At 66.2% G+C, this 115,343-nt stretch carries 105 protein-coding genes, 1 tRNA gene and 2 pseudogenes (2 of these 108 running past the window's edge); 38 read left to right on the top strand and 70 right to left on the bottom strand.

All coding sequences use genetic code 11. From position 1 onward, the window contains the following. Window positions 1-400 carry the 5' portion of a DNA-3-methyladenine glycosylase gene (locus EGT50_RS04440; RefSeq protein WP_127951311.1) on the bottom strand. Its footprint begins 242 nt before the window's first position, so the window shows 400 of its 642 coding nt (coding positions 1-400); it begins with the start codon at window positions 398-400; its stop codon lies off the left edge, out of view. Window positions 401-497: 97 nt separating this feature from the next. Here EGT50_RS04440 and EGT50_RS04435 point away from each other — a divergent pair, with 97 nt between their 5' ends. The 3 genes from EGT50_RS04435 to EGT50_RS04425 are packed head-to-tail and all read left to right on the top strand — an operon-like array spanning window position 498 to window position 2,673. Continuing rightward, complete coding sequence (locus EGT50_RS04435; protein ID WP_127951310.1) at window positions 498-1,265, top strand: ABC transporter ATP-binding protein; 768 nt, start codon at window positions 498-500, stop codon at window positions 1,263-1,265. A 2-nt stretch (window positions 1,266-1,267) separates the two neighbouring features. Further along, window positions 1,268-2,023, top strand: a complete 756-nt coding sequence (locus EGT50_RS04430) for an ABC transporter permease (protein ID WP_206615744.1) — start codon at window positions 1,268-1,270, stop codon at window positions 2,021-2,023. Continuing rightward, entirely contained in the window at window positions 2,023-2,673 is a 651-nt protein-coding gene (locus EGT50_RS04425; RefSeq protein WP_164873338.1) for a TetR/AcrR family transcriptional regulator, read from the top strand. Before EGT50_RS04430 ends, EGT50_RS04425 begins: the two co-directional genes overlap by 1 nt. On the opposite strand, the gene EGT50_RS04420 is transcribed toward EGT50_RS04425, so the two are convergent. From EGT50_RS04420 to EGT50_RS17325, 11 genes are all read right to left on the bottom strand, one after another. Further along, complete coding sequence (locus EGT50_RS04420; protein WP_127951307.1) at window positions 2,637-2,855, bottom strand: Trm112 family protein; 219 nt, start codon at window positions 2,853-2,855, stop codon at window positions 2,637-2,639. The genes EGT50_RS04425 and EGT50_RS04420 overlap by 37 nt on opposite strands. Before the next feature lie 66 nt (window positions 2,856-2,921). Continuing rightward, entirely contained in the window at window positions 2,922-5,882 is a 2,961-nt protein-coding gene (locus EGT50_RS04415; protein ID WP_127951306.1) for an acyl-CoA synthetase, read from the bottom strand. Window positions 5,883-5,997: 115 nt separating this feature from the next. Beyond that, entirely contained in the window at window positions 5,998-7,449 is a 1,452-nt protein-coding gene (argH, locus tag EGT50_RS04410) for an argininosuccinate lyase (RefSeq protein WP_127951305.1), read from the bottom strand. A gap of 2 nt (window positions 7,450-7,451) precedes the next feature. Then, window positions 7,452-8,651, bottom strand: a complete 1,200-nt coding sequence (locus EGT50_RS04405) for an argininosuccinate synthase (RefSeq protein ID WP_127951304.1) — start codon at window positions 8,649-8,651, stop codon at window positions 7,452-7,454. Window positions 8,652-8,700: 49 nt separating this feature from the next. Further along, entirely contained in the window at window positions 8,701-9,219 is a 519-nt protein-coding gene (locus EGT50_RS04400; RefSeq protein ID WP_127951303.1) for an arginine repressor, read from the bottom strand. After that, complete coding sequence (gene argF, locus EGT50_RS04395) at window positions 9,216-10,157, bottom strand: ornithine carbamoyltransferase (RefSeq protein ID WP_127951408.1); 942 nt, start codon at window positions 10,155-10,157, stop codon at window positions 9,216-9,218. Before argF ends, EGT50_RS04400 begins: the two co-directional genes overlap by 4 nt. 4 nt (window positions 10,158-10,161) lie before the next feature. Beyond that, entirely contained in the window at window positions 10,162-11,385 is a 1,224-nt protein-coding gene (locus EGT50_RS04390; protein ID WP_127951302.1) for an acetylornithine transaminase, read from the bottom strand. Then, on the bottom strand, window positions 11,382-12,350 hold the full coding sequence (gene argB / locus EGT50_RS04385; RefSeq protein ID WP_235870583.1) for an acetylglutamate kinase: 969 nt from the start codon (window positions 12,348-12,350) through the stop codon (window positions 11,382-11,384). The genes EGT50_RS04390 and argB overlap by 4 nt, the downstream gene beginning before the upstream one ends. An 8-nt stretch (window positions 12,351-12,358) precedes the next feature. Next, window positions 12,359-13,570, bottom strand: a complete 1,212-nt coding sequence (argJ, locus tag EGT50_RS04380; protein WP_127951406.1) for a bifunctional glutamate N-acetyltransferase/amino-acid acetyltransferase ArgJ — start codon at window positions 13,568-13,570, stop codon at window positions 12,359-12,361. A 38-nt stretch (window positions 13,571-13,608) separates the two neighbouring features. Continuing rightward, on the bottom strand, window positions 13,609-14,691 hold the full coding sequence (argC, locus tag EGT50_RS04375; protein ID WP_127951301.1) for an N-acetyl-gamma-glutamyl-phosphate reductase: 1,083 nt from the start codon (window positions 14,689-14,691) through the stop codon (window positions 13,609-13,611). A 27-nt stretch (window positions 14,692-14,718) separates the two neighbouring features. After that, the gene (locus tag EGT50_RS17325) at window positions 14,719-14,841 is read right to left on the bottom strand and encodes a hypothetical protein (RefSeq protein ID WP_268960652.1); all 123 of its coding nucleotides are present in this window, start codon (window positions 14,839-14,841) and stop codon (window positions 14,719-14,721) included. 41 nt (window positions 14,842-14,882) lie between these two features. Between EGT50_RS17325 and EGT50_RS04370 the strand changes: the two genes are divergently transcribed. Continuing rightward, on the top strand, window positions 14,883-16,607 hold the full coding sequence (locus tag EGT50_RS04370) for an acyl-CoA dehydrogenase family protein (protein WP_127951300.1): 1,725 nt from the start codon (window positions 14,883-14,885) through the stop codon (window positions 16,605-16,607). 29 nt (window positions 16,608-16,636) lie between these two features. On the opposite strand, the gene EGT50_RS04365 is transcribed toward EGT50_RS04370, so the two are convergent. From EGT50_RS04365 to infC, 7 genes are all read right to left on the bottom strand, one after another. Next, window positions 16,637-17,101, bottom strand: coding sequence for a PspA/IM30 family protein (locus EGT50_RS04365; protein WP_127951299.1), 465 nt, complete (start codon window positions 17,099-17,101; stop codon window positions 16,637-16,639). A 76-nt stretch (window positions 17,102-17,177) separates the two neighbouring features. Next, window positions 17,178-19,667, bottom strand: a complete 2,490-nt coding sequence (pheT, locus tag EGT50_RS04360; RefSeq protein ID WP_127951298.1) for a phenylalanine--tRNA ligase subunit beta — start codon at window positions 19,665-19,667, stop codon at window positions 17,178-17,180. A 65-nt stretch (window positions 19,668-19,732) separates the two neighbouring features. Continuing rightward, window positions 19,733-20,803, bottom strand: coding sequence for a phenylalanine--tRNA ligase subunit alpha (gene pheS / locus EGT50_RS04355; protein ID WP_127951297.1), 1,071 nt, complete (start codon window positions 20,801-20,803; stop codon window positions 19,733-19,735). Between the two features lie 128 nt (window positions 20,804-20,931). Beyond that, entirely contained in the window at window positions 20,932-21,732 is an 801-nt protein-coding gene (locus EGT50_RS04350) for a TrmH family RNA methyltransferase (protein WP_127951296.1), read from the bottom strand. A 23-nt stretch (window positions 21,733-21,755) separates the two neighbouring features. Beyond that, window positions 21,756-22,145 (bottom strand): 50S ribosomal protein L20, encoded by a 390-nt coding sequence (rplT, locus tag EGT50_RS04345; RefSeq protein WP_127951295.1) that lies wholly within the window; start codon window positions 22,143-22,145, stop codon window positions 21,756-21,758. Window positions 22,146-22,209: 64 nt separating this feature from the next. Further along, window positions 22,210-22,404 carry a 50S ribosomal protein L35 gene (gene rpmI / locus EGT50_RS04340; protein WP_127951294.1) on the bottom strand — a complete coding sequence of 65 codons (195 nt, stop codon included), beginning with the start codon at window positions 22,402-22,404 and terminating at the stop codon, window positions 22,210-22,212. Between the two features lie 52 nt (window positions 22,405-22,456). Further along, complete coding sequence (gene infC, locus EGT50_RS04335) at window positions 22,457-23,125, bottom strand: translation initiation factor IF-3 (RefSeq protein WP_127951405.1); 669 nt, start codon at window positions 23,123-23,125, stop codon at window positions 22,457-22,459. 323 nt (window positions 23,126-23,448) lie between these two features. Here infC and EGT50_RS04330 point away from each other — a divergent pair, with 323 nt between their 5' ends. Next, the gene (locus EGT50_RS04330; protein ID WP_127951293.1) at window positions 23,449-23,826 is read left to right on the top strand and encodes a DUF1844 domain-containing protein; all 378 of its coding nucleotides are present in this window, start codon (window positions 23,449-23,451) and stop codon (window positions 23,824-23,826) included. A gap of 35 nt (window positions 23,827-23,861) precedes the next feature. Here the strand turns inward: EGT50_RS04330 and uvrA are convergent, their stop codons facing one another. Continuing rightward, on the bottom strand, window positions 23,862-26,819 hold the full coding sequence (gene uvrA, locus EGT50_RS04325) for an excinuclease ABC subunit UvrA (protein ID WP_127951292.1): 2,958 nt from the start codon (window positions 26,817-26,819) through the stop codon (window positions 23,862-23,864). A gap of 152 nt (window positions 26,820-26,971) precedes the next feature. Here uvrA and EGT50_RS04320 point away from each other — a divergent pair, with 152 nt between their 5' ends. Then, window positions 26,972-27,664, top strand: a complete 693-nt coding sequence (locus tag EGT50_RS04320) for an MBL fold metallo-hydrolase (protein ID WP_127951291.1) — start codon at window positions 26,972-26,974, stop codon at window positions 27,662-27,664. 60 nt (window positions 27,665-27,724) lie between these two features. Here the strand turns inward: EGT50_RS04320 and EGT50_RS04315 are convergent, their stop codons facing one another. Continuing rightward, a complete protein-coding gene (locus EGT50_RS04315) occupies window positions 27,725-28,339 on the bottom strand; it encodes a hypothetical protein (RefSeq protein WP_127951290.1) in 615 nt (204 codons plus the stop codon). Window positions 28,340-28,594: 255 nt separating this feature from the next. Between EGT50_RS04315 and EGT50_RS04310 the strand changes: the two genes are divergently transcribed. Next, window positions 28,595-30,880, top strand: a complete 2,286-nt coding sequence (locus EGT50_RS04310) for a HelD family protein (protein ID WP_127951289.1) — start codon at window positions 28,595-28,597, stop codon at window positions 30,878-30,880. A 20-nt stretch (window positions 30,881-30,900) separates the two neighbouring features. Here EGT50_RS04310 and EGT50_RS04305 read toward each other — a convergent pair whose 3' ends face one another. The 3 genes from EGT50_RS04305 to uvrB all read right to left on the bottom strand — a co-directional run bounded on the left by EGT50_RS04305 (window position 30,901) and on the right by uvrB (window position 34,559). Next, window positions 30,901-31,353 (bottom strand): universal stress protein, encoded by a 453-nt coding sequence (locus tag EGT50_RS04305; RefSeq protein ID WP_127951288.1) that lies wholly within the window; start codon window positions 31,351-31,353, stop codon window positions 30,901-30,903. A gap of 159 nt (window positions 31,354-31,512) precedes the next feature. Then, window positions 31,513-32,382 carry an SCO6745 family protein gene (locus EGT50_RS04300; protein ID WP_127951287.1) on the bottom strand — a complete coding sequence of 290 codons (870 nt, stop codon included), beginning with the start codon at window positions 32,380-32,382 and terminating at the stop codon, window positions 31,513-31,515. A 20-nt stretch (window positions 32,383-32,402) separates the two neighbouring features. Next, the gene (gene uvrB, locus EGT50_RS04295) at window positions 32,403-34,559 is read right to left on the bottom strand and encodes an excinuclease ABC subunit UvrB (RefSeq protein WP_127951286.1); all 2,157 of its coding nucleotides are present in this window, start codon (window positions 34,557-34,559) and stop codon (window positions 32,403-32,405) included. Window positions 34,560-34,740: 181 nt separating this feature from the next. Between uvrB and EGT50_RS04290 the strand changes: the two genes are divergently transcribed. Then, a complete protein-coding gene (locus EGT50_RS04290; RefSeq protein ID WP_235870582.1) occupies window positions 34,741-35,247 on the top strand; it encodes a DUF402 domain-containing protein in 507 nt (168 codons plus the stop codon). Window positions 35,248-35,317: 70 nt separating this feature from the next. Here EGT50_RS04290 and coaE read toward each other — a convergent pair whose 3' ends face one another. Continuing rightward, window positions 35,318-36,541 (bottom strand): dephospho-CoA kinase, encoded by a 1,224-nt coding sequence (coaE, locus tag EGT50_RS04285; protein ID WP_206615743.1) that lies wholly within the window; start codon window positions 36,539-36,541, stop codon window positions 35,318-35,320. Window positions 36,542-36,670: 129 nt separating this feature from the next. Between coaE and EGT50_RS04280 the strand changes: the two genes are divergently transcribed. Further along, window positions 36,671-36,883, top strand: a complete 213-nt coding sequence (locus tag EGT50_RS04280; RefSeq protein ID WP_127951283.1) for a hypothetical protein — start codon at window positions 36,671-36,673, stop codon at window positions 36,881-36,883. Window positions 36,884-37,013: 130 nt separating this feature from the next. On the opposite strand, the gene rpsA is transcribed toward EGT50_RS04280, so the two are convergent. Then, the gene (gene rpsA / locus EGT50_RS04275) at window positions 37,014-38,489 is read right to left on the bottom strand and encodes a 30S ribosomal protein S1 (protein ID WP_127951282.1); all 1,476 of its coding nucleotides are present in this window, start codon (window positions 38,487-38,489) and stop codon (window positions 37,014-37,016) included. Window positions 38,490-38,808: 319 nt separating this feature from the next. On the opposite strand from rpsA, the gene EGT50_RS04270 reads away from it, so the two are divergent. Continuing rightward, complete coding sequence (locus tag EGT50_RS04270; RefSeq protein WP_127951281.1) at window positions 38,809-39,657, top strand: class I SAM-dependent methyltransferase; 849 nt, start codon at window positions 38,809-38,811, stop codon at window positions 39,655-39,657. Between the two features lie 51 nt (window positions 39,658-39,708). Here EGT50_RS04270 and EGT50_RS04265 read toward each other — a convergent pair whose 3' ends face one another. From EGT50_RS04265 to EGT50_RS04250, 4 genes are all read right to left on the bottom strand, one after another. After that, a complete protein-coding gene (locus EGT50_RS04265; protein WP_127951280.1) occupies window positions 39,709-40,470 on the bottom strand; it encodes an amino acid ABC transporter ATP-binding protein in 762 nt (253 codons plus the stop codon). Further along, window positions 40,467-41,435, bottom strand: coding sequence for an amino acid ABC transporter permease (locus EGT50_RS04260; protein WP_127951279.1), 969 nt, complete (start codon window positions 41,433-41,435; stop codon window positions 40,467-40,469). The genes EGT50_RS04265 and EGT50_RS04260 overlap by 4 nt, the downstream gene beginning before the upstream one ends. A gap of 21 nt (window positions 41,436-41,456) precedes the next feature. Then, window positions 41,457-42,383, bottom strand: a complete 927-nt coding sequence (locus EGT50_RS04255) for an ABC transporter substrate-binding protein (RefSeq protein WP_127951278.1) — start codon at window positions 42,381-42,383, stop codon at window positions 41,457-41,459. Between the two features lie 116 nt (window positions 42,384-42,499). Continuing rightward, entirely contained in the window at window positions 42,500-43,597 is a 1,098-nt protein-coding gene (locus EGT50_RS04250; protein WP_127951277.1) for an isocitrate/isopropylmalate dehydrogenase family protein, read from the bottom strand. Window positions 43,598-43,616: 19 nt separating this feature from the next. Between EGT50_RS04250 and EGT50_RS04245 the strand changes: the two genes are divergently transcribed. Then, the gene (locus tag EGT50_RS04245; RefSeq protein WP_127951276.1) at window positions 43,617-44,144 is read left to right on the top strand and encodes a 2'-5' RNA ligase family protein; all 528 of its coding nucleotides are present in this window, start codon (window positions 43,617-43,619) and stop codon (window positions 44,142-44,144) included. Window positions 44,145-44,287: 143 nt separating this feature from the next. Further along, window positions 44,288-44,656 carry a thioredoxin gene (trxA, locus tag EGT50_RS04240; RefSeq protein WP_127951275.1) on the top strand — a complete coding sequence of 123 codons (369 nt, stop codon included), beginning with the start codon at window positions 44,288-44,290 and terminating at the stop codon, window positions 44,654-44,656. 48 nt (window positions 44,657-44,704) lie between these two features. Here trxA and polA read toward each other — a convergent pair whose 3' ends face one another. Beyond that, window positions 44,705-47,443: a DNA polymerase I gene (gene polA, locus EGT50_RS04235; RefSeq protein ID WP_127951274.1), complete on the bottom strand. Its 2,739-nt coding sequence runs from the start codon at window positions 47,441-47,443 to the stop codon at window positions 44,705-44,707. 80 nt (window positions 47,444-47,523) lie between these two features. After that, window positions 47,524-48,144 (bottom strand): ANTAR domain-containing response regulator, encoded by a 621-nt coding sequence (locus tag EGT50_RS04230; RefSeq protein ID WP_127951273.1) that lies wholly within the window; start codon window positions 48,142-48,144, stop codon window positions 47,524-47,526. A gap of 107 nt (window positions 48,145-48,251) precedes the next feature. Between EGT50_RS04230 and EGT50_RS04225 the strand changes: the two genes are divergently transcribed. The 4 genes and pseudogenes from EGT50_RS04225 to EGT50_RS04210 all read left to right on the top strand — a co-directional run bounded on the left by EGT50_RS04225 (window position 48,252) and on the right by EGT50_RS04210 (window position 52,009). Further along, window positions 48,252-48,325, top strand: a tRNA-Leu gene (locus EGT50_RS04225). 448 nt (window positions 48,326-48,773) lie between these two features. Next, a complete protein-coding gene (locus EGT50_RS04220; protein WP_164873337.1) occupies window positions 48,774-49,304 on the top strand; it encodes a MerR family transcriptional regulator in 531 nt (176 codons plus the stop codon). Window positions 49,305-49,620: 316 nt separating this feature from the next. Then, complete coding sequence (locus EGT50_RS04215; protein ID WP_127951404.1) at window positions 49,621-50,625, top strand: NAD(P)-dependent alcohol dehydrogenase; 1,005 nt, start codon at window positions 49,621-49,623, stop codon at window positions 50,623-50,625. Window positions 50,626-50,744: 119 nt separating this feature from the next. Beyond that, window positions 50,745-52,009: pseudogene (locus tag EGT50_RS04210) on the top strand (FGGY family carbohydrate kinase). A 145-nt stretch (window positions 52,010-52,154) separates the two neighbouring features. Here EGT50_RS04210 and EGT50_RS04205 read toward each other — a convergent pair. Then, on the bottom strand, window positions 52,155-53,162 hold the full coding sequence (locus EGT50_RS04205) for an NADP-dependent oxidoreductase (protein WP_127951271.1): 1,008 nt from the start codon (window positions 53,160-53,162) through the stop codon (window positions 52,155-52,157). A gap of 88 nt (window positions 53,163-53,250) precedes the next feature. On the opposite strand from EGT50_RS04205, the gene EGT50_RS04200 reads away from it, so the two are divergent. After that, window positions 53,251-53,829 carry a TetR/AcrR family transcriptional regulator gene (locus EGT50_RS04200; protein ID WP_127951270.1) on the top strand — a complete coding sequence of 193 codons (579 nt, stop codon included), beginning with the start codon at window positions 53,251-53,253 and terminating at the stop codon, window positions 53,827-53,829. A gap of 260 nt (window positions 53,830-54,089) precedes the next feature. On the opposite strand, the gene EGT50_RS04190 is transcribed toward EGT50_RS04200, so the two are convergent. After that, on the bottom strand, window positions 54,090-54,608 hold the full coding sequence (locus tag EGT50_RS04190) for a PadR family transcriptional regulator (RefSeq protein ID WP_127951268.1): 519 nt from the start codon (window positions 54,606-54,608) through the stop codon (window positions 54,090-54,092). A 65-nt stretch (window positions 54,609-54,673) separates the two neighbouring features. Between EGT50_RS04190 and EGT50_RS04185 the strand changes: the two genes are divergently transcribed. The 7 genes and pseudogenes from EGT50_RS04185 (at window position 54,674) to EGT50_RS04160 (ending at window position 60,519) form a co-directional block, all read left to right on the top strand. After that, window positions 54,674-56,083 carry a carotenoid oxygenase family protein gene (locus EGT50_RS04185; protein ID WP_206615720.1) on the top strand — a complete coding sequence of 470 codons (1,410 nt, stop codon included), beginning with the start codon at window positions 54,674-54,676 and terminating at the stop codon, window positions 56,081-56,083. A gap of 39 nt (window positions 56,084-56,122) precedes the next feature. Then, a pseudogene (locus tag EGT50_RS17205) lies at window positions 56,123-56,470 on the top strand (NAD(P)H-binding protein); the annotation flags it as partial. Window positions 56,471-56,821: 351 nt separating this feature from the next. Beyond that, a complete protein-coding gene (locus EGT50_RS17200; protein WP_235870580.1) occupies window positions 56,822-57,763 on the top strand; it encodes a metal ABC transporter substrate-binding protein in 942 nt (313 codons plus the stop codon). Further along, the gene (locus EGT50_RS04175; protein ID WP_127951265.1) at window positions 57,760-58,503 is read left to right on the top strand and encodes a metal ABC transporter ATP-binding protein; all 744 of its coding nucleotides are present in this window, start codon (window positions 57,760-57,762) and stop codon (window positions 58,501-58,503) included. Before EGT50_RS17200 ends, EGT50_RS04175 begins: the two co-directional genes overlap by 4 nt. Next, a complete protein-coding gene (locus EGT50_RS04170) occupies window positions 58,500-59,378 on the top strand; it encodes a metal ABC transporter permease (protein WP_127951264.1) in 879 nt (292 codons plus the stop codon). Before EGT50_RS04175 ends, EGT50_RS04170 begins: the two co-directional genes overlap by 4 nt. A 98-nt stretch (window positions 59,379-59,476) precedes the next feature. Next, the gene (locus EGT50_RS04165; protein WP_127951263.1) at window positions 59,477-59,806 is read left to right on the top strand and encodes an ArsR/SmtB family transcription factor; all 330 of its coding nucleotides are present in this window, start codon (window positions 59,477-59,479) and stop codon (window positions 59,804-59,806) included. Continuing rightward, on the top strand, window positions 59,806-60,519 hold the full coding sequence (locus EGT50_RS04160) for a cation transporter (protein WP_127951262.1): 714 nt from the start codon (window positions 59,806-59,808) through the stop codon (window positions 60,517-60,519). Before EGT50_RS04165 ends, EGT50_RS04160 begins: the two co-directional genes overlap by 1 nt. 1 nt (window position 60,520) lies before the next feature. Here the strand turns inward: EGT50_RS04160 and EGT50_RS04155 are convergent, their stop codons facing one another. Next, entirely contained in the window at window positions 60,521-61,363 is an 843-nt protein-coding gene (locus EGT50_RS04155; RefSeq protein ID WP_127951403.1) for an alpha/beta fold hydrolase, read from the bottom strand. 381 nt (window positions 61,364-61,744) lie between these two features. Here EGT50_RS04155 and EGT50_RS04150 point away from each other — a divergent pair, with 381 nt between their 5' ends. The 3 genes from EGT50_RS04150 to EGT50_RS04140 all read left to right on the top strand — a co-directional run bounded on the left by EGT50_RS04150 (window position 61,745) and on the right by EGT50_RS04140 (window position 64,235). Then, window positions 61,745-62,194 carry a Zn-ribbon domain-containing OB-fold protein gene (locus tag EGT50_RS04150; protein WP_127951261.1) on the top strand — a complete coding sequence of 150 codons (450 nt, stop codon included), beginning with the start codon at window positions 61,745-61,747 and terminating at the stop codon, window positions 62,192-62,194. Then, window positions 62,191-63,387 (top strand): lipid-transfer protein, encoded by a 1,197-nt coding sequence (locus tag EGT50_RS04145; RefSeq protein WP_127951260.1) that lies wholly within the window; start codon window positions 62,191-62,193, stop codon window positions 63,385-63,387. The genes EGT50_RS04150 and EGT50_RS04145 overlap by 4 nt, the downstream gene beginning before the upstream one ends. 515 nt (window positions 63,388-63,902) lie before the next feature. Beyond that, window positions 63,903-64,235: a transglycosylase family protein gene (locus tag EGT50_RS04140; protein ID WP_127951259.1), complete on the top strand. Its 333-nt coding sequence runs from the start codon at window positions 63,903-63,905 to the stop codon at window positions 64,233-64,235. A gap of 113 nt (window positions 64,236-64,348) precedes the next feature. On the opposite strand, the gene EGT50_RS04135 is transcribed toward EGT50_RS04140, so the two are convergent. The 12 genes from EGT50_RS04135 to EGT50_RS04080 all read right to left on the bottom strand — a co-directional run bounded on the left by EGT50_RS04135 (window position 64,349) and on the right by EGT50_RS04080 (window position 82,233). Next, window positions 64,349-66,202, bottom strand: a complete 1,854-nt coding sequence (locus tag EGT50_RS04135) for an ABC transporter ATP-binding protein/permease (protein ID WP_127951258.1) — start codon at window positions 66,200-66,202, stop codon at window positions 64,349-64,351. 92 nt (window positions 66,203-66,294) lie between these two features. Next, window positions 66,295-67,173, bottom strand: coding sequence for an acyl-CoA thioesterase II (locus EGT50_RS04130; RefSeq protein WP_127951402.1), 879 nt, complete (start codon window positions 67,171-67,173; stop codon window positions 66,295-66,297). Between the two features lie 39 nt (window positions 67,174-67,212). Continuing rightward, entirely contained in the window at window positions 67,213-68,631 is a 1,419-nt protein-coding gene (gene pyk / locus EGT50_RS04125; RefSeq protein WP_127951257.1) for a pyruvate kinase, read from the bottom strand. Window positions 68,632-68,703: 72 nt separating this feature from the next. Continuing rightward, entirely contained in the window at window positions 68,704-70,209 is a 1,506-nt protein-coding gene (locus EGT50_RS04120; protein ID WP_127951256.1) for a glutamate synthase subunit beta, read from the bottom strand. After that, complete coding sequence (gene gltB / locus EGT50_RS04115; RefSeq protein WP_127951255.1) at window positions 70,202-74,782, bottom strand: glutamate synthase large subunit; 4,581 nt, start codon at window positions 74,780-74,782, stop codon at window positions 70,202-70,204. The genes EGT50_RS04120 and gltB overlap by 8 nt, the downstream gene beginning before the upstream one ends. A 280-nt stretch (window positions 74,783-75,062) precedes the next feature. Next, window positions 75,063-75,773 carry a TM2 domain-containing protein gene (locus EGT50_RS04110; RefSeq protein WP_235870544.1) on the bottom strand — a complete coding sequence of 237 codons (711 nt, stop codon included), beginning with the start codon at window positions 75,771-75,773 and terminating at the stop codon, window positions 75,063-75,065. After that, on the bottom strand, window positions 75,770-76,801 hold the full coding sequence (lgt, locus tag EGT50_RS04105; RefSeq protein WP_127951254.1) for a prolipoprotein diacylglyceryl transferase: 1,032 nt from the start codon (window positions 76,799-76,801) through the stop codon (window positions 75,770-75,772). Before lgt ends, EGT50_RS04110 begins: the two co-directional genes overlap by 4 nt. Then, window positions 76,798-77,601, bottom strand: a complete 804-nt coding sequence (gene trpA / locus EGT50_RS04100) for a tryptophan synthase subunit alpha (protein ID WP_127951253.1) — start codon at window positions 77,599-77,601, stop codon at window positions 76,798-76,800. The genes lgt and trpA overlap by 4 nt, the downstream gene beginning before the upstream one ends. Then, entirely contained in the window at window positions 77,598-78,926 is a 1,329-nt protein-coding gene (gene trpB, locus EGT50_RS04095) for a tryptophan synthase subunit beta (protein WP_127951252.1), read from the bottom strand. Before trpB ends, trpA begins: the two co-directional genes overlap by 4 nt. A gap of 59 nt (window positions 78,927-78,985) precedes the next feature. Further along, complete coding sequence (gene trpC, locus EGT50_RS04090) at window positions 78,986-79,795, bottom strand: indole-3-glycerol phosphate synthase TrpC (protein ID WP_127951251.1); 810 nt, start codon at window positions 79,793-79,795, stop codon at window positions 78,986-78,988. Between the two features lie 77 nt (window positions 79,796-79,872). Continuing rightward, window positions 79,873-80,628 (bottom strand): TIGR02234 family membrane protein, encoded by a 756-nt coding sequence (locus EGT50_RS04085; RefSeq protein ID WP_127951250.1) that lies wholly within the window; start codon window positions 80,626-80,628, stop codon window positions 79,873-79,875. 6 nt (window positions 80,629-80,634) lie between these two features. Next, window positions 80,635-82,233, bottom strand: a complete 1,599-nt coding sequence (locus tag EGT50_RS04080) for an anthranilate synthase component I (RefSeq protein ID WP_127951249.1) — start codon at window positions 82,231-82,233, stop codon at window positions 80,635-80,637. 58 nt (window positions 82,234-82,291) lie between these two features. On the opposite strand from EGT50_RS04080, the gene EGT50_RS04075 reads away from it, so the two are divergent. From EGT50_RS04075 to EGT50_RS04065, 3 genes are all read left to right on the top strand, one after another. Further along, window positions 82,292-82,750: a peroxiredoxin gene (locus EGT50_RS04075; RefSeq protein ID WP_127951248.1), complete on the top strand. Its 459-nt coding sequence runs from the start codon at window positions 82,292-82,294 to the stop codon at window positions 82,748-82,750. A 29-nt stretch (window positions 82,751-82,779) separates the two neighbouring features. Continuing rightward, window positions 82,780-83,568: a helix-turn-helix transcriptional regulator gene (locus EGT50_RS04070; RefSeq protein WP_127951247.1), complete on the top strand. Its 789-nt coding sequence runs from the start codon at window positions 82,780-82,782 to the stop codon at window positions 83,566-83,568. A 75-nt stretch (window positions 83,569-83,643) separates the two neighbouring features. Next, on the top strand, window positions 83,644-84,372 hold the full coding sequence (locus EGT50_RS04065; RefSeq protein WP_127951246.1) for a transglutaminase-like domain-containing protein: 729 nt from the start codon (window positions 83,644-83,646) through the stop codon (window positions 84,370-84,372). Between the two features lie 37 nt (window positions 84,373-84,409). Here EGT50_RS04065 and EGT50_RS04060 read toward each other — a convergent pair whose 3' ends face one another. The 6 genes from EGT50_RS04060 to hisH all read right to left on the bottom strand — a co-directional run bounded on the left by EGT50_RS04060 (window position 84,410) and on the right by hisH (window position 88,104). Next, window positions 84,410-84,589 (bottom strand): tautomerase family protein, encoded by a 180-nt coding sequence (locus EGT50_RS04060; protein WP_127951245.1) that lies wholly within the window; start codon window positions 84,587-84,589, stop codon window positions 84,410-84,412. 109 nt (window positions 84,590-84,698) lie between these two features. Then, on the bottom strand, window positions 84,699-85,046 hold the full coding sequence (gene hisI, locus EGT50_RS04055; RefSeq protein WP_127951244.1) for a phosphoribosyl-AMP cyclohydrolase: 348 nt from the start codon (window positions 85,044-85,046) through the stop codon (window positions 84,699-84,701). Continuing rightward, window positions 85,043-85,816, bottom strand: coding sequence for an imidazole glycerol phosphate synthase subunit HisF (hisF, locus tag EGT50_RS04050; protein ID WP_127948479.1), 774 nt, complete (start codon window positions 85,814-85,816; stop codon window positions 85,043-85,045). Before hisF ends, hisI begins: the two co-directional genes overlap by 4 nt. Beyond that, a complete protein-coding gene (locus EGT50_RS04045; protein WP_127951243.1) occupies window positions 85,813-86,646 on the bottom strand; it encodes an inositol monophosphatase family protein in 834 nt (277 codons plus the stop codon). Before EGT50_RS04045 ends, hisF begins: the two co-directional genes overlap by 4 nt. Window positions 86,647-86,659: 13 nt before the next feature. Then, window positions 86,660-87,394, bottom strand: a complete 735-nt coding sequence (gene priA / locus EGT50_RS04040; RefSeq protein ID WP_127951242.1) for a bifunctional 1-(5-phosphoribosyl)-5-((5-phosphoribosylamino)methylideneamino)imidazole-4-carboxamide isomerase/phosphoribosylanthranilate isomerase PriA — start codon at window positions 87,392-87,394, stop codon at window positions 86,660-86,662. An 80-nt stretch (window positions 87,395-87,474) separates the two neighbouring features. Then, window positions 87,475-88,104, bottom strand: a complete 630-nt coding sequence (gene hisH, locus EGT50_RS04035; RefSeq protein ID WP_127951241.1) for an imidazole glycerol phosphate synthase subunit HisH — start codon at window positions 88,102-88,104, stop codon at window positions 87,475-87,477. A gap of 659 nt (window positions 88,105-88,763) precedes the next feature. On the opposite strand from hisH, the gene EGT50_RS04030 reads away from it, so the two are divergent. From EGT50_RS04030 to EGT50_RS04020, 3 genes are all read left to right on the top strand, one after another. Then, complete coding sequence (locus EGT50_RS04030) at window positions 88,764-89,951, top strand: hypothetical protein (RefSeq protein WP_408014588.1); 1,188 nt, start codon at window positions 88,764-88,766, stop codon at window positions 89,949-89,951. A 381-nt stretch (window positions 89,952-90,332) separates the two neighbouring features. Next, entirely contained in the window at window positions 90,333-90,977 is a 645-nt protein-coding gene (locus tag EGT50_RS17140) for a hypothetical protein (RefSeq protein WP_206615719.1), read from the top strand. Between the two features lie 725 nt (window positions 90,978-91,702). Next, window positions 91,703-93,136, top strand: a complete 1,434-nt coding sequence (locus EGT50_RS04020) for a hypothetical protein (RefSeq protein WP_206615718.1) — start codon at window positions 91,703-91,705, stop codon at window positions 93,134-93,136. Between the two features lie 39 nt (window positions 93,137-93,175). Here the strand turns inward: EGT50_RS04020 and EGT50_RS04015 are convergent, their stop codons facing one another. The 4 genes from EGT50_RS04015 to EGT50_RS16965 form a co-directional block, all read right to left on the bottom strand. Beyond that, window positions 93,176-93,589: a DUF1622 domain-containing protein gene (locus EGT50_RS04015; RefSeq protein ID WP_127951238.1), complete on the bottom strand. Its 414-nt coding sequence runs from the start codon at window positions 93,587-93,589 to the stop codon at window positions 93,176-93,178. Between the two features lie 57 nt (window positions 93,590-93,646). Further along, window positions 93,647-94,309 carry a hypothetical protein gene (locus EGT50_RS04010; RefSeq protein WP_127951237.1) on the bottom strand — a complete coding sequence of 221 codons (663 nt, stop codon included), beginning with the start codon at window positions 94,307-94,309 and terminating at the stop codon, window positions 93,647-93,649. A 66-nt stretch (window positions 94,310-94,375) separates the two neighbouring features. Further along, window positions 94,376-96,760: an arylsulfatase gene (locus EGT50_RS04005; protein WP_127951236.1), complete on the bottom strand. Its 2,385-nt coding sequence runs from the start codon at window positions 96,758-96,760 to the stop codon at window positions 94,376-94,378. A 361-nt stretch (window positions 96,761-97,121) separates the two neighbouring features. Beyond that, window positions 97,122-97,268: a hypothetical protein gene (locus tag EGT50_RS16965; RefSeq protein ID WP_206615717.1), complete on the bottom strand. Its 147-nt coding sequence runs from the start codon at window positions 97,266-97,268 to the stop codon at window positions 97,122-97,124. A gap of 385 nt (window positions 97,269-97,653) precedes the next feature. Between EGT50_RS16965 and EGT50_RS17195 the strand changes: the two genes are divergently transcribed. Continuing rightward, on the top strand, window positions 97,654-98,238 hold the full coding sequence (locus EGT50_RS17195; protein WP_235870542.1) for a hypothetical protein: 585 nt from the start codon (window positions 97,654-97,656) through the stop codon (window positions 98,236-98,238). Window positions 98,239-98,494: 256 nt separating this feature from the next. Here the strand turns inward: EGT50_RS17195 and EGT50_RS16960 are convergent, their stop codons facing one another. The 6 genes from EGT50_RS16960 to EGT50_RS03975 form a co-directional block, all read right to left on the bottom strand. Continuing rightward, window positions 98,495-98,647: a hypothetical protein gene (locus EGT50_RS16960; RefSeq protein ID WP_164873334.1), complete on the bottom strand. Its 153-nt coding sequence runs from the start codon at window positions 98,645-98,647 to the stop codon at window positions 98,495-98,497. 109 nt (window positions 98,648-98,756) lie between these two features. Continuing rightward, on the bottom strand, window positions 98,757-99,371 hold the full coding sequence (hisB, locus tag EGT50_RS03995; RefSeq protein ID WP_127951235.1) for an imidazoleglycerol-phosphate dehydratase HisB: 615 nt from the start codon (window positions 99,369-99,371) through the stop codon (window positions 98,757-98,759). Beyond that, entirely contained in the window at window positions 99,368-100,534 is a 1,167-nt protein-coding gene (locus EGT50_RS03990; protein WP_127951234.1) for a histidinol-phosphate transaminase, read from the bottom strand. The genes hisB and EGT50_RS03990 overlap by 4 nt, the downstream gene beginning before the upstream one ends. Further along, on the bottom strand, window positions 100,531-101,865 hold the full coding sequence (hisD, locus tag EGT50_RS03985; protein WP_127951233.1) for a histidinol dehydrogenase: 1,335 nt from the start codon (window positions 101,863-101,865) through the stop codon (window positions 100,531-100,533). Before hisD ends, EGT50_RS03990 begins: the two co-directional genes overlap by 4 nt. 223 nt (window positions 101,866-102,088) lie before the next feature. Next, the gene (locus EGT50_RS03980; protein ID WP_127951232.1) at window positions 102,089-104,026 is read right to left on the bottom strand and encodes an acyl-CoA dehydrogenase family protein; all 1,938 of its coding nucleotides are present in this window, start codon (window positions 104,024-104,026) and stop codon (window positions 102,089-102,091) included. A 96-nt stretch (window positions 104,027-104,122) separates the two neighbouring features. Beyond that, the gene (locus EGT50_RS03975) at window positions 104,123-104,731 is read right to left on the bottom strand and encodes a helix-turn-helix domain-containing protein (protein ID WP_127951400.1); all 609 of its coding nucleotides are present in this window, start codon (window positions 104,729-104,731) and stop codon (window positions 104,123-104,125) included. 99 nt (window positions 104,732-104,830) lie between these two features. Here EGT50_RS03975 and EGT50_RS03970 point away from each other — a divergent pair, with 99 nt between their 5' ends. Further along, window positions 104,831-105,787 (top strand): NAD(P)/FAD-dependent oxidoreductase, encoded by a 957-nt coding sequence (locus tag EGT50_RS03970; RefSeq protein WP_127951231.1) that lies wholly within the window; start codon window positions 104,831-104,833, stop codon window positions 105,785-105,787. Between the two features lie 72 nt (window positions 105,788-105,859). On the opposite strand, the gene nadC is transcribed toward EGT50_RS03970, so the two are convergent. The 3 genes from nadC to nadA are packed head-to-tail and all read right to left on the bottom strand — an operon-like array spanning window position 105,860 to window position 109,328. Beyond that, window positions 105,860-106,720 carry a carboxylating nicotinate-nucleotide diphosphorylase gene (gene nadC / locus EGT50_RS03965; RefSeq protein ID WP_127951230.1) on the bottom strand — a complete coding sequence of 287 codons (861 nt, stop codon included), beginning with the start codon at window positions 106,718-106,720 and terminating at the stop codon, window positions 105,860-105,862. After that, window positions 106,717-108,294: an L-aspartate oxidase gene (locus tag EGT50_RS03960; protein WP_127951229.1), complete on the bottom strand. Its 1,578-nt coding sequence runs from the start codon at window positions 108,292-108,294 to the stop codon at window positions 106,717-106,719. Before EGT50_RS03960 ends, nadC begins: the two co-directional genes overlap by 4 nt. Then, window positions 108,294-109,328 carry a quinolinate synthase NadA gene (gene nadA, locus EGT50_RS03955; protein ID WP_127951228.1) on the bottom strand — a complete coding sequence of 345 codons (1,035 nt, stop codon included), beginning with the start codon at window positions 109,326-109,328 and terminating at the stop codon, window positions 108,294-108,296. The genes EGT50_RS03960 and nadA overlap by 1 nt, the downstream gene beginning before the upstream one ends. A 102-nt stretch (window positions 109,329-109,430) precedes the next feature. On the opposite strand from nadA, the gene EGT50_RS03950 reads away from it, so the two are divergent. Further along, complete coding sequence (locus EGT50_RS03950) at window positions 109,431-110,165, top strand: NUDIX hydrolase (RefSeq protein ID WP_127951227.1); 735 nt, start codon at window positions 109,431-109,433, stop codon at window positions 110,163-110,165. A 38-nt stretch (window positions 110,166-110,203) separates the two neighbouring features. Here the strand turns inward: EGT50_RS03950 and EGT50_RS03945 are convergent, their stop codons facing one another. Genes EGT50_RS03945 through bioB form a run of 3 tightly spaced genes read right to left on the bottom strand, consistent with a single transcriptional unit; the run spans window position 110,204 to window position 112,033 of the window. Next, window positions 110,204-110,794: a DUF2567 domain-containing protein gene (locus EGT50_RS03945; protein ID WP_235870541.1), complete on the bottom strand. Its 591-nt coding sequence runs from the start codon at window positions 110,792-110,794 to the stop codon at window positions 110,204-110,206. Between the two features lie 10 nt (window positions 110,795-110,804). Beyond that, window positions 110,805-111,017 (bottom strand): biotin synthase auxiliary protein BsaP, encoded by a 213-nt coding sequence (gene bsaP / locus EGT50_RS03940; protein WP_127951399.1) that lies wholly within the window; start codon window positions 111,015-111,017, stop codon window positions 110,805-110,807. 11 nt (window positions 111,018-111,028) lie between these two features. Further along, window positions 111,029-112,033 (bottom strand): biotin synthase BioB, encoded by a 1,005-nt coding sequence (bioB, locus tag EGT50_RS03935; RefSeq protein ID WP_127951226.1) that lies wholly within the window; start codon window positions 112,031-112,033, stop codon window positions 111,029-111,031. Window positions 112,034-112,176: 143 nt separating this feature from the next. Here bioB and EGT50_RS03930 point away from each other — a divergent pair, with 143 nt between their 5' ends. Next, a complete protein-coding gene (locus EGT50_RS03930; RefSeq protein ID WP_127951225.1) occupies window positions 112,177-112,806 on the top strand; it encodes a TetR/AcrR family transcriptional regulator C-terminal domain-containing protein in 630 nt (209 codons plus the stop codon). 84 nt (window positions 112,807-112,890) lie between these two features. Here the strand turns inward: EGT50_RS03930 and EGT50_RS03925 are convergent, their stop codons facing one another. Next, window positions 112,891-114,120, bottom strand: a complete 1,230-nt coding sequence (locus EGT50_RS03925) for a carboxylate-amine ligase (RefSeq protein WP_127951224.1) — start codon at window positions 114,118-114,120, stop codon at window positions 112,891-112,893. A 311-nt stretch (window positions 114,121-114,431) separates the two neighbouring features. On the opposite strand from EGT50_RS03925, the gene EGT50_RS03920 reads away from it, so the two are divergent. Next, window positions 114,432-115,343: the 5' portion of a lipase family protein gene (locus EGT50_RS03920; RefSeq protein ID WP_127951397.1), read on the top strand. The gene runs 243 nt beyond the window's last position; only the first 912 of its 1,155 coding nucleotides appear in the window; it begins with the start codon at window positions 114,432-114,434; the stop codon falls past the right edge of the window.

Here is a 115,343-nt window from a genome sequence, read left to right as displayed (position 1 = left end):
CACGGCGCACCCCCGGTCGTCGTGACGCAACGAGTTCGTGGCCCTGCATGATCTCCGCCGCCCTCATCAGTACCCCGCCGGCCACGCCGTCGGGTCCGTACGACACGTTCGCGCAGAAGTGCATCCCGTAGCTGCGGTACACATAAAGGTGCCCGGCCTCGCCGAACATGACTGCGTTCCGAGGCGACCGGCCTCGATAGGAGTGGGATGCGGGGTCCGGCCACGGGCCGGACGGATCACCGCCGTAGGCCTCGACCTCGACGATCCGGGCCCGCACCGTCCCGACGGACAGCACTCCTCCGAGTATCGCCCGCGCTGCGACGAGCGGGTGCTGGGCCGCTCTCAAGATCTCCCGTCCCGGATCGATCACGGTTCCGATTCTCCATCCCGGCGCCTTCATCTCGGTGCCCCGCGACCGGCCACCTGTTGACGTCCGTCCCCAGTGAGTCAATAATTCATCATGTGATGATTTCATCACCCGATGAATCGAGGTCGACATGACCGGTACACCCGGGAACTTCACGACGGACCCAACCGCAGCCACACCTGCAGTCGAGGTCGCGGGACTCCATGTGGTTCGCGGGGACGTCCACGCCCTGCGCGACATCAGCCTGTCGATTCCCCTCGGCACCGTCACCGGCTTGCTCGGGCCTTCCGGGTGCGGCAAGACCACCCTCATGCGATGCATGGTCGGGACCCAGATCGTCGAGTCCGGTTCGGTGACCGTCCTCGGCAGACCTGCAGGATCGGCGGCGTTGCGCAGACGGATCGGCTACGTGACGCAGGCCCCGAGCGTGTACCTCGATCTCACGATCCGGGACAACGTGCGATATTTCGCGTCCCTCTACGGACGGGGAAATGACGTTGCAGCGGAGACGATCGAGGCTGTGGGCCTGTCCAGCCACACGCACCATCGGGCCCGCGACCTGTCCGGTGGGCAGCTCAGCCGGGTGTCGCTCGCGTGCGCTCTCGTCGGCAAGCCTGAGCTGCTCGTGCTCGACGAACCGACCGTCGGTCTCGACCCTGTCCTGCGGGACGAACTGTGGGAGCATTTCTCGACCCTCGCAGCAGCAGGAGTGACGCTGATCGTGTCGAGTCACGTCATGGATGAAGCCGACCGCTGCGAGAGTCTCCTCCTCCTGCGCGAGGGACACCTCCTTGCCCACGTGCCACCGGACGAACTGCGAACCAGAACCGGTGAGTCGAACCTCGAGAAGGCCTTCCTGGCGCTGGTCCGCGACGAGCAGGTGGGAGTCGAGCAATGATCATGAACCCCCGCATCTACGCCTCAAGCACTATCCGAATCCTGAGGCAACTCCGCAACGATCACCGCACCGTGGCCATGATCCTGCTCGTGCCCTCGCTGCTGATGGTGCTGCTGTACTTCATGTATCAGAACGTGCCGACGCCCCCTGGCCAAATTCCGCTGTTCGACCGGATCGCGATCACGATGCTCGGGATCCTTCCTTTCGTGGTGATGTTCCTGGTGACCTCGATCGCGATGCAACGAGAACGCAGTTCCGGAACGCTCGAGCGACTACTCAGTACTCCCCTGTCAAAGCTGGATCTGCTCGGCGGCTATGGCACCGCCTTCTCGATAGCCGCTGCCGCCCAAGCAGCCCTTGCTTGTGGCGTGGCGTTCGGGTTCTTGAGCCTGACCACCGAGGGCAATGTCGCCTGGGTCATCCTCATCGCCGTGGTCAATGCGGTGCTCGGCGTCTCGCTCGGCCTTCTGGCGAGCGCGTTCGCCCGCACCGAGTTCCAGGCCGTGCAATTCATGCCCGTCATTGCCGTTCCTCAACTCCTGCTGTGCGGCCTCCTGGTACCCCGAGATCAATTGCCCCAGTGGCTGGAGTGGATCAGCAACGCCCTCCCGCTCAGCTATGCGGTCGAAGCGCTCCAACAGGTGGCCGTCCACCCCAGTGCGACGGCACTGATGTGGCGTGACCTGGGCATCGTCGTGCTATACGTGCTTGTGGCTCTGGCCCTGGCGGCCGCCACGCTCCGCCGACGTACACCCTGATGGCCGAGCCAACGACACCGCCGGCGCGACCAGGGCGCCGACCCGGCCCGACCGCGACGCGCGATCGGATCCTCGAGGCCGCTCGGAATCAGTTCGCTGACAAGGGGTTCGAGCACACCACGGTACGGTCTATCGCGGCCGCGGCCGGCGTCGACTCCGCGCTCGTGCATCACTACTTCGGGACCAAACAGCGCCTGCTCGTCGAAGCGATCGCAGTTCCGTGGGATCCGGTATCGCTCCTGGGCCCGCTCGCCGCCGTCCCGGTCGACGCACTCGGTGAGGCGCTCGCGCGTACCGTCATCGGAGCTTGGGATTCTGCACACCAGGCGGCGGTAGTCGCAGCAGCGCGCTCGGTGCTCACCGGGGGCCACGAAGGACTGGTCCGTAGCGCTCTGCTCGACGTTGTGCTGCGCGACATCATCCCGCGGGTCGACTCGCCGAAGGGGACCGGTGAACTGCGGGTGGCGCTGGTTGCCTCACAGATGACGGGGCTCTTCCTGACTCGGCATCTCCTGAGGGTCGACGCGCTCGGCAGCCTCGACACCGACGAGGTCGCCCGACTCATCGCGCCGACGCTGCAGCGGTATCTCACCGGACCGCTGGACCGACCCGGTCAGTCGGCGGATGACGCGATACCGCGTGCGACGTAGTCCTCGTGCTCCGCGTCGGCCACTTCACGGGCCTCATCGATCAGGAGCACCGGAATGCCGTTCTCGATCGGGTAGGCGCAGCGAAGCCGAGGGTTGTAGAGCACCTCGTCGCCGACCAACAGCAACGGGCCCTTGTCCTGCGGGCAGGCCAGAATGCTGAGCAGGGTGGGATCAATTGCCACTTCAGTCCTCTCGGGCCGTCCGGGATCTCCGCTGGTCCACCAGGCTACAAGTCGGACCCGACCCCGCTATGCGGGCACCCCTTCGAAGTGTGCCGCGACCGCCTTGGTGAACCGCTTGTACTTGCCGGTATCCGGATCGAGGTACCACGCACGCACGCTCGGCTTCGGCAGACCCGCTGCCTGCAGCGCCAAAGAACTGGGCCGGTACGACGCACCCAGCGGAATCCGCTCCACGACATGGACGACATCCGGGCGCTCAGCCACAGGCAACTGCCCGAGCGCGGCGCTGACCTCCGCCGCCCTCGGCGCACGGCCGTCGCGCACCGTGATCGCGGCGACCGCCACCTGTCGCTCCCCCGCGGGCACACCATAGGCAACCGTGAGATCGACCTGAGGCATCTCACCGAGCACGTCGACGATCGGCTGTGTGAAGACCGGGCCGCGCACAGCGTCCACGACAGTGCGCTTGTGGTCTACGAGCCAGTAGTCGCCGTCGGAGTCGCGGCGGAACAGGTTCTCGGTGGGCACCCAGACATCGCCGGCCTCGAACACTCCGCGCATCACGCCGGGTACCGACTCCGCATGGGCACCCGGGCGGCCGAGCAGCAGGCCGACCTCGCCATCCTTGCACTCGCGGACAAAGCCCCGCGCATCCTCGATCAGACGGCCCTCGATCGGATCGTACGCGCCGAGGCGAACCTCGGCACTGCCCGGCAGGGGCCGCCCCTTGCAACCGACCTTGACACCCGACACGTTCGCGAGGACGACATCGCCCTCTGTGGACGCATAGAACTCGAGCACTCCTGCAGGAGCGAACCTTTCGGTCGTGCGACGCCAGAGTCCGGGCGGCATGCCCGAACCGATGAACAGTCGGACCGGATACCCGTCCTCGAGGGGAAGTGTGGCGTCGAGTATGTCCCGCATCATCGTCCAGGTGTAGCTGACGACGGTGACGCCGTACCGGCGGATCTCCTCTGCGAAGCGGTCCGGATCGAGTCCACGTGAGAGCGCGATTCGCGCGCCACCCGCGACCGCGCCACCGAGGGCCGCCATGAGGCCTGACGAATGATGCAACGGTGCAAGGCAGTACACCGTGTCGCCACGAGTGAGCGACGCAGCCGAGGCGGTGCCGAACGCCGATAGGGCCCATCGGTGGTTGGTGATGAACTTCGCTTCGAGGTTTCCGCACGACCCACTGAAGATCACGAAGGCTAGTTCGCCCGCGCGGCCCGGGTTGGGGCGGTACCACCCGGGGAGCGCCACCGAACCGGGATCCACCTGCTCGAGGTCGACGACGTCCGGTCCGAGTTCGACAGCAAGCCCACGGAACTCGCCGCCTCCGAGGACGAGGACCTTTCTGCCGGTGGCGACGGCGTCCTCGAGGTTGTCGGGATCGACGACGATTCGGTCGACCCGGCCGAGGCGGGCCGCCTGGTCGAGGTTGGCGCCGGGTGGCAGGAGGACAGCGACCGCGCCCAGTCGTGAGAGCGCGGCGATCGCGACGAGTGCACTCGGGCGTGTCTCCATCAGGACACCGACGTGGCTCGCAGGCCGGACGCCGGCATGGACGAGACCGCGCACGACGTTGTCGATTCGCGTGTTGACGGCTGCGTTCGTGTGCACGCGGTCATCGAACAGGAAGAACTCGCGGCCCGGCGCCTGACGTCCCTGTTCGGCGAGCAGCAGTCCGAGCGAGATCCGCGAGCGTGGCTGCAACTGCCCGAGGCGGGCCAGCCGCGGCAGCGCGCGGGCCGCCTCGATCGAGATCTCACGCGTGGTGCGAACGGTGTCGGTCGCGAAATCCACGAAACCCTTGCTCGCACCGACGCCCACCTCGGCGATCGACGCGGCAGCGTGGGTGATCCGGTCGGCGAAACTGACACCGCTGTCGCGCCCGGAAGGCTCGTCGTGGATCATCGCGACCACCGACTCCGGACGTTTACCCACTCCCTCTCTCCAACGCACCCACTCACCGGTGGCGGGCCAAGTACGGGCGGCGGCGGCCGATCCGACCACCAGACCGAAATGTCCAGCGCGTAGCGTCGACTCGAATACTTCTGCGTGGGGCGCTGCCCGCTTGATGCCGCGCACCGCGAGAGGCTGCCCGATGTCGTCCACCTCACCTACGAATGCGAGGATCGGGCACGACAACTCGGCAAGACCGACGGCAGCATCCTTGATGACGAAGCCACCGGTCATCATCCGGTTGTGGACGATGAACTGCTTGAGCAGTTCCGCGACAGCCGGACCGGACCAGGCCACCCAGCCGTCCTGGTCCAGGAAACGCCGTTGCTGCTCCCGTGGAAGGAGCGCCTCACGGTCGTGCAGCTGGCGGAGGAAATCGATACGTGACTTCGCCGTCTTCATCGGATCGAGAAACTGGAAGCCAGTGCGAGCCATCCAGCCGGCTATCGACAGGCGATTGAAGACGTGATCGGCCAGGAGGTCCGCCCCTCTGGTGGCGACGAACGCCGGAATATTGAAGGGAAGCGCCGCCAATGTATCCACCGGTGCACCGAACGTGATGATACTGGCGACGTTGCGGCATCTGCGGTACGCCGCCGCCTGGTAGCAGAACATGCCGCCCTGTGAGTAACCGGACAGGTGGACGTCGCGGCCAGTGTGCTCATGGACTATGTCGACGACCTCACTGATGGCGACGATGTGGTCCGTGAGGGTGCGATCGAAGCCACCCTCCTCGGCATCCGGAGAGCCGAAGTCGACCACCCAGGGGTCGATCCCCATCTCGTGCAGGATGCCTACCGCGCCGTGGTCACGGGTGACGTCGTAGACATCCGCCGACATCATCATGGGCGGCACGAGAACGATCGGCGGACCGGCATCAGCCGGATCGATATCAGGGAAGTAGCGGCGCAATCGATACATCGGGGCGCGCTCGACGATCTGGAACGGGGACGGTGTCGCCCCCGTCTCCAGACCACCGAAGCGAACCACCTCGAGACCGTTCTGTGCCGTGGCGACGACCCGCCGCAACGAAGCCGCCAAGTAGTCGGAGCTGAGACCCACGAGCGCACTCCCCCACCAAACTCATCGTGACTTTGTGTCACATCCTTTTCGATGAGCCTTCACATTACTGCGTTAGCGGGGCTCACGGTTGCCCGAAAGGGTCATCGGTTCAAACCTAGGCACGCACCCACTCGCGTAGCACATTCGCGCAGCGCCGGACACCACCCAACTGCTCGGCGACCCGGACCCCTGCCGTGCCGCCCCGCGCGCTCCGCGACGCGATCGAACCGTGGACGGTGAGTACCTCACGAACCGCGGGAGTCAGCGCGGGATCGACGCCCGCCAACTCCGCGTCTGTGAGCTCTTCGAGACCCACACCACGCGCCTCCGCGACCCGCACACAGGCACCAGCGGCCTCGTGCGCCACGCGGAAGGGAACGCCCTGCCGCACCATCCATTCCGCGATGTCGGTCGCAAGAGTGAAGCCCGCAGGAGCGAGTTCCTCCATCCGGGCGGTGTGGAACTCCAAGGTTGATACGAGACCGGTGATGGCCGGCAGGAGCAGTTCGAGTTGAGCCACAGAATCGAAGACCGGCTCCTTGTCCTCCTGCAGATCGCGGTTGTATGCCAGGGGCTGCGCCTTGAGGGTCGCCAGCAGTCCGGTGAGGTTGCCGATCAGGCGCCCCGCCTTGCCCCGGGTGAGCTCCGAGACGTCCGGGTTCTTCTTCTGCGGCATGATCGACGACCCCGTCGACCAGGCATCGGAGAGCGTGATGTAGCCGAATTCCGGTGTGCTCCAGATGATGATTTCTTCGGCCATCCGAGACAGGTCCACTGCGATCATGGCGAGAACGAAGGCGGCCTCGGCCGCGAAGTCCCGCGACGACGTCGCGTCGATCGAGTTGTCCGCGGCCGAGTCGAAGCTCAACTCGTCCGCGATCGCGTCAGGGTCGAGCCCCAACGATGATCCGGCCAGCGCACCAGACCCATAGGGCGACACCGCCGCCCGCTTGTCGAGGTCCCGCAGCCGCTCCACGTCGCGCAGTAGCGGATGGGTGTGCGCGAGCAGGTGATGCGCCAGGAGCACCGGCTGTGCCGCCTGCAGGTGCGTCTTGCCGGGCATCACGGCCTCCGGGTGTGCCGCGGCCTGCGTGGCGAGCGCGTCGACGATGTCGAGGACTCCGTCGGCGATGCGTCGCACGGCATCACGGAGCCACATCCGGAACAGTGTGGCCACCTGGTCGTTGCGGGAGCGACCCGCCCGCAACCGGCCGCCCACCTCTGGGCCGACACGTTCGATCAGGCCGCGCTCGAGTGCACCATGCACGTCCTCGTCGGACTCGGCGGGAACGAACGCCCCGCTCTGAACGTCGTCGGCTAGCCGTGCCAGTCCGTCCAGCATGCTCGCGAGGTCGGCGTCACTGAGCAACCCGGCCTTGTGCAGCACGCGTGCGTGTGCCTGCGAGGCCCGGACGTCGTACGGGGCCAGTGCCCAGTCGAAGTGCGTGGACTTGCTCAGGGCCGCCATGGCGGCAGCCGGCCCGGACTCGAACCGTCCACCCCACAGCGCCCCTTCGACGGTGGCGCCTTCGCGGGAAGCGCCCCTTGTATCGCCGTGCGCGGACACGGCTACAGGCCCAGGTCGCGCTTTGCCGCGACCTTGGAGGACAGGCCGTGGATGTTGACGAACCCCTTGGCGTACGACTGGTCGAAGGTGTCGCCCTCGTCGTAGGTGGCCAGGTTGAAGTCGTACAGGGACTCGGAGCTGCGGCGGCCGTTGACCGTGATCGCCCCGCCGTGCAGGAACAGACGGATGTCGCCGGTGACCCGCTCCTGGGTCTTCTGCACGAACGCGTCGAGCGCGGTCTTCAGCGGCGAGAACCACAGGCCATCGTAGACCAGCTCGCTCCACCGCTGCTCCATCTGACGCTTGTAGCGGCCCAGCTCGCGCTCGAGGGTCACGTGCTCGAGTTCCTGATGCGCGTTGATGAGCACCATCGCGCCCGGGGCCTCGTACACTTCACGGCTCTTGATGCCGACGAGACGATCCTCGACGACGTCGAGGCGGCCGACGCCCTGCGCACCGGCACGCTTGTTGAGTTCCTGGATCGCCTCGAGCACGGTGACGGACTTGCCGTCGATCGCGACGGGCTTGCCCGCCTCGAAGCTGATGATCAGCTCGTCGGGGCTGTTCCAGTTGAGCGTCGGGTCCTGGGTGTAGTCGTAGACGTCCTTGGTGGGCGCGTTCCACAGGTCCTCGAGGAATCCCGTCTCGACCGCACGGCCCCACACGTTCTGGTCGATCGAGAACGGCGAGCGCTTGGTGACGTTGATCGGAATGTTGTTCTCCTCGGCGAAGGAGATGGCCTTCTCACGGGTCCACGCGTAGTCGCGGACCGGGGCGATGACCTCGAGGTCGGGCGCGAGGGCACCGAAGCCCACCTCGAAGCGCACCTGGTCGTTCCCCTTGCCGGTGCAGCCGTGCGACACCACCGTGCCGCCGTGGTCGCGGGCAGCCTTCACGATGTGCTTGACGATGAGCGGACGGCTGATGGCCGACACCAGCGGGTAGCGGTCCATGTAGAGCGCGTTGGCCTGGATTGTCGGCAGGCAGTATTCGTCGGCGAACTCGTCGCGGGCATCCACCACGACCGACTCGACCGCACCGCAGTCGAGGGCACGCTGACGGACGACCTCCATGTCCTCGCCGCCCTGGCCGAGATCGATCGCGACGGCAACGACCTCCTTGCCGGTCTCCTTGCCGATCCAGCTGATGGCCACGGAGGTGTCCAGCCCGCCCGAGTAGGCGAGTACGACGCGATCAGCCATGGTGAGTGTGCTCCTTAGAGTTCGAAGTGTTCGAGGGAGAGTCTAGTGGTCAGGCCAGGCGCTCGATCTCGGCGGCAAGCTCTGCTCCGGTGAGCGGTTCGCGAGCCACGACGAGGATGGTGTCGTCGCCCGCAATCGTTCCGACGACGTTGGTGAGCGAGGCCCGATCCAGGGCGCTGGCCAGGTAGTGAGCGGCTCCCGGCGGGGTTCGTAGAACCGCAAGGTTGCCGCTGGCGGCGGTCGATACCAACAGCTCGCCCAGCAGCCGGGACAGACGATCGGTGCCGCCGGAGACACCCCGCACGGGCGACCCGTCTTCCGGCACCACGTACACCCCGGGACCACCGTCCGCGGCGCGCAGTTTCACCGCGCCGAGTTCCTCGAGGTCACGCGACAATGTCGCGTTCGAGACATCGATTCCCTCTGCGGCGAGCAGCGCGGCGAGTTCAGCCTGGCTGCGTATGTGCCGTTCGGCGACGAGGGCAACGATCCGTGCCTGGCGCCCGGCGCGCGTTTGTGCCACCGGCACCGTCGGTTGCGAGCGATTGTCTCCCGGAGCGGACGTCACGGTGTTTCCCCCGATCCCTTCTCGAATAGCCACACGAGCAGGGCCTTCTGTGCGTGCAGCCGATTCTCGGCCTCGTCCCACGCTGCCGACTGCGGACCGTCGAGCACCTCGTCGGTGATCTCCTCGCCGCGATGCGCTGGTAGGCAGTGCAACACGACGGCGTCCGGTGCCGCGTTATCGAGCAGGTCGGCGTTGATCTGGAACGGCCGAAACGGTCCGACGCGGTCCTGCCCGTCGTCCTCCTGTCCCATCGACGTCCACGTGTCGGTGACGAGCGCGTCGGCCCCGACGACCGCGGCCTGTGGGTCGTCGGTGAGCGTGATCATCGCGCCGGTCTGCTCGGCGCGTATGCGGGCAGCGTCGACGACCGATGGGTCGGGGGCGAACCCCACCGGAGCTGCGATGGTGACGTGCACGCCGGCCGTGACGCCACCGAGCAACAACGAATGCGCCATGTTGTTGGCGCCGTCACCGAGGTAGGTCAGTCTCAGGCCCTTCAGCTCGCCCTTGCGCTCGGCGAGGGTCTGCAAGTCGGCCAGCACCTGGCAGGGGTGGAACTGGTCCGACAGGGCGTTGACGATCGGTACGGTCGCGCCCTCCGCCATCTGCTCGAGCCGCTCTTGGCCGAACGTGCGCCATACGATCGCGTCGACGAAACGGGACAACACTCGACCGGTGTCCTGCAGGGTCTCGTCTCGGCCGAGTTGGGTGCTGCGGCCGTCGACCACGACGGCGTGGCCACCGAGTTGCGCGATGCCCATCTCGAACGAGAACCGTGTGCGGGTGGAGTTCTTGTCGAAGATGACGCCCACGCCTCGCGGACCGGCGAGCGGCTTCCGCGAGAACGGATCCGCTTTGAGCTCACGGGCGAGCGCAAGCACCTCGGCCTGCTCTGCCGAGGTCAGATCGTCGTCCCTCAAGAAGTGTCGAATGGTCATCTGCTCACCTGCCTCCTGCTCCCGCGCCGGCTTCATCGAGAATTCCCGGCAGCGCCGCGACGAATCCTTCCGCCTGCTCCTCGGTGATGATCAGCGGGGGTGCCAAACGGATCACGCCGGGCTGGGCCGCGTTCACGAGGTAGCCGGCGTCCCGGGCTGCCGCCTCGACCGCCGGTGCGAGGTCCTCGGTCAGCACGACGCCCAGCAGCAGGCCCGCGCCACGGACGTGGTCGACAAGTGGGTGCCCCAGCCCCTCGATACCCGTTGCGAGCACCTTGCCGATCATGTCGGCGCGGGAGAGCAGATCGTCGGCTGTGATCGTCTCGAGGACCGCGAGCGCGGCGGACGCGCACACCGGGTTACCACCGAATGTGGTGCCGTGCTTACCCGGGCCGATCAGTTCCGCCGCCGCGCCGGTCGCGATGCAGGCGCCGATCGGCATGCCGCCGCCGAGCCCTTTCGCGAGCGTCATGACGTCGGGCACGATGCCAACCGCCTGGTGCGCGTAGAACCAACCCGTGCGGCCGATACCGGTCTGCACCTCGTCGAGGATCAACAGGGCGCCGCGTTCGGCGGTGATCCGGCGGGCGCCGGTGAGGTAACCCTCGGGGGGAACCACGACCCCGGACTCACCCAGGATCGGCTCGAGAAACACCGCGGCGGTGTCGTCGTCGACCGCACGGTCGAGCGCCTCCAGATCGCCGTACGGCACGTGTTCGACGCCGGGCGGCATCGGCTCGAACGGGGCACGCTTGTCGGGCTGACCGGTGAGTGCCAACGCACCCATCGTCCGGCCATGGAACGCCTTCTCGGCGGCGATGATCTTGCGTCTGCCGGTTGCCCGCGCCAGCTTGAACGCGGCCTCGTTGGCCTCGGTGCCCGAGTTGCACAGGAAGACTCGCCCGGTGACGCTTCCCCCGGAGACACCGGACTCGCCGGCACCGAGGCGTGCGAGGAGCTGCTCGGCCAGGGCGACGGCCGGCTCACTCGCGTACAGGTTCGACACATGGCCGAGGGTCGACAGCTGCCGTGTGACGGCCTCGACGATCGCCGGGTGTGCGTGGCCGAGGATGTTGACGGCGATACCGGCCAACAGGTCCAGGTACTGCTTGCCGTCGGCATCGGTGACGACCGCGCCCTCGCCGCGGACCAGGGCCACCCGCGGCACGCCGTAAGTGTTCATCAGCGCGCCGGACCAGCGCTGCTGGAGATCCGCTGTCGTGGTCATGGTTGTCCTTCCAGGTCTTCGAGGTCCCGGGCTTCGAGGCCGCGCGCCGGCGTGACCATGGTGCCGATGCCCTCGCCGGTGAAGAGTTCGAGCAGGACCGCGTGCGCGACGCGCCCGTCGATGACGTGCGCGGTAGGAACGCCGCCCTCGACGGCGCGCAGGCAGGCCTCCATCTTGGGGACCATGCCCGCGTCGAGACTCGGAAGCAGCTGACGCAGCGCGGGGGCGGCGATCTCGGTCGCGAGCGACGACCGGTCGGGCCAGTCGGTGTAGAGGCCCTCGACGTCGGTGAGCACGACGAGTTTCTCGGCACCTATCGCCTCGGCAAGCGCAGCTGCTGCGGTGTCGGCGTTGATGTTGTGCACGACGCCGTCCTCGTCGGGCGCGATCGTCGAGACGACCGGGATACGTCCGGCTGCAATGAGATCGAGCACCGCCGCGGGATTGACGGCGGTGACGTCGCCGACGAGTCCGATGTCGGTGGCCGTGCCCTCGACCTGGACGGTGCGACGGGTGGCGGTGAACAGCCGCGCGTCCTCACCGGAAATGCCGACGGCGTACGGCCCGTGCGTGTTGATCAGGCCGACGAGTTCGCGGCCGACCTGACCGAACAGCACCATCCGGACGACGTCCATGACCTCAGGCGTCGTCACGCGGAAGCCGCCCCGGAACTCGCCCTCCATGCCGAGTCGCTTCAGCATGGCGTTGATCTGCGGTCCACCGCCGTGCACGACGACCGGGTGGATGCCGATGGTCCGCAGGAAGGCCATGTCCGCTGCGAACGCGCGCTTGAGTCCGTCGTCGATCATTGCGTTGCCGCCGTACTTGATCACGACGATCTTGTCGCGGAAACGTTGGAGCCACGGCAGCGCCTCGGCCAGGACGTGCGCCTTCTGGCTCGCCGTCAGGTTCTCGATGCTCGACTTCTCGATGCTCGACTTCTCGGTGTTCACCGCCGTACCCATGTCGCTGCTCATGACGAATACGCCGAGTTCTCTTCGACGTACCCGTGTGAGAGGTCCGTCGTACGGATGGATGCGGTGTGCTCGCCGACGCCGAGTTCGATGGTGAGGTCGATGTCGCCACCCGACAGGTCCACCTCACGGGCACCGGGCGCGCCGACGCCATCGATACAGACCGGATTGCCGTTGAACGACACCGCGATCCGGTCCGGGTCGAGAGTGATCGGCGCGATGCCCACGGCGGCCAGCACCCGACCCCAGTTGGGATCGGAGCCGAACAGCGCGGTCTTGACGAGGCTGTCGCGGGCGACGCCGCGGGCCGCGATGAGGGCGTCCTGCTCGGACGCGGCGCCGTTGACGGTGACCCGGACCCGCTTGGTGACGCCCTCCGCGTCGGCCATCATCTGCTCGGCCAGGTCGTCGCAGACCGCGAGCACGGCTGCATTGAGCTCGTCCTGCGACGGCGCCACGTTGCTGGCACCGGACGAAAGCAGCAGCACGGTGTCGTTGGTGGAGGCCGCGCCGTCCACGTCGAGCCGATCGAACGTCATGCGCGTCGCGTGCCGCAACGCCTCGTCGAGTTGTTCGGCGGTCGCGACGGCGTCGGTGGTGAGGACGCAGAGCATCGTGGCAAGGGACGGCGCGAGCATGCCCGCGCCCTTCGCCATGCCGCCGACCTTCCACTTGCCGCCGTGGTGCAGCGCAACCTGCTTCGGAACGGTGTCCGTGGTCATGACCGCGTGTGCGGCGTCAGTGCCACCGGAGATCCCGCCGGCCAACTCGTGCACGATCGCGGTGACACCTGCGAGGACCTTGTCCATCGGCAACCGGTCCCCGATCAGTCCGGTCGAGCAGACAGCCACCTCTATCGCCCCGGTCTCGGTGCCCCAGTCGCTGAGCGACGCGGCGACTTGCTCGGCTGTCTTGTGGGCGTCCTGGAAGCCGGGAGCCCCTGTGCACGCGTTCGCGCCGCCCGAGTTGAGGACGACGGCCCGCAAACGTCCGGTGGTGAGCACCTGCTGCGACCACAGGACGGGAGCCGCCTTGACCTTGTTGGCGGTGAACACCCCCGCGGCGGCGAGCTCGGGGCCCTCGTTGAAGACGAGTGCGAGGTCGGACTTACCGTTGGCCTTGATCCCCGCCGTGATACCTGCGGCACGGAATCCGGCGGGCGCGGTGACACCCTGGGTGCGGAGCAGTTGGCCGCCGGCGATTTCGGTGATACCGGTCCCGGCTGTAGAGGATGATGCGGATTCGGTGGTCACGGAGCAACTCCCACGGTCGAGAGACCATCGGTCTCGGGCAGGCCCAGGGCCAGGTTCATGGATTGAACGGCACCCCCGGCAGTGCCCTTGGTGAGATTGTCGATCGCGGCGATCGCGACGAGGAGTCCGGCGTCGGCGTCGACCGTCACGGCGATTTGCACGGCGTTGGATCCGACGACGGCACCGGTCTGCGGTAGCTGTCCCTCCGGTAGCACGTGCACGAACGGCTCGTCCGCGTACGCCTTCTCGTACACCGTCCGGATCTCGTCGGCGGACGCGGTGGTGGGCGCGGTGCACGTCGCGAGGATGCCGCGCGGCATCGGCGCCAGGACCGGCGTGAACGACACCGTCACGTCGGTGCCGGCGATCGCCGACAGGTTCTGCTTGATCTCGGGGGTGTGCCGATGGGCGCCGCCGACGCCGTAGGCCCGGACTGAGCCCATCACCTCCGAACCGAGCAGATCAGCCTTGGGGGCTCTTCCTGCGCCGGTCGTTCCGCTGACCGCGACGATGGTCACCCTCGGCTCGACGATGCCTGCGGTAACCGCCGGGGCGAGCGCCAGCGACGACACCGTCGGGTAGCAGCCGGGCACCGCGATCCGGGTGGCACCGACGAGTTTGTCCCGGCCGCCCGGCAGTTCGGGCAGGCCGTACGGCCAGCTGCCGGCGTGGGGGCTCTTGTAGTACTTCTCCCAGTCGTCGGAGTCGGTCAGCCTGAAGTCGGCCCCGCAGTCGATGATCACGGTGGACTCGGCGAGTTGCTCGGCGATCTCCGCGGAGTTGCCGTGCGGCAGTCCGAGGAACACGACGTCGTGACCGGATAGGGTCTCTATGTCGGTCTGTCCGAGGACGCGGTCCGCGAGCGGCAGTAGGTGCGGATGGTGTGAGCCGAGCGTGGTGCCGGCGTTCCCGCCGGCGGTCAGTGCCCCGATCACCAGCGAGCCGTCCCGGTAAGCGGGGTGACCGAGCAGCAGGCGCAGGATCTCGCCGCCCGCGTACCCACTCGCCCCTGCGAGCGCGACCTTGATCGGCGACCGGTTGCCGGCCGCTGAAGCACCAGAGTCTCCAGAAGTACCCATGCGGATGATTATGCACCATCGTGCAAACTAATTCATCCCCGGGTGGTTCTGGTCGTCCGACGACGCGTGCCGGATCGACATCGCAACGAGGAACGGGTCTTGACGGGCGCCGTTGCCCATCGCACGATCGCGTTCTACTGTCACCAGCAAGAAGTGAATTCTGATTCATTACTTTGTGGAAGGGCTCGAGAATGACGACAGTCAACGACCAGGCGGGCACCGCGCCGCGCGGCCACCGAACCCATGAGGTGTTCAATCAGGCGCCCCCACGCGTAGGCGTTAACGAGTTCACGAGCAACACCCCACTCGTCGAGGGGGTCGCCCGGTACGACGCCGAGTGGGCGGCCGCACACCTGTCCGAGGTGGGCGCTCTCGTCGGCACCGCCGAGTTCCAGCATGCCGCCGAACTCGCCAACACCGAGCTCCCCCGCCTCCATTCGCACGATCGCTACGGCCACCGCATCGACGAGGTCGAGTACCACCCCGCCTACCACCAGGTGATCTCGGCCGCGGTCAAGCACGGTGCACACACGTCCGCCTGGGCCGAGCCTCGTGCCGGCGCGAACGTCGCTCGCGCCGCGACGTTCATGCTGTTCGGACAGATCGAGCCGGGTCACGGTTGCCCGATCTCGATGACCCACTCCGTGGTGCCGTCGCTGATGCTCGCGCCTGAGCTCGCCGAGCGTTGGCTGCCCCGGTTGTACTCGCGGGGCTACGACGGGGCCCTCGCCGCGCCCGGCGACAAGCCCGGCGTGCTGTTCGGGATGGCGATGACCGAGAAGCAGGGCGGCTCAGACGTCCGCGCGAACACCACTACGGCCGAACCGCTCTCGGACGGCATGTATGCCCTGACCGGACACAAGTGGTTCTGCTCGGCCCCGATGTCCGACGCCTTCCTGGTCCTCGCGCAGACGCAGGAGCGGAGCCCGCGGAGCGACCGGACACACGAGCGGAGCGACCAGACAGCACAGCTGGGGCTGTCCTGCTTCCTGGTGCCGCGGGTGCTCGAGGACGGCACCCGCAACGTTTTCCGGATCCAGCGGCTCAAGGACAAGCTCGGCAACAAGTCGAATGCCTCGTCCGAGATCGAGCTCGACGGGACGATCGGCCACCTCGTCGGCGAGCCCGGGCGGGGCGTGCGCACGATCATCGAGATGGTCGCGCGGACCCGGCTCGACTGCGTGTACGGATCGGCGGCCGGGATGCGTCAATCGGTCGCCGAGGCGCTCTGGCATGTACGGCACCGGTCCGCGTTCGGCGCGACGCTCGTCGATCAGCCTGCGATGACCGCCGTCGTCGCGGACCTCGCCCTCGAATCGGAGGCGGCGACGGCGACGGCGCTGCGCCTGGCCCGCGCCCACGACGACGACGCCTCCGATTCGGAGAAGGCGTTTCGCCGCTTGGCGACGGCGGTGAGTAAGTACTGGATCTGCAAGCGCGGCCCGCACCACGCCTACGAATCGCTCGAGTGCCTCGGCGGTAACGGATACACGGAGGCGTTCCCGCTGGCCCGCCGGTATCGGGAGCAGCCGGTCATGGCGGTGTGGGAGGGGTCGGGCAATGTCATCGCCCTCGACGTCCTGCGTGCGATGACCCGCGAGCCCGAGACGGTTTCGGCCTTCGACGCCGAGCTGAACCTGGCCCGCGGCGCGTCATCGTTGTTCGACGCTCACCTCGATCGGGTGCACGCAATGCTCGCCGAGCTCGCCACGCTCGAGCCGGCGGCCGCGCAACAGCGGGCGCGCCCGGTCGCTGCAGCGATGGCGCTCGGGCTGCAGGGTTCGCTACTGCTGCGGGAGGCACCGAACCCGGTCGCGGAGGCGTTCATCAGCGCGCGACTGGGCGCCGACCGGGACCTCGAGTACGGATCCCTGCCCGCCGGAACCGATTTCGCTGCGATCCTCGAACGACACTGAGCCTCGAACGGCACTGACGGTTGGGCGGCCTAGTGCTCGTCCTTCATCGACCGGCGGATCTCGTCGAGCTTGTCATGGGCGGCCTTCTCCCGCGCCTGCCACTTCTCCTCGACGTCCCGCCCGGCCCGACTGCCCCGTTCGAGTTCCTCCGAGCCGAGGGCGGTCCCGAAGCGTTCCTCGATACGGTCTCGAACCCGCTCGAAGGTCGGGACGCCGCCATCGGTGTAGTCGGGGGCGGTGTGGCCGGAGCCGGGCACCGTACCGCTCGCCGTCGTCAGCGGCGGCGGAATTTCGGGGGGTACGGCCGGCCGCGTCGGGTCCGGCGGGTAGTCGGGGCCGAGCCCGCTCGCCGACAGGGCGGCGGCGGCCGCGTGTACCGGCGACAGACCCGGACGCTCGGCCGTCGTCACCAGCACTATTGCCAGCAGGTCCGCATCGGAGAGCTGGCGCAACCGCGCAAGCACGTCGCCCGATCCACTTCCCGTTTCGACCATGAGAGACTCCTCCCGGTACGCCTTCCAGGCTACCGAGAAGAGCGCCTCATCGGCTCATCACGACCCGTGTCGCGGACTATCCACGCAGGACGGCCCCGACGGCGTCCGCCGCTGCGGCCACTGCGGCGTCACGGGCGGCACTCGCCTCGTCCTCTGTCAGCGTGCGGTCGGCACCACGGAACCGCAGCGCGAAGGCAAGCGACTTGCGCCCCTCGCCGACCTGCTCGCCCTCGAACACGTCAAACAGGCGGATGTCCTCGAGGAGTTCACCGCCACCGCTTCGCAACGCCGCCTCGACCGCGGCCGACGGCACCGAGCTGTCGACAACCACGGCGACGTCCTGCAGGACCGCCGGGAACGGCGAAATCTGTGGGGCGGGAAGGCCTTCGACGACGGGTAGGGCATCGAGGTCGATCTCGACCGCACACGAGCGTGCTGGCAGACCGGAACGCTCGAGCACCGCTGGATGGAGTTCACCGGCGTGTCCGACGACGGTGCCGTCGAACACGACCTCCGCGCACCGGCCCGGGTGCCACGGCAGGTACTGCGCCGCCCGCAATTCGAGCGTGACGCCGGCAGCAGCAGCGATCGTCCGGACCGCGGCGAAGGCGTCGGTCGTGTCAGCCGGACGTCCCGGCCCCCAGGGCCCGGACGGCTCGCGCCGGCCGGACAGGACGATGGCGACGTGCAGCGGCTGTGCCGGCAGCGACCTGAGCAGCTCGGCGATCTGCTCCTCGGACGGACGACGATCCACCGGCAGCACCTCGACCGGTTTGGTGTCCGGACCCGGCAGCACCACCTGCGCGATGCCGTACAGCGACAGGTCTCGCTGACCACGAGAGGCGTTGCGCGCCAGTACTTCCAACATGCCGGGAAGCAAAGTCGTCGCCAGCTCCGGCCGATCCGACTCGAGTGGGTTGAGCACCTTGGTGGTGGTACGACGCGGGTCCTCGGCGTCGAGACCCCACGTGTCGAACACGGCGTGTGGCAGGAACACCGGCGGCGGAACCTCGACGTAGCCCGAGGCGGCCAGCATCCGTCCGACAGCGCGGCGACGGCGCTGCTGCGGGGTCAGGCCACGGCCGGCCGGGGCGTGAGGAAGCACGGAGGGGATCTGCTCGAGACCTTCGAGCCGCAGCACTTCCTCGACCAGATCGGCGGGCTGCACCAGGTCGGGGCGCCACGACGGCGGCGTCACGACCAGCTGGCCGTGCCCGGTTTCGCTGACACCGACCTCGACCGTGCAGCCGATCTGCGTAAGGCGCCGTGCCGCGGTCCCGTTCGGGTACGCCACGCCGGCGACCCGGTCCGGCAGGTCGATGTCCATCCGGATCTGCCCAGAGGGCGCAACGGCGCCGACATCGGTGAGGACGGGTTCGATCGTGCCGCCGGCGATCTCGACGATCAGAGCGGCGGCACGGTCCAGCGCCGGCACGGCGATCTCGGGATCGACGACACGCTCGTACCGCTTGCTGGCCTCACTGATCAGCTTGTGGCGTCGCGACGTCTTGAAGACCGCGAGCGGATCCCACGTGGCCGACTCGAGGAGGATGTCGGTGGTCCCGTCGTGGACCTCGGTGGCGGCACCACCCATGACGCCGGCCAGCGAGATGACCCCGGAGTCGTCAGCGATGACGACGTCCTCGGGATCGAGGGCACGTTCGATCTCGTCGAGCGTGGTCAGCTTCTCCCCCGCCTTCGCACGACGCACCACGAGTCCGCCCTGCACCTTGGCCGCGTCGAACGCGTGCAGCGGTTGGCCGAGCTCGAGTAGGACGTAGTTCGTCACGTCGACGGCGGGCGAGATCGGGCGCACACCGGACATCAGCAGGCGCCGCTGCAGCCACCACGGGCTGACTGCTTTCGGATCGATGCCAGTGATCCTGCGCACTGTGAAGCGACTCGCCTTGGACTCCGGTACGAGCTGGACTGGCCACGCCTCACCGCCGTCGGACGGCAATGCCGGCACTGCGGCCGGGTCCGTGAACTCGAGATCGAATCCGCAGGCGAGCTCCCGGGTCAGGCCGCGCACCGAGAAGCAGTAGCCACGGTCGGGCGTGATGTTGAGTTCGATCACGGTGTCGTCGAGTCCCAACACCTCGTTGGCATCAGTCCCCGGGTCGGCAGTATCCGGCTCGAGGACGAGGATGCCCGAGTGGTCCTTGCCGATGCCCAGCTCCGCCACCGAGCAGATCATGCCGTTGGAGACCTTGCCGTACGTCTTGCGGGACGAGATGGCGAAACCGCCCGGCAGCACCGAGCCCGGCAGAGCGACGACGACGAGATCACCCTCGGCGAAGTTCCGGGCGCCGCACACGATCTCCTGCGGCGCGCCGGCGCCGACATCCACCTTGCAGAAGCGGATGGGCTTCTTGAACTCGGTGAGCTCGGTGATCTCGACGACCTGACCGACGACCAGGCTCCCGGTCACGGGCTCGAGCGGATCGACTTCCTCGACCTCCAGCCCGACACGGACGAACCCGGCGTCGAGTTCGTCAGCGGTCACCTGCCAGTCGGGCGTCGCCCGCTGCAGGATCTCGGTCAACCACGATTGCGCTACTCGCACGTCTACTCAGCTCTCTCGCTCGTGAGTCGGGACTCAGGTCGGGGTCTGCTCGGCAGGCTCCACGCCTAGGCCTGCACACCGAACGGCAGGGTGAAACGCACATCGCCCTCGACCATGTCGCGCATGTCGGGGATGCCGTTGCGGAACTGCAGTGTCCGCTCGAGGCCCATGCCGAAGGCGAAACCGGAGTATTCGTCGGGGTCGATTCCACACGCACGCAGCACGTTCGGGTTCACCATGCCGCAGCCTCCCCACTCGACCCAGCCGGCGCCGCCCTTCTTGTTCGGGAACCACACGTCCACCTCGGCAGACGGTTCGGTGAACGGAAAGTAGTTGGGGCGCATACGCGTCCGCGTCTCGGGTCCGAACAGTGCCCGAGCGAAGGCGTCGAGCGTGCCACGGAGGTGCGCCATGGTCAGGCCCTTGTCCACCGCGAGACCCTCGATCTGGGAGAAGACCGGCGTGTGAGTGGCGTCGAGCTCGTCGGTCCTGAAAGTGCGCCCCGGGCACACGACGTAGATCGGGATCTCACGCGAGAGCATCGTGCGCACCTGCACCGGGGACGTGTGGGTGCGCAGCACCTGACGCGACCCCTCGGGCGCGATGTGGAAGGTGTCCTGCATCGTGCGGGCGGGATGGTCAGGCAGGAAGTTGAGGGCGTCGAAGTTGAAGTGCTCGGTCTCGACCTCGGGCCCCTCGGCGACCTCCCAACCCATGCCGACGAACACGTCGGCGACCTGCTCGGAGATGATCGTGATCGGGTGGCGAGCACCTTCGTGCCGACGGTCCGATGGCAGGGTCACGTCGATGGCTTCGGCGACCAGTACCGCCGCGTCGCGCTCGGCGAGCAGGATCTCGCGCCGCGCGTCGAACGCGGTTGTGACGCGGGTACGGGCGACGTTGACCCGCTTCCCGGCTTCGGCGCGCTCCTCCTTCGGCAGCGCGCCCAACCCACGCCTAGCGAGCGCGATAGGCGCCTTGTCGCCCAGATGCTCGATCTTGGCCGTGGCGAGTTCGTCGAGATTCGCAGCCGCACCGAACGCCTTCTCGGCGGCGAGAGCCGCCGAATTCAGCGACTCCTCGGTGAGCGCGTTCGAATCGACAGTGGGCGGGGCACCGCCCTCATTCTTAGCCACGACCGGTGCAACTCCTCATCTATCTCGCGATCTGTTCGACTAGCTACCGATGCACTACCGCACGGGGCACAACACTCGAATCCTAGGCGATCGGCTGGCGACGATTCGACCACGCTCGACGGACCCCGTCACGAGCGTCGGTGCTGGACGCGGGCGCTGGCATACAGGCAGATGGACGCCGCGGTCGCCAGGTTGAAGCTTTCGGCGCGGCCCCGGATCGGGATCCGCACCCTGTGATCGGCCCGCGCCGCCACCGCTGCATCGAGACCGTGGGCCTCGTTCCCGAACAGCCACGCAGTGGGGGCGGCAAGCAGGTTGTCGGCGTCGTCGAGGCTCACCTCGCCGTCCGCGGCCGTCGCGAGGATCTGGATCCCAGAATCCGTCAACGCATCGAGGACGGCGCCGGTGTCGCGCTCACGCACGATCGGGAGGTGGAAGAGGCTTCCGGCAGAGGACCGCACGCACTTGCCGTTGTGGGGGTCGACGCTGTCACCAGCGAGTATGGCCCCATCGGCGCCGACAGCGTCGGCTACCCGGATCACCGTCCCAGCGTTGCCCGGTTCGGCGATCGCGACAGGCACGGCCAGGAGGCGCGCGTCCGGGGTGAGCGCCCGCTCGAGCGGAACGTCCAGCAGGTCGCACACAGCAACGACCCCCGGCGGGGTGACAGTGTCGCTCATCGACCGGATCGCGCGCTCGGTGACGAGCGACGTCGCGATCCCTGCGCTGCGCGCAGTACGGATCAGCTCCTGGTACCGACCGGCCGCGGACTCAGTGAAGAACACCTCATGCACCGTTGTGGAGGCGAGCGCCTCGAGGACGGAGTTCTCCCCTTCGGCGAGGAATCGCCCCGCCTTCCTGCGCTCCGGGCCACGCAGGAGCTTGCCAGCAGAAACGACCCGTGGAGTCCGCTCGGTGAACGGGTCCACGGGTCGAATCCGGAACTGCTCACTCAGGCTGCTTCCCCGGCGGGGGCGTTGACGTCGGCCGGCAGAGCTGCCTTCGCGACCGCCACCAGGCCGGCGAACGCCTCGGCGTCGGAGACCGCCAGTTCGGCAAGGATCTTGCGGTCAACCTCGACACCCGCAGCCTTGAGGCCCTGGATGAAGCGGTTGTAGGTGATGTCGTTGGCGCGAGCTGCGGCGTTGATGCGAGCGATCCACAGCTTGCGGAAGTCGCCCTTGCGCTGACGACGGTCCCGGTAGGCGTAGGTCATCGAGTGGAGCTGCTGCTCCTTGGCCTTGCGGTACAGGCGCGAACGCTGTCCCCGGTAGCCGCTCGAGGCCTCGAGAATCGAACGACGCTTCTTCTGGGCGTTAACCGCCCTCTTTACGCGTGCCACTGCAAAATCCTGTCAATCTGTCGGGGCGACGGACGCGCCCCTTGCGGTCAAGGAGGGGAAGAGCTCAGATTCCGAGCAGACGCTTGACGCGTGGAACGTCCTGGTCGCTGACGACGGTCTTGCCGTCGAGGCGGCGAGTCACGCGCGAGCTCTTGTGCTCGAGAAGGTGGCGACGTCCGGCCTTCTGGCGCAGGATCTTTCCACTACCGGACACCTTGAATCGCTTCGCGGTGCCGCTGTGGGTCTTCGACTTAGGCATGGGTCCTCAGTTCTTGTGTGTTGCGTATTCGGTCTTGCGTGGGGTGATCGGGCTAGCTGCTCGACGACGGAGCCGCGTCGCCGTCGCCCGCCTCGGGCTTCGGCCGCGCTGCCCGGGCGCCTTCCTGGGCCTTCGCGCGCGTCTTCGCGCCCTTGTGCGGAGCGAGCACCATCGTCATGTTGCGGCCGTCCTGCTTCGCGGAGGTTTCCACGAATCCCAGGTCGGCGACGTCGGCACCGAGGCGCTGCAGCAGCCGGAACCCGAGTTCGGGCCTGGACTGCTCGCGACCGCGGAACATGATCGTGACCTTCACCTTCGATCCGGCCTCGAGGAAGCGGATGACGTTCCGCTTCTTGGTCTCGTAGTCGTGATCGTCGATCTTCGGACGGAGCTTCTGCTCCTTGATCACGGTCTGCTGCTGGTTCTTCCTCGACTCGCGCGCCTTCTGCGCCGTCTCGTACTTGAACTTGCCGTAGTCCATGATCTTGCAGACCGGCGGACGGGCATCGGGGGCCACCTCGACCAGGTCCAGGTCGGCCTCGAGTGCGACACGAAGCGCATCCTCGACACGCACGATCCCAACCTGCTCACCACCCGGTCCGATGAGGCGAACCTCCGGAACTCGGATGCGCTCGTTGATGCGGGTCTCGGTGCTGATGGGGCCTCCTAGGTAGTGCGGTGCAGTCCATTTGTGACCGCGCCGCAGCCCGTGCGCCCGCATCCCCAACAAGAAAGCCCCGCGTCGGTGAGAACTCACCGTGCGGGGCCCGATGTCGACCGGTGCGATGCCAGATCCCAGGTTCGGACCTGCCACCCCTTCATTCGAAGGAGCCACCCGGAGTAACGTCCTGGTGGCGACCGGACCACTGAACTGCACCATCCGGTGCCGCGCAGAGGTGGGAGTCGGACTCCACTTTGCTGCCCTGGCCAGAGTCCAGGGCGGTCGTGACGTACAGCCTAACATTTGTCGGCCGGTCCATCGAATCGCCGCCGCCCTCGCCACCCGGCCGCTTCCACGGAATATAGCGGTGCAATCCTGGCAGCATGACGCAGAACCCAGACCCGATCGAATCCGCATCGCACGCCGACGCCGACCTCGCCGACGTGCGGGATCTCGCCGACGTTCCTGCCATCGAGGTCATCAGTCGCGCCGCCGTCATGCTCATGAGTTCGGCTGCCGAGAAGCTGGGCCTGTCCGATCCCGAACCCGCCAACAGCCCCCACCTCGACCTCGACGAGGCACGGCGGCTGATCACCGCGCTCGCCGGCCTCGTCACCGCGTCCGTGGAGTATCTCGGCCCGCACGCCGGGCCGATCCGGGAAGGACTGCAGGCCCTGCAGCGCGCGTTCCGCGAGACGTCCGCACATCCGGACGAGCCCGGCAAGGGTCCCGGCGAGAAGTACACCGGACCCGTGTACTGAGTTGGCCACCCCGGCTCGTTGCCGGCCTGGCCGCGCTATCCGACCGCGGCCGCCTTCTTGGCCCGCTTACGCGGTGCGGTGCCCGCCTTGCCCGCCGAGATCTTTCGAGACACGGCCCCGTTTCCGGAGACCGTCGGCGTCGGCAGGACTTCCTTCAGGAATCGCCCGGTGAAGCTGTCCGGAACGGCTGCAACATCTTCCGGCGTACCCTCGGCGACCACGGTGCCGCCACCGGAGCCACCTTCGGGGCCCATGTCGATGATCCAGTCGGATGTCTTGATGACGTCGAGGTTGTGCTCGATGACGATGACGGTGTTGCCCTTGTCGACGAGCCCGCCGACCACCTTGAGCAGCTTGCGAATGTCCTCGAAGTGCAGGCCCGTTGTGGGTTCGTCGAGGACGTAGACGGTTCGCCCGGTCGACCGCTTCTGCAGTTCCGCCGCCAGCTTGACGCGCTGCGCCTCACCGCCCGAGAGTGTCGGCGCCGGCTGCCCCAGGCGAACGTAGCCGAGCCCGACCTCCACCAGCGTCGCCAGGTAGCGGTAGATGGATGTCACTGGCTCGAAGAACTCGGCTGCCTCCTCGATCGGCATGTCGAGGACCTCGGCGATGGTCTTTCCCTTGTAGTGGACCTCGAGCGTCTCACGGTTGTACCGAGCCCCGTGGCACACCTCGCACGGCACGTACACGTCCGGCAGGAAGTTCATCTCGATCTTCAGTGTCCCGTCGCCCGAGCAGGCCTCGCAACGACCGCCCTTGACGTTGAACGAGAAGCGGCCCGGCTGATAACCCCGGACCTTCGCTTCGGTGGTTGCAGCGAACAGGGTGCGAATCTTGTCGAACACGCCCGTGTAGGTCGCCGGGTTGGACCGAGGCGTCCGACCGATCGGCGACTGGTCGACCTGGACCAGTTTGTCGAGCTGGTCGAGTCCGTTGATCCGGGTGTGCCGACCGGGCACCTGGCGGGCACCATTGAGCTTGTTGGCCATCACGGTGGCCAGGATGTCGTTGACGAGGGTCGACTTCCCCGAACCCGATACACCGGTGACCGCAGTCAGCACCCCGAGCGGGAAGTTGACGTCGATCCCCTTCAGGTTGTTCTCGCGGGCACCGACGACGGTGACCCGCCGCTTGCGGTCGGCGGCGCGACGCTCGGCCGGGACCTCGATCGTGCTCCGACCGGAAAGGTATGCACCGGTGAGCGACTCGGCATTGGCGAGGAGCTCCTCGTACGGTCCGCTGTGGACCACGCGGCCGCCGTGTTCACCCGCGAGCGGGCCGATGTCGACCACCCAGTCCGAGGTTCGGATGGTGTCCTCGTCGTGCTCGACCACGATGAGCGTGTTGCCGAGATCGCGTAGGCGCGTGAGGGTTTCGATGAGGCGGCGGTTGTCACGCTGGTGCAACCCGATGGACGGCTCGTCCAGAACGTATAGGACGCCGACCAGCCCGGAGCCGATCTGCGTCGCGAGGCGGATGCGCTGGGCCTCGCCACCGGACAGTGTGCCGGCCGCACGGGCCAGCGACAGGTAATCGAGGCCGACGTCGAGCAGGAACCCCAAGCGTGCCTGGACCTCCTTGAGAACCTGTCCGGCGATGGCTTCTTCGCGGGCACCGAGAGTCAGGCTGTTCAGGAACGCCGAGCACTCAGCGATGGACAGCTCACACACCTGGGCGATCGACTTGTGCCCATACGTCTCCGACGAGATCGAAACGGACAGGATCTCCGGGCGTAGACGTGCGCCATTGCATGCGGGACACGGGACGTCACGCATGTAGCCGTCGTAACGTTCCTTCATCTGCTCGGACTCGGTCTGCTCGAGCCGGCGGTGCAAGAAGGGCATGACGCCCTCGAACTCGGCGTAGTACGAGCGGGTGCGACCGTAGCGGTTCTTGTACTTCACATGCACCTGCTCGGCGCTGCCCTCGAGGATCGCCTTGCGGGCCTTCGCGGGCAGCTTGTTCCACGGCGTGATCATGTCGAAGCCCATGACGTCACCGAGACCGGACAGCAGGCGACCGAAGTACTCGGAACTCTGCCCCATGGACCATGGCGCGATCGCACCGTCCGCGAGCGACACCTCCGGATCCGGGACCACGAGGTCGGGGTCGACCTCCTTCCGGATGCCCAACCCCGTGCACTCGGGGCACGCACCGTACGGCGAGTTGAACGAGAATGAGCGTGGCTCGAGATCGTCGATCGACAGCGGGTGCGCGTTGGGGCACGCGAGCTTCTCGGAGAACCGACGCTCGCGATCAGGGGCGTCCTCGTCACGGTCGACGAAGTCGAGGACGACGATTCCGTCGGCGAGCCGCAACGCGGTTTCGACCGAATCGGTGAGCCGCTGCTTGGCGCTCGCCTTCACCGAGAGACGGTCGACGACCACTTCGATATCGTGCTTCTCCTGCTTCTTCAGCTTCGGCGGGTCGGTGAGCGGGTGCACCACGCCATCGACACGTACCCGGGAGTACCCCTGAGTGTTGAGCTGCTCGAACAGGTCGACGAACTCGCCCTTGCGGGTGCGAACCACCGGCGCGAGCACCTGGAACCGGGTCCCCTCCTCCATATCGAGGACTTGGTCGACGATCTGCTGCGGCGTCTGCCGGGCGATCTGCTCCCCGCACACCGGGCAGTGCGCCGTGCCGGCCCGGGCGAACAGCAGTCGCAGGTAGTCGTAGACCTCGGTGATGGTGCCGACTGTCGAGCGCGGGTTCCGGTTGGTCGCCTTCTGGTCGATCGACACCGCAGGCGAGAGCCCCTCGATGAAGTCGACGTCGGGCTTGTCCATCTGGCCCAGGAACTGGCGCGCGTACGCCGACAGCGACTCGACATAGCGCCGCTGTCCCTCGGCGAAGATCGTGTCGAAGGCAAGACTGGACTTTCCGGACCCCGACAGACCGGTGAAGACGATCAGGCTGTCCCGGGGCAGATCGAGGTTGATCCCTCGCAGATTGTGCTCGCGTGCACCTTGCACGATCAGGCGGTCCGCCACACTGTTCCCTTCTCGGTTCGGCCATCGCCCGGACAGTCGACCGAGCGCAGCCATCGTAGGCGCGGGCACCGACAAACTCGCCTACCAGCAGACCTCGCGAGGATCGGCGGCCGTGACCGTCGGCACCACGAATCGACGGTAGCCTGCCGATCATGGAGCAGCAGCGCATCACCATCGACGACGACTACACCGGCGACCTCTCCGACAGTGACGCGGCGCAACGGCGGACCGTTCCCGGCGCCACGATCATCAAGATGTCCGTCGGCCCTATGGACAACAATACGTACCTGATCACGTGTTCCGAGACAGGCAGGTCGGTGCTCGTCGACGCCGCGAACGACGCCACCCGCATCCTGCAACTCGTCGAAGAGCAGGCCCCCCAGCTCGAACTGATCATCACGACCCACCAGCACCACGACCATTGGTTCGCACTCGCCGAAGTCGCCGAGAAGACGGGCGTACCCACCGCCGCGCATCCGCTGGACTCGGCAATCCTGTCGGTCCCGCCGACGCGCAGCCTCGAGGGCGGAGACACGGTGACCGTGGGCAATCTCCTGCTCGAGGTGATCCATCTGAGTGGACACACCCCCGGTGGCATCACACTCGCGCTCAAGGAGCAGGACGAGAACGGACGTGTCCACCTGTTCACCGGCGACTCGCTGTTCCCCGGCGGCGTCGGCAAGACCCCCGATGCCGAGCACTTCACGTCACTGATGAACGACGTCGAGGGCAAGTTGTTCGCCCGCTTCCCCGACGACACGGCCTTCTACCCCGGCCACGGTAAGGACTCCACCCTCGGTGCCGAACGTCCGCACCTCGCCGAATGGCGTGAGCGAGGCTGGTGACGGCACCTAAGCCGAACCCCGAGCCGAGCGCCTCGTCGGGCTGTCGGAATGTACTGCCAATCACTGTGTGGGGCAGGTGATCGTGCCGACCACGGTAGTCGGCGATCCTCTACCTCGATCGCCCTCTGACGCATTGATCATCGAAAACGCCACCGTGGATCTGTCATCGTTGGCGTAAGCGACGATGCTGTCCGGGTCAGGTGCCGGCATCTGGACATACGTGCCAGTCGAATCCGCGAAGGCCACTACGATCTGCGCGGTCCACTCGACCGCGCCTTCGAACTGCGGATCATCGAGGAGGAGCACGGAGAGGTGGTAGAAGTCTTCGGTCGGATAGTTGTCGACACCGGAGAACTCTTTCGCCACCTCAGTCGTGACGCTGTACGTCCACATCTTGTCGCTGGTGTCGTAGCCACACGACAGATCCGCTGGATCGTTGGTGACCGCCGTTCCGGACCACAGCCCGTCGAGCGTGAATCTCGCACCCGGCATCGTCGAGGCGGTGAGCTCAGGTACCTCAGGCAGTTCCCGCGGACCGGTAATGCCATTCCTCGAGAAGACCGCCGTGGATGCATCGGAGTATTGGTTGACCGCTTCCGCCGCGGAACATGCGCTGACGAGACCGAGCGTGAGAAACGCCATCCACACCCGGCGGTCGATCTTACGGCTCGTCATCGCGCGTCAGTATTGCACCGCAGTCTGCGCTCTCGTTCGCGTGGTCGATGCGACACCGCCAACCCGCACGGTTGCGCGCCGAGAAGGCGCTCGACGTTGCCCGAGAGGGGTAGGCGAATCCACGGCTGACCCGTGCAGGTCCCCCGGCCGTATCGAATGCCGGTGAGCTTCTCACCAGGCACCCTGCACGCAACGGCGCAACGCACTAAACTTCTCGGGCACTTTTGTGCTGGCCCATCCAAGTGAGGAGTCCTCTTGCCCGACGCCCGTCTGCACCCCGATCTCGAACATGAGCAGGGATACGTGTCGACGCTGTACGAGCGCCTCGACCACCTGCGCTCGTATGCAAAGAAGCGGCTCAGCGAGGTTCTCCTCCAGTCGGGCGGCACCCCGCAGGCGCGGAGCGAACGTGAGTCCTTCACCCGGATGTACACCGAGGATCTCGCACGCTACGACGCCGCCGAGAACGGATTGTGCTTCGGACGGATCGACGTCGAGGGCGGCAGCGAGCCGCATTACATCGGCCGGATCGGGATCCTCGACGAGGCGAACGACTACGAGACGCTGCTCCTCGACTGGCGGGCGCCCCTCGCTCGGCCGTTCTATCTTGCTACCCCGGCTGCGCCCGACGGCGTGACCCGCCGTCGACACATCCGCACCCGCAGCAGGCAGGTCACCGCGCTCAACGACGAGTATCTGGACCTGGCTGCGGCCGAGGCGAGCGGGGGCGACACCGGGGCCGGCGGTGTCGCGGGCGAGAGTGCCCTACTGGCCGCGCTCGAGGCCGCGCGCACGGGTCACATGCGCGACATCGTCGAAACGATCCAAAGCGAGCAGGACACCATCATTCGCTCGAACCACAAGAGCGTGCTCGTCGTGCAGGGCGGGCCGGGCACCGGGAAGACGGCGGTTGCGCTACACCGCGCGGCCTACCTGCTGTACACGTATCGGCAGCAGTTGGAGAAGTCCGGCGTGCTCATCATCGGCCCCAACGAGACGTTCCTCGACTACATCAGCCAGGTCCTGCCGTCGCTCGGAGAGACCGGAGTACTCCTGTCCACTATCGGCGATCTCTACCCAGGGGTGCGGGCCACGCGGGACGACTCGCTCGAGGCAAGCGAACTCAAGGGGTCGCTCTCGATGATCGACGTCCTGAAGAAAGCCGTCCGGGATCGGCAGGAGGTACCGAGCAAACCGCTAGAGCTTCGGTTCGACACCTATCCGCTCACGCTCGACAAGAAGATCGTCACCCGGGCGCGAGGGCGCGCCCGATCATCCCGGCGTCCTCACAACCTGGCGCGCCCGATCTTCGTCACCGCTGCGATCGAGGCGTTGGCCGACCAGCTGGCCGCGACGCTCGGCGCCAACATCGTCGACAGCGGGAATCTGCTCAGCCGTGACGACGTCGCCGACATCCGCGACGAGATGCGTGAGGACGCGTCGATCATGGGGACGCTCGACACGTTGTGGCCCGACCTGACACCCCAGCAGGTCCTCGCCGATCTGTTCGGCTCCCCTGAGCGACTCGCATCGGCCGCACCCGATCTCAGCGAGGACGAGCGAACGACTCTGCTGCGCCCAGAAGGGTTCGGATTCAGCGCAGCCGACGCACCGCTACTCGACGAGCTCGCCGAGTTGCTCGGAGTCGACGACGCCGCGGAACGCGAACGCGCGCAGCGCCGCTGGCGGGCCCAGATCGCCGAAGCGCAGGGCGCGCTCGACATTCTCACCGGTTCCGCACCGCAGGATCTCGAGGACGAACTCGACCCCGAGATCCTCATGGCATATGACCTGATCGACGCCAGCCAGCTCGCGGAGCGCCAGGACCACGGCCACCAATACACGACCGCCGAGCGCGCGGCGGCGGACCGGTCGTGGACCTACGGTCATGTCATCGTCGACGAGGCACAGGAGCTGTCGCAGATGGCCTGGCGAATGCTCATGCGGCGCATCCCGAATCGATGGATGACGTTGGTGGGCGACACCGCCCAGACGGGTGATCCGGCGGGCAGCTCGTCGTGGCAAGACGTGCTCGGACCCTATGTGGCTCAGCGCTGGAAGCTGACCGAGTTGACTGTGAACTACCGAACACCGGCCGAGATCATGGAGCTTGCACGCCGGGTACTCGAGGAGATCGACCCCGATCAGACCGTGCCCCGATCGGTTCGCGAATCCGGACTTGCACCATGGGCACAGTTCGTGGACGACTCGGGCATCCTCGAAGTGGTCCGACGCCGAGTCGCGGAGGAGACCGGGCCCGGCCTGACAGCCGTTCTCGCGGAGCACGACCAGGTCGAGCGCCTCGCCGACCTGCGTTCGGACTCGGTAAGTGTTCTGACCGTCAAGGACGCCAAGGGACTCGAGTTCGATTCGGTGATCGTCGTCGAACCGCAGGAAATTCTCGACGACTCGCCGCGCGGTATCAACGATCTGTACGTGGCACTGACCCGCGCCACCCAACGGCTCGGAATCGTGCACGCCCGGCCCCTGCCGGCCGTGCTCGCCTCGCTCGACGCGTCGGTGGTTCCGTCGCGAACCTAAAACCAGGCGAGAACTTGATCTCAGGGCACGGTGTGCACGATCAGGACGTCGCAGTTCGACTTGCGCGCCGCGTCCGATGGCACCGAACCCAGCAGGCGTCCGCTCAGCGTGTTCAGACCACGGTTGCCGACCACGAGAAGATCCGCGTCGACCTCGTCGACGAGCGCCAGTAGCGAGTCGACGGGCTCGCCGACTATCGCACGTTCGACGAGGTTCTTGGCACCGGCCGCCAGCGCTCGCTCGCGCGCCGTCCGCAGGATCTCGAACGTAGGGGTCGACCCGCTCACCTGGTAGGCGTCCTCACCGAGCACGTCCTCGGCCGCCTCGGTGTCCTTCGGATCGGCCGGGTAGTACGCGCACGCGATCACGAGCTTGGCCTCGGCGTCGCCGGCGAGTGCCGCCGCCTTGTCCACCGCTCGATACGACGAGTCCGATCCATCAGTTCCGACGACGACGGTCCGGTAGGCGCTCATTCATTCCTCCACATGTGCGTTTGATCGCGAACAATGGCACTGGTGCCCTGTTCGACCGTGACGACACCTCGCTGCGCTGAGACTAGCGTCATGGGGCACAGCCCGGTGGAATTGCGGCACAACCATTTCACCACGGGCGGCCGCGCTCGAGTCGATGCGTCAGCGCGCCTCGCCGTACCGCGGGCCGAAGAGTGAGCGTGGGAACAACCCCGACTCACGAACCGACCTTCGCCACGGTGCCGAAAGTTCGACGAGACGTGCAGCGCCGTCCTCCCCCAGTTCGGCCCAGGGCGCCGCAGCCAGCTCATCGGTGAGATCCTCTACCAACTCACGTAATTCGCGTCCGTCGTCGGTCAGGTCGCCCTGCTCGTCGAGGAGTTCGCGATCGCGAAGGCCGGCGACGGCGGCGTCCCATTCCGATTGGGCCCAGCCGCGTCGCTTCTGCGCGAACTCCTTCTGGAAGCCGATTCCCGCCGCAGTGTGTGTGATCAATGCCTCGATGCCGCTGAGCCCGGCGGTCTGGAGAGCCGCGACGTGACCATCGCCGCGATACTCGCGCAAGAGGGTCAGCGCATGCCACAGCACGAGATGCGGTGCGTCGGGCCAGTCGAGTTCGGCGTAGCCCGCGTACAAGGTGCGCCCGTCGACGCCGGGAATGGCCCGCGCCGCGATAGCCGCCAGGTGCGCGGCTTCGCCCATGGTGGTGGAGGACACGTCGTCACCGAAGAGTTGGCGATACGCGGCATCGACGCCGCGATACCGCGCCCGGGTGATCGCGGCGGGGTCGGCGAGCTTCCAGGCTCGTGGGATCAGGCTCGCGATCAGCTCCGGGTTGAAGTTGTAGAACGCGGCGGCAACAACGCCGCCGCCGACCGCACCCATGGGGGCAGCGCGACCTGCGAAGTACGTCATCCTTCGCGATTCCAGCCCGACACCGAGCAACTCGGACTCGACCTCGGGCGCAAAGTAACAGAGCGAGTGCAGCAGTTCGAGAGAGCGGGCGGCACGACCGGCCAGACGTGGGTCCATGCTCGAAGACGTTAGCGCCGCTACTTCAGGCCCGCAGCGTCCATGCCCCGCAGTTCCTTCTTCAGGTCCGCGATTTCGTCACGCAGCCGGCCCGCCAGTTCGAACTGAAGATCCCGCGCCGCATTCATCATCTGGTCGGTCAGTTCCTTGATCAGGTCGGCCAGTTCGGCGCGCGGCATCGCCTTGACGTCGCGGCCCTCGTAGACGCCGGCGCTGACCGCGCGCCCCGCCTCACCCTGGGCGCGGCGACCACGGCTGACGTTGCGGCCCGAACCGCCGACCTCGACTTCGGTGTCCTCGGCCTCCTCGTACACCTGGTCGAGGATGTCGGCGATCTTCTTCCGGAGCGGTCGAGGATCGACCCCCTTCTCGAGGTTGTACGCGATCTGCTTCTCACGACGGCGTTCGGTTTCCTCGATCGCGTGCTGCATGGAGTCGGTGATCTTGTCGGCGTACATGTGAACCTGGCCGGAGACGTTGCGCGCGGCGCGCCCGATGGTCTGGATCAGGCTGGTGGTGCTGCGCAGGAAGCCTTCCTTGTCGGCGTCGAGAATCGCGACCAGCGACACCTCCGGCAGGTCCAGGCCCTCCCGCAACAGGTTGATGCCGACCAGGACGTCGTACTCGCCCAACCGCAATTGACGCAGCAACTCCACCCGGCGCAGCGTGTCGATGTCCGAGTGCAGGTAGCGCACGCGGATGCCGAGCTCGAGCAGGTAGTCGGTCAGGTCCTCAGCCATCTTCTTGGTAAGTGTCGTCACGAGGACCCGCTCGTCGCGTTCGGAGCGATCACGGATCTCGTGGACGAGGTCGTCGATCTGCCCCTTGGTCGGTTTGACGACCACCTCAGGATCGACAAGTCCGGTCGGGCGGATGACCTGCTCGACGAACTCTCCGCCGGTCCGTCCCAGCTCGTACGCTCCGGGCGTTGCCGAGAGGTAGACGGTCTGCCCGATCCGGTCGGCGAATTCCTCCCAGGTGAGCGGTCGGTTGTCGGTGGCCGACGGGAGGCGGAATCCGAACTCGACCAGATTCCGCTTGCGGGACATGTCGCCCTCGTACATCGCGCCGATCTGCGGGACCGTCACGTGGGACTCGTCGATGACCAGGAGGAAATCCTCCGGAAAGTAGTCGATGAGTGTCGCCGGCGCGGATCCGGCCGGGCGGCCGTCGATGTGCCGTGAGTAGTTCTCGATGCCCGAGCAGAAGCCGACCTGCTTGATCATCTCGAGGTCGTACTGCGTCCGCATGCGCAGCCGCTGCGCCTCGAGCAGCTTGCCGCGATTCTCCAGATCCTCGAGCCGCTCAACGAGTTCAGCCTCGATGTCCCGAACCGCGCGCTCCATCCGCTCGGGACCGGCGACGTAGTGGGTCGCCGGGAAGATACGCACCGAGTCGACCTGACGCACCACGTCACCGGTCAGGGGGTGCAGGTAGTAGAGCGCCTCGATCTCATCGCCGAAGAACTCGATGCGGACCGCGAGTTCCTCATACGACGGGATGATCTCGACGGTGTCGCCTCGTACCCGGAACGAGCCGCGGGTGAATGCCATGTCATTGCGGGTGTACTGCACGTCGACCAGGAGCCGGAGCAACGCATCCCGGTCGACCTCCACGCCCACCTCGAGCTGAATCGACCGGTCCAGGTACGACTGCGGTGTACCGAGGCCGTAGATGCACGACACCGATGCCACCACGACGACGTCGCGCCGCGAGAGCAGGCTCGAGGTGGCGGAGTGACGCAACCGCTCGACGTCGTCATTGATCGACGAATCCTTCTCGATGTAGGTGTCCGTCTGGGCGATGTACGCCTCGGGTTGGTAGTAGTCGTAGTACGAGACGAAGTACTCGACGGCGTTGTTGGGCAGCATCTCCCGGAGCTCGTTGGCGAGCTGTGCTGCCAGGGTCTTGTTCGGGGCCATCACGAGGGTCGGACGTTGGACGCGTTCGATGAGCCACGCCGTCGTCGCGGACTTGCCGGTGCCAGTGGCGCCGAGTAGGACAACGTCCTTCTCCCCCGTACCGAGCCGGCGCCGGAGTTCTTCGATGGCCTCCGGCTGATCACCAGCAGGCTCGTACTCGCTGACGACCTCGAAGCGACCCTCGGTTCTTTCGATCTCGCTGACCGGCCGGAACTCGGAGTGTGCCACCACGGGGTGCTCGGATGCGAACGCCATGAGACCAGGGTATGCGCCGCTTCCGACAAGTTCTCATAACGCTGTCGGCGGCCGGGTCGCAGCCCGATGACCGGCCAACTGTTTGCCGGTACTTTCTTACTATATGGAGAACGTCGAACCCGGTACCGCCGCAGCCACCCCGACCCCACCTCCCGTACCTGTCTACGTGCCTACGCTCGACATGGTTCCGGCGCATCGACCCAAGGTCGAGTACTTCAACGTCACCGAGCGGACCAACACCGACCCGAAGGGGTTCGTCCGTCCCGTCGACCACTACCGGCTGGAACCATGGGGGCTGTACATGGCCCGGACGGCCGACCATATGCGATTCCACTATCTGGAATCCTGGCTGCTACCGGATCTCGGCATCCGTGCCTCGATCTTCCACTTCCACCCGTATCACGACCGCGATCAGGACCTCTACATCGACATCGGTGACTTCACGCGGGGTTCGGACGTGTGGAAAGCCGAGGATCATTACCTCGACCTCGTCGTTCGGACCGGGCGTGACATCGAACTACTCGATGTGGACGAACTGATCTCGGCGGCTGCACACGGTTACATCTCGCCGCAGACTGCGAACCGGGCAGTCCAGCGCGCGATGGTGGCCGTGGACGGAATCGCCCACCACGGCCACGACGTAGAGGCCTGGCTGGCGTCGAAGGGTATGCCCGTCAATTGGCGCTGAACGCAGTCCGCTGACCGCAGTCCGCAGTCCGCTGAGCGCAGTCCTCAGCATCGACGCCATCCGCTCAGGATCACCGCTCGGGCGACCACCCGCTGGACTCCGCCCACGCCCACGCCCGCCGGTAGCCGAGGTCGAACCAAGGGGCAAGCAAGTCCGAATACACGACGGCGGGATTGCCATCGCCCGCGTCGACTGCGGCCTTGGCCGCCGCGCCCCGCTTCAACTCGAGGAATTCGGCGCGTGCCTGGGCGTCGGCGCGCAGCCAGTCGCGCAGCAGCAGGGCGAAGCGCTGGCCGGGCCAACCATCGACACGCAGGTCGATCCGCACGGGTCGCGCGGGGTCCGCCCCTCCGTGCGTGCGCTTGTCCCACAGTGCCGGGTCCGCCTCGCCGCCGACCCCATATGCCGGTTTCGGCTGATCGCGGGTCACGTCCGCCAGCGGCGGGAAGCCAGCCGCCGCCAGAGGTTCGTTCAGGCCGTCGGCCGCAGCCAGGTCCGGGACGGTGATCTGGACATCGATCAGGTCTCGCGCATCCAGTCCCGGGACCGCGGTGGAACCGACGTGGTCGACGCGGATGGTCCGCTCTCCGCACACGGCGCGAAGGCGTTCGACCAGCCGCTCGCCCTGCGTCGCCCACTCCGGGTCGGCTGCACGGAGAGTCGGCGGCACGGTCACGACGGTCCGGTTGCGCAGGTTGCGTTCGAACGGCACGAGCCGGTCGGTGAACAGCGACCGCACCTGCGATTCGATCTCCTCGACAGTGCCGCTGTTGTCGAGCCAGACGTCCGCGGCGGCCCGCCGCTGATCGTCGGTGGCCTGGGCCACGATCCGCGCTCGAGCGTCCGACTCCGTCATCCCACGCAACTCGACCAGGCGACGTACCCTTTCCTCTTCATCGACGTGCACCACGATCACGAGGTTGAATGCCGGACCCATTCGCCCCTCGACGAGCAGCGGGATGTCCTGGACGATGATGCCGTCCGCGGGCGCACCATCCACGATCTCCGCGGTGCGCTCACCGATCCGCGGGTGCAGGATCGAATTCAGCCGCAGCCGCGACTCGTCGCTGCCGAATGCCCTCTCCGCCAAGGCCGGCCGGTCCAATGAACCGTCCGGATGCAGGATGTCGGCACCGAACGCCTCGACGAGCGCGGCGAGACCGGGTGTACCCGGCTCGACTACCTCCCGCGCGATGAGGTCGGCGTCCACGATGACCGCTCCCAGATCCGCCAGGACCTTCGATACGGTCGACTTGCCGGCTCCAATACCTCCAGTGAGGCCCACTCTCAGCACGCCGACCAGTGTCGCACCAAACACACCGAAGATCATCAGCGGACCAAATGTAGCGATTCGACGAACCGGTCAGATAACCTTTCCTCGACCGTCCGACCAGCCGATTCGAGATACGAGTAGAACCCGCTCATGCGCAGCACTTCCACCGGTCTCGGTCGGCACCGTCTCGGCATGGAAAACGGCGTTCACGCGATCCTCATCCCAGAGGTTGCGGCTGCACTCGCAGAGCATCGGCGCAGTTGGTTCCATCGTGTTCTGACTCCCGCCCGCCACAGCTTTGCCGCTGTCCGGAAGCGTACGACGTCCATGCCCACCCGATGGGTGCCGGCCGTGGCGAACTGACCGACCTTGTACGACATACACAGTGGCCCCGCTCCCGCACCGGAGCGGGGCCACTGTCATCAGTTGTCAGCAAACGCAGAAGACCCCGGCCCTGCGGGTAGCAGGACCGGGGTCTTTCGATGATCAAGCGTCAGGCGTTGCCCGAGAGCTTCTCCCGCAGGGCCGCGAGCTGGGCGTCGCTCGCCAGCGAGCCACCTGCGGACTCGGCAGCCGGGGCCGCGCCCTCGTCCGCACCCGACTCCGAGGAGTAGTTGCCGCCACTGGACGCACCGGCAGCAGCCTCGGCCGCCTCGTCCGCGGCCATCTTCTCCATCTGAGCAGTGTGCATCTTGTGGCGCCGCTCGGCCTCCGCGTAGCGGGACTCCCACTCCTCACGCTGCTTCTCGAAGCCCTCGAGCCATTCGTTGGTCTCGGGATCGAAGCCCTCGGGGAAGATGTAGTTGCCCTGCTCGTCGTACGAGTCGGCCATGCCGTACTTCGACGGATCGAACTCGGCGTTGTAGTCCTCGTTCGCCTGCTTCAGCGACAGCGAGATACGACGACGCTCGAGATCGATGTCGATGACCTTGACGAGCGCGTCGTCGCCGACGGCCACAACCTGGTCCGGAACCTCCACGTGGCGCTCGGCCAGCTCGGAGATGTGCACCAGGCCCTCGATGCCCTCCTCGACACGAACGAACGCACCGAACGGAACCAGCTTGGTGACCTTGCCCGGCACGATCTGGCCGATGGCGTGGGTGCGGGCGAACTGACGCCACGGGTCCTCCTGGGTCGCCTTCAGCGACAGGGAGACGCGCTCGCGGTCCAGATCGACGTCGAGCACCTCGACGGTGACCTCGGTGCCGACCTCGACAACCTCAGACGGGTGATCGATGTGCTTCCAGGACAGCTCGGAGACGTGCACCAGACCGTCGACCCCGCCGAGATCGACGAAGGCACCGAAGTTGACGATCGAGGACACGACGCCCTTGCGGACCTGCCCCTTCTGCAGCTGGTGCAGGAACTCGCTACGGACCTCGGACTGGGTCTGCTCGAGCCAGGCGCGACGCGACAGGACCACGTTGTTGCGGTTCTTGTCGAGCTCGATGATCTTCGCCTCGATCTCCTTGCCGACGTACGGCTGGAGGTCGCGGACACGACGCATCTCGACGAGGGATGCGGGAAGGAAGCCACGTAGGCCGATATCGAGGATGAGGCCGCCCTTGACGACCTCGATGACGGTGCCCTTGACGGCCTCGTCCTTCTCCTTGAGCTCCTCGATGGTGCCCCAAGCACGCTCGTACTGTGCGCGCTTCTTCGACAGGATCAGGCGGCCTTCTTTGTCCTCCTTGGTGAGGACCAGGGCTTCGACCTCATCGCCGACGGAGACGACCTCGTTGGGGTCGATGTCATGCTTGATGGAGAGCTCGCGGGAAGGAATGACGCCTTCGGTCTTGTAACCGATGTCGAGAAGGACCTCGTCACGATCGACCTTGACGATCGTGCCTTCCACGATGTCGCCATCGTTGAAGTACTTGATCGTGGCGTCGATGGCGGCGAGGAAGTCCTCGGCGGAGCCGATGTCGTTGACGGCTACCTGCGGCGAGGTCACGGTGTTGGAGGGCATGTGTTGGGTTGCTCCGGACAGGTTGAAAGTCGGGTTGGTCTTCTGTCAGATACGCGGGCCGAAGGACCTCCGAACACGGTGTTCTTCCGCAGTCGTCTGGTCATCTGACCCGCTACGAGGCCCCTCCGCAGCCCCCGCACGCCCCACCCACAGACCCCGCGCAATCCTCGCGGCCTGCACACCGGCCAACGAGGAGCCGCATCGAGATACTGTGTCGGGTCGCAGCATCGAGAAACTGCGTCGAAGACACTCGCGTCCCACAGGGTACGTGACCGCGGGCTAGCTGGGCAAACCCAACCCCGGTCTACTCTTGGCCACCATGTCCGACGATCGTCACGCTGCCGCCGTCTTCGCTCTGGGCACGAGCGGTGTGAGCCGAACGCGGATCGGAACAGAGGCCAGTGAGCGCGCCAGTCGGGCCTGGTGGGACGCCGACGCCGACGACTACCACCGCACCCACGGCGAGTTCCTCGGCGTCGACTCGACGGACGGCGAGTTCGTGTGGTGCCCGGAGGGCCTCCACGAGGGCGACGTCCGCCTGCTCGGCGAGGTGGCCGGCAAGAGGGTCCTCGAGGTCGGCTGCGGATCGGCCCCGTGCGCGCGCTGGCTGGCCACCGAAGGCGCCGACGTCGTCGGACTCGACATCTCGATGGCGATGCTCGAGCGAGGTGTCGCAGCGATGGAACGGGGTGGCCCGAGAGTCCCCCTCGTCCAGGCCGGCGCCGAGGCGCTGCCCTTCACGGACACAAGCTTCGATTTGGTGTGTTCGGCTTTTGGTGCCGTTCCGTTCGTTGCGAACTCCGCACAGCTGATGCGGGAGGTAGCGCGGGTGCTGCGACCGGGCGGATCGTGGGTGTTCGCGGTGAATCATCCGATCCGCTGGATCTTCCCGGATGACCCTGGATCACGGGGCCTGACCGCGACACTGCCCTACTTCGACCGCACGCCGTACGTCGAGATCGACGACGACGGCGTTCCAACCTACGTCGAACACCACCGAACGATCGGCGACCGTGTCCGAGAGGCAGTCGCAGCCGGACTCGAGGTGCGCGACATCGTCGAGCCGGAGTGGCCCGAATGGCTCGACCGAGAGTGGGGCCAGTGGAGTCCGCTGCGCGGCCAACTGTTCCCGGGGACCGCGATCTTCGTCACCCGCAAGCCCGACTGACCCCGCGGCCAACCCCGGGCAGGAGCAAAGTGGAGTCAGCTCCGGAGCAGGTCAGAGCAGTGTGGAAAGGAACGCCTTGGTTCGATCCTGTTGGGGATTGGCCAGCAACTCCCGAGGTTCTCCCGACTCGACGACCACACCGGCATCCATGAACACCAACTGATCGGCGACCTCGCGCGCGAATCCGATCTCGTGGGTGACCACGACCATCGTCATACCTTCCTGCGCGAGTTGCTTCATCACTCCCAGCACCTCACCGACGAGTTCGGGATCGAGCGCCGAGGTGGGCTCGTCGAACAGCATGAGCTTCGGGTCCATGGCGAGCGCACGGGCAATGGCGACCCGCTGCTGCTGCCCACCGGACAGCTGCGCCGGATACGCATCGGCCTTGTCGACCAGACCCACCCGGCGGAGGAGCTCACGCGCGCGGTCGACGGCCTTTGCCCGCGGGACCTTCTTGACGAGGATGGGCGCTTCGATGATGTTCTCCAGCGCGGTGCGGTGGGGAAAGAGGTTGAAGTGCTGGAAAACCATTCCGATCTCGCGGCGCTGACGCGCCGCCGCCCGGGAGGTCAGCTCGTGGAGCTTGCCGCTGTGCTCGGCATAGCCGACCAGTTTGCCGTCTACATACAATCTGCCGGCATTGAAGCGCTCGAGGTGGTTGATGCAGCGCAGGAAGGTCGACTTTCCAGATCCGGAAGGGCCTACCAAGCAAAGCACCTGCCCGCGCTCGACTTCGAGCGAGACTCCCCGCAACACCTGCAGGGCACCGTAGTTCTTGCACACCCGATCGGCCTGGAGCATCGGCGTCATTCCCGTTCTCCTCCCGGTGTGTCCGGCTCGATGACGAGGGGCCGGCCCTCCGCGTCCGCGAGGGCCTGCAGCTGCCGCGAGGTCAGCTTCCGCGAGACCCCCTTCGAGTAGTACCGCTCGAGGTAGTGCTGACCGATCATCAGAACGCTCGTGATCGCCAGGTACCAAGTGGCGGCGACGAGCAACAGCGGGATGGGCTGGAAGTTCGCGCCCGAGATGTCTCGCGCCCGGCCGTACAACTCCAGGGTGTAAGGGACGGCCGACACCAGCGACGTGGTCTTGAGCAAACCGATCAGCTCATTGCCGGTGGGAGGAATGATCACGCGCATGGCCTGCGGCAGGACTGTACGACGCATCGTCTGCGCCCACGACATGCCCAGCGCCCTCGACGCCTCGGTCTGACCCTCGCTCACCGAACTGACGCCGGCCCGGACGATCTCGGCCATGTAGGCGGCCTCGTTGAGACCGAGACCGATCACCGCGAACAAGAACGCCTCGTGGAGACCGTGCAGCTCGATGTGCGCGAACTGATACACGAACGGTATCCCGAGGTCCAGTGTCTGGTATATCGAAGTGAACAGTCCCCAGAACACCAACTGGACGTACACCGGCGTGCCGCGGAACACCCACAGGTACACCCAGGCCGCTGCGCGGAGCACCGGATTCGGAGACATACGCATGATCGCCAGCACCACGCCGAGCACGACGGCGATCGTCATGGACAGCACCGTCAGCTGGATCGTCACCCATGCCGCTTCCGTGATCCGTCTGTCGAAGAGGTACTGGCCGTAAATGTCCCAGCGGAACGCCTCGTTTGTTGCGGCCCCGTAGACGAACAGCCCTAACAACACAAGCACGATCGCCGCGGCGACCCACCGGCCGGGATGCCTCAGCGGGACGGCCTCGATCGGCTCCGGCTCGGGTTCCGTCGAAACCTCTGAAGAGCGGCTCTCTTTGTGTGACATGGCTTTCCGCCTCTCCCGGCCTCAGCTCGTCGCGCCGTTGATTACCGAAGTCTCGATCACCCCCGCCTCGACACCCCACGCTTCGGCGATCGCCTGGTACTGGCCACCGTCGATCAGAAACTGCATCGCTTGCTGGAGCACCGGAGCCAGCGGCGAACCCTTCGCTACCACCCAGCCGTACGGCGCCGAGTCGAACACCTCACCGGCAGGCACGATCCGGCCGTCACTGCGGCTGATCGCGTAGGCGGTCACGGGAGAGTCCGCGGACAAAGCGTCGATCCGGCCCAGGATCAGTGCGTTGGCCACCTCATCCTGGCTGTCGTACTTGATCTTCTCGATCGGGGGCTTGCCGGCGGCGACGCACGCGGCGCTCTTGGCCGGCACTTCCTCGATGTCCTCGATCGTGGTGGTCTGGACCCCCACCCGCAGCCCGCACGCGTTGCTGGGATCGATGTCGTCGTCGGGCCGCTGGGCCCACAGCACACCGGCGCTGTAGTAGGTGACGAAGTCCACCGACTCCTCGCGCTCGAGCGTGTCGGTAAACGACGACGCCCCCACGTTGAACGTCCCGGCCTGGACCGCGGGGATGATCTTGTCGAAGTCGGCTTCCCTGAGTTCGATAGTGAGCCCGAGAACCTGACCGACCGCGTTCATCAGGTCGACGTCGAAACCGACTATCGTCCCGTCTTCGTCTTTGAACTCGTTGGGTGCGTAGGGAGGGTTGGTTCCGACGAGGAGTCGGCCGGACGCAGCGATCTGCGGCGGAAGCTGATCGGCAATCGAGTCGACGCGGTGGACGTCGACGCCGACGACCACCGGCACCAGTCCCTCGTTGTTGACGACGCACCCCGCGGCACTGAACATGATGAGGGCCAGCAGCGTCGCCACAGCCGCGCGGAGGAAGTGCCTGCGCGCATCAGGTCGTACACCTGCGCCTGGTCCGGACATCGCCCGTGCTCCCTACGTCGCCGAACGGCCGACTCAGGGAAACCCTACTGGCTCGCCAGCTCAGCGGCTGGACAAGCTGCCCGCCTTCATCGTTCTGGGTGTTCGGTCCTTCGAGTTCATCGCCGGAACACCCGGGCGATCACGGACTCGGTGAATTCTCCCGTCGACGCCAGCCCACCGAGGTCGGCGGTGGCGACGCCGGCCTCGATCGTCCGTTCCACCGCGCTGCGGATCCGCGCAGCCGCGGCACCGAACCCGGCCTCTTCGCGGGCTGCGCCTAGCCATTCGAGGAGCATCGCCGCCGACATGATTAGCGCTGTCGGGTTGGCGCGATTTCGTCCGGAGATGTCGGGCGCCGCTCCATGCGCGGCCTGCGCCATAGCCTTCGTTTCGGATGCGTTGATGGACGCTGCCATTCCGAGCGAGCCGGACAGTTCACCGGCGAGGTCGGAGAGGATGTCGCCGAACATGTTCTCGGTGACGATCACGTCGAAGTCCTCGCCGCGTCGGACCAGGTACGCGGCCATCGCGTCAACGTGCTCGTCGTCGACGACGACGTCGGGATAGTTCTGGCCGACGTCTCGGCACACGTCGCGGAACAGTCCGGTCGTCGTCGAGAGCACGTTGGCCTTGTGCACAACCGTCACCCGCTTGCGTCGACGGCGTGCGAGGTCGAACGCGGCCCGAGCGATGCGTTCGCACGCCTGCCGGGTTACGACGCCCACCGCCATGGCAACGTCCGGAGTCGGCATGAATTCGCCGCTGCCGACGAACATGTTGCGGTCTGCGTAGAACCCCTCGGTGTTCTCCCGAACGATGACCAGATCCATCTGCGGTGACACGGCCTGCGTTCCGGACAAAGCGCGCGCCGGTCTGATGTTCGCGTAGAGGTCGAAGCGTTTACGGATTGTGCCGCCCGGAGTGAGCTGCATCTGGAAGGGCTCGGGATACGCGGCACTGTCGTGTGGGCCGAGGATCCACGAATCGAGTTCGGCGAGTGCAACAAGCGTGTGCTCGGGTGTAGGAGTGCCGTAGGTCGAAATGGCCTCGAATCCGATGGGAAGCGGCACCCACTCGACGTCCGGCAACCCCACCGCGGCGACCGCAGCATCGACGACGTCCCGGGCGGCCGGCACGATTTCGCGTCCGATCCCGTCGCCAAGCAGCAGACCGATCCGCGGATTCGGCAAATTTCCTGTACTCGCGCTCCCCATCGGACCATCATTGCTGACGATGGTCCAGTCCGTGGAGTTGCTGCTCGACAGCGTTGTCGACGCGACCGTGCGAGCCGAGTGGCGTCGGCTGTCGAAGGCGCGTCTGCCCAGCCAGGATCGCATCACGGCCGAGTCCAACCGCCCGCACGTCACGCTCGGGGTCGCCAGTCACATTCCGCCCGACGTCGACGACGCGCTCGCTCGGGAACTTCCGTGCGGGCCGCTGCCGATCCGCTTGGGCGGCGTGGTCGTGTTCGGAGGCCGCCGCCTTACCCTCGCCCGACTGGTCGTGCCCACCACCGAGCTGTTGACACTCCAGCGGATCGTCTACGAGCTGATGATGGACTGCGAGGGTGTTCCCCCGCACATCATGCCCGGCGAGTGGACGCCCCACGTGACACTGTCCCGGCGCATCCAGGCGAGCGATCTCGGCACCGCAGTGGTGGTCACTCGCGCAGGCAACCGCGACGTGGTCGGGACCTCCGACGGCGTCCGACGTTGGGATTCGGACGCCAAGCGGGAGTGGCGGATCACCCGATGCCCGTGACCTTGGTTTCTCCCGAGAGCTTCCCGGGGAAGAGATTCGTGCATGGGAACGTTGCAATGGCCAACCGACCAGACGTCCGACCGACTGGCGGACACCGCGTCCGATCAGATCCACGTCCGATCGGATCCACAGAAAGGACCCTTGTGGCTACCCAGACCCTGACCCAGCAGAACTTCAAGCAGACCATCGAAGACCACGACATTGTGCTTGTCGATTTCTGGGCATCCTGGTGCGGCCCGTGTCGCTCCTTCGCCCCGACTTTCGAGTCGTCCTCGGACAAGCACACCGACGTTGTCCACGGCAAGGTCGACACCGAAGCCGAGGCGGAGCTTGCGGCTGGAGCCGGCATCCGATCGATTCCGACGATCATGGCGTTCCGTGAGGGTGTGCTCGTGTTCAACCAGGCCGGCGCCCTGCCGCCCGCCGCCCTGGAGGACCTGATCGGTCAGGTCAGGGCCCTCGACATGGACGAGGTTCGCAAGCAGATCGCTCAGGCTCCGTCCGGCAGCTGAGCGACCCCCGCCCCGTACGGCAGTACCCAGGGAGACGCCCCGCGCACTTCAGTGCGCGGCGGCGTCCCAGCTGCGGCCGGTGCCGACGGACACCTCGAGCGGTACGGACAATTCGATCGCGGACGCCATCTTGTCCAGGACCAGCTGCTCCACCTGGTCGCGTTCACCGGTGGCGACCTCGAGCACGAGCTCGTCGTGGACCTGCAACAGCATCCGCGACTCGAGCTCGGCGTGCCGCAGGGCCCGCTGGACGTCGATCATCGCGACTTTGATGATGTCGGCTGCCGTGCCCTGGATGGGCGCATTGAGTGCGGCCCGTTCGGCAACCTCTCGGCGCTGCCGGTTGTCGCTGTTGAGGTCGGGCAGGTAGCGCCGGCGACCGAACAGTGTCTCCGTGTACCCGACCTTGCGCGCGCGTTCGACGACCTCGCGCAGGTAGTCGCGGACACCACCGAAGCGGGCGAAGTACGCGTCCATCTGCTCACGGGCTTCCTCGGTGGAGATCTTGAGCTGAGCGGCGAGCCCGAACGCGCTGAGACCGTAGGCCAGGCCGTACGACATCGCCTTGACCCGGCGGCGAAGTTCCGGCGTCACCTCCTCGATCGGCACCCCGAATGCGCGTGAGCCAACGAAGCTGTGCAGATCCTCCCCGGTGTTGAAGGCCTCGATCAGGCCTTCGTCACGCGAGAGGTGCGCCATGATGCGCATCTCGATCTGACTGTAGTCCGCGGTGAGGAGGGTCTCGAAGCCCTCTCCGACGACGAAGCCGTCGCGGATCTGCCGGCCCGCGTCGGTACGCACTGGGATGTTCTGCAGGTTCGGCTCTGTCGACGACAGCCGACCGGTGGCCGCCACGGTCTGGTTGAACGTGGTGTGGATCCGGTTGTCGTCGGCGACGGTCTTGAGCAGGCCGTCCACAGTGACCTTGAGGCGCGTCGCGTCGCGGTGCGCGAGCAGGTGCTCGAGGAACGGGTGCTGGGTCTTCTCGAACAACGACTGCAGCGCGTCGGCGTCGGTGGTGTACCCGGTCTTCGTCTTCTTGGTCTTGGGCATGTCGAGCTCGTCGAACAACACCACCTGCAACTGCTTGGGCGAGCCGAGGTTGATCTGCTTGCCGATCACCTCGTACGCGCGATTCGCTGCGTCGGCGACCCGGGCCGCAAACATCGACTGCAGATCACGCAGGTGGCTGGCATCGACCGCGATGCCCGTCGCCTCGAGCTGGGCCAGCACCGCAAGTAGTGGCAACTCCATGTCGGCGAGCAGACCGGTGGCGGCGATGTCGGCGAGTTCTGTGTCGAGTGCAGCGGCGAGGTCGAGCACGGCCTGGGCGCGCAGGATTTCGCCTTCGGCCGCCTGCGCATCTGCGGCATCCTCCTCATCGAGCAGCGAAAGCTGTTGCTGCCCAGACTCTTCCACACGTAGCTCGCGCTTGAGGTAGCGCAACGACAGGTCGTCGAGATTGAAGCTGCGCTGCCCCGGGCGCACGAGGTACGCCGCGAGGGCGGTGTCGCTGGTCAGGCCCTCGAGTGTCCAGCCGCGGCCCCACAGCGCGTGCATCGCCCGCTTGGCCTCGTGCAGCGCCTTGGGTTGCTGTGGGTCGGCAAACCACGCCACGAGCGCGGCCTCGTCCTCCGGGGTCACCGCGGTGGTGCTTATGTAGGCGCCCTCGCCGTCGGACGCGGCGATCGCGACAGCCGTGACGTCGCCACCGTACGGCGCGCCGGTGCCGACGACCGACAGACCGTGCCGCTCCCCCGTCGTAGCGTGTGCGGCGATCCACTCCGCTACCTCACCGGGTGCCAGCGCGCGTCCGCGCACCTCGAAACCTTCCTCGGCCTCCGGTTCCGCAGAGCTGAGTGTCGCGAACAGCCGGTCACGCAAGACCTTGAACTCGAGGTCGTCGAACAGCGCGTGGATGCGTTCGCGGTCCCATGGTGCAAGGGCCAACTGGTCCGGCGTGTACGGCACAGGAACATCGCGCACCATCTCGGTGAGCTGTCGGTTGAGTACCACGCTGTTCAGGTTGGCGCGCAGCGCGTCACCGACCTTGCCGCGCACCTTGTCGATACCGTCGACGAGGTTCTCGAGCGAGCCGAATTCGCGGATCCACTTGGCGGCGGTCTTCTCGCCGACGCCGGGGATTCCGGGCAGGTTGTCGCTCGGGTCTCCGCGCAGCGCGGCGTAGTCGGGGTACTGCTGTGGTGTGAGCCCGTACTTGGCCTCGACCGCCTCAGGGGTGAAACGGGTGAGGTCGGAGACGCCCTTGCGTGGGTACAGGACAGTGACGTCGTCGCTGACGAGTTGCAGCGAGTCCCGGTCTCCGGTCACGACGAGCACTCGATAGCCGCCGGCGGTGGCCTGCGTGGTGAGCGTCGCAATGATGTCGTCAGCCTCGTAACCCTCTATCGCCATCACCGGTATGCCCATGGCCCCGAGGACGTCCTTGGTGATTTCGACCTGCCCCTTGAACTCGTCCGGGGTCTTGCTGCGGTTCGCCTTGTACTCGGGGTACGCCTCGGCGCGGAATGTCTGCCGGGAGACGTCGAACGCCGCCGCAATGTGCGTCGGCCCCTCGTCGCGCAGCAGGTTGATCAGCATCGAGGTGAACCCGTAGACCGCGTTGGTCGTCTGCCCGCTCTGCGTCTTGAAGTTCTCGGCCGGGAGGGCGTAGAACGCTCGGTACGCGAGCGAATGTCCGTCCAGGAGCAGCAGCGTCGGCCGGCCGGAACCGGACACGTCGGTAGTTGCGGAGGCGGTGGACGAGGATGTAGTTGCGGGGCTCACGGTTGCCCAGTCTAGGTAGCCGAGCCGACAGATACGTGCTTGATCCCCGCGCGTCGGCCCCTCGGACCGCTGCTGCACGCTCACTCGCGCGCGCTGCCGCCGCCCAGGGTGTCGAGGACGACCTCGGCGACGGCCTTCATGGTCGTCCGGCGATCCATCGCGGCCCGTTGAATCCACTTGAACGCCTCCGGCTCGCTCAGCCCCTGCGACTGCATGAGCATGCCCTTGGCCCGCTCGATGACCTTACGGGTCTCGAGCCGCGAGGAAAGGCTGGCGACCTCCCGCTCGAGCAAGGCGATCTCCGTGAACCGGCTCGCCGCCAACTCCACCGCCGGCACCAGGTCTGCCTTGGAGAACGGCTTGACGAGGTACGCCATCGCCCCGGCGTCACGAGCCCGCTCGACCAGATCACGCTGGCTGAAGGCAGTCAGGATCACCACGGGCGCAATCCTTTTCGCAGCGATCTCGGACGCCGCGTCGATCCCGTCACGGCGCGGCATCTTGACGTCCATGATCACAAGGTCCGGGCGCAACTCCTCTGCCAACTCGACGGCACGCTGACCGTCATCGGCCTCACCGACGACGTCGTAGCCTTCCTCACGGAGCATCTCGACGAGGTCCAACCGTATGAGTGCCTCGTCCTCCGCCACCACCACGCGCCGCGACTTGGGTTCTGTCCCCTGCGCGGGGGTCGCGTTCATGGCCACATCACTCCTCGAGTCGGCGCCCGCCGATCAGGGCGCGAACGCTTCGAGGGTACCGGTGGTTTTGACTGCGCCTCGTGATCTTCTAGAGTGTTAACCCGCACGCCCTCGTATCCCAATTGGCAGAGGAAACGGATTCAAAACCCGTACAGTGTGAGTTCGAGTCTCACCGAGGGCACAAGTCGTACCTTTACCGAGCTCAGGTACGTCATGATGGCAACGGCAACCTCACGGTCCCGAGACTGTGAGATCCACTCGGCCGGTCTGTACTCCCGCGATTGCCCCAGCAATTCAGCGAACGCTTTCACAGCGCCCGCCTGCAGGCGTGGCCAGCAGCGCTGATGCGTCCTCAGCACGTCGGTGTGCCCGAGTGCCTGAGATGCCGCCCGTGCTCCCAGAACTACAGCGCTGCACTCCGTTGTCCCGCAGTGGTTTTCAGTCTATGAATTGACGAGGGTCAGCACGGCGAACCTCCAACAGCACCTCTAAACCTTCGAGCCCGCGACAGCGGGGCGGGCGCTCTCAGATCACGTAGATGCAAAGATGCAGGTAGAAGACACACTTTGAAGACGGGGATTCAGCGTGTCGGGCGCCCGGAACGGGGTAAATCGGGCATCATCGCGACCATGACTTTAGACAGGAACGGTTCCTACTCTGGGTCCGAGCCACAAGCACAAGAGATGCACACAGCGGCCGGAGCCGCCAGGAGTTGCGGGGTCAGTCGAGCTGCTATTCAGCGGGCGCTGAGAGCTGGGCACTTCCCCAACGCGGTGAAGAACGACGAGGGTCACTGGCAGATCCCCAAGGCGGACCTTGTCGCTGCAGGGTTTCTGGCCGACCAGCCGTCGGAACGCCCCGAGACGAGTGAGCGCCCAACTGGTCGCTCGAACACCGGGACGCGGGCCCAACCCGACGACGACGTGGCCGCGTTCGACAGCTACGAGAGGTCTCGAGAGCGGGATCTGACGACGGCTCGGGACAGTGCCCACGATGAGGCCGCACGGCGCCAGACTCCCGCGACGCTGGCGTCGGAACGTGCGACCCACATCAAGAAACTCCTATCGGTCATCATCCTCGGTCTCCTATCGTTCATCGTTCTCAAAGTCCTGCTCAACCGCTCGTGCCCGGGCCGTGCCGATGAAGGCACCGAGAGGTAGAACCCACGCCCGAGACCGGTGCCTCGAGGCTGACTACGACGATCGCCATCGAGGATGTCTATCGGCTCGGAGCGATCGACTACAGCATGGAGAAACCGAACGGTATCCTTATCCGTGCCGTTCCCATGATCGTCCATCTCAACGAAGTAGAGGCTGCGGGCGGCAACCTGGAGATCTTCGTCGTTGGCACCAGCAGCGCTGTGTTGCCTGAGCCGAGAGAATCAGTGAGCAAATCCTGACGGTGCGATCATCCACTCAGCAGCGCTAGCATCGGCCTGTGATCCACGCAACAACTCCCGCGAATATCCCCTCGAAGATGCGGGCGAGCGTGCTCGTCGAACCGGGTCGAATCGAGATGGAAGAACGCGTCGTCCCGAGCCCAGGTCCCGGCGATGTCTTGGTGAAAGTGGCATCGGTGGGGATCTGCGGGTCCGACACTCACTTCTACCGCGAGGGCCGCATCGGCGACTTCGTGGTCGATCAGCCGCTCGTTCTGGGCCATGAATCGTCGGGCACCATCGTCGCCGTCGGCGCCGACGTGTCCGCCGACAGAATCGGGCAAAGGGTTTCTATCGAACCACAGCGGCCCGACCCTGCGAGCGAGGAATCCCGGCGAGGTCTCTACCACCTCTGCCCGCACATGCAGTTCTTTGCGGCGCCACCGTTCGACGGGGCGCTGGCCGAGTACGTGACTATCGGGTCGGGATTCGCGCATGCAATCCCGGAGGACATGTCCGACGACGCGGCGGCTCTTTGCGAGCCCTTGTCAGTGGCGATCGCTGCCAACAGGAAGGCCGGTGTAACGGCCGGTTCCCGCGTTCTGGTCGCGGGTGCGGGACCGATCGGCATCGCCACATTGCAATCCGCTCTCGCCTTCGGGGCCACCGAGGTCATCGTCACGGATCTCGATCCCGTGCGGCGTGAAATGGCAACGAAATTCGGGGCCACTGCTGTCCTGGATCCGCGCGAGCAGGATGTCGCCGGGCTCCACGTGGACGCCTTCATCGACGCTTCCGGCGCCCCCAGCGCTGTAACGGCGGGAATCGAAGCCGTCCGGCCCGCGGGCACAGTCGTCCTTGTCGGTATGGGCGCCGACGAAATGACACTACCGGTCCACATAATCCAGCACCGGGAATTGTTGCTGACCGGAGTATTCCGCTACGCCAACACTTGGCAGGCGGCGATCTCCCTCGAACGGTCCGGGCGGGTCGACCTCGATTCCATGGTCACCAAACGATTTCCGCTCGCCGAAGCGGAGCAAGCGCTGAACGCAGACCGGATACCCGGCAGTCTCAAGGCCGTCGTTCGCGTGCAGGAATGAGAACACGCCGGTGCAACTCAACTCCGAGACAGTGCCGAGGTTCGACGACGCCGAGCCGTGGCGCGACCGTGCGCCGTTCTTCCGACTGGTGAAGCACTCGAACCAGTGACTAGTTCACGATGACCCTCGTCGCAGGTATCGACTCGTCGACGCAGTCGTGCAAGGTGATCGTTTGCGAGTCCTCCACCGGCGAGATCGCTCGTGAGGGTCGGGCGTCGCATCCGGATCACACCGAGGTCGCACCGCAGGAATGGGCGAAAGCTCTCGACACCGCGATTGCCGCGGCGGGCGGATCGGACGATGTCGCAGCAGTGTCCGTCGCAGCACAACAACACGGAATGGCGTGTCTCGACGACGCCTCGTCCGTCGTGCGTCCAGCATTGTTGTGGAACGACACTCGTTCTGCCGGCGCTGCAGCGGAGTTGGTCGACGACCTCGGCGGACCCGATTCGTGGGCGGAGGCAGTCGGTGTCGTGCCAGTCGCAGCGATCACGGTCAGCAAATTGCGCTGGCTCGCCGATTTCGAACCGGAGAACGCCGACCGAACAGCCGCAGTGTGCCTGCCGCACGACTGGCTCGGTTGGCAACTCGCCGGCGGCCGAGATCCGACCACACTGTCCACGGATCGCGGCGATGCCAGTGGTACCGGATACTTTTCTGCCGAAACGGATTTCTACCGTTTCGATCTGCTCTCGCTTGCCTCGAGAGGGCGCACGGTTCAGCTGCCGCGGGTGGCTGGACCCGCCGAGCAGATCGGGGAAACCCGATCGGGTGCGGTACTGGGCCCGGGCACCGGTGACAACGCGGCCGCCGCACTCGCTCTCGCTGCCAGGGAGGGTGACGTCGTCGTTTCGGTGGGAACGTCGGGTGTCGTGTCAGCGGTGTCGATCACGACGAGTTGTCGCGGCTGGCGCTCTCTGCGCCCTGCGGCAGTGACGGTTTGGTGATGGTGCCACACTTCGAGGGCGAACGCACTCCCAATCGCCCCCGTGCCACAGCGTCGGTCCAGGGGCTGCGCCTGGCCAACTCGACACCCGCACACCTCGCGCGCGCCGCGATCGAGGGACTGCTGTGTGGCCTCGCGGAAGGCATCGACCACCTGGCTGCCCAGAGTGTGCCGGTGCGGCGCATACTCTTGGTCGGTGGCGGCGCTCGGTCGCGAGCACTGTGCGAACTGGCTCCAACTGTCTTCGGGGCACCGGTACTGGTGCCGCGACCTGCGGAGTATGCCGCCATCGGCGCCGGGCGGCAGGCCGCCTGGGCACTCGCAGGTGCCGCGGAACCGCCCGACTGGAGCCGGGTGCTGGCCGACCGGTACGAAGCGGACCCGGCACCTGCTGTACGTGAGCGGTACTCCGAGGTCCGCGATCTCACCCATTCCTGACAGATCAGGACCGGACGAGCATCGCCTCAACATTGGCGCCCCTCATGACCTGGAGGAACGCGTCGACTGAGTTCGGGGGCGGACCCGGCACCCGCTGTGCGCCAGCGATATTCCGAGGTCCGCCACCCCACCGACTCGTGACCGATCAGGACACGCGGACGAGCATCTTCCCCACGTTCGCGCCGCGCATCAGTTGGAGGAACGCGTCGACCGAGTTCTCGATGCCATCGACGATGGTCTCGTCGTGGACCACCTCGCCGGACGCCAGCCATGGGCCCATCTTGGCGACGAACTCGGGGAAGAGGTGCGTGTAGTTGCCGAGCGTGAAGCCCTGGAGGGTGAGGCTCCGGACGATGATGTTCCCCATGTTGTCGGGGCCCGGCGTGCGGTCGGTAGCGTTGTACATGGAGATGGCGCCGCAAATCGCGGCACGGCCGCCTGGGCGTAGAACGTCGAGCGCAGCCTCCAAGTGATCACCGCCGACGTTGTCGAAGTAGACATCAATGCCCTCGCCGGCGATCGACGCCAACTGCTCACGCACCGGCGCCTGCTTGTAGTCGAAGGCGGCAGCGTAGCCGTACTTCTCGGTGAGAAGCGCAACCTTCTCCGCACTTCCGGCGGATCCGATCACGCGAGAGGCGCCCTCCAGCCTGGCAATCTGTCCGGCCGCCGTTCCTACCGCACCGGCAGCACCGGAGACGAAGACGGAGTCGCCGGGCTTCAGATGCGCGATGTGCATCAGTCCGACATACGCCGTCAGACCGGTGAGCCCGAGGATCCCCAGGTATGCGGAGATCGGCACGCCCGGAATCTCCTCTACGACGCGGAACGCCGACGCATCGCCCTGCGCGACGTCTCGCCAACCGAGCTCGTGCATGACGACCGAACCGACGGGATGAGTGGCGGCAGTGGATTCGACGACACGCCCGATGGCGCCGCCGGTCATCGTCTCCCCCAATGCGAACGGCGGAATGTATGACTCCCCTTCGTTCATCCGTCCGCGCATGTAGGGATCGACGGAGGTGTACTCGTTGACCACACGCACCTGATCGGGTGCTAGGTCGGGCAAGTCGACGGCGACCGTGCGGAAGTCGTCCTGGGTCGGCCACCCCACCGGCCGGTTGATCAACTGAATCTGAGTGCTGGAGGTCACGGTACTTCCTTTCGATGCTTCTCTTTCTGAACTGCCTGTTTCAATATATACTGAAACGGCCGTTTCACAACTAGGAGTGAGGATCGTCATGCCCCGAACACAGGACTTCGATACTGCCGAAGTGATCGGCAAGGTTCGTAACCTGTTCTGGGACAAGGGCTTCGAGGCCACGTCAATACCCGATATCGAGCGCGTAACCGGACTGAATCGCTCGAGTCTCTATAACGCGTTCACCAACAAGCGCGGACTCTTCGACGCGGCCGTAGAAGACTATCTCGACGGCGTGGTCCGCCCTCGGCTTCGCATACTGACCGACGAACCCTCCCACCCGGATGATGCCGTCCACTACTACCGGGATCTTGCGGACGCGCTCACCGACGAATGTTCCGGACGCGGCTGCCTGCTCCTCAACAGTGCCACCGGCTTCGCGGCCCACGACGACACCCAGCGTCGCGTGGTCGACGCGTACCGGCAAGAGCTCTTCGCCGCACTCACCCACGCCCTTCGCGCCGTCGACCAGGACATGCCCGCCGCCGTCCTCGAGCACCGTGCCCGAGTGCTGACGTCACTGTCCGTCAGCGCCCTCGTCCTGTCGCGTGTCAACCGGGACGAAGCTATCGCTCTAGTGAACACGGCAATCGCACAGTTGGAGGAGTGGCGCCGATGATGCGTCACCAGTGGTTCCTTCAAGCAACCCGGCCCAGACCTCGATGTGACCCGTCGGGCTGCGCCGGCAGAGTCGTCGCAGGCGCGGGCGATGTTGGGCGTCGATCACGACGCGTTGTCGCGGCTGACGCTCTCTGCAGCCCGCGGCAGTGACGGTTTGGTGATCGTGCCGTATCTCGATCTCCGCCCAACGCGGTACCTATCCAGCGGTACTGCGCTGCGACGACGGCCCTGAATTGGCCTGTGCAGCAGTGGCCAAGCTTAAGCGCGTTTCGGCGCCTCCTCCGCGACCCGCTCCCAGAACTCGACCCACTCCCGTTCATGCCCGATGCCGGCTTCCAGCGCCATGCGAGGGCCGAAAGAAATAGGGTCGGGTTCCGCCGCGGCGATGCGCTCGTACTCGGCGAGCTTCTCGCGGTGCGCGGCAAGCTGCGCCACGGCGAGCGTGTGTGGGTCGGCGCCGAAGTACAGCTTCAACAGCCCCAGGTCGCGCAACTCCGAGAGGGCGCTTGTCTTCTCCTCACGCCAGGCGGCAAGTGCTTCGCGGCCACTGTCGGTGAGCCTGTAGCGCTTGCGTCGGCGGCCACTCTCCTCGCGGTGCTCCTCCAAATAGCCGGCGCCGGCGAGGCGCTCCGGCTCCCCGTACACCTGCGCGTGCTGCAGCGACCAGAAGTTGCCGACACCGGCGGCCACCTGCTGCTTGAGTTCATACGGGGTTGCCTCGCCGCTGGACTCGACGAGTCCGAGGACGACGTAAGAGGTAGGCGTCAGTCGAATCATTTGCAATGGTCCAAAGTAGATGGTATATGTTGATCTATCCAAATTATCAGAAGAGAAGGCACGCCGTGTCTACGATCACTGAACCCGACCACCGCGCCTGCTTTCGGTCACTAACCGACGAAGTGCGCATCGACTCGCTGCCCGTGACCGGTGAGATACCCGCGTGGCTGAGTGGGGAGCTGATCCGCAACGGACCCGCACAGTACGAGGTCGGGTCGCGCTCCCTCAATCACTGGTTCGATGGGCACGCGATGCTGCACCGCTTCGGCTTCGCCAACGGCGTCATCTCCTACGCGAACCGGTTCCTGGACACACGCGCGCGCCGTGCGGCCCTGGACGAGGGCGAAGTCCGCCTCACGGAGTTCGCCACCGATCCGTGCCGCTCTATATTCGGCAGGGTTCAGACCGCGTTCTCACCACAATTCACCGACAACGCCAACGTCAATCTCGTGCGCCTCGGCGACAAATGCCTGGCGCTCACCGAAACGCCGATGCCGGTCGTTTTCGACCCGGAGACGCTCGCCACCCTCGGCATGGAGAAGTCTCCGGGCCATCACGTCACCGCACATCCACACGCCGATCCGCGCTCCGGCGAGATGATCAGCTATGCGGTACATTTCGGCCGGCGCACGACCTACCGGCTGCACGCGAGCCGCGACGGCCACACTTACCGCACCATCGCGAAGATCGGCGTGCGCGAGCCCGGCTACATGCACTCGTTCGCGCTCACCGAGCACTACGCGATCCTCGCTGAGCATCCGCTGCTGGTGAACCCGCTGCGCCTGGCGCTTGGTAACCAGTCGTTCATCGAGAACTACCGTTGGCACGCAGACCGGCCCACCCGCCTGATCGTCATAGACCGGCACACTGGAACATTGTGCGGGACCTTCGAGGCGGAACCGTGCTTTGCTTTCCACCACGTGAACGCGTTCGAGGACGGCCCAGAACTCGTCGTAGACGCCTGCGTCTACGACGACGACGAGATCATCCGCTCAACCTACCTCGACCGACTGCGCACGGAGGACCCGCGCATTCCACGCGGCACCCTGCGCCGCTGGCGTGTGCACCTGCAGGTCGGCAGCGTGCGCAGCGAGCACCTGGCCGATACTCCCCTCGAGCTTCCCCGGGTCAACTACCGTCGCGTGAACACCCGTCCCTACCGATACACGTGGGGCACGAGCATCTCACCGCAGGGCCGGTTCCTCGACCGGATCGCGAAAGTCGACGTCGTCGACGGCACAACCACGATCTGGGAACAACCGGCATGCTTCCCAGGCGAGCCGGTCTTCGTCGCGGCACCCGACGCGCGAGAGGAAGACGACGGACTGGTACTGACCGTTGCGCTTGACGCCAAACACGGCACCTCATTCCTCGCCGTGCTCGACGGTCGCACACTCCGCGAGCTCGCGCGAGCCAGCGTCCCCCACCACATCCCGGCCGGCTTACACGGCCAGTTCCTGGGAACGCGGTCCTAGCCCTACGCCACCGAATCCCATCGCGCGGGGCCACCTCGCGTGTCGTCGGTGCGACGCACGGGGGTCACCGTGCACACCGGCCAACCCGACATCGCCGCCGTCGTCCGCAACCCGGACAAGGCAACCGATCTCGCGACGCTGGGGGTGCAGGTCCGGACCGCCGACTACTTCGACCGTCCCGCACTCGAGGCCGCGTTCGCCGGTGTCGACAAGCTACTGATGATCTCGGGCAGCGAGGTGGGCGGTCGGGTGCCGCAGCACGCCAACGTCATCGACGCCGCGACGGGTGCCGGCGTCCGTCTCGTCGCGTACACATCCATTCCTGACGCCCCGAACAACACACTCCAACTCGCACAGGAGCACCAGGCCACCGAGCGCATGCTCGCGGAATCGGGCATCGCCCACGTGCTGCTCCGTAATGGCTGGTACTGGGAGAACTACGCCAACGATCTCGAGGGGACCGCCGACCGCGGTGTGCTGGTCGGCAGCGCCGGAGACGGCCGCGTCGCGGGGGGGCGGCCCGTGCTGACTACGCCGAGGCGGGTCGGTGCTACGCGCGGCGCTCTGACGGGCCGTCGAACCTATCGACGTCGGGGAAGGGGCGGTCGGTGCACCCCGAGCGCCCCCTCGGGTGTGCACTCGCGTCGGGAACACCCTCGGCACTCGGGGACTGCGAATGCAACGCTGACCGAAGTACCCCATTTGATAGTTCGTCTATCCCACCCATACAATTTCGGGATGCCAAACTTTGCTGTGTGGGGACGCGGGTCTCGGGTATCGATCGCCGCGCTGGTCGCCGCCGTGGGACTGTCGTTTTCTGCTTGTTCGATTGCGGACGACGGCGGTGAGGCAGACAAGCCGGTCGTGCTGACCACGTTCACGGTCCTGGCCGACATCGCCGGCAACGTCGCCGGCGACCATCTCCAGGTCGAGTCGATCACGAAGGTGGGGGCCGAGATTCACGGCTACGAGCCGACCCCTGGGGACATCAAGAAGGCGTCCCGGGCCGACCTGATCCTCGACAACGGCCTGAATCTGGAGGCGTGGTTCGCGCAGTTCGTCGAAGGCCTCGACGTTCCGCACATCGTCGTCAGCGAGGGTATCGAGCCGGTTGGCATCACCGAGGATGCCTATGCGGGGCTGCCCAATCCACACGCGTGGATGTCCCCGATCAACGTGCAGACCTATGTCGACAACATGGTGACCGCGTTCAGCGACCTCGACCCGAAGAATGCGTCGGCCTATGAAGCAAACGGCGACGCGTACAAGGGGCAACTGCAGCAGGTGCAGGACGACCTCGTCGCCGCACTCGGTGCATTGCCACCGAACGAGCGCGCGCTGGTGACCTGCGAGGGCGCCTTCTCATACCTAGCCCGTGACGCCGGGCTGACCGAGAAGTACATCTGGGCGGTCAATGCCGAGCAGCAGGCCACGCCGAAGCAGATCGCGTCGGCGATCGAGTTCGTTCGGACGCAACAGGTTCCGGCTGTGTTCTGCGAGTCGACGGTGTCGGACGCGCCGATGCAGCAGGTCGTTTCGGCCACCGGAGCAGAGTTCGGCGGCACACTCTACGTCGACTCGCTTTCGGAACCGGGTGGGCCCGTCCCGACGTACCTGGATCTGATCCGCCACGACGCCGAGACCATCATCGCGGGACTGAACGGAGGGCAACGGCAGTGACGGATGCGATCCGCGTGAAGGACGTCACCTTCCACTACGGCGAGGTCCTCGCCCTGCGGGACGTCTCCCTGACGGTCGCACACGGCCGCGTGTGTGGCCTGATCGGGATGAACGGTTCCGGCAAGTCGACTCTGTTCAAGACCATCATGGGACTGGTCGAGCCAGACACCGGAACCGTGACAATCGACGGTCGATCCCCCTCGTCGGCACGCGGATCCGGAGTGATCGGCTACGTCCCCCAGAGCGAGGACGTGGACTGGTCCTTCCCGCTGACCGTGCGGGACGTGGTGATGATGGGCCGGTACAGCCGGATGGGGTTCACGCGCCGGCCGCGCCGGGCCGATCGCGACGCTGTCGAGCACGCTCTCGAACGAGTGGAGTTGACCGATCTGGCGGACCGCCAGATCGGTCAACTCTCCGGCGGACAGAAGAAGCGCGCCTTCGTCGCGCGCGGCATCGCGCAGGGCGCCACTATATTGCTGCTGGACGAACCGTTCGCCGGGGTCGACAAACGTAGCGAGGCGACGATCACCCGACTGCTGCGCGAATCGGCCGCCGGTGGCGCCACGGTGCTGGTGTCCACCCACGACCTGCATGCGCTACCGCAACTCGCCGACGAAGCGGTCCTGCTGATGCATACCGTGCTGATGCACGGCAGCTGCGACGAGGTCCTGCTGCCGGAGAATCTCGCGCGTGCATTCGGACTGGACGTCATGGAGCCCGATGGGAGCCACCGGTGATTGTCGTCGACTTTTTCCTCGATCCCCTGCGCTACGACTTCATGGTCCGCGCGCTTGCCACCACGGTGATCGCCTCGGTCGTGTGCGCGATGCTCTCCTGCTGGCTGGTGCTCATCGGATGGTCCCTCATGGGCGACGCCGTCTCGCACGCCGTCCTGCCCGGGGTGGTGCTCGCCTACATCGCGGGAGCACCGTTCGCGCTCGGGGCAGTGATCTTCGGACTCCTGGCGGTCGCGCTGATCGGCGCCGTACACAGCACCAGCCGAGTGAAAGAGGACGCGGCGATCGGCATCGTGTTCACGACCCTGTTCGCGCTCGGCCTCGTATTGATCTCAGTGACCCCCAGCCAGACCGACCTGAACCACATCATCTTCGGAAACCTGCTCGGTGTTTCACGCTCGGACCTGATCCAGGTGGCGATCCTGGCCGCAATCGTCTTCGCAGCGCTGACACTCAAACGCCGGGACTTCACCTTGTACGCATTCGATCCGACACACGCCCACGCGATCGGTCTGAGTCCACGCCTGCTCGGAGCGGCGTTGCTCGGCCTGCTCGCGCTGACCGCAGTAGTCGCACTGCAGGCGGTCGGCGTCGTACTGATCGTCGCGATGTTGATCATCCCCGGCGCGACCGCCTACCTGCTTACAGATCGGTTCGGGCGCATGCTCGTCATAGCCCCGGTCCTGGCGGCTGTGTGTTCGGTGGTGGGCTTGTACGCGAGTTACCACCTCGACACCGCGTCAGGCGGCATGGTGGTTCTGGCCCAAGGCATCGCCTTCGCGCTGGTCTACCTATTCAGTCCGTGGCACGGACTCGTCGGCACTCGCCTGATCGCTCGGCGCCGTCGCCTTGCGCGACAACGAGCAGTTCTCTGACCGGACGTCTGCCTGCACCCGGTGGGGCCGAGGGCGCGATCTTCGACAACGATGGATTCAGCGGTTTCTGTATACAGACTTTGATGTACTATCGAACGGTGGAGACGTTGATCCATCGCGATGCGTTGGCCCGCTTCGGCTATGCCCTGTCGGATACCACGCGCACCCAGATCCTCTTGACCCTGCGGTCCGGTGCCGGGTATCCATCGGTGTTGGCCGAGCAGATCGGGGTGTCCCGGCAGACGCTGTCGAATCATCTGGCCTGCCTGCGGGGGTGCGGGCTGGTCGTCGCATCCCCGGAAGGCCGACGGACACGCTACGAGTTGGCGGACCCGAGGATAGGGCATGCGCTCGACGATCTGATCGGGCTCGTGTTGGCGGTCGATCCTTCCTGCTGCCCGGAGGCCGACACCGACGGGTGCTGCTGATGGGCGCCGAACTCGAAACGCCCGCGCGCGGTTCCGCGCCTACCGCCCGTCGGCGGCAGGTCTTGTCGCGCCGGATCAGATGGTTCGTGGCAGCGACCATCAGCTACAACGTGATCGAGGCCGCGGTCGCCCTCACCGAGGGCGTGCGGGTGTCGTCGACCGCGCTGATCGGGTTCGGTTTGGACTCGGTGATCGAGGTGTCATCGGCAGCGGCCGTGGCCTGGCAGTTCTCCGGTAGGGACCCGCAGGCTCGGGAGCAGATCACGCTGCGGATCATCGCGTTCTCCTTCTTCGGCCTCGCCGCCTACGTGAGCGTCGACGCCGCCCGAGCTCTGTTCGGGTTCGGCGAAGCACAACACTCGATGGTCGGTATCGCCCTTGCGGCCGTCAGCCTCGCGATCATGCCAGCACTGTCGTGGGCACAGCGGCACGCTGGCCGCGAACTCGGTTCTCGCTCCGCGGTCGCCGACTCCAAGCAAACACTGCTGTGCAGCTACTTGTCCGGTGTGCTGCTGGTCGGTCTGTTGCTCAACAGCCTCCTCGGCTGGTCCTGGGCCGACCCGATCGCGGCCCTCATCATCGCCGCCATCGCGGCCAAGGAGGGCCTGAACGCTTGGAAGGGCGACACTTGCTGCCTCCCATCGTCAGCCACCGCGCCCTCGGCCGACAGTGACTGTGCCTGCTGCGCAGCGGCGTCGAGCGGCGCTCGATGAGTCAAGCGGCATCAGAAAACGAGTCGAGTATCGCTCGATAGTGCAGGTGCGCCATGAAATGGCCACCGGTGCCGATATTCAAGGTGGACTTGGGGATTCGGGTCGCGAGTTCGGAGGGCCATTCCCTCGGTACCAGATGATCGGCGTCACCCCACCAGACGTCCACCGGAACCTCTAGGTCTTCGGGGGCGAAACCCCACGGCCGGGCCCAGGCCCGATACTCCTCGACGACACCGGCCGGCGCACGCAACCCCTCCCCTCGGGTCGCTGCGAAGTCCCGCCGGAACGTGTGCACCATTTCGGCATCCGCCGGACCGAGCCCGCGGGCGGCCAACCATGCGAATCGTTTCGGCATGCACCGGGCCGCGACCGACATCGCGCCAAACCAGCCCGTCGCCAGAGCGGGGCAACGCTGCGATATGCGTGTGCACCAGCGATCCATGCGCGTCAACCCGGCCATGACGCCGTCCTCTGTCAACGGCAGTGCCCCCGCAACGATCACAACCCGGCTGATCCGTGACGCCAGCGCGTAGCCGAGCCCGGCGGCATACTGGCCGCCCATCGACCAGCCGAGCGCGCCCACCCGATCGATGCCGAGTTGATCGATCAGTTGCTCCACATCTGCCGCCCAGTCCAAGACGGTGCGCCCCGGACTCGGATCGGACAGACCGATCCCCGGACGGTCGGGAGATATCAGTCGGATACCAGCAGCTTCGGCTGTCGGGGCCGCCGCCCTGATGTCGAGACGGCACGACAGTCCGCCGTGTGCGTTGATGACAGCGAAACCGTCTGCCGGGCCGTAGTCGGCGAATCCCATCGACCGACCGTCCCGCAGACTGATCATCCGATCCTCGAGACCGGTAGTCACTCTGGGCAAAGCACACCTCCGACGAGTCGGAACAACGATAACGCTCTGGCGGCCGACCATGGCACACTTTCAAGCGTTTGCTTTTGCGTCGCGATTCGTAGTCCTAGCCGGACGCTGACGCAGGTCACCGACTCGTCGGTCTCTTTCGGTCAGTTGTTCATTGCACTCCCGATGCCCCAAGCTGCGATCCCTTCCGGGGAGCCAGGAGTGCGGTCGAAGCCCGGCCTCCTGGGGAGGCCCGTCCGGCGCACTGGGATTGCATACCAGGAATCAGTTAACTCATGCAATACTGCAACCTGTTCCTATTCCGGTCGCCGAGGTGCGCCCGGACAGGCTCGACAAGCAGATGAGGTTTGCATGAGCGACACCGCCACACCGGCCGTCGAAGGCTGGTTCACCACCGGGCCGGAGCCGGCCCTGATCGGCACCTCGTGCCGGTCCTGCGGCACCATCTCCTTCCCTCGGGAGACCACCTTCTGCAAGAACCCGGCCTGCTCCGGCGAGGAGTTCGACGACGTCGAGCTGTCACGGCGCGGCACGGTGTGGTCGTACACCGATGCGCAGTACAAGCCGCCGGCCCCTTACATCTCGAACGCCGATCCCTACGTTCCGTTCGCGATCGCGGCGGTCGAACTGCCCGAAGGCCTCGTCGTCCTCGGCCAGGTCGCCGACGGATACGGTGTCGGCGACCTCAAGGTGGGCAACGAGGTCGAACTCGTTGTCGAGACCCTCTACACGGACGAGACCGGAGCGCGCAGCATCTGGCGTTGGAAGCCGGTCGCAGCAGAGAACGGGGCGCAGGGATGAACACCAACAACGATGTGGCCGTCGTCGGCGTCGGGATGCACGCCTGGGGCAAGTGGGGCCACCCCTTCGTCAAGTACGGTGTCGCCGCTGCGCGCGCCGCGCTCGCCGACTCCGGCATCGACTGGCAGGACGTCGATCTGATCGTTGGCGGCGAAACGGTCCGCAACGGATACGGTGGATACGTCGCCGGCGCGACATTCGCTCAGGCCCTGGGCTGGAACGGTGCCCGCGTCGCAACGTCGTACGCGGCGTGCGCCACTGGTGCGCAGGCCCTCGACACCGCACGTGCGCGGATCCTGGCCGGCCTGTCCGACGTCGCCCTCGTCGTCGGCGCCGACACCACCCCAAAGGGCTTCCTGGCCCCGAATGCCGGTGAGCGCTGGGATGATCCGGACTGGCTACGGTTCCGCCTGATGGGCATGACCAACCCTGCATACTTCGCGCTCAACGCTCGGCGCCGCATCGACCTCTACGGCGCTACCCCGGAGGACTTCGCCGCTGTCAAGGTCAAGAACGCCAAGCACGGCCTGAGCAACCCGTACGCGCGCTACCGCAAGGAGGTCGATGTCGCAGACGTGCTCGCGTCGCCGGTGGTCGCCGACCCGCTGCACCTGCTCGATATCTGCGCTACCTCGGACGGTGGCGCCGCCGTCCTCCTCACCTCGATGGAGTACGCCCGCAGGAAGGGGATCGCCAATCCTGTTCGGATCAAGGCGATCTCGACGGTGACGCCAACGTTCCCGCAGACCATCATGGACATGCCGAACTTCTCCACGGAGTCCGCGTCGGCCGTCCCCGCTCCCGAGTTGACGTTCAAGGAGTCGATCGGCCACGCGGCGTACGAGGAGGCCGGCATCTCGCCGGAGGACATCGACGTCGCCGAGGTCTACGACCTCGCCACCGCAATCGAACTCGACTGGATGGAAGACCTCGGACTGTGCAAGCGCGGCGAGGCAGAGAGTCTGCTACGCGCCGGCGAGACCACCATCGGTGGCCGCATCCCGGTCAACCCGTCGGGCGGTCTGGCCTGCTTCGGCGAGGCGGTTCCCGCCCAGGCGCTGGCACAGGTCTGCGAGCTCACCTGGCAGTTGCGTGGTCAGGCCGAGGGGCGTCAAGTCGACGGCGCTCGCATCGGCATCACCGCCAACCAGGGCCTGTTCGGCCATGGCTCGTCGGTGATCGCCGCCGCTTGACCGAGCCGCGCGGTTCACGCTTCTACGCTCCCCACTCCTGAAGAGTGGGGAGCGTTTTGCGTCCCCCAGTCGACGACCCCGAGTGCCCTCGGCTCGCGCAGGGGCATTTGACGCACCGAATCGGCACCATCCGCACCCTTTGCGAGGGTTCGGGAATGACGCATGTCACACCACTGAAGTGACCTTCGTCACACATTGGATTGAGGTCAAATTTCGAAAGGCAATCGGGATCGAGTCTCTCACCTGCGAAAATATGAGGAATACATCATATTTGCTGGACTGCCGTACCAGAAATTTGTGGGATGACGGGATGTTAGATCCGTCCTAGCGTCGTGTGCGGCTCGACACACCGGGCACCGGCTTCCCGCCTCCAAGACCGCTGATTCTGCCCCAGCGGGACCGGACACACAAAGACCTTTCCGGGGCACGGCGAGGGATCACGCTGCGGCTGACCCTTCAACGCCGCGAAGCGTACCAAAACCCTCGCTCTCTACTACAGAGAGGACGACACACCCATGTCTAATTCGACCGTCAAACGCATGCTCGGCACCGCTGCCGCGACAATCGCACTCGTCGCCGCGCCGCTCACCATCGCGGTGACACCCGCGAATGCGGCATCTGGCAACTGGGACGCGGTCGCACAGTGCGAGAGCAGCGGCAACTGGAGCATCAACACCGGAAACGGCTACTACGGCGGTCTGCAGATCAGCGAGCCCACCTGGCGCTCATACGGCGGCGGTGCCGGCCTGCCGCACCAATACTCCAAAGACACCCAGATCCAGGTCGCCGAGTCCATCCTCGCCGGCCAGGGGGTTGGTGCCTGGCCGACCTGCGGGCAGTATCTGTGACATCCGAGACCACGCCAAGGGCATTTCGCGCATCGGCATCCTGAGATCGCTGTGCGCGAAATGCCCTCGGGCTTTGGCTGATTCGGAGTCTTGACCCTGATTCGGTGTTTCCCTCAGTTCACCACGACTTCGGACATCCGCCACGGCCCCCCGCCGAGCAGTTCCAGTCGTCGCGTGTGATGCTGGTCCACGGTGCTGCGATGACTGACGCTGACGAGCATGCACTCGGGCACTTCCTCGCGCACCAACCGATACAACTGGTACTCGAGCCCCTCGTCGACCGCGGAGGTGGCCTCGTCGAGGAGCGCCACCTGTGGCCGGATCAGCAGGATGCGTGCGAACGCGACCCGCTGCTGCTCCCCAGGAGAGAGGATGGACGCCCAATCCGACTGCTCGTCAAGGCGATTGACAAGGTGACCCAACGCCACCTTTCGCAGCACGTCTCGGATGGCATCATCGCCCAGTTCGAGCGCACGAGCCGGATACGCCACGGCATCACGCAAATCACCGAGCGGGAGATACGGGAACTGGGAGAGGAACAGCGCTTTGGTTCCTGTGGGCCGGCGCACCGTCCCGTCGGCGTAGGGCCAGATCTGAGCGAGCGTTCGCAACAACGTAGTCTTGCCGCTCCCTGACGCCCCAGTGACCAAGAGCGCGTCACCGGGGGTCAGGCGCAAGTCCAACCCCTCGACGAGGGGCCGCCCGTCGGGCAGGTTCACTCGTACGCCGGACAGCTCGACCGCTCGGTCGAGGTGCTCGGTGCGGACCGCCGGGAGTGCGCGGGACCGCTCGTCGGCACTCAACAAACCGCTCAACCGAATCAGGCTCGCCCGGTAACCAGCGAAGTCGTCGTACGACTGCCGGAAGAATGACAGTGAATCCGACACCTGCCCGAACGCGGTCGAGCTCTGGGTGATGTCACCAAGCGTGATCGCCCCGGCGAAGAATCGCGGCGCCTGGAGGACGATCGGGAACACCACCGCCACCTGGCTGACCCCCAGGTTGAATCCATTGAACTTCACCGTCCGGAAGACGATCTGCCAGGCATTGGCGATCACTGACGCGAATCGGCCCAGCAAGCCGGTCCTCTCGACGGCTTCGCCGCGGAAGAAGGCGATGCTCTCGGCCCGGTCCCGCAGGCGGACCAGCGCGTAGCGGAAGTTCGCGGTGAAGCGCTCGTTCAAGAAGTTCAGTCGAATCAACGGGCGGCCGATCCAAAAGGCGATGACTGTCGCAGTCAGGATGTAGACGTAGACGAGCACGACCATCGCGCGAGGTATTTCCAGCCCGAACAGCGTCAGCGGCCCTGACAGATCCCACAGAATCTTGGTGAACGCCACCACCGATGTCACAGCGGTAACCAGATCCATCGAGAGCGACTGGGTCATCGTGGTCATGTCGGTCACATCGGTCTCGATGCGCTGGTCGGGATTGTCGATGCCCTTGTCGATGAACCGGCCGCGGTAGTAGGCGCGGTCATCGAGCCAATCCGACGTCATCCGGTCGGTGAGCCAGACCCGCCACCGAATGACGAAAGCCTGGCCGACGTAGTAGTCGAGCAGGGAACGAACCACATGGATCGTCGCGAGCACCGTGAATACGACGATCGAACGCCAGAAGCTCGATTTCGCCTCGTTCAGCGCCGCGCCGTCACCGCTGGAAAACGCTTGCGCGGCATATTGGAGCGAGGTGTACATCTCGTTGCCCTGATACGAGATGAGGATCGTCACCCGCACGCCCATCACCGTCAGGAAGAGCATCACCGCGATCGACAACCACACTCGCCAGCTGTCGCGGTTCGAGAAATAGGACCCGGAGATCATCCAGAACTGCCGTGCCCACTGCGTGTAGCGGATCAGGAAGTAGCCAACGATCCCTAAACACACAAAAGCGATCGCGAACGCTCTTGATGTCCAGAGCAGACTCGCGACCACCTCATGGTTCCAGTCGAACGGTTCGTTCCGCATCACTCCCCCATCGACGATGGCGTGCCGTAAAGGAGAACCCGAATTCTATCTACGGTTGGCGGAAACTGCCGATGCTAAGCATCGAACCGCGATCAACGTCGCGCCGGAAAGTGCCGGATCACACCTTCCTGGACCACCGTCGCGATCAGCAGTCCGTCGCGCGTGAAGAACCTTCCGGTGGCCAATCCGCGCGAACCGGACGCCACCGGAGATTCCGTCGCGTAGAGCGCCCATTCGTCGAAACGGAACGGTCGGTGGAACCAGATCGAGTGGTTCACGGTCGCCGCGACGATTCGGTCCAGGCCCCACGACAGCCCGTGGGTCGTGAGGATCGAGTCCAGCACCGTCGTGTCGGACGAGTACGCCAGTGCGGCACTGTGCACCCACGCGTCGTCCGGCAGCACGCCGTCGGTCCGGATCCACACCCGGTTGTGGTTCAAGCGTTCGCCGGTTCCCTTGAGCACCCACGTCGGATCGTTCGCGTAGCGCATCTGCATCGGCTTGAGCGCGTCGACGAACCCGCGGAGCCGATCTTCGTACCCGGCGATGTGGTCCTCGAAGGACGGCAGCCCCTCGGGAGGCTCGATCTGCGGCATCTCGACGCTGTGTTCGAGGCCGCCGGCCCCGTCCTGGAACGCGGCGAACATCGAGAACACGACGTTGCCGTCCTGGTAGGCAGTGACCTGGCGGTTGGCGAACGCTCGCCCGTCGCGGTGACGCTCGACCCGGTACTCGATCGGAGCCTTGACGTCGCCGCCGCGGATGAAGTGGGCGTTGGTCGCGTGGATCGGACGGTCGCCGTCGACCGTCCGATCCGCCGCCACCAACGCCTGGGCCACCAGTTGCCCGCCGAACGTTCGACTGCCGACCCGGTCGGGGTGCCGTCCGCGGAATGTGTCGTCACCGACCCGTTCGAGATCCAGAAGCGCCAACAGGGTCTCCAGGTCGGCCGACCTCGCTGGATCGGGCACCGCCCGCACGTTGTTCACCCGTGCATCCTTCCCCAGTTCCTAGTGGTCTTCCTCCCCGATCCGATGAACGTGGATCAGGTTGGTGGAGCCTACGGTGCCGGGCGGCGATCCTGCGACGATCACCACGAGGTCGCCGCGGTTGTAGCGGCCCAGGGACAGCAGCGCGTGGTCCACCTGGAAGAACATCTGGTCGGTCGAGTCGACCGGGTCGACGAGGAACGCGTCGGTGCCCCACGACAGCGCCAACTGGCAACGCACCTCTTCGAGCGGGGTGAACGCGAGCAGCGGTAGCGGGGAGTGCAGGCGCGCGAGGCGGCGCACGGTGTCGCCGGACTGTGTGAACGCGACCAGCGCCTTGGCGTCGAGGCGCTCCCCGATGTCACGGGCACCGTAGGAAATGACGCCGCGCTTGGTGCGTGGGACATGCGTGAGCGGTGGCACCCGCGTGGGGTCGGTCTCGACCGCTTCGAGGATCCGGGCCATGGTCTGCACCGTCTCCATCACGTAGCTACCCACCGATGTCTCACCGGAGAGCATCACCGCATCGGCGCCGTCGAGGACCGCGTTCGCGACGTCGGAAGCCTCGGCCCGCGTCGGACGGGAGTTCTCGATCATCGACTCGAGCATCTGTGTGGCGACGATCACCGGTTTCGCATTCTCACGTGCGATCTGAATCGCCCGCTTCTGAACGAGCGGGACCTGTTCGAGCGGCAGCTCGACGCCGAGGTCACCGCGGGCGACCATCACGGCGTCGAACGCCAGCACGACGGCCTCGAGGTTCTCGATCGCCTCGGGCTTCTCGAGCTTCGCGATCACCGGCACCCGGCGGCCGACGCGGTCCATCACGTCGTGGACCAGCTCGACATCGGCGGGCGAGCGTACGAACGAGAGCGCGACGAAGTCGACTCCGAGGGCGAGTGCGAATTCGAGGTCCTCGATGTCCTTCTCCGACAGAGCCGGAACCGACACGTTCATTCCCGGCAGCGAGACGCCTTTGTTGTTGCTGACCGGGCCGCCCTCGGTGACCCTGCACACCACGTCGTCGCCCTCGACGTGCTCGACCACCAGCCCGACCTTGCCGTCGTCGACGAGCAACCGGTCGCCGGGCTTGGCGTCCTCGGCGAGTTGCCCGTACGTGGTCGAGACGCGGTCGTGGGTGCCCTCGCAGTCGGCGACGGTGATCCGGATCTGCTCCCCGGTCTCCCACACCGTCCGTCCTTCGACGAAACGCCCGAGGCGGATCTTCGGTCCCTGCAAGTCAGCGAGGATTCCTACCGCACGCCCGCTCGCCTCCGCCGCCTTCCGTACGCGCTGGTAATTCTGCTCGTGATCGGCATGTTCACCGTGGCTGAAGTTCAGTCGCGCCACATCCATCCCACTCTCGACGAGCTCACGGACACGGGAATCGGTAGCGGTTGCAGGACCAAGGGTGCAGACAATCTTCGTGCGTCGGGTCACGGGGAAAGCCTAGTCAACTTCAGGAACGAACTCTATCGGCGAGGTGGCGGCCCGATGACGTCTGTGTGAGCGTCATACCGCGGTCAGCGGCAGCGCTGTGGGATGGACCGATGCGGGCAACTCGGAACTTCCGGTCAGGTACTCGTCGACTCCGCGTGCAGCCGATCGTCCCTCCGCGATCGCCCACACCACCAGTGATGCGCCGCGGTGCGCGTCGCCGCACACGAAAACACCAGGGGTGGCTGTCTGCCAGTCGGAACCACACGAGAGTGTCCCTCGGCGATTGGTCTCGAGACCGAGACCGTCCAGCAGCGGTCCGGTTTCCGTTCCCTCGAAACCGATCGCGAAAAGGGCCAGATCACAAGGCAATTCAATCTCTTCGCCGACAGGGACGATCTGGCGCCTCCCTGTTTCGTCGCGCCCGAGTCGCACCTCTGCCAGAATCATGGACCTGACATGCCCTTCGGCGTCCCCCAGAAAGCGTTGAACCGCAACCTCGTAACGTCGTACACCACCCTCGGCGTGGGCGGGCGAGGTCCGTAAAATCATCGGCCATGCCGGCCAGGGCATCGACGACTCGTCGCGCTCGACCGGTAGCGCCGGGTTGTAGTCGAGCTGCGTCACCGACAGTGCCCCCTGCCGGTGCGCCGTCCCCAGGCAGTCGGCACCCGTGTCGCCCCCGCCGATGATCACGACGTGCTTGCCCCGCGCTGTGATCGGTGACGGCCCGTCGCCCTCGCACTCGTGATTGGACGCGACAAGATGTTCCATCGCCAGATGCACACCGTCGAGATCTCGTCCGACCACTTCCCGGTTGTCCCGTGCCCTCAGCGCCCCGGTCGCCAGGACGACCGCGTCGAACCGTGACATGAGCGAGGACACCGGCAGCTCCACCCCGACCTCGACTTCGGTGACGAAACGCGTTCCCTCCACACGCATCTGGCTCAATCGCTGATCCAGAACGGACTTCTCGAGCTTGAACGCCGGGATTCCGTACCGCAGCAGACCGCCCAATCTGTCGTCACGCTCGTACACCGTCACCTCGTGTCCGGCGCGAGTCAGTTGCTGTGCCGCCGCCAGTCCCGCCGGCCCGGAGCCGACAACTGCGACCTGCTTGCCGGTGCTGAGCGCCGGCAGGACGGGTCCCACTTCGCCTTTCTCCCAAGCGATGTCGGCGATCGCCTGCTCGATCCTTTTGATCGTGACGCTACCGGTCGTGTGGGTGTCCGCGAGCGAGAGCACACACGCCGTCTCGCACGGTGCGGGGCACACACGGCCGGTGACCTCGGGAAAGTTGTTGGTCGCGTGCAACCGTTCCGCTGCCGCATCCCAACGCCCCCGGCGCACCAGGTCGTTCCACTCCGGTATCAGGTTCCCCAGAGGGCAGCCCGAGCTCCCGGAATGGCAGAACGGAATGCCGCAGTCCATGCAGCGGCTGGCCTGCTCGGAGACCTCCTGGGCACGTTCGCTCGCGGACTGCGGTTCGTACACCTCCCGCCAGTCCTGAACACGTTCCGAAACCGGGCGCTTGCGCGCCTCCTGCTTGTCGACGTGCAGAAACCCCTGCGGATCAGCCACGAGCCGCCTCCATGATCACGGTATCGACGTCGAGACCCTCCGCGCGCGCCTTCCGGGTCGCTTCGAGCACCCGCTGGTAGTCGACCGGCAGGATCTTCGTGAACAGTGCCGACCGCCTCGGCCAGTCGGCCAGGACGGACGCCGCGACGGCGGAACCGGTCCAGCGCAAATGCTGCTCGACCACCACCCGCAGCCATCGCAAGTCGTCGCCGTTCGGCTGCTGCAGGGTCACCATCGCCTGGTTGATCCTCGTGGGATCGCCGTCGAGCACGAACGCGATCCCGCCCGACATCCCGGCGGCCATGTTCCGGCCGATCGGCCCGAGCACGACGACCCGCCCGCCGGTCATGTACTCGCACGCGTGGTCGCCGACGCCCTCTGCCACCGCGACCGCCCCCGAGTTGCGCACGCAGAACCGTTCACCCACCTGTCCGCGCAGGTACGCCTCTCCCGCGGTTGCACCGTAGAGCAGGGTGTTGCCCGCGATCACCTGCGTTTCCGGCGAGAACAGCACGTCGTCGGCCGGCCGGACGACGATCCGGCCGCCTGACAGACCCTTGCCCACATAGTCGTTCGCGTCTCCGACGAGGTCGATCGTGATTCCCGACGGCAAGAAGGCACCCAGCGACTGACCGGCCGAGCCCTCGAGTTGGATGCGGATGGTGTCGTCGGGCAGGCCGGCGCTTCCGTAGCGTCGGGTCACCTCGGATCCCAGTAGCGTGCCGACGGTTCGGTTGACGTTCCGGACCGGCAGTTCGAGACGCACTGGCATTGCGTCCTCGAGCGCACCCTCCGCCAGTTGGATGAGCGTGCGGTCGAGGGCGATGTCGAGGCCGTGCTCTTGGGCGCGCACTCGCCGACGCTGCGGAAGACCGTCACCCGTCGCGGGCTCTTCGGTCGAGAAGATCGGGCTCAGATCCAGTCCGCGGCTCTTCCAGTGCGCGACCCCGATCGCCGTCTCGAGCAGCTCGGGGTGCCCCACAGCCTCGTCGACGCTGCGGAACCCGAGTTCAGCGAGGTGACGCCGCACACCCTCGGCGACGAAGCGGAAGAACTCCGCGACGAACTCGGGCTTGCCGGTGAACCGCTTGCGCAACTCCGGGTTCTGCGTGGCGATCCCCACCGGACACGTGTCGAGATGGCACACCCGCATCATGATGCATCCGGCCGCGATCAGCGGAGCGGTGGAGAACCCGAACTCCTCGGCGCCGAGCAACATGGCGACCACGACGTCGCGCGCGGTGCGAAGTCCACCGTCGCACTGCACCGTGATTCGGTCGCGCAGGCCGTTCAGCACGAGGGTCTGCTGGGCATCGGCGAGGCCGACCTCCCACGGCAGCCCAGCGTGCTCGAGCGAGGTCAGCGGCGACGCTCCGGTACCGCCGTCGTGCCCGGATATGAGCACGACGTCAGCATGGGCCTTGCTCACCCCGGCCGCGACCGTACCGACACCGACCGAACTGACCAGCTTGACGTGCACACGTGCCTGTTCGTTGGCGTTCTTGAGATCGTGGATCAACTGGGCGAGGTCCTCGATCGAGTAGATGTCGTGGTGTGGGGGCGGCGAGATCAGCCCCACACCGGGTGTGGAGTGCCGCGTCCGCGCGATCCACGGATACACCTTGAACGCCGGGAGTTGGCCTCCCTCACCGGGCTTGGCGCCCTGCGCTATCTTGATCTGGATGTCGCTGGCGTTGACGAGATAGGCGCTGGTCACCCCGAATCGTCCGCTCGCTACCTGTTTCACGGCGCTGCGTCGAAGCGGATCGTAGAGTCGGTCGACGTCCTCGCCACCCTCGCCGGTGTTCGACCGCCCGCCGATCTGGTTCATCGCCACCGCGATGGTCTCATGGGCCTCGGCCGAGATGGACCCGTAGCTCATCGCTCCGGTATTGAAGCGCCCGAAGATCGCCTCGGCGGGTTCGACCTCCGACAGCGGAACCGGTGGCCGCAGTCCCCGCCGGAACGCGAACAGTCCACGCAGGGTGCCCCCCTCCTCCGAGAGCCGATCGACCTCCGCGCTGTACCGCTCGAACACCTCCTCACGTCCGGTCCGGGTCGCGTGCTGGAGCAGAAACACCGTCTCCGGCGTGAACAGGTGCAGTTCGCCGTCGCGGCGGTACTGGTAGATGCCACCGACGTCGAGACGACGATGGACCAGCGATGACGGGTTCTCGGGATAGGCCGCACGGTGGCGCAGTTCCACTTCCCTCGCCAACACGTCCAACCCCACTCCCCCGACACGGCTCACCGTGCCGGTGAAGTACTCGTCGACGACGTCATGCGCGAGTCCGATCGCCTCGAAACACTGTGCGGCGGTGTAGGAGCCGACGGTAGAGATGCCCATCTTGGACATCACCTTGAGTACGCCCTTCCCGAGTGCCGTCAGGTAGTTTCGGACGGCAACCGAGGACTCGACACCGGTCAACTCTCCCTCGGCGACGAGATCCTCGATCGACTCCATCGCAAGGTAGGGGTTGACAGCCGCAGCACCGAACCCGATCAGCAATGCGATGTGGTGGACTTCGCGAGCATCGCCGGACTCGACGACGAACGCCACCTTCGTTCGTTCCTTGGTACGAACCAGGTGGTGGTGGACAGCCGACACCGCGAGCAGCGACGGGATCGGCGCACGCAAGTGGTCGGAATCCCGGTCGGAGATCACGAGCGTCCGGCATCCGTTCTTGATGGCCGCGCTCGCTGCTTCGCACAGATCCTCGATCGCTACCGCCATGCCATCGCCGCCGCCATCCGCGTCGTACAGCGCGCGCAACACCGTCGCTGCGAAGCCCGGACAGTCTCCGTCGGCGTTCACGTCGATGATCTTGCCGAGTTCCTCGTTGTCGAGTACCGGCCACGACAGGACGATCTGACGGCACGATGCCGCGGTCGGTTCCAGCAGGTTCTGCTCGGGGCCCATGACCCGCCGGAGCGAGGTGACAATCTCCTCCCGGATCGCGTCGAGAGGCGGATTGGTGACCTGTGCGAACAGTTCGACGAAGTAGTCGAACAGCAGGCGCGGCCGCCGCGACAGCACCGCGACCGGGGTGTCGGTCCCCATCGATCCGAGGGGCTCGACACCCGAGGCGGCCATGGGCGCAAGGAGCACGCGTTGCTCCTCCTCGGTGTAACCGAAGACCTGTTGACGGCGCACGACCGATTCATGGTCGTGCGGAATTCGGCCGCGGCTCGGCACGGAGCGCAGATCGAGCAGGCCGGCGTGTAGCCACTCCCGGTAGGGCTGCTCCTCGCTCAGCTGCGTTTTGAGATCGTCGTCGGGTACGATGCGTCCTTCGGCCGTATCGACCAGGAACATCTCACCCGGTTCGAGCCGACCCTTGGCAATCACCTCGGACTGCGGAATCGGGAGGACCCCACTCTCGGATGCGAGGACAACGCGCCCGTCCGACGTGTGCCACCACCTGCCCGGGCGCAGGCCGTTGCGGTCGAGGACGGCACCGACGACGGTGCCGTCGGTGAAGGTCACGCACGCCGGACCGTCCCACGGCTCCATCACGGAGGCGTGGAATTGGTAGAAGGCGCGGCGTGCGTCGGTCATCGACGTGTCGTTCTCCCACGCCTCCGGGATCATCATCAACACTGCCTGCGGCAACGAACGCCCACCCAGGTGCAGCAATTCGAGAACCTCGTCGAACGACGCCGAGTCGGACGCGTCCGGAGTGCAGATCGGGAACAGCCGCTCGAGGTCGCCGGGGATGAGACTGCTCGCCAGCATCGCCTCACGTGACCGCATCCGGTTTCGGTTCCCGCACACGGTGTTTATCTCCCCGTTGTGCGCGATGTACCGGAACGGGTGCGCCAGCGGCCACGACGGGAAGGTGTTCGTCGAGAAGCGACTGTGCACGACGGCGATCGCGCTCGTCATACGTGGATCGCGCAGTTCGGGGAAGTACAGGGCTAGCTGGGCAGTCGTGAGCATGCCCTTGTAGGTCATCGTCCGACTCGACAGGGACGGGAAGTACACGCCGGTGCCGGCATCGGTGATCGCCGACGTGACCCGTTCGGCGCGTTTGCGCAGCCCGTACACGCGCCGGTCCAGGTGCACACCGGCGGGCCGGACACCGTCGATCGGCGGCACCGTCACGAACAGGTAGGTCATGTGAGGCATGCACGAGCGCGCCGTCGACCCGATATCGGCGCCGAGCGCATCGACGTTGACGTCGTGCCAGCCGAGGATCTCGATTCCTTCCTCGGCGGCGAGGGCCTGGACCCGTTGGCGCGCGGACGCCCGTCGATCGGGGTCCTGCGGCAGGAAGCAGATCCCGGCCGCGAATGTCTCGGCACCGTCCGACCGCGGCGGCAGCTCGAAGTCGACCAACTCCCGCAGGAAGTCAACCGGAAGCTGGATCAGGATGCCAGCGCCGTCGCCACTGTTGACCTCGGCTCCAGCGGCCCCTCGATGGTCGAGGTTCTCGAGCGCGAGGAGTGCGTCGGCGATGGTTCGGTGCGAGCGGCGGCCGTGGACGTCGGCGACCATCGCCACGCCGCACGAGTCAGATTCGCGATCTCGGACATAGAGGCCGCGTGAATCGGGTTGCCGGGAGTACAGCACCGAACACCTCCACACTGGCCCGCGGAGTGTTCGCTGCGGACCATCGCGCGTCTCGCACTTTTCCGGCGGCTTCCTTGCGGCGGCCGCCTAATACGGGTGCTGACTGCATCGATCGGGGTCCACCGGCACTGCTGTCGACCCGTGAAGGTTGCCGGGTTGCATATACCCGGCCGGGTCAGTTTACCGCGCCGAGGCCACCCGAAGCGATGGCACTACCGCGCCCAGTCCGCGCCGGAGGGCGGCGCGGGCGGTGTGCCGACAGGATCGTGAGCCCCGGAGGTCAACTCCTCAGCGGTCGGCCGTGGGCGTCGCGGACACTGCCGGTGAGCATCAGAATGCCGTCGACGAAGGCCCAGAGCCAGATGACCGGGAAGATGACAAACCCCACCAACAGGATGGTCGTTATCAGTCCCAGCCAGAACACCAGCAACTGGGTGAGGCCGATGCCCACACTGCCGATATAGAGCCGACCGATCCCGGGCAGGGAGATGAACCCCAGCAGGATCTGCAGGAGGCCCGCGGTGGTCTTGGACTTGTCCGAGTACGGGTCGCCGGTGATCGGGTCCCGGCCGAAGGGGGCATTCGGGTCACCGTAGGCGCCAGCCGGGTACCCGGTGGCCGCCGGATACGTCGGTACCTGCGGGTAGCTCGGCGATGGTTGGGGTGTGGTGTCGCTCGGCTGGCCGTACTCGGGCTGGGGCGTTCCGTAGACGGGACCCGACGTGGACGCCAGCGGATCGCTCGCGGGCGGTGGGTAGCTCGGCGCGCTTCCCCAGCCGGGACCATTTCCGACCCCTGAGTAGGTGTCCCAGCCCGGGCCCGCACTGTTACCACCCGATGGTGGCACCGCTGCGGTGCCCGATGTCGACTCGGTCAGCGACGCTTCGGCCGTCGCGTCGTAGTCGAACGGTGAGCCGAATGCCGGCGTCGCGGGACGATCAGGTTCCTGCGGATCTGACTCGCCGCCGCCCGGTTTGCTGACATCGGTCAATTCTCTTCCCCCTTCACATCGGACCGACCGGTGTCGGCCCGCTCTGAATCAGCGGACTCATGCGGGTCATTGTTGCCCACGGTCGTGACAACATCGCCGTCCGTGTCTGCCCCGTGGTCGTTTGTCCCCTGGTCTTTTGTCCCCTGGTCTTTCCCGTGGCTACTGCTGTGCGGCTGCAACTCCTCCGGATCTTCCCGGCCCTTCTTTGCGAGTACGAAGTAGGCCACGGCGCACACGAACACGATCGCCGAGGTGAACGAGTTGACCCGGATTCCGAGGATCTCGGTCGCATAGTCGGAACGCATCAGTTCGATCCAGAAACGACCCGCGCAGTATCCCGCCACGTACAGCGCGAACAGTCTGCCGTGCCCGACCTTGAACCGCCGATCGACCGCGACCAGCATCACCACGACGAGCAGATTCCACAGCAACTCGTACAGAAACGTCGGGTGGACCACCTGCAGCACGACGCCGTTCGACACACCGTTGAGTGAGTCGATACGACCCGACGGGTCGACCCGCTCGTAGATCTCGAGACCCCACGGCACCGTCGTCTCGCGTCCGAAGAGTTCCTGATTGAACCAGTTGCCGAGGCGTCCGATGGCCTGCGCGAGCACGATGCCCGGTGCGATCGCGTCACCGAAAGCCGGCAGCGGGATGCCACGGCGTCGGCACCCGATCCAGGCGCCCACCGCGCCTAGGGCCACCGCACCCCAGATTCCCAGGCCGCCCTGCCAGATCTTGAGCGCGTCAACGGGGTTGCCGCCGGAACCGAAGTACGTCGGGAAGTCCGTGATCACGTGGTACAGGCGGCCGCCGATCAAGCCGAACGGAACGGCCCAGACGGCGATGTCGAGGACGGTTCCCTTCTCGCCGCCGCGGGCTACCCATCGCCGATCACCCCACACGATCGCGACGATGATGCCGACGATGATGCACAGCGCGTACGCACGCAGAGCAAGTGGGCCCACATGCCACACGCCCTGGGGTGGACTCGGGATATAAGCAAGCAGCTGCGTAGAAGTCACGAGGCTACGCTAGCCGAGCGCACACCCTGCGCGAGATCCGCGGTCAGCGCCCGCACCGCGCCGAGTCCCTGTTCGACGGCCGACACGATCGCTGAACCGACGATGACCGCATCTGCATACGACGCGATTTCGGCCGCCTGGGCACCCGAACGCACACCCAGACCGACACCGACCGGGATGTCGGAGTGCGCGCGGATACGGGCCGTCAGTTCCGGCGCCATGGAGGAGACTTTGTCGCGGGCACCAGTGACACCCATCGTCGACGCCGCGTAGCTGAAGCCGCTGCTCGCCTCGAGCGTCAGCACCAGACGCTCCTCCGTCGACGACGGTGCCACGAGGAAGATGCGGTCGAGGTGGTGGCGCTCGGACGCCTCCATCCATTCACCGGCCTCCTCAGGGATCAGGTTCGGCGTGATCATGCCGAGGCCACCGGCAGAGGCGAGGTCGCGCGCGAAGGCGTCGACTCCGTACTTGAGCACCGGGTTCCAGTAGGTCATCACGACGGCCTTGCCGCCGACAGCGGCGATCTCCTCGACGACGGTGAACACATCGCGCACCCGTACGCCGTTGCGCAGCGCGGTCTCGGCAGCCGCCTGGATGGTCGGCCCGTCCATAACCGGATCGGAGTACGCCACACCGACCTCGATGATGTCGCAGCCCGAATCGACCATCGCCTTGAACACCTCGATCGACTGCGGCACATCCGGGTAGCCGGCAGGCAGATAGCCGACGAGGGCCGCACGCCTCTCCTCCCGGCAGTGGGCGAACGTCGGCGCCAGGCGTGACTCTCGTTGGCTCACTTGGTCGTACCCTTCTTGCTCGAATTGCTCGTGGCCTTGCTCGAATTGCTCGTGGCGTCGTCGATCAACCCGAACCACTTCGCTGCGGTGTCCATGTCCTTGTCCCCGCGGCCGGACAGGTTCACGAGGATGACCGCACCGTTGCCCAACTCGCGACCGAGCTCGAGCGCGCCGGCCACAGCATGCGCGGACTCGATCGCCGGGATGATGCCCTCCGTGCGGGAGAGCAGGAGGAAAGCGTCCATTGCCTCGGCGTCCGTGATCGGTTCGTACGAAGCACGCCCGGTGTCCTTGAGGTAAGCGTGCTCGGGGCCGACACCCGGATAGTCCAGACCCGCCGAGATCGAATGAGACTCGATCGTCTGCCCGTCGTCGTCCTGCAGAAGGTACGAGTAGGCGCCCTGGAAGGCGCCCGGGGAGCCACCGGTGAACGTGGCGGCGTGCCGACCGGACTCGACGCCGTCTCCGGCGGCCTCGTACCCAACCAGCTTCACCGACGGATCGCCGAGGAAGGCGTGGAAGATGCCGATCGCGTTCGAACCGCCACCGACGCACGCCACGACGGCGTCGGGCAGTCGTCCGGTCGCGGCCTGAACCTGGGCGCGCGCCTCCAGACCGACGACGCGCTGGAAGTCGCGCACCATCATCGGGAAGGGGTGCGGTCCGGCAGCGGTACCGAAGCAGTAGTAGGTGCGGTCGGCGTTCGTGACCCAGTCACGAAGTGCCTCGTTGATTGCGTCTTTCAAAGTCGCCGAACCGGATTCGACGGACACGACCTCCGCGCCGAGCAGGCGCATCCGGGCGACGTTGAGCGCCTGGCGTCGGGTGTCGACCGCGCCCATGTAGATGATGCACTCGATTCCCAGCAGGGCACATGCGGTAGCTGTGGCAACCCCGTGTTGACCGGCACCGGTCTCCGCGATGACCCGGGTCTTGCCCATCCGACTCGCCAGGAGCACCTGACCGAGCACGTTGTTGATCTTGTGAGACCCGGTGTGGTTGAGGTCTTCTCGCTTGAGGATGATCCGCGCACCTCCGGCGTGCTCACTTAGCCGGGTTGCCTCGAAGATCGGTGACGGACGGCCTGTGTAGTCGCGCTGCAGGCGGTCCAGTTCGCTCAGAAAGGAAGTATCGGCACGGGCCTTCTCATACTCGGCCGTAACCTCTTCGATGACCGCCATGAGGGCCTCGGGGACGTGGCGTCCACCGAATACACCCCAGTGGCCGCTTGGATCGGGGTCATGTCCCGAATGCTCGGTCAGACCGGCGCTGGCGGTGGGTAGATTCCCACCCTTGGAGACGAGGGCCTCGTTGCGTGAACTCACCTCACCAGTCTGCCCCAATTCCGACGAGAACGAACGGTCGGGTCCAGCGCCCGAGCAGCTCAGCGAGCAGGCTTGGGGCACGAGGGATGGGCGCCGGCGGTGACCAGTTCAGCGACCGCCGCGCGCGGGTCACCACTGGTCACCAACCCCTCGCCGACCAGCACCGCGTCGGCTCCGGCGCCCGCGTAGGCGAGCAGGTCCGCGGTGCCACGGACGCCGGACTCGGCGATCTTGACCACGTCGGTGGGTAGCCCGGGCGCTATGCGGGCGAAGGTGTCCATGTCGACCTCGAGGGTCTTGAGGTTGCGGGCGTTGACGCCGATGACGCTCGCTCCGGCCTCGAGAGCGCGGTCCGCCTCCTCCTCGGTGTGGACCTCGACGAGTGCGGTCATGCCGAGCGACTCGGTCCGGTCCAGCAGCGAGGCCAGGACACTCTGCTCGAGCGCGGCGACGATGAGCAGGATGACGTCCGCGCCGTGCGCCCGCGCCTCGTGGATCTGATACGGGCCGACGATGAAGTCTTTCCTCAGGATCGGGATGTTGACGGCCTGACGGACCGTATCGAGGTCGGCCAGCGATCCGTGGAAACGGCGTTCCTCGGTCAGAACGCTGATCACGCGCGCTCCTCCGGACTCGTACGCGGATGCGAGAACCGCGGGGTCCGGGATGTCAGCCAGCGCGCCCTTCGACGGACTCGCGCGCTTGACCTCGGCGATGACACCGATACCCGGGGCACGCAAGGCGGCGGCCGCGTCCAGCGCCGGCGGGGCGGCAGCCGCGGCGTCCTTCACCGCCGCAAGATCAAGGACGGCTTCGCGGGCGGCAACATCGGCGCGAACCCCATCGAGAATCGAGTCGAGAACGGTCATCGTGGCTCGAGTCCTTTCCGGCATGTCAACCGATGTGAGCAACGTCATCGGATCTCGACTCAGCGTAGAGGCCTCAGTCAGTCGCTCTCCGGGCGGGTACCCGAACGACCGCTGTCCTCACTGACGTCATTCGTCACCGAGCGCGGTTCACCGCTGGTAGGCCCCTGATCGGCGTCGTCGACCGTCGGATCCTCCCCCGCGTCGAGGGCGTCCCAAAGCATCCGTTGGGTCTGTGGTTCCTGCTTCCCGCTACCCGGCGGGCGCGCGGCTGCCGCGTCGCGCCGTGCGGCAGGGCTGTCGTACTTCGACGAGAGTCCCCCCGCCGCAACGGGTTTGCGAATCAACACGAGGGCAGCAGCGAGCGCAAGGAGTGAACCGAGCAGCACGAGCACGGCCGGCGCGTTCGAGACCTCGGTGGCCGTCACCTGGGTTGCAACGCGCGCGAATCCGGCGATGTCGGCGGCGCGACCGTTCGGCGCACCGCCGGTGACCAGACCTATCGCCGGGAGCGCGGCTACCACCGCGACGACCGCAACGAGGATCCCGACCACGCGCACCAGCCAGCCACGCACGGCGAACGCGGCGGCGATCGCGGCGACGAGCACAAGTGCGAGCGGCGTCGTCGCGGCCGCCCAGGTCCCGCCGTCCAACTCGGTCACCCGGTCCTCACCCAGTCCGTCCGAAGACGCGACGGTCACCCACGTCATTCGGGATGCGGCCCAGAGGCACAGCGCAGCAACCGCCAGCAGTACCGCTGCGATCCGGGTCGCACGCGCGCCGGTCTTGGTCCTACTCACTGGGTACCCACCTCCGGGTTCATTGGATGCCCGCATCCGGGTTCACTCGATGCCCGCATCCGAGCCGTCGTCGAACGGCCGCAGCGTCTGCGCGGCGGCGATGGCACCGAGTACCGCCATCGCCTTGTTCCTGGACTCGGTGTCCTCATAGACCGGGTCCGAGTCAGCAACCACCCCGGCACCGGCCTGCACGTACGCGGTGCCGTCCTTGATCAGTGCCGTGCGGATCGCGATGGCCGTGTCGGCGTCGCCCGCGAAGTCCAGGTAACCGACGATTCCTCCGTAGACACCGCGTCGTGTCGGCTCGAGTTCATCGATCAGTTCCATTGCGCGGATCTTCGGCGCTCCCGACAGCGTACCGGCCGGAAAGCACGCGGTGACCGCGTCGAGGGCGTGCTTCCCGTCGACGAGGCGACCGGTCACCGTCGACACCAGATGCATCACATGGCTGTAGCGCTCGATGTGCCGGTAGTCGTAGACCTTGACGGTGCCGGGCTCGCACACCCGACCGAGATCGTTGCGACCGAGGTCAACCAGCATCAGGTGCTCGGCGTTCTCCTTCTCGTCAGCGAGGAGGTCCTTCTCGAGCAGGATGTCCTCCTCCTCGGTTTCTCCACGCCACCGCGTGCCAGCGATCGGGTGCGTGGTAGCGACGCCATCCTTGACTGTGACGAGCGCCTCCGGGCTCGAGCCGACGATCGAGAAGGCGGTCCCGCCATCGCCGCCAGGCACCTGCAGCAGGTACATGTACGGACTCGGATTCGACGCGCGCAGCATTCGATAGACATCGATCGGCTCGGCGGCACAGTCCATTTCGAAACGCTGGGACAACACCACCTGGAAGGCCTCGCCCGCCTCGATCTCCCCTACGAGTCGACGCACGTCCGAACCGTAGTCCTCGGTGGTTCGCTGGCGACGGTACTCGGGTTTCGGCCTCGCGAATGTCGACACGGTCGACGGGGCGTGTGCCGCGAGCGCGTTGGTCATCCGGTCCAATCGGGCGACGGCATCGTCGTAGGCGGCGTCGACACGCTCGTCGGAGCCATCCCAGTTGACCGCATTGGCGATGAGCGTGATCGCGCCCTCATGGTGATCTACCGCCGCGAGATCGGTTGCGAGCAACATGACCATCTCCGGGATGCGGAGATCGTCTACAGCGTGGTTGGGCAACCGTTCGATCCTGCGCACGGCGTCGTATCCGAGGAAACCGACCATGCCGCCCGTCAGTGGCGGCAGGTCTGGGAGGCGCTCGCTGCGCAGCAACTCGAGCGTCCGACCGAGGGCCACCAATGGGTCGCCACCGGAAGGAGCACCCGCGGGCACGCTACCGAACCACGCGGCCTCACCGTCATGCACCGTCAGGGCCGCGGGACTGCCTGCCCCGATGAACGACCAGCGTGACCACGATCGTCCGTTCTCGGCCGACTCCAGCAGGAACGTGCCGGGACGGTTGCCCGCCAGCTTGGTGTAGGCCGACAACGGAGTCTCGGCGTCCGCGAGCACCTTTCGGGTGACGGGGACAACACGATGCTCCGCCGCCAGCGTCCGGAACTGGTCGCGGGTGGTGGTCGAATCGTGCTCGAGCCCCTGGCTCGGGGCCGCCGAGGTGGCTGCTGGGATGGTGGTGGACTCGCCGCGCATGCACCCATCATCCCAGCAACATCGATCTCGGCTGCGGTCGCGGGTAGCGTCAGTGATCATGAAGCCAGGTGAGCGTGCACCCTTGTTCGAACTTCCCGACCAGGACGGCACCAGTCGCACATTGACGTCTCTGCTCGCGGACGGACCACTCGTGCTGTTCTTCTACCCCGCAGCATCCACCCCGGTGTGCACGGCCGAGGCCTGCCATTTCCGGGACCTCGCGCGTGAGTTCGCCGAGGCCGGGGCGTCCGTCGCCGGGATCAGTCGAGACAGCATCGAGAAGCAGTCCGACTTCGCCCAGGCACAGTCGTTCGGCTACCCATTGCTGGCCGACGTGGACGGCACCGTCGCGGAGCAGTTCGGGGTCAAACGCGGCCTCCTGGGCAAGATCACCCCGGTCAAGCGGAGCACGTTCGTCATCGATACCGACCGCACGGTGCTCGAAGTGATCTCCAGTGAGATGCGCGCCAATCTGCACGCGGACCGTGCACTCGAGTTCGTCCGCAACCGCGCCTGATACGGCCGGACCGCTCGAGGGTGGCTGCGATGTCGGTGGAACCGGCGACCCCTGAGCGCTTTCGATGGAGCGGATTGCTCACCTTGACCCCAGGCGCGGTTCTATATCGCGGTGCCGGCGGCGATGCGACGCTGCACGCGCATCACGCCGTGCAGGTAATGGTCGCCCTGGACGAACCGTTCGTCCTCGAGTTCGACGACGACGACTTTCGCGCTTCGGCCGCGGTCGTTCCGAGCGGGCTGCCGCACCGACTGCGCTGCAACTCTCGCAGTCTGCTGCTGATCCTGGTCGAGCCTTTCGGTCCGCGTGGCCGTGGGCTCAGTGTCGTTGGCGAACGAAGCCGTGGCCAGGAGTTCGAGGACGCGCTCACGCGCATCGTCACCGAGCACTCCGACGAGTCGAACGCCGTGACCGTCATCGACCGGCTGGTCCGGGCTGTCACCCCGGAAGCGCAGGAGCGGCCTGTCCAACTGTCCGGACAGGTACGCTCCGCGCTGCGGTACTTGGAAGAGAACTCTGGTTCACGGCCCACTCTCGCGCGGGCGGCCGCCGAGGCGCACATTTCTCCCTCGCGTTTGACCCACCTGTTCACCCGAGAAGTGGGCATCCCGTTCCGGCGCTACGGACTGTGGCTCCGTCTGCGGAATGTGGCCGAGCGAGTTGCGGGCGGCGACAACCTGACTCGAGCCGCGGTCGCGGCCGGCTTCAGCGACTCGTCGCACCTCAGTCGCGTGTTCAAGAGCAATTTCGGCCTGAGCCCCTCGACCCTCTTGGGAATGACGTTCGACCCCGCTGTATGGCCTGGGGGTGCCTCCTGACCCGACCGGGCACCATCCGTGAAGGTCAGCCGCAACGTTCAAGCCTTCGGCACCGGCTATGCATACGTTCGGTTCATGGACGTTCACCTACAGCCCACCCCCATCCTCGACTACGACCACCCTTCCGTTCGGGCGCTGGTGGCAAAGCGTGGATGGCGCGATCTGCCCCATGGAACCCGCATCGGCGCGGTCTATGACTTCGTAAGGGACGAGATCGGCTTCGGATACAACACCTCTGACGCATTGACCGCCTCCCAGGTGCTTGACGACGGATACGGCCAGTGCAACACGAAGACCTCACTCTTGATGGCTCTACTGAGGGCCGTCGAGGTGCCCTGCCGGTTCCACGGGGCGACTATCGACAAGCGCCTCCAGAAGGGCGTCGTGGACGGCATCCTCTACCGCCTGGCCCCTCGGGACATCCTTCACAGTTGGGCGGAGGTCCGGTTCGAAGACCGGTGGGTCGACTTGGAAGGCGTCATCCTGGACGCCGACTACCTGACCGGACTACGCAACACGGTCGCCTCGGGCCGAGCCTTCCTCGGCTACGGCGCAGGCACTGAGAACATCGACGACCCACCGGTGGCTTGGACCGGCAATGACACGGCGATTCAGAAGACCGGAGTGAACCGTGAGTTCGGGACGTACGACGACCCGGACGCCTTCTACCGAGAGCACGGGACCAACCTCACCGGCGTTCGGAACCTCCTGTTCCGGAGGCTGGTCCGTCACGTCATGAACCGCAAGGTCGCCTCGATCCGAAGGCGTGCGTCGCTGCCGACGAAGGAACGTGCGGCAATCTGACCGCACATATCGCGCCCGTCGCCACACGCTCGCTCGATCACCCCAGCGGTTCTCCTCCGACACCCCAGTTCTCCCGTGGAACATCGGTGATGGTGACCCACACCTTGGACGAATTCTTGCCGGTCGCCTCGGCGTAGGCCTTGGTAACGGCGGCGATCGCGGCACGCTTCTGGTCGGCCGTCAGGCCCGGCGTCTGGCTGATCTGGATGAGTGGCATGCCACCATTCTGACCCTTCCGGCTCGGTGCCTGCTTCCGGGACGGAAGCTTGTGAACCAGACCTGCTGGGGCGCCGGTCAGGGCCGGCGCCCGCAAGGACCGGCGCCGGTCAGGACTCCGGGCTCAGGAGGACGTCGGCGTCGAAACAGGTGTGGGTTCCGGTGTGGCATGCGGCACCCACCTGGTCGACGATCAACAGAACGGTGTCACCGTCGCAATCGAGGCGCACTTCGTGGACGTATTGCGTGTGACCGGACGTCTCACCCTTGACCCAGTACTGCTGCCGGGAGCGGGAGTAGTACGTGCCCTTGCGCGTCTCCAGGGTACGGGCGAGGGCTTCGTCGTCCATCCAGGCGACCATGAGCACGTCGCCGGTAGAACGTTCCTGCGCTACAGCAGTGAACAGACCGGCATCGTTGCGCTTGAGGCGGGAGGCGATCGACGGATCGAGGCTCATCGGACAGTGATCCCTTCTGCACGCATGGTTGCCTTGACGTCACCGATCGTCATCTCCCCGAAGTGGAACACGCTCGCGGCAAGCACGGCGTCGGCGCCCGCCTCGACGGCGGGGGCAAAGTGCTCGACGGCGCCGGCGCCGCCGCTCGCTATGACCGGTACATGTACTGCGGCACGGACTGCGCGGATCATCGTCAGATCGAAACCCACCTTTGTGCCGTCGGCGTCCATCGAGTTCAGCAGAATCTCACCAACGCCCAACTCGGCTCCGCGCTGCGCCCACTCGACCGCGTCGATGCCGGTACCGCGCTTGCCGCCGTGCGTGGTGACCTCCCACCCTGACGGCGTCGGCTGCTGGCCCTCGGGGACGATGCGTGCATCGACCGAGAGCACGATGCACTGCGAACCGAATCGCTCGGACATCTCCCGCAGCACCTCGGGGCGCGCGATGGCGGCGGTATTGACGCTGACCTTGTCGGCACCAGCGCGCAGCAGGCGATCGACGTCCTCCACGGTCCGTACGCCGCCGCCGACCGTCAGCGGAATGAAGACCTGCTCGGCGGTGCGGGTGACGACGTCGAGCATGGTGTCGCGGTCACCGCTCGACGCTGTGACGTCGAGGAACGTCAACTCGTCCGCCCCTTGAGCGTCGTACGTCGCGGCCAGCTCGACAGGATCACCTGCGTCACGCAGGTTCTCGAAGTTGACGCCCTTGACGACGCGGCCCGCATCCACGTCCAGACAAGGGATCACTCGAACAGCCAAAGTCATCGTTGCGGCCCTCCTTCAGACCGGTTCTCCGGGTCACCCAGAGAGTCGAGAATGTCGAGTAGTTCGCCGTGTACACCGGGGGCGGCCGCCAACAATGACCGCGACCCCACCTGCCAGGGTGCACCACGCAGGTCGGTGACGACACCGCCGGCAGCGCGGACGAGCGCGACGCCGGCCGCGTTGTCCCAAGGGTGGTGACCGAACACCACTGCGCCGCCTAGGATTCCGGCCGCCGTGTAGGCGAGATCGACGCCCGTCGATCCGTGCATGCGGATTCGTGACGACGTACGGCTCAGCTCGCCGAGCAGGTCGAACCGGTACTGTCCGGGAATTCGTCCATGGCTGTCGATGTTGAATGCCCCGAACGCGACCATCACGTCCGCGAGTGCGCCTGTCTGTAAGGGCGGCAACGCGATACCGTTTCGCAGCACCGGTCCGCCCCTCGCAGCCTCGTACCGCTCACCGGTCAACGGCAGCCACGTCAGACCGAGAACGGGATCTCCATCCCGAAGCAGCGCCAGCAGCATCCCCGCCATCGGCAGGCCTGCCGAATAGTTGTAGGTCCCGTCTATCGGATCGAGGATCCACACATCGCCGACGGACATTTCGGGGCCGCCGAACTCCTCGCCGTGTACCTCGATGCCCGTGCGGTGTTCGAGTTCCTCGGAGATCAGCCGTTCCAGTTCGAGATCGACCGCGGTAGCGAAGTCTGCCGGACCTTTGCGCACGGCACTGGGGGCACCGAGACCCTCGACGAACCGGTCCCGGGCACCGTCCAGGACCTCGCTGGCGATCGTGAGCAACTCCAGCGGCTCCCGGGGCAGGCACATCGCGGCGGCCGTCCTAGCGTGAGACCGCTGCGAGCGCCTCGGGGAGCGTGAACCGTCCTGCGTAGAGCGCCTTCCCGACGATGGACCCCTCGACGCCCTCATCGACGAGACCCGCGATGGCCTCGAGGTCGGTGATCGTGGAGACGCCGCCCGAGGCCACGACTGGCGCGTCGGTGGCTGCGCATACCGCGCTGAGCAGTTCGAGGTTGGGGCCGGTCAGGGTGCCGTCCTTGCTGACGTCGGTGACGACGTATCGGGAGCAGCCGTCGCGGTTGAGGCGCTCGAGGACCTCCCACAGATCGCCGCCGTCGGACACCCAGCCGCGCCCGCGCAGACGATAGTCGCCGTCGATCAGCTTGACGTCGAGACCGACGGCGATGCGTTCGCCGTGCTTGGCGATGGCGCGGGCGCACCACTCCGGGTCCTCCACCGCGGCGGTGCCGAGGTTCACACGCGCGCACCCGGTCGCGAGGGCGGCCTCGAGGGAGTCGTCGTCGCGGATACCGCCGGACAACTCCACCTTGACGTCGAGTTCACCGACGACGGCGGCCAACAGCTCACGGTTGGATCCGCGGCCGAACGCGGCGTCGAGGTCGACCAGATGCACCCATTCGGCACCGTCGTTCTGCCACGCGAGGGCGGCTTCACGGGGCGCACCGTAACTGGTCTCGCTTCCCGCCTCTCCCTGAACGAGGCGAACAGCTTCACCGTTGGCGACATCTACAGCAGGCAAAAGGACCAGGCTCACTGCGCCGATCCTAGCGGGTCACTGCCCATGGCCGGGTTCCGGGTAGCGGTCCCGCCGCGCCGCCCGACCGATCGCCGGTGTCACACGCTGCGGACCCAGTTCTCCAACAGATGCGCTCCGGCGTCACCAGACTTCTCGGGATGGAATTGCGTCGCCGACAAAGGCCCGTTCTCCACCGCCGCCAGGAACCGGTCGCCGTGCTCGGCCCACGTCAGTTTGGCCGGAGCGATGTGGTCGGACGGCGGCAGCTCCCACTTGCGCGCCGCGTACGAGTGGACGAAGTAGAAGCGGGTGTCGGCGTCCATACCGGCGAACAGGATGCTGTCATCGGGTGCTTGGACGGTGTTCCATCCCATGTGGGGCAGGACGTCGGCCTCGAGTCGTTCGACCGTACCTGGCCACTCGCCGCAGCCATCCGCCTCGACGCCGAACTCGACGCCACGTTCGAACAGGATCTGCATACCGACGCAAATGCCCAAGACGGGGCGCCCACCGGCCAGTCGCTGACCGATGATCCGATCACCCTTGACCTCGAGCAGGCCCTCCATGCATGCCGCGAAGGCGCCGACGCCGGGAACCACGAGACCGTCGGCAGCGAGTGCAATCCGGGGATCGGAGGTGACGGTGACGTCGGCCCCGACACGGGCAAGGGCGCGCTCGGCCGAGTGAAGATTCCCGGATCCGTAGTCGAGGAGGGCGACGGAACTCATGGGAGCACTCTATCTAGCCGGACCCACCGCCCCGACCGGCGGCCGGGCGGCCGTCTTGCGTCCATCCGGGACCGCGTGGACAGCGCGACCCGGCGGGCGAGCAGACGTTCCGGCACCCCATCCCGACCGCGCATCCGAAACGCCGGGCGCTTCGGGGAGCCTGCTCGGCCGGCAGCGAACAGCTCGCGCACACCACCTCGACACCTATGCATCAGAACCGATCGCGCGGAAGCGTCAGGTGAACTGAGGACATGTCTCGGATGGTTCAACTGTCCTTGTGCGACGCAATCTTCCGTGTATTCGAGGAGGCCGAATGTACTCGCACTCGTTACCGTGCTGTCGATTTCACGAAACTGCGGACCGACCTCGTGCGCGGTGACCAATACGCAAGCGGCCTTACGGACACGACGACGGGCTGAACAAGGAGACATCCCACCCGTCGAACTCGACGACGCCTACTGCGCTCGTGCCACAGCCCAGCAACCCGCTGAGCTCCCTTTCGAGACACTCTCTTGACATACAGGGACGGTTCCGATCAACTCCACGGAACCACCGCGGCCAAGTAGAAGATCAGGATTGGAGTACCAGTGCGAAAACCAGCTGGATCAATCAGGCGCAGCCTCTTAGCTTGTGCGGCGGCGGCCGCATCAGTGTCCGCTATGCTCGTCGCCCCATCGGCTCTCGCGCAGTCATCGGAGGCCGTGGACACATCCGACCGGGGTATGTGTGCCTGGCGGTTCATGTCCGACGGTGAGGTCGGGAACATCGCTTTCCCCGACACGAACGCAACCTACTGGGTGCTGCCCTACGCGCTCGGTCCCGAGACCTCGATCGAGCTATCCGGCAACTACCCTGCGGCGCGCTACTTTTCGCTCAATACGTACGGCACCGGGCTCGACACGATCGACACTCTCCGCGATGCACTGATTTCCCCTGACGCCGGAAGTAGCAATCCCTTCTCCGATTCGCCGGCAGAGAACCTCTCCCCCGACGAGCGCCAGTGGACCGCGACGCTGGTGCCGGGGCCGGCTGACCACGCCCGCAATGAGATCCAGGCGCTCCGGCCGGGCGGTAGTCCAGTCGGATTCCTCATCTACCGCGTATATGTGCCAGACGACGCGGCGTCTCAGAGTGGCGGCGTCCCACTTCCGGAGGTGCGCTACAACATCAGGGGAAACGAGGTGCCCATCCAGCCATGCGCTGAGCCATTCGGGTACCAGCCCTCCGAGGGATCCGGTCTCATGACTGGTCTACGGCCTGAGGGACGACCGTCGCTACTGGACTCCTTGCTTGGCAATGCACCCGAGGCGACGTTCGCGAACCCAGAGAGAACCGCGGGCCTCTTCCCGAACGGCGACAACAAGTACATCAGCGCGCAACTGACCTATGAACCGGGGCGTATTGCCGTCGTCCGCGGGAAGGCCCCTGCGTTCCCGAACACCAGCGCGGGTGACTCCCCGATCGATCCCGACCAGCAGCTCAGGTACTGGTCCATGTGTCAGAACGACCTCGTCCTCCCCTTCCCTGTGGTGGCCTGCGCCGGAGACTTCGAGACCGCACTTGACGCCGAAGGCTGGTACACCTACGTTGTCGCCGCCCCGGAAGACGTTCCGTCGAAAGCTGATCCAACGGTCACCGTGCTGCCGTGGGGCTCGACAGACATTGAGAGAAAGGTCCTGATCTGGCGGAACATGTTGCCCACGGACACGTTCTACCCGCTGTCGATCCAGGCCGCGCAAGCGGAAGGTGCGGACCCCGCCGCGACGATGGGGGAATACTACCCATCCGTAACGTACTGTTCGGCCGAGACGTTCGATAACGAAGGCTACGCGGGGTGCTTCCAATAGCCCCTTCGTAGGCTTCAAAGGCCGTGAACCGTGCCGGGTTTGATGCGCATCTTCCTCTTCAGGAAGGTGCGCATCATTCCGAAGGGGTCCAGAATGTCGAGTCGATGAAGGAGATCGAGCTTCGGAGACTGCGTCCCAGGAACAAGCAGTTTGCGGAGACCGCCGACATGACAGACGCGCCCGCCCAGTCACCCCACGCGTAGTGAAGGCGCGGATGGGACCGGACCTTCTTGCCGTCACCAGACCGACGCCGCATATTCGGTGTATCGGATGGTTCCGTACGCCACCGATTCCTTCAGCCTGCACATACTGGTCGGTCAACCACATGGTTGAATACCGTGAACACTTGCCCGCTCTCCCCGCATGTCCGGAGGAACTCGCTTGTCGACGTTATTCAGCCTCGTCGGTTTGGTCGCATTCATTCTCGGTGTGGTCGCATTCATCATCGGTTTGATCGCTCTGGTTCGAGGCAGCCTGGATTGGGCCTGGGCCCCGATCCCTGGTCGCAAGCCTGCTGCAGCAGTTACTGCCGGCGCGTTTGGTCTCATGCTCGTCGGCGGCGTGCTTGCGCCCGTGCCGACCTCATCTGATGACCATGACGGAGCTGGCGTCACGGGGCCGCCGGCCCCCACCACAAAGTCGTTCGCCGACTACGAGCAGATCGAAGAGGACGACGACGCTCCCGCGCCGGAACCCGCACCGGTTCCAGCACCAGTGCGTGCACCAGCACCCGCGCCGGCGCCCGCACCGGCACCCGCACCGGCACCCGCACCTGTGAACCCGCCCTCACCGGTACTCGAGCCGGAGCCAGAACCGGAGCCGGAACCCGAACCCGAACCGGAGCCGGAACCCGACCCCGAGCCGGACCCGGACCCCGAACCGGAGCCGGAGCCCGAACCGGACCCCGAACCGGAGCCGGAACCCGACCCGGAACCCGACCCCGAACCGGACCCGGACCCGGACCCGGACCCCGAACCGGACCCGGAACCCGACCCGGACCCCGAACCCAGCGAGCCCTCGGCCTGATACGTCAACGCGATGTGCTCAGGGAGGTCGGCACCTCAGAATCCTGGCGACCAGTCGCCAGCGATTCATGGCAGAGGGCTCAGGTGAGAGTTCGACGGTCGGGCAGGTGGTGCGAGGTGCGCCGCCAGCGCACCACCTGCCCCGCTAACCAGCCCGCCGACTCCATTGCCTGACGGCGTCCTCCGCCGTGAGATGCCCGCAGGTTGCAAGGTGCAGCCAGCGAACACGGCGCTCTCCGGCAGGGGTAACCAGTCTCGTTTCCGCACGTGTGAAACTGCTGGCCGCCATCGTTTTACGAGGATTCGTTGGTTGTGTCGGGCGAATGATGACAATCCTGCGATAGAGCCGTTCTTCTCACGCTGCCCCCAGAGACAACGACTGGCAGCGAACACTGAAACACGCAGGCACCGGACATTTTTCACGCGAATCGCCTGCTCTTGGGAAGTCGGGTACCGAGAACGCCTCGACGCTCGAAGTGACGGTGCGACAATGGCAAGTGACTGCGACTCGAAGCCGGGGTGCAACGTCGAACCACCTCGAAGCTCGTTCGGAACTGGGGGTTCCCGATGCAGAACACCGAGGCAGTGTCGAAAACCGCTGAACGTCACAGATTTCCCACTCGGGGTCACTGGAGAACACTTTCGGTTCTTTCGCTGATCGCGATCGTCGTATTCGGATGGTCACCGAGTAGCGCCGCACCCGCCTGGGTTTCCCAAAACCCCTGGATGTCACCCAACCCGTGGAACAACATTCACAATGATGCCGCGTTCACCGACTCGTACAGTATGCCCGGTCCCGCAGGGTCATCGAATGTCGACGTCCAGATCTTTTCGGACTACACGTTCCAGGATCCCGACACCGGGCAACAGATCACGGTCAACACCGGTGAGTGCCCCGCCCACACATATGACGCCGACGGAAATCTCCAGACCGTCTGCGGTGGCTACCCGAACCCGCTGACGAACGAGTTCGTCCGCAGCATCATCACGATCGACATGAACGGGAACCTGCTCGCCTACAAGAGCTTTGCAGTGGACTTCACGGATCTGTCGGCCGCATTGACGGAGTTCGGCGGAATCGGCTACTTCTATCAGGACAACGACTATCGCGTCGTCATGGGCATGCCTAATGGGCACATCGTCGCGTGGGAGCGTCAGGCCTCGCCGGTCAGTGGCGTCGACCGCTATGTCATGGCCCGCGACATCAATGTGACCGGCAGCGGTGGCCCGCTCGCGGGCGAGAACTTTTACGCACTGGTCCCCAACGACGAGGGTTACATCTGGTTCACCACCTCGGAGGGGTCGGTGGGCACCGTGGCACCCGAGCCCTGCGCGACCGACTGCATCAAATCCTTGAACGTCAACCAGTTCAACGATGGGACAGTGCAGGAGAGAATATCGGAGTCGCACCCCGTGGCCGGGCTGTCTACCTTCCAGCAAACCAACTACTTCATGTACCGGTTCGACATGGCACCGGACGGCAGCCCGGAGATCGCCTGGAAGGCCCCCTACGACCGTGGCATCGGGCAGAAGTCCGGCCAGACCAGTTGGGGCTCAGGCACTTCACCGTCCTACTTCAAGATCGGCGATCGCGAATTCGTGACGATCTTCGACAACGCCGTAACGCCCAACATCGTCGTCTATCGCGCCGAGAAGAACCTGCGCCCAGGCGAGGACCGAGTCTTGGCACAGGCCGCGCCATTCGGCGACCGCACCGACATCAGCAACGAGAACTCCGAGATCGTACTCCCGGGCTCTACGCCGGACAGCGTCCGCATCTATGCCGAGAACAACTGGGGCAACGACAGCGTTCAGTCCACGCTCGGACCACTGACCACGGTCGGGGGGTTCGGCGGTATCGAAGTCTGGAGCGACGGACGCGTGGAAGTGTTGCCAGCCAACCACACGATCAGCGTGCCGTCGATCGTGTCGAAAGGCAACGCGGCCGACAACGCCATCATCACCTACGAGAAGCGGGTCGACGGCTGGTATCTGACGGCGTTGAACGCTTCCGACCTACGCGACGTCCAGTGGTCTGCGAAGGTCGGCGACGGCGCGGCCCGGTTCAACAACTGGTACGCGCAACTGTCGTTGGCGCCTGGGGGCGACTTCTACATCCTCGGGACCCTGACCGGCGTCACCAAGGTCACTCCTCGGTAGCCATCCCCCAGCTTGCCGTAGGCGACCTGCCCCTCCTTCTCACCGACCCGAATCCGATTCCGACGGGGGTGGTGTGCTAGCCGCGCGAGCAAGCACCTGCGGCCCGCTCACCAGAGCCTTCTTCCAGGGCGCAACGCCCTCGATCTCGATTTGGATGGACAGACTCAGTACGGTTCTGATCAGCACGATCACGCCCAGGACAGCCGCATCCGTCAGCGAAGGGGTGGACGTGACCGTCTTGACGATGTCGGCCGCCACGAGTAGTTCCAGGCCGAGCAGGATCGCTCCCCCGAGAGACTCCCGCAAAGCCTTGAATGCCTGACCACCGTCACTTGTGCGCCTCCAGGCGCGCCCAGCTAGGAAGAATGCGAACACGAACCCGAGAACCATCGCCAGAACACCGAACACTTCGAAGGATTGTGTCGCCAGCTCGAAGAATCTTTGTGTATCCATGATGAGAGTTCGTGTCGGGGACAATTCTGGAGTGCGGATCACCTCGCCCGCGATCCGTCAGCCTGATTGGTGAAATTCCTGACGACGGACGACCAGGATGTAGACGCTGATCACCAACACCCACGCAGGAAACACCAGGGTGACCCACAGGCTGAGACTCACGACCAGCAGCAGCGTCAATGCGAGCACATACGTCGTCACCGCGAGCCACCGGGGCATCAGACCTGTGCGAAGCCAGATCGTTCCCAACGAGATCATGAAGACCCCGGCCATACGTACCGCGTAGACATTGTTGATCTGCAGCATCACCTCTCGTCCGAAGTGCACGATGCCGTCCTGGGGAATACTCGAGTGCCGTCCGACCGCCAAGACGCCGCCGGCGACCGCCATCGAGACGAAAACGCAAGCCAGAAACAGCAGTCCGCTGCCAATGAACACTGTCGAGAAGAATCGGTCCTCGAGTTCCCCGAACCGATCGCGGACAACGCCGATGAACCACAGGAACGCTATGCCCGCGAAAGGAGCCAGCACCAGTGCGGCGCTGATTCTCGACTCGCTTCGTCCCACCCAAGTCGGCTCCACACGAGGGTCTGCAGGGAGAGCTGTGCGCAGCAAGACCAGGCTGGTCGCGAACAGCAAAGCAAAGAGGATGCCCGCGACCGCTGCAGACCGAGGAGTCGTCAGCTGGCGGAACTGCCTCTCTCCCGCGTCACCCACCATCGCTCACTCCCCTCGCTGACGCCGTCCGCCTGACGCAGTCACGGCGGAGCCTCGACCCCGGGGCTGCTATTCACGCGAAAGCATAGCGACGGCTTCGCGTTCGAGGTCGACGTAAGGCTCTCCGCTGACGTCGATCACCACTCGTTTCAGCTTGCCCCCGGTGAACGTCCATGGCGCATCACCGGAATAGTCGTCGGTAACGGCGTCGGCGCCACCGCGACCCACTGTGAGTCCCGCACCGGCGAGACCGAACGGGCCTGGCTGGGTCCTGATCATGCCCTCGCCGACCTTGTGGTCGCCGTAGTAGAGAGAAAGGACCCCGCGTGAAGTACCCGGCGGATCTTCGCCTTTCTTCTCGAACGACGCGGCCAGTATGAGATTTTCGCCGGTCGGCAAGTCCTCGGTCGCGCTGATCGTCTGCTCCTCGATGCCCAGGAAGTTGTAGACGTAGCGCAGCCGGCCGTCCTTGACATAGAGCGTGTGCCCCCCGAATCGTCCGCCTTGTGCGAACAGAACCCCGGACGGACCTGCGTCCAGAAGGTCAGCGAGCATACTGCGGTCGGGAACATCGACGAGCGCACCGATCGAGTACGAGCGGTTGCGAACGCTGACCGCTACGGATTCTGGCAACGGTGCGCCCCCGGGACGGTAGACATATCGGTTCCGCGGGGCCACCTGCTGGGGGCGGGGGGCGGTGAGGATCTCTACAGGTGCGCGGTCGTCGAGTGGGAAGGCCTGGTTGGCGCCCGCCTCGTGGAACCACAGTCCGACGAGCTCGGCCAGCTTGCCGGGTTCCTCGGCGGCGAGGTTGTGCAATTCGGCGCGGTCCACATCCGTGTGGTAGAGCTCCCACTCGTCGTCGGCGAAGTGGCTCCACCCACTGAGCGTGGGGTGGGTGGTGACGGCCTTCCAGCCATCGTGCCAGATGCCCCGACTGCCGAGCATCGAGTAGAACTGGGTGTGCTTGGCCGTCGGGATGGTGGCTGCATCGAAGCTGTAGCGCATGCTCACGCCCTGAAGCGGGTGCTGGGTGTAGCCCTTGACCGTCTCCGGAAGTTCGATGTCGAGGCAGTCGAGGAGAGTCGGAACCAGGTCTACGGCGTGGTGGTACTGGTCGCGAGTCTCACCTCGGGCCTCGATTCCGGCGGGCCAGGAGATGACGCACGGATCACAGGTGCCGCCGTTGAATGTGTACCGCTTCCACAACTTGAAGGGGGTGCAAAAGGCCATCGCCCACCCATTCGAATAGTGGTTGTACGTGGTGGTACTGCCCAGTTCGTCCAACTGCGAAAGGTTTTCCTCCAGGTCGTCTGGAACGCCGTTGAACATCTTGTTCTCGTTGACCGAGCCGTTCGGTCCCCCCTCGCCACTGGCACCGTTGTCGGCGACGACAACGATGATGGTGTTGTCGAGTTGCTCGATGTCTTCGAGATACGACAGGAGACGGCCGATCTGGTCGTCGCAGTGCGAGAGGAAGCCCGAATACACCTCGGCCATGCGCGCGAAGAGGCGCTTCTCGTCGGCAGAGAGGGTGTCCCAGGGCCGAGTGAAGTCCAGGGGCGGGAACGGCTGGCCGTCCGGGCCGCTGCGGGTCTCGAATGTTCCGATCGGGTTGAGCGGGGGTAGCTCGGTGTTTTGGGGGACAAGGCCCATTTCCTTCTGCCGGGCCAGGATCTGCTCACGCATCACCTCGTAGCCCTCATCGAACCTGCCTCGGTACCGGTCTGACCATTCGCGGGGTACCTGGTGCGGAGCGTGCGCGCATCCCGGGGAGTAGTACAGGAACACCGGGCGGTCCGGGGCAATCGCTTTCACGTCGCCGAGGTATTCCAGCGCCCTGTCGGTGATGTCGACGCCGAAGTGATAGCCCTCCTCCGGGGTCGAGGGCTGCTCCACGGGATGGTTGTCATGCACTAAGTCGGGATACCACTGGTTGGTCTCCCCGCCGAGGAAACCGTAGAAACGCTCGAAGCCGCGGCCGACCGGCCAATTGCGCTTGCTGGAAGCAAGATTCATTTCGTCCTGTGCACACAGGTGCCACTTGCCGACCATTGCGGTGCTGTATCCATGATCCACCAGGATCTCGGCCAGTGTGGCGCACTCGGGTGGGACGTGCCCGTTCGAGCCGGGGAAACCAGTGGAGGCCTCACTGATACAGCCCATGCCGTTGGTGGTGTGGTTCCGACCGGTGAGCAGGCAGGAACGGGTCGGTGAGCACAGCGCCGTGGTGTGCCACTGCCCGTACCGCAGTCCGTTCGCGGCGATCCGATCGATGTTGGGGGTCTCGATCGGTCCGCCGTAGCAACTGAGTGCGCCGAAACCCACGTCGTCGAGCACGATGTAAAGAATATTGGGCGAACCTGGTTCGGCTTTCGGCTGCTCGTACGGCCCCCAGTCCGGAATCGAATCACGAATGTCGACATTGGCGACACCTCTGAATGACATGGACATAGCCTTGCCCCTCCGACGGGTTCCACCTCACCTTCCACCAAAGCACAAACGCTTGATGCTTGGCGGGCCGTGTCTCAATAGTCAGCAGTTCAGTTGAGCCACAGGTTGATTGCGGCGATACGGATAGTGGCGGTTTATCGGACGGGAAGTTTGTCGTATCGCGTTGCCACGGCACGGTTTTGTTCGAGCGGGTTGACGCCGCACTCGACGGCGTGACGCCGCTTGTCGGGCTCGGAGCCGAAGGCCCGGGGGCCAGCCACCGGCTGACCCCTTTCTTCCGGTGGGCGGCCTGGTCTGTCTTGACCGGGATCGTCACCCCAGTGCCGCGTGTGCGGAGATAGTCGCCCGGCAGCGACAGCGTTCAGTTCACGCTCGGAACACTGACCACGGTCGGGGGCTTCGGCGGCATCGAAGTCTGGAGCGACAGACGCGTGGAAGTGTTGCCGGCCAACCACACGATCAGCGTGCCGTCGATCGTGTCGAAGAGCAACGCGGCCGACAACGCCATCATCACCTACGAGAAGCGGGTCGACGGCTGGTATCTGGCCGCGTTGAACGCTTCCGACCTAGTCGGTACCACTACCGCACCGCCGGAACCCATTGATCCCACAGGTCCCGGCTGTGCGGTAGCTGGGAGCGCCGTACCCTGGGGAGCGCCTCGTTATTCGGTATTTCATAGCATTCCGTCGCTGTCGGAGGTCTGCCCAGTCCGCCGCACTCCGCCTCGCCCCCTACCTCGACGACTACCGTGCAGGGGACCGGTGAGGTCGCGGGCGGCGGGCAGGGACCGCAGCCCGGCGGCGAACGGGTCCAGAATTTTCGCGAGCAGCTCGGGTCCTATAAACGGATCGTCAGACACTTCGGACGGATTTCATTCGGCTTCCGCAACCCCGATGGCCACCGCTGTCGAGTACCGTGGGCCGACACTCACTAAGCACGGCGGGCGTCCGATCCAGCCAAATACCAATGCCACCGATAACTGTGTAGAACCTAGTAAGGACGGCCCCATAGTGCTAACCATAAGAGTTTATCCCGACCACGGTCACCCCAGTTCTCTATGGCCTTCGAAGGAGCTGGTAACAATCAGTCGTCCGATGCAGGCATACGTTCTCCCCGATCAGATGGGGATTGAGGATGCCCTCGGCGAGAAGATACTCACGTGGACCGACCGGTTCCAAAATTTCTTCGTAAAGGAGTGTGATGATTTCACGTCACGACCGCGTTGGCGTCCAGGGATAGACGTATTCGGCTGGTACGATGAGGGTTACGAAATTATCTACAAGCTTCGCGCACGGTTCCCCGACGTGCAGGTAAAGCCTCAATTTGCACGGTACGTTTTTTCAGTTAATGAACGTCGCGAACACGCCGGCCTTTTGCCGATTAGTCTTCCAGGTAAACCTAAGGCTGGGCATATCTGCATTTCCGATCTCCTGCGGGGCTCGGAGAGGAACAGGGCGCAGGGGCCGGCAAAGTCGTGATTGGCGCTCGCTGAGCTGCGGTTTCGGGGCTGGATGATGCTCGGCGGAGCATCTGGATTGTGGCGAGCACCACCTGCTCAACGCGCAGACTCCGCACCAGAAGCAGTTCGGGCGTGCGTCGAAGATCTCGATCGGATCGGCGGCACGGCCGATCGAAGCCAACCGGAAAAGAGCCACCAAGTTCGACCTCGCAACAGCACTGGAGTACGCGCTATGAACAACGGCGCAGACGCCAGCGACGATCAAAGCTCACGCTTCAGATGAGCCGCAGGACCCCTGATGCTCCAGCGAGGATCGCGAGTGCCACAAGCACGCCCGAGGCCAGCTTGTTGACCTTCCACATCGCGTACGCGCCGCCTATGGCGAAACCCGCGGCCAAGAAGAGGACATAGATGAAGACTGTGCTCACTGATTCGCTCCGCCGGCTCCGCTCACAAGACCGCTCACTGATTCCCCTCTGCCGGCTCCGCTCATAAGACCGCTCACTGATTGCCCTCTGCCGGCTCCGCTCATGTTCACTACAGCGCGCCCTTGGTCGACGGGATACCCGTGACCCGAGGGTCCGGTTCGACGGCCTCGCGCAGCGCCCGCGCGACGGCTTTGAACTCGGCCTCGGTGATGTGGTGCGGATCCCGCCCGTACAGCACACGCACGTGCAGCGCGATCCGTGCGTTGAGCGCGATGGATTCGAAGACGTGCCGGTTGATAACCGTCGAGTACGGCACCCCCGGGTAGCCACCGACCACGCTATGCAGGATGCGCTCCGGCTCCCCCGTGTGGACGCAATACGGGCGCCCGGAGACGTCGACCGAAGCGTGTGCCAGTGCCTCGTCCATCGGGATGAAGGCGTCACCGAATCGGCGGATGCCGTGTTTGTCACCCAGAGCCTGTCCCAACGCCTGGCCGAGCACGATCGCCGTGTCCTCCACCGTGTGGTGCGCGTCGATCTCGACGTCGCCCTTCGCCTCGACGGTCAAGTCGAAGCTGGCGTGCGCACCGAGCGCGGTGAGCATGTGGTCGAAGAACGGAACCCCCGTGGACACGTTCACGATTCCGGTGCCGTCGAGGTTCAACTCGACAACGATGCTCGACTCCTTGGTAATGCGCTCGACGCGCGCGATCCGATCGCTCATCGAGATCCCTTCGTTTCGTTTGAAGCCGACTGATCCGTTGCACTCAATTCCGTGGCAGCGAGTTTGCCACTGACCCGCAAAAACTCGTCGTTCTCGGCCGCGAGCCCGATCGTGGCGCGCAGATGCCCGGGGATACCCACGTCACGGATCAGCACGCCCTCGTCCAGGTAATGCTGCCATGTGCTGGGGGCGTCCTCGAACAGCCCGAAAAGAATGAAGTTCGCGTCACTCGGGACGACCGAGTACCCCATCGCGGTCAGTTCGGCGCTCACCCGGTCCCGCTCGGCGGCGAGCTGTGCGACGCTGCCGAGCGTTTCGTCAGCGTGGCGCAACGCGGCGCGCGCCGCGGCCTGGGTCACGACCGACAGGTGGTAAGGCAGGCGGACGAGTAGAAGCGCGTCGATGAATGCCGGTGCGGCGGCGAGGTATCCGAGACGACCGCCGGCGAACGCGAATGCCTTGCTCATCGTCCTTGTCACGACCAGCTTCGCCGGGTAGTCGTCGATCAGCGTGAGAGCGCTCGGGGCGTCGGAGAACTCGGCGTACGCCTCGTCGACGATCACGATGCCGGGTGCGGCATCGAGGACCCGGCGCAGTTCCGCGATCCCCACGCTGTGACCGGTCGGGTTGTTGGGGCTGGTGACGAACACGACGTCGGGCCTGCGTCCAGTGATCGCGTCCACCGCAGCGTCCACGTCAAGAGCGAAGTCCTCACGCCGGAAGATCGGCAACCACTCGGTATCGGTGCCATCCGCGATGATCGGGTGCATCGAATACGACGGCACGAAGCCCATCGCACTTCGCCCGGGGCCGGCGAATGCCTGCAGCAACTGCTGCAGGATCTCGTTGGACCCGTTGGCCGCCCACACGTTGTCGACAGTGACGGGCACCCCCGTCTGGTTGGCGAGGTATGCGGCAAGGTCGGTGCGCAGCGCCACCGCGTCCCGGTCCGGGTAGCGGTGCAACTCGCGGCCCGCCTGCCGCACCGACTCGGCGACGTCGTCGACAAGCGCCTTCGTCGGCGGGTGTGGGTTCTCATTGGTGTTCAACTGCACCGGGACACTCAGCTGCGGCGCGCCGTACGCGGACTTACCGCGCAGGTTCTCCCGAATCGGCAACGCGTCGACGCCGACTCGGGCGCCGGGAACTTCGGCGGCGGTCACCGCAGAGCCTCGAAACGCAGCCGGACGGCCTCGCCGTGCGCGGGCAGGTCCTCGGCACCAGCGAGCGTGATGACGTGACCGGAGACCTCTTTCAGTGCAGACTCCGAGTAGTCGACGACGTGTATCCCGCGCAGGAACGTCTGCACGCTCAGCCCCGAGGAGTGCCGGGCGCAGCCCGCCGTGGGCAGCACGTGATTCGAGCCCGCACAGTAGTCGCCGAGGCTCACCGGCGCCCACGGTCCGACGAAGACGGCACCCGCGGACCGCACTCGCGCGGCGACCTCGGACGCGTTCTCGGTCTGGATCTCGAGGTGCTCGGCGGCGTAGGCGTTGACGACCCTCAGGCCCGCTTCGATGTCGTCGACGAGGACGGTGCCGGACTGGCTGCCCTGCAGCGCGGTCTCGACGCGCTCGCGGTGCTTGGTGAGCTCGAGCTGTGCCGCAATTGCCCGGTCGACCGCGTCGGCCAGGTCGTTGGACGTGGTCACGAGGACACTCGCCGCCAGGACGTCGTGCTCGGCTTGACTGATCATGTCGGCGGCCACGTGCACCGGGTCGGCGGTGTGATCGGCGAGGATCGCGATCTCCGTGGGGCCGGCCTCAGCATCGATGCCGACGAGCCCGCGGCACAGCCGTTTCGCCGCCGTCACGTAGATGTTGCCGGGCCCGGTGATGAGATCGACCGGGGCAAGTTCGGCGTTCTCACCGCTGGTAACGGTGTCGGTTCCGCCGTAGGTGAGTAACGCGACGGCCTGGGCACCACCCACGGCCCACACCTCGTCGATATCGAGCAGCGCGGCGGCGGCAAGGATGGTCGGGTGCGGCAGACCCCCGAACGCCGCCTGCGGCGGCGAGGCGACCACGAGCGAGTCGACGCCCGCCGCCTGCGCCGGCACGACGTTCATCACCACCGAGGACGGGTACACCGCGTTGCCACCCGGCACGTACAGACCTACCCGCTCGACCGGCACCCAACGCTCGGTGACCGTCCCGCCGGGAACGACCTCGGTGATCGTGTCGGTGCGGCGTTGATCGGCGTGGACCTTGCGAGTGCGCTCGATCGCGACCTCGAGGGCGGCCCGGACGTCGGGGTCGAGCTCCGCGAGGGCACGGTCCAGCTCGGCCTGCGGCACGCGCACTCGGTCGGGGCGGACGCCGTCGAACCGCTCGCCGTACTCGAGGGCGGCCTCGGCGCCGCGGTCGCGGATCGCCTCGACGACGGGTCGGACCTGATGCAGCACCGCGTCCACATCCACTCCACCTCGGGGAAGTGCGGCACGAAGTTCAGCCGTGGAAGGGGTACGACCGCGAAGGTCGGTGCGGGCGAGCATTGAGGGGTCCTCTCTGCGACGGTGGGAACGGCATGGACGGTGAGTGGGCACGGCATGGACGAACCCGGGTCGTGCGACGAACCGGTCCTTCGGCGACTGCTCGTTCGACCACAGGGGCTCGACACCGATTATCCATCGACAAGGGTGCGCCGGTTCCACCGGTCGACACAAGTCGGTTTGCATCGACCGGCGGCAGGTTTCGAGGACCGGCGGCCCGCCAGAACTAGGTGGTGGGGAGGAACCGCCGCGCCACGTTCGCCTCTGTCGAGGCTCCCGGTAACCATTCCGCGATCCACGGACCCGTTCCGTCGCTCTGGTCGAGCACCCCGCGTTCGAGCCAAGCAAACCGACCGTCAAGTATTCCGTCGGCGAGCCGACGATCCGCGTCGTCGGTGTTGTTCCACAGTCCGTCGAACAGCTTCTCCACCCTGAGCGTGGCCTGACGGCAGAACGCGTCGGCGAGCTCGTAGGCGGTCTCACCTTCGAGTGGGTCGTCCTCGAGCTGCATCTGAGCCCGAACACACACCGCCGCCATCGCGAACAGCTCGGCACCGATGTCGACCACCCGTCCGAGGAATCCCTGCTGCTTCTCCATCGCCGCCTGCCACCGCGCCATGCCGTAGAACGTGGACCGGGCAAGCTTGCGCGAGTGTCGCTCAACGAACCTCAAATGCGTAGCCAGGAAACCGAATTCGCCGAACGATGTCGGCACCTGCCCCTTCCCTGTGACGAGCTGCGGTAGCCACTTGGCGTAAAAGCCGCTGGCCTTCGCCGCCGCCCGGATCTTGGCCGCGTTGTCGGCGTGCGGGTCGGCGAGATCACCCGCCACGGCGAGATGCGCGTCGACGGCCTCACGGGCGACGAGCAGGCGCATGATCTCGCTCGAACCCTCGAAGATCCGGTTGATCCGCAGATCCCGGGACACCTGCTCTGCGGGCACCGCGCGCTCGCCGCGGGCGGCGAGCGAGGCCGCGGTCTCGTATCCGCGACCGCCACGGACCTGGATCAGGTCGTCGCCGATGACGCACGCCATCTCACTCGCCCACAGTTTCGCGAGCGCCGCCTCGATGCGGATGTCGTTGCGGCCCTCGTCGCTCATTTGCCCCGACAGTTCCAGCACCGCTTCGAGGGCGTAGGTGGTGGCCGTCATAAACGACAACTTGCTCGCGACAGCCCCGTGCTCGCCGACCGGCTTGCCCCACTGCACCCGGGTTCCGGACCACTCCCGCGCGATCTTGACCGACCACTTGCCGGCTCCTGCGCACAGCGCCGGGATGGCGAGTCGGCCCGCGTTGAGGGTGGTCAGGGCGATCTTGAGGCCGTCTCCCTCACGCCCGATGAGGTTTTCCTTCGGTACCCGCACCTTGTACAGGCGGGTCACGCCGTTCTCGATGCCGCGCAACCCCATGAAGGCGTTACGTCGTTCGACGGTGATGCCAGGCGAGTCCGCCTCGACGACGAACGCCGAGATTCCACCCCGGTGTCCCTCACTCCTCGGCACGCGAGCCATCACGACGAGCAGCTCGGCGACGACACCGTTCGTGGTCCACAGCTTCACGCCGTCCAGCTCGTAGGCGGCGCCGTCCTCGATGGGCACGGCGGTCGACGCCAGCCGGGCCGGGTCGGACCCGACATCGGGTTCGGTGAGCAGGAACGCGGAGATCGCGCCGCGGGCACAGCGAGGAAGGAACGCCCGCTTCTGCTCGGGCGTGCCCGCAAGCTTGAGTGGTTCGGGAACGCCGATCGACTGGTGCGCCGACACGAGTGCGCCCAGGCTCGGGTGAACGGACCCGACGAGCATCAACGCGCGGCCGTACGCAACCTGGGAAAGGCCCAGGCCACCGTACTCCTCCGGAATCTTCAGACCGAAGCAGCCGAGTTCGGCGAAGCCACGGACGTACTCGTCCGGAATCTTGGATTCAGCTTCGATGACGGAGCCGTCGAGCCCCGCGCAGTAGTCGCGGAGGCGCGTGAGAAACTCCTCTGCCTTCGCGGCGGATTCGGGGGTCGGTCGCGGGAACGGATGAATCAAGTCGAGCCGGAAACGCCCGAGAAAGAGTTCCTTGGCGAAGGACGGTTTGTCCCAGCCTGACTCTCGGGCCTCCTCGGCGACCGCGCGCGCTTGCTCCTCGGTCACCTTCGGGATTGACGTGTCGACCATGCCGCACCCCCTACTGGCGAGTAGTCCTACTGACCAGTATCCCCTAATCCGCGCACCGCGGACACCGTTTTGACCACTCTTCTGATCTTCGAGCAGTCACCCTTCCCCTTCCCGCGACCGACGGGGGCGGGTGCGGACGTGGGCGCGTTCACCCTGTGGTCCGAACAGACTCAGGATCTCGGCGGCCTGGGGGCCCGGATTGCCGAACCAGTGCGGGACACGAGTGTCGAACTCGGCCACCTCACCCGGGGTGAGGATGACATCGTGCTCGCCGAGCACCAGTCGAAGTCGTCCGGAGAGCACATACAGCCATTCATAGCCTTCGTGCACTTGGGGCGTGGGCTCACCCGCCGGATTGCGAGCCGGGATTATGAACTTGAACGCCTGGATTCCGCCTGGTCGGCGAGTGAGCGGAACAATCGTCATCCCGTGCCGATGGAGCGGCCGCATATGTACTCGAGGGTCGCCAGTGACGGGTGCCCCGACGAGTTCGTCCAATGGCAGTTGGTGAGCGCGGGCCAGCCGGAGCAAGAGTTCGAGGGTGGGTCGGCGCCCACCGGATTCCAGACGCGACAGCGTGCTGACCGAGATTCCGGTGGCTTCGGACACCTGGGCCAGGGTCGCTCTGCGCTGGCGTCGAATCTCCTTGAGGCGTGGACCAACTGCGTCGAGCACACCCTCGAGGCCCTGCGCATCCTCCGCCATGGCCGACAATTTTGCCACCTCGGCAACGATGCTTGCCACTATTTCGAGAGGTGGGTGACAGTCGTTCTCGAAGTTCGGGAACGAAACGAGGAGGAACCGGTGATTGAGACCTACGACGTGGCGGTGATCGGCGGCGGAGCTGCGGGGCTCGGGGCGGCGCTCAGCCTCGCACGGGCGCGGCGGTCGGTGCTCGTGATCGATGCCGGCGCGCCACGGAACGCGCCCGCGGGAAACGTTCACAACTACCTGGGCCGCGAGGGCACACCGCCCGCCGAGCTCCAGGCCATCGGCCGCGCCGAGGTCGAGGCGTACGGCGGTGAAGTGACCACCGGAACCGCCGTCTCGGCACACGATCGTGGCGATGGCACCTTCCACGTGGAACTCGAGGACGGCCAGACCGTACTGTCGCGCCGACTGCTGGTGACCACCGGACTGGCCGACGAGCTCCCCGACGTGCCGGGCCTGGCCGAACGGTGGGGTCGCGACGTACTCCACTGCCCTTACTGCCACGGGTGGGAGGTCCGTGATCAGCCGATCGGGATCCTCGCCACCGGACCACTCGCAGTGCACCAGGCGCTGCTGTGGCGGCAGTGGAGTGACGACGTGACGCTTCTGCTGCATACCGGTCCCGAACCCACCGCCGACGAGTACGAGCAACTCGCCGCCCGCAACATCAGTGTGGTCGACGGGAAGGTGGCCGGCCTCGAGGTGTCGGGTGACCGCCTGACCGGGGTGACCCTGTCCGACGGTCACTCCGTTCCGCTCCGGGCTGTGGTGGTCGCGCCAGCATTGGCGCCACGGGCCGGCGTCCTGTCGAGCCTGGGAATCGAGCCAACCCCGGTGGAGATGTTCGGGCACGTGATCGGCAGCCAGATTCCCGCCGACCCGACCGGCGCCACCGCTGTTCCGGGAGTGTGGGTCGCCGGCAACGTCGCCGACGTGGGTGCCCAGGTGATCGTCGCAGCCGCCGCTGGGCTGAACGCAGCCGCAATGATCAACGCAGATCTCGTCGCCGACGATACGAGGCGGGCCGTCGCCGCCCGCAGTTCGCGCTGACGTCAGTTGACCCGGCCACTGTGACAGTGGCCGGGTCCAACCGCACGGGACCCCTGAGCTACATGTCCGTGGCTACATGTCCAGGCCGAGATCGAGCACCGTCACCGAGTGTGTGAGGGCACCGACGGCCAGGTAGTCGACACCGGTGGCGGCGAAGTCCGCCGCGACGTCGAGGGTCAGACCTCCCGACGATTCCAGTTTGGTGTGCGGGGATACCGCATCGCGACGCTGCACCGCGGTCTGCGTCTGCCATAGTGGAAAGTTGTCCAGCAGAACGAGATCGGCCCCTTCTGCCAGTACCTCGTCGAGTTGGGTGAGCGTGTCGACCTCCACCTCGCACTCGATGCCCGGCGCCGTCGCGCGCACCGCGCGAAGTGCGCCGACCACGGAACCCGCCGCGGCCACATGATTGTCCTTGATGAGGGCGGCGTCGCCGAGACCCATCCGGTGGTTTTCGCCGCCGCCGACGCGCACCGCGTACTTCTGCAGCCCCCGCAGACCGGGCAGGGTCTTCCGGCTGTCGCGGATCTTGCATTTCGTCCCCGCGACCGCGTCGACCCACGCCGAGGTCGTAGTGGCGATTCCCGACAGGTGGCACATCAGATTCAGCATCGTGCGCTCGGCTGTGAGCAGCCCCCGAGTCGGAGCGCTGACGGTGAGCACCGCGTCGCCGGGATGCACGCGTGCACCGTCCGCGACCCGGTCGACGACCTCGTAGTTGCCGGCGCCGATCACCTCGTCGAGCACCATCAGACCCACGTCGATCCCCGCGACGGTCCCGGCCGAGCGAGTCACCACCGATGCCTTCGCGACCGCCCCCTCAGGGACCGTCGCGACCGACGTGATGTCGGGCCCGTACCGAAGATCCTCGTCGAGCGCTGTGCGCACCAACGCGAGCGTCTCCTCCGGATCGAGCTGGTCCTTCGTGCTCATCGTGCTCCTGTCGCCTGCATCTCGGGTACCTCCAGTTCACCGTCGCGTCCGATACGCACCGGGATACTGCGGCGGAACTCGTCCGACGTCTCCGGGTAGTCGGCGCGCCCATGGCATCCGCGGCTCTCCCTCCGCGCAGACGCCGCCAACACGAGCGCCGACGCGACGACGGTCAGCGCCGTGTCCTCGAGCGTTCGCCCGTCCCCTGCCGCCACCACCTCACTGCGTTCCAGCTCGGTCGCGGCGCTATCGATCCCGTCACCATCACGAACAACGGAGGCATGTGCGGACATCAGTTCCTGCACACGTTCACGTGGCGCCCGTTGCCGGAACGGCAGCAACAGATCGTCGGCCTCGACGAACAGGCCGGAACGCTCGGCGGCGGCGATGCCGACGCGCTCGCCGACGACGAGCCCCTCGAGCAAGCTGTTCGACGCCAACCGGTTCGCACCGTGCAGACCTGTTCGGGCCACCTCTCCCACCGCGTACAACCCGGATATCTCGGTACGCCCGTGCACGTCGGTGACGACACCGCCGCACGAGTAGTGCGCCGCCGGCGCCACCGGGATCAACTGGTCGGCTGGATCGATACCCGCCGCGAGGCATGAAGCAGTGACCGTCGGGAATCGCGTCGCGAACCCCGACAGGTGCCGCGCATCGAGGAACACGTGATCGGCCCCGGTCTCCCTCAGCCGGCGGGCAATCGCCCGCGACACGACGTCGCGCGGAGCCAGGTCGCCCTTCGGGTGCACGCCTTCGGTAACCGACCGACCCTCAGCATCGACGAGCCGGGCGCCCTCACCGCGTACGGCCTCACTGATGAGCGGACGCCGACCGACCGCGCCGGGGGCGAACAGCACAGTGGGATGGAACTGGACGAACTCGAGATCGGCGACGGTCGCACCGGCCTCGAGTGCCAGTGCGATCCCGTCACCACTCGACCCCTCCGGGTTGGTGCTGCACGAGTACAGCTGACCGAGCCCGCCCGTCGCGAGCGCCACGGCGGGAGCATGGATGACCCCGAGCCCCCTGTCGGACACCACGATCAACCCGGTGACGCCACGTCGATCGGTCGTCACCCGGGCCGCCGCTGCGCCGAACAGGACCGGCATCCCGACTGCGTTGAGAGCTCGCTGCACCTCGGCGCCTGTGGCGTCACCCCCGGCGTGGACGATCCGTCGGGTGCTGTGCCCGCCCTCGCGGGTGCGCGACACGCCGCCGTCGGCTCCGACGTCGAACACGGCGCCCAACGCCGTCAACGCGGCGAGCGCCTCACGGCCAGCCGACACGATCGATCGGACGGCGACTTCGTCGCACAATCCGGCGCCCGCGACACAGGTGTCGCCGGTATGCGAGTCGACCGAATCGATGCGCGGATCCCCCACGACGGCGATGCCGCCCTGGGCGTACTGGGTGGCGGTGTCGGTCGGACCGCCCTTGCTCACCACGAGCACCCTGAGTCCACGCTCGACCGCGGATCGCGCCGCGGTCAACCCGGCCACCCCGTTGCCGACGACGACCAGATCCGCCCGCGCCTCCCACGCGACGCCACCATCCCGGGGAGCGGCGACCATTACTCGCCGCCGCCGGGGTTTCCGATCTCGATCATGCGCTGCACAGACTTTCGCGCCCGTTCGGCGACGTCGGGGTCGACGTGGACCTCATCCTTGCCCTCGACGAGACAGCGCAGCAGCGCGGCCGGGGTGATCATCTTCATGAAAGGGCACGATGCACGGTCGTTGACGGCCTGGAAGTCGATACCCGGCGCAGCCTTGCGCAACTGGTGCAACATGCCGACCTCGGTGGCGACGAGGACCTGGTTCGCACCGCTCTGGCGGGCCGCGTCGAGCATGCCGCCAGTCGAGAGGATCTTGACCTTCTCCTCGGGCACGAAGCCCTCCCCGGCGAGATAGAGCGCCGACGTTGCGCACCCGCACTCGGGGTGGACGAACAGTTCGGCATCCGGATGCGACCGAGACTTGGCGGTGAGCTCGTCACCGTTGATGCCGGCATGGACGTGGCATTCGCCAGCCCAGATCTCCATGTTTTCTCGGCCGGTGACGCGCTTGACGTGTGCACCGAGGAACTGGTCGGGCAGGAACAACACTTCGCGGTCGGGATCGATCGAGGCCACGACATCGACGGCGTTGGACGACGTGCAGCAGATGTCGGTCAGCCCCTTGACCTCTGCGGTGGTGTTGACGTAGGACACCACGAGCGCGTCGGGGTGCTCGGCCTTCCACTCTCGCAGCTGTTCGGCGGTGATCGAGTCGGCGAGCGAGCATCCGGCCCGTTCGTCTGGAATCAGGACGGTCTTCTCCGGGCTGAGGATCTTGGCGGTCTCGGCCATGAAGTGAACCCCGCAGAAGACGATGGTGTCCTCCGGCGCCTCGGCCGCGATCCGCGACAGCGCGAGCGAGTCGCCGACGTGGTCGGCGACGTCCTGGATCTCGGGCAACTGATAGTTGTGCGCCAGTAGGGTCGCGCCCCGCTCCTTCGCCAGACGGCGCACCTCGGAGGCCCACTCAGGGCCGGCCGAGACGCCGGTGTACCCACCGGGTCCGTCATGGATCATCCCGGTAGCACTCGCCCACAACGTCGACGTCATGGCCACTCCTTCTTCCGGAGCTCCTCGACAGCTCCGTCACTACAACCCGGGCCGGCTGGCCCGAATTTCCGAAATTCAGGTTTTCGACTTAGAATCGAAAACATGCCACATGGTAGCACCGTCCACGAAGTGCTCACCGCGGTGTTCCAGGTTCGAGCCGCGGCGAGCCCCGTCACTGCAGGTGACGGCCTTCTCGGGCCGAACGGGTGCCAAACCAACGAACTAATGGTGCTCCTGTGGCAACGCGCCCTCGATCCGCAGAAGGGCACCTGGTCACTGCCGGGCGGAACTCTCGGCGACGACGAGAACCTCGAGACGTCGGCCCGCCGCCAACTCGCCGAGAAGGTCGACGTCCGCGAGGTGGCGCACCTCGAGCAGCTGTCTGTGTTCAGTGATCCGCATCGGGTCCCCGGCGCCCGCCGGATCGCCTCGACCTACCTCGGCCTCGTTCCCCTGCCCGCCGATCCTCAGATCCCGCCGGACACAGCGTGGCATCCGGCGTCCAAGCTGCCGGCAATGTCCTTCGACCACGGCACCGTCGTCGAATATGCACGTATGCGGCTTGCCGCGAAGCTGTCCTACACCAACATCGCCTTTGCACTCGCCCCGGACGAGTTCACGATGTCCACGCTCCGCGAACTCTATTGTGCTGCTTTAGGTTACGACGTAGACACGACCAACCTTCAGCGCGTGCTGACCCGCCGAGGAGTCATCACCGCCACCGGTAGCACCGCGCGGTCGGGACGAACTGGCGGCCGTCCCGCCGCGCTCTACCACTTCACCGACTCGCACCTCCGGGTCACTGACGAGTTCGCAGCTCTCCGACCGCCGAGCTGACGCGAAGACACTGCGGGCGCGCCATCACGGGCGAGACCTCAAGGGCGCTCCTCCGCGTCGACTGTCGGCGATTCATGTCCGGTGGCCACCTCGTCCCGGCCGCCGTCCCCGTCGCCGACACCGAGGTCATCGTGGGGGCTCAGCGACACGAGAAGTAAGTAGACCAGCGCCGCAGCCAAGGGCTGTGCCACGAGGACCATCGCCGTCGACAGGCCCGGCGCCATGGCGACGATCGTCCCGACGGACGGGCTGTCCACCCGTGGAAATCGCAGCCGGGCGACGCCCATCCCCACCAGTGCGGCCACGCCCGCACTCAGCGCCGATCCCACCACCAGAGCAGCGACCGCACCCGGGCCGCGAGACCGGCGTATCCCCCACACGGCAACCGCCGACAGGGCACCGAGTACCAGTCCGATGCCGACGAAGATGGCGACGGCGTCGAACCGGTGCAGACTCTCGGTGGTGAGCACGACACCCTGATGCTCGGCCACGACGAGCAACCGCTCTGCGGGCGCAAGAAGCGCCCAGACGATGCCCGAGACCACCCCCAGTAGCGTCAGGGACAACACGAGTCTCGCGGGTGCACGCAGGCCTGGTACACGCAGACCGGGGCGTCGGGATGCCGTCACACGTCGGACGTTACCTGCGCCCGAGCAGGGTCGAGTCGAGGACTCCGTGACGAGAACACTTGGCCCACCACCCGTCCGGGCTGACCTGAACGACCATCCGGCGGCCGCACTGCTCGCAGAACCGCGGAGGCTCGAGACCCAATTGCGCCGCTGCCGGCGTGGAGTCACCCACACCGGCGACGACTCGACGGCCGGTAAACGGGTTGTAGCGCTCGTCCGCCATCGCCGACACGCTCACAGCGTCGCGTTGAGTGCCTTGATCGGCATCTCGAGATCGACCAGGAGGTCCAGGTCGCTCTCCGCGGGTCGGCCGAGGGTGGTCAGGTAGTTGCCGACGATGACCGCATTGATACCGCCGAGGATGCCCTGCTTGGCGCCGAGATCGCCGAGGGTGATCTCACGGCCGCCCGCGAAGCGCAGCATCGTGCGCGGCAGCGCGAGGCGGAACGCGGCGACGGCCTTGAGCGCCTCGCTCGCGGGCAGCACCTCGAGATCGCCGAACGGGGTGCCCGGGCGTGGGTTGAGGAAATTCAGCGGCACCTCGTCCGGCTCGAGCGCGGCCAGGTTCGCAGCGAACTCGGCCCGCTGCTCGAGCGTCTCCCCCATGCCGAGGATGCCGCCGCAGCACACCTCCATGCCGGCTTCGCGCACCATGCGGAGGGTATCCCAGCGCTCCTCCCACGTGTGGGTGGTGACGACGTTGGGGAAGTGCGACTCGGCTGTCTCGAGGTTGTGGTTGTAGCGGTGCACCCCCATAGCCGCGAGCTGGTCGACCTGCTCTTGCGTGAGCATCCCGAGCGAGCATGCGATCTGGATGTCGACCTCGTTGCGGATCGCCTCGATGCCGGCTGCGACCTGCGCGAGCAGCTTCTCGTCGGGACCGCGCACCGCCGCGACGATGCAGAACTCGGTGGCGCCGGTCTTGGCGGTCTGCTTCGCAGCCTCGACCAGGCTGGGGATGTCCAGCCATGCCGCGCGGACCGGCGACTCGAACAGGCCGGACTGCGAACAGAAATGGCAGTCCTCGGGACAGCCGCCGGTCTTGAGGCTGATAATGCCCTCGACCTCCACCTCGGGGCCGCACCACTTCATGCGAACGTCGTGGGCGAGCCCGAGCAAATCCTCGAGTCGGTCGTCGCCGAGGCGCAGGACCTCGAGGACCTGTTCCTGATTCAGCGCCTCGCCACGCTCTAGAACCTGGTCACGGGCGATCGCGAGAATGTCGGGGGCCTGGGTCACTGCAACTCCTAGGATGGGCGGCACAAACCTGAACGCCGTACAAGTTGAACAGCGTCCACGTTAGAACCGTGCTGAACTAGTGTCAAAGTAGGCCAGCCGCTCTGGTCGCCCCGGCCGAGCGGACAGACGTCAGGAGTAGGTTGGTGCAGCTACGACGCAATGACGTCATCGATGGCGCGATCGCGATCCTCGACGAGTACGGGCTCGCCGACCTCACGATGCGACGACTCGCGACCTCACTGGGTGTCCAACCCGGTGCGCTGTACTGGCATTTCCCGAACAAGCAGACCCTGCTTGCCGCCATGGCCGACCGGATCCTCGTCGGCGTCGACGACCCAGTGAAGGCCGAGCGGTGGGACGACGGGATCACCGAACTCGCGCACCGATTGCGCAACGCACTGCTTTCCCATCGGGACGGGGCAGAGTTGGTGGCCGCCACCTATGCCTCCGGCATGACGTCCAACCTCGCCCGGGAGAGCTTCGTCGGCGCCGGTGTCCGCGCTGGCCTGCCGCGGCCCTACGCCGAGCTCGCGGCATACTCCCTGCTGTACTTCGTCCTCGGCCACACCATCGATGAGCAGTCACGGGCCCAGATGAAGGCAATTGGTGCGCTCACCCGGACCCCAGCGTCACCCGATACCGAAACCGCCGCCGATCTCGGCTCGGACCACGACCTCCTCGACGGCGATCCGCGGGTACGGTTCGACTTCGGCCTGAGGCTGTTCATCGACGGCGTGCGGGCTCGCGCCGCCTCTCCCGCCGCACGCGCCTGACCGGACCGGGTAGCTCCAGCGACGCGACCGCGCCACCCGCTACGGCAAGTCCCGCACCGTTGCGACTAGCCTCGAACGTCTCGGTCAAACCGTCGGGGGCGCGGGGGCAGGCATCTCGATCGATCCCACGGGTTCGCCCCCCGACTCGCCGACTGGAGGCGCAAACTCCCCGACCCTGGGAGCAGACCCGCCGATCGGAGGAGCAACGGAGCACCCCTGCATGGTCCGCTCGGCGGCGTCTACGACGACATCGGTGACGGTGCAGGCCCGCCGCAGCGCCTCGCGCTGACGCCGGGCACCGCTTCCCTCCGCGATCCGCTTCCTCAGGCCCGCCACGACCGCGGTGCGAGTGCCGTTCTCTTCGAGTGCGTCCTCGATGCTCTCGATCATCTTCTCGACCAGGACGCGGGCTGGAACGCACCGCGTTGAGAACGGATCGACGCCCAAACCTTCGAGCCCGTCATGGGCGGCCCGCCAGTAGGCGGCCTCCAACTGCGGTCCCGGTACCTCGGTCGCGGGCCGCCCCTCGACGGCGTCACGAAGTGCGGTGACCACGAGCCCCTGCACCAGTTGCGCCAACATCACGGTCTCGTCGGCCGTCGCGGGCACATCGCTGACCCGGATCTCGACGGTCGGATACCGTCCGGATGGGCGGACGTCCCAGTAGACCATTCGCTCGTCGAGAATCGCACCGCAGTCGATCATCGACATCACCACGCGGTCGTACTCGTGCGCGTCGGCGAATACCGGCGGCGGCCCGGTGGCCGGCCACCGCCTCCACAGGATCGATCTCCAGCTGGCGCACCCGGTGTCCGCCCCGTAGTGAATCGGCGAGTTCGCGGTCAGCGCCAGCAGGGACGGCAGCCACGGACGCAACCGGTTGCCGACCTGGATCGCGGCGTCACGGTCGGGCACGGCGACGTGAACGTGGCAGCCGCAGATTCCGTGTTGGCGAGCCAATATCCCGAACTGGCGCTCCATGGCCTGGTATCGGGGAACGTCGCTGACCTCCTGTACCGACGGACCCGCCACCGGTACACCGACCGCCACCGGCCGACACTCTCTGCGCCGCGCAGCTTCCGCCAGACCAGAGCGCAACGAGATCAACTCACGGAGCAGATCGTCCCCACTCCGGCACACCCCCGTCGCGGTCTCGACCTGACACGCGCCCAACTCGGGCTGGAGGTCGATCCCCATGCGTTTCGCCTCCGCGCCGACGGCAGCGTTCTCCATTCGGAGCCGCCCGGTCCTGGGGTCGACGAGGAGGAACTCTTCCTCTACACCGATCGTCGGGGAATTCGAGCGTTCCGACACCGTGGGCCTCCGTCGGCAGATTCGGGCGGGCCATCCAGAGTACTCCCACCAAATGACGGGCCACTTTCTCCGCGAGCGACGCCTTCTCCACCATGATCGTTGATTCGACTCCACCACAAGGCACTTGGCCTCGCCCGCTGAGGCGGCCACGGCCGGCTGCGGCAACAGCGGGCCGCGGAGCGGGCCAGGCCTTCAGGGCGCACCGATCTGTGGCCCCGCCACGCCTCCCCGTCAAATACCCGTGAGGACGGTCACCTGCACGCACAATGAACAACACAGACACCGGGCTTCAGGGCAACGGGGGTGGAACCATGATCGGACGACTCGTCGGCGCATCAGTTCTTACAATCGGGTTGACCCTGGCCGCGATCCCCGCGGCAGCGGCACCCACCGATCCGGCACCCGGCACCGTCGTCGACGCGGTCGAACTGGACCGCTCGATGTGGATACCCGGCGCCGCCAGCGCCACCAAGGTGACCTACTGGACCACCGGCCCGCTCGACCAGCCTGCTCTGAGCAGCGGCGCAGTGTTCATGCCTTCCGGAACGCCCCCACCTGATGGTTGGCCGGTGGTTTCGTGGGCACACGGCACATTGGGGATCGCCGACCACTGCGCCCCCACCATCAGCGGACAGTACGGCCGCTCCTACCTCGCTCATTGGTTGTCGGAGGGATACGCGGTCGTCGCGACCGACTACGTCGGGCTGGGAACCCCGGGAGTACATCCTTATCTCGACGGCAAGTCTGCCGCACACAGCGTGACGGACATGGTGCGCGCGGGTCGCGCCGTCGAGCCGAGTCTGTCGCCAAGCTGGGTGGCGCTCGGCCAGTCACAGGGCGGGCATGCCGCGATGGTGACTGCGGCGCGCGCGACGACGTACGCACCGGAACTGGACTTCCGAGGCGCCGTCGCCACCGGTACTCCGGCGAATCTCGAGGTCCTCGCCCCGTTGGTGGGACCGGAGTTCCCGCAGCTCCCGTTCACCGGCACCACGGTCTTCATTTCCTTCATCCTCGCCGGACTACGAGCGGCGCGCCCGGATCTCGATATCAACGGCTACCTATCCGACGTCGGCCGCGAAGCCGTGGATGCCGCCGAGTCCGAATGCTACGTCGACTTGGCCCCTCAGCTGGAGGACGTCTCGATCGGTGACCTCGTGGTCCGCGAGGTCGACGATCCGGCCATGCTGGCAGCGCTCGACGACATGCTCGCGGTACCTGTG

The organism is Rhodococcus xishaensis, from assembly GCF_004011825.1.
Taxonomy (GTDB): domain Bacteria; phylum Actinomycetota; class Actinomycetes; order Mycobacteriales; family Mycobacteriaceae; genus Prescottella; species Prescottella xishaensis.
This window is presented reverse-complemented; position numbering and strand designations above follow the sequence as displayed.

Excerpts from the sequence above, each read along its gene's own strand:
- EGT50_RS04435 (WP_127951310.1), top strand. The coding sequence starts at position 498 with ATGACCGGTACACCCGGGAACTTCACGACGGACCCAACCGCAGCCACA.
- EGT50_RS04430 (WP_206615744.1), top strand. The coding sequence starts at position 1,268 with ATGAACCCCCGCATCTACGCCTCAAGCACTATCCGAATCCTGAGGCAA.
- EGT50_RS04425 (WP_164873338.1), top strand. The coding sequence starts at position 2,023 with ATGGCCGAGCCAACGACACCGCCGGCGCGACCAGGGCGCCGACCCGGC.
- EGT50_RS04405 (WP_127951304.1), bottom strand. The coding sequence starts at position 8,651 with ATGGCTGATCGCGTCGTACTCGCCTACTCGGGCGGGCTGGACACCTCC.
- argF (WP_127951408.1), bottom strand. The coding sequence starts at position 10,157 with ATGACCATTCGACACTTCTTGAGGGACGACGATCTGACCTCGGCAGAG.
- EGT50_RS04390 (WP_127951302.1), bottom strand. The coding sequence starts at position 11,385 with ATGACCACGACAGCGGATCTCCAGCAGCGCTGGTCCGGCGCGCTGATG.
- argB (WP_235870583.1), bottom strand. The coding sequence starts at position 12,350 with ATGGGTACGGCGGTGAACACCGAGAAGTCGAGCATCGAGAAGTCGAGC.
- argC (WP_127951301.1), bottom strand. The coding sequence starts at position 14,691 with ATGGGTACTTCTGGAGACTCTGGTGCTTCAGCGGCCGGCAACCGGTCG.
- EGT50_RS04370 (WP_127951300.1), top strand. The coding sequence starts at position 14,883 with ATGACGACAGTCAACGACCAGGCGGGCACCGCGCCGCGCGGCCACCGA.
- EGT50_RS04365 (WP_127951299.1), bottom strand. The coding sequence starts at position 17,101 with ATGGTCGAAACGGGAAGTGGATCGGGCGACGTGCTTGCGCGGTTGCGC.
- rpmI (WP_127951294.1), bottom strand. The coding sequence starts at position 22,404 with ATGCCTAAGTCGAAGACCCACAGCGGCACCGCGAAGCGATTCAAGGTG.
- infC (WP_127951405.1), bottom strand. The coding sequence starts at position 23,125 with ATGCGGGCGCACGGGCTGCGGCGCGGTCACAAATGGACTGCACCGCAC.
- EGT50_RS04330 (WP_127951293.1), top strand. The coding sequence starts at position 23,449 with ATGACGCAGAACCCAGACCCGATCGAATCCGCATCGCACGCCGACGCC.
- EGT50_RS04320 (WP_127951291.1), top strand. The coding sequence starts at position 26,972 with ATGGAGCAGCAGCGCATCACCATCGACGACGACTACACCGGCGACCTC.
- EGT50_RS04315 (WP_127951290.1), bottom strand. The coding sequence starts at position 28,339 with ATGACGAGCCGTAAGATCGACCGCCGGGTGTGGATGGCGTTTCTCACG.
- EGT50_RS04305 (WP_127951288.1), bottom strand. The coding sequence starts at position 31,353 with ATGAGCGCCTACCGGACCGTCGTCGTCGGAACTGATGGATCGGACTCG.
- EGT50_RS04300 (WP_127951287.1), bottom strand. The coding sequence starts at position 32,382 with ATGGACCCACGTCTGGCCGGTCGTGCCGCCCGCTCTCTCGAACTGCTG.
- uvrB (WP_127951286.1), bottom strand. The coding sequence starts at position 34,559 with ATGGCGTTCGCATCCGAGCACCCCGTGGTGGCACACTCCGAGTTCCGG.
- EGT50_RS04290 (WP_235870582.1), top strand. The coding sequence starts at position 34,741 with ATGGTTCCGGCGCATCGACCCAAGGTCGAGTACTTCAACGTCACCGAG.
- EGT50_RS04280 (WP_127951283.1), top strand. The coding sequence starts at position 36,671 with ATGCGCAGCACTTCCACCGGTCTCGGTCGGCACCGTCTCGGCATGGAA.
- rpsA (WP_127951282.1), bottom strand. The coding sequence starts at position 38,489 with ATGCCCTCCAACACCGTGACCTCGCCGCAGGTAGCCGTCAACGACATC.
- EGT50_RS04270 (WP_127951281.1), top strand. The coding sequence starts at position 38,809 with ATGTCCGACGATCGTCACGCTGCCGCCGTCTTCGCTCTGGGCACGAGC.
- EGT50_RS04265 (WP_127951280.1), bottom strand. The coding sequence starts at position 40,470 with ATGACGCCGATGCTCCAGGCCGATCGGGTGTGCAAGAACTACGGTGCC.
- EGT50_RS04260 (WP_127951279.1), bottom strand. The coding sequence starts at position 41,435 with ATGTCACACAAAGAGAGCCGCTCTTCAGAGGTTTCGACGGAACCCGAG.
- EGT50_RS04255 (WP_127951278.1), bottom strand. The coding sequence starts at position 42,383 with ATGTCCGGACCAGGCGCAGGTGTACGACCTGATGCGCGCAGGCACTTC.
- EGT50_RS04250 (WP_127951277.1), bottom strand. The coding sequence starts at position 43,597 with ATGGGGAGCGCGAGTACAGGAAATTTGCCGAATCCGCGGATCGGTCTG.
- EGT50_RS04245 (WP_127951276.1), top strand. The coding sequence starts at position 43,617 with ATGGTCCAGTCCGTGGAGTTGCTGCTCGACAGCGTTGTCGACGCGACC.
- EGT50_RS04230 (WP_127951273.1), bottom strand. The coding sequence starts at position 48,144 with ATGAACGCGACCCCCGCGCAGGGGACAGAACCCAAGTCGCGGCGCGTG.
- EGT50_RS04220 (WP_164873337.1), top strand. The coding sequence starts at position 48,774 with ATGACTTTAGACAGGAACGGTTCCTACTCTGGGTCCGAGCCACAAGCA.
- EGT50_RS04215 (WP_127951404.1), top strand. The coding sequence starts at position 49,621 with ATGCGGGCGAGCGTGCTCGTCGAACCGGGTCGAATCGAGATGGAAGAA.
- EGT50_RS04200 (WP_127951270.1), top strand. The coding sequence starts at position 53,251 with ATGCCCCGAACACAGGACTTCGATACTGCCGAAGTGATCGGCAAGGTT.
- EGT50_RS04190 (WP_127951268.1), bottom strand. The coding sequence starts at position 54,608 with ATGATTCGACTGACGCCTACCTCTTACGTCGTCCTCGGACTCGTCGAG.
- EGT50_RS17200 (WP_235870580.1), top strand. The coding sequence starts at position 56,822 with ATGCCAAACTTTGCTGTGTGGGGACGCGGGTCTCGGGTATCGATCGCC.
- EGT50_RS04160 (WP_127951262.1), top strand. The coding sequence starts at position 59,806 with ATGGGCGCCGAACTCGAAACGCCCGCGCGCGGTTCCGCGCCTACCGCC.
- EGT50_RS04155 (WP_127951403.1), bottom strand. The coding sequence starts at position 61,363 with ATGATCAGTCTGCGGGACGGTCGGTCGATGGGATTCGCCGACTACGGC.
- EGT50_RS04150 (WP_127951261.1), top strand. The coding sequence starts at position 61,745 with ATGAGCGACACCGCCACACCGGCCGTCGAAGGCTGGTTCACCACCGGG.
- EGT50_RS04145 (WP_127951260.1), top strand. The coding sequence starts at position 62,191 with ATGAACACCAACAACGATGTGGCCGTCGTCGGCGTCGGGATGCACGCC.
- EGT50_RS04140 (WP_127951259.1), top strand. The coding sequence starts at position 63,903 with ATGTCTAATTCGACCGTCAAACGCATGCTCGGCACCGCTGCCGCGACA.
- EGT50_RS04135 (WP_127951258.1), bottom strand. The coding sequence starts at position 66,202 with ATGCGGAACGAACCGTTCGACTGGAACCATGAGGTGGTCGCGAGTCTG.
- trpC (WP_127951251.1), bottom strand. The coding sequence starts at position 79,795 with ATGACCGTTCTCGACTCGATTCTCGATGGGGTTCGCGCCGATGTTGCC.
- EGT50_RS04085 (WP_127951250.1), bottom strand. The coding sequence starts at position 80,628 with ATGCGGGCATCCAATGAACCCGGAGGTGGGTACCCAGTGAGTAGGACC.
- EGT50_RS04080 (WP_127951249.1), bottom strand. The coding sequence starts at position 82,233 with ATGCGCGGCGAGTCCACCACCATCCCAGCAGCCACCTCGGCGGCCCCG.
- EGT50_RS04075 (WP_127951248.1), top strand. The coding sequence starts at position 82,292 with ATGAAGCCAGGTGAGCGTGCACCCTTGTTCGAACTTCCCGACCAGGAC.
- EGT50_RS04070 (WP_127951247.1), top strand. The coding sequence starts at position 82,780 with ATGTCGGTGGAACCGGCGACCCCTGAGCGCTTTCGATGGAGCGGATTG.
- EGT50_RS04065 (WP_127951246.1), top strand. The coding sequence starts at position 83,644 with ATGGACGTTCACCTACAGCCCACCCCCATCCTCGACTACGACCACCCT.
- EGT50_RS04060 (WP_127951245.1), bottom strand. The coding sequence starts at position 84,589 with ATGCCACTCATCCAGATCAGCCAGACGCCGGGCCTGACGGCCGACCAG.
- hisI (WP_127951244.1), bottom strand. The coding sequence starts at position 85,046 with ATGAGCCTCGATCCGTCGATCGCCTCCCGCCTCAAGCGCAACGATGCC.
- hisF (WP_127948479.1), bottom strand. The coding sequence starts at position 85,816 with ATGACTTTGGCTGTTCGAGTGATCCCTTGTCTGGACGTGGATGCGGGC.
- EGT50_RS04045 (WP_127951243.1), bottom strand. The coding sequence starts at position 86,646 with ATGTGCCTGCCCCGGGAGCCGCTGGAGTTGCTCACGATCGCCAGCGAG.
- hisH (WP_127951241.1), bottom strand. The coding sequence starts at position 88,104 with ATGAGTTCCGTCGCCCTCCTCGACTACGGATCCGGGAATCTTCACTCG.
- EGT50_RS04030 (WP_408014588.1), top strand. The coding sequence starts at position 88,764 with ATGCTCGTCGCCCCATCGGCTCTCGCGCAGTCATCGGAGGCCGTGGAC.
- EGT50_RS04020 (WP_206615718.1), top strand. The coding sequence starts at position 91,703 with ATGTCACCCAACCCGTGGAACAACATTCACAATGATGCCGCGTTCACC.
- EGT50_RS04015 (WP_127951238.1), bottom strand. The coding sequence starts at position 93,589 with ATGGATACACAAAGATTCTTCGAGCTGGCGACACAATCCTTCGAAGTG.
- EGT50_RS04010 (WP_127951237.1), bottom strand. The coding sequence starts at position 94,309 with ATGGTGGGTGACGCGGGAGAGAGGCAGTTCCGCCAGCTGACGACTCCT.
- EGT50_RS04005 (WP_127951236.1), bottom strand. The coding sequence starts at position 96,760 with ATGTCCATGTCATTCAGAGGTGTCGCCAATGTCGACATTCGTGATTCG.
- EGT50_RS16965 (WP_206615717.1), bottom strand. The coding sequence starts at position 97,268 with ATGGCGTTGTCGGCCGCGTTGCTCTTCGACACGATCGACGGCACGCTG.
- EGT50_RS17195 (WP_235870542.1), top strand. The coding sequence starts at position 97,654 with ATGGCCACCGCTGTCGAGTACCGTGGGCCGACACTCACTAAGCACGGC.
- hisB (WP_127951235.1), bottom strand. The coding sequence starts at position 99,371 with ATGAGCGATCGGATCGCGCGCGTCGAGCGCATTACCAAGGAGTCGAGC.
- hisD (WP_127951233.1), bottom strand. The coding sequence starts at position 101,865 with ATGCTCGCCCGCACCGACCTTCGCGGTCGTACCCCTTCCACGGCTGAA.
- EGT50_RS03980 (WP_127951232.1), bottom strand. The coding sequence starts at position 104,026 with ATGGTCGACACGTCAATCCCGAAGGTGACCGAGGAGCAAGCGCGCGCG.
- EGT50_RS03975 (WP_127951400.1), bottom strand. The coding sequence starts at position 104,731 with ATGGCGGAGGATGCGCAGGGCCTCGAGGGTGTGCTCGACGCAGTTGGT.
- nadC (WP_127951230.1), bottom strand. The coding sequence starts at position 106,720 with ATGAGCACGAAGGACCAGCTCGATCCGGAGGAGACGCTCGCGTTGGTG.
- EGT50_RS03960 (WP_127951229.1), bottom strand. The coding sequence starts at position 108,294 with ATGGTCGCCGCTCCCCGGGATGGTGGCGTCGCGTGGGAGGCGCGGGCG.
- nadA (WP_127951228.1), bottom strand. The coding sequence starts at position 109,328 with ATGACGTCGACGTTGTGGGCGAGTGCTACCGGGATGATCCATGACGGA.
- EGT50_RS03950 (WP_127951227.1), top strand. The coding sequence starts at position 109,431 with ATGCCACATGGTAGCACCGTCCACGAAGTGCTCACCGCGGTGTTCCAG.
- bsaP (WP_127951399.1), bottom strand. The coding sequence starts at position 111,017 with ATGGCGGACGAGCGCTACAACCCGTTTACCGGCCGTCGAGTCGTCGCC.